The sequence below is a fragment of the Shimia ponticola genome, from assembly GCF_007995215.1.
Lineage (GTDB): Bacteria > Pseudomonadota > Alphaproteobacteria > Rhodobacterales > Rhodobacteraceae > Shimia_B > Shimia_B ponticola.
Window position 1 is genome coordinate 338,400 of the sequence record NZ_VCDK01000002.1, and the last position, 110,032, is coordinate 448,431.

99 protein-coding genes and 2 tRNA genes (1 of these 101 running past the window's edge) are annotated in these 110,032 nt (G+C 57.7%); 51 read left to right on the top strand and 50 right to left on the bottom strand.

Annotation, left to right across the window (positions count from 1 at the left end; all coding sequences use genetic code 11):
* A protein-coding gene (locus tag FE702_RS02965; protein WP_147124717.1) for a methyl-accepting chemotaxis protein crosses the window boundary here: on the top strand, nucleotides 1-581 show its final stretch. It extends 2,368 nt beyond the left edge of the window; only the last 581 of its 2,949 coding nucleotides appear in the window; the start codon falls outside the window, past its left edge; the stop codon is at nucleotides 579-581.
* A 1-nt stretch (nucleotide 582) separates the two neighbouring features.
* Nucleotides 583-1,194, top strand: a complete 612-nt coding sequence (locus FE702_RS02970; protein WP_186826963.1) for a chemotaxis protein CheD — start codon at nucleotides 583-585, stop codon at nucleotides 1,192-1,194.
* 3 nt (nucleotides 1,195-1,197) lie between these two features.
* On the opposite strand, the gene FE702_RS02975 is transcribed toward FE702_RS02970, so the two are convergent.
* From FE702_RS02975 to FE702_RS03010, 8 genes are all read right to left on the bottom strand, one after another.
* Nucleotides 1,198-2,031 carry a CheR family methyltransferase gene (locus FE702_RS02975; RefSeq protein WP_147124719.1) on the bottom strand — a complete coding sequence of 278 codons (834 nt, stop codon included), beginning with the start codon at nucleotides 2,029-2,031 and terminating at the stop codon, nucleotides 1,198-1,200.
* 7 nt (nucleotides 2,032-2,038) lie between these two features.
* The gene (locus FE702_RS02980) at nucleotides 2,039-2,500 is read right to left on the bottom strand and encodes a chemotaxis protein CheW (RefSeq protein WP_147124720.1); all 462 of its coding nucleotides are present in this window, start codon (nucleotides 2,498-2,500) and stop codon (nucleotides 2,039-2,041) included.
* 3 nt (nucleotides 2,501-2,503) lie between these two features.
* Nucleotides 2,504-4,468, bottom strand: coding sequence for a chemotaxis protein CheA (locus FE702_RS02985; protein ID WP_147124721.1), 1,965 nt, complete (start codon nucleotides 4,466-4,468; stop codon nucleotides 2,504-2,506).
* Nucleotides 4,469-4,473: 5 nt separating this feature from the next.
* Nucleotides 4,474-4,839, bottom strand: coding sequence for a response regulator (locus FE702_RS02990; RefSeq protein WP_147124722.1), 366 nt, complete (start codon nucleotides 4,837-4,839; stop codon nucleotides 4,474-4,476).
* The gene (locus tag FE702_RS02995; protein ID WP_147124723.1) at nucleotides 4,836-5,141 is read right to left on the bottom strand and encodes an STAS domain-containing protein; all 306 of its coding nucleotides are present in this window, start codon (nucleotides 5,139-5,141) and stop codon (nucleotides 4,836-4,838) included. The genes FE702_RS02990 and FE702_RS02995 overlap by 4 nt, the downstream gene beginning before the upstream one ends.
* 79 nt (nucleotides 5,142-5,220) lie before the next feature.
* Entirely contained in the window at nucleotides 5,221-6,195 is a 975-nt protein-coding gene (locus FE702_RS03000) for a glucokinase (protein ID WP_147124724.1), read from the bottom strand.
* An 18-nt stretch (nucleotides 6,196-6,213) separates the two neighbouring features.
* Complete coding sequence (locus FE702_RS03005) at nucleotides 6,214-7,545, bottom strand: GH1 family beta-glucosidase (protein ID WP_147124725.1); 1,332 nt, start codon at nucleotides 7,543-7,545, stop codon at nucleotides 6,214-6,216.
* A 10-nt stretch (nucleotides 7,546-7,555) separates the two neighbouring features.
* A complete protein-coding gene (locus FE702_RS03010; RefSeq protein ID WP_147124845.1) occupies nucleotides 7,556-8,581 on the bottom strand; it encodes a LacI family DNA-binding transcriptional regulator in 1,026 nt (341 codons plus the stop codon).
* 258 nt (nucleotides 8,582-8,839) lie between these two features.
* Here FE702_RS03010 and FE702_RS03015 point away from each other — a divergent pair, with 258 nt between their 5' ends.
* The 6 genes from FE702_RS03015 (at nucleotide 8,840) to FE702_RS03040 (ending at nucleotide 16,120) form a co-directional block, all read left to right on the top strand.
* Nucleotides 8,840-10,198 (top strand): ABC transporter substrate-binding protein, encoded by a 1,359-nt coding sequence (locus FE702_RS03015; RefSeq protein ID WP_147124726.1) that lies wholly within the window; start codon nucleotides 8,840-8,842, stop codon nucleotides 10,196-10,198.
* Nucleotides 10,199-10,304: 106 nt separating this feature from the next.
* Nucleotides 10,305-11,306, top strand: a complete 1,002-nt coding sequence (locus tag FE702_RS03020; RefSeq protein WP_147124727.1) for a carbohydrate ABC transporter permease — start codon at nucleotides 10,305-10,307, stop codon at nucleotides 11,304-11,306.
* 15 nt (nucleotides 11,307-11,321) lie between these two features.
* On the top strand, nucleotides 11,322-12,464 hold the full coding sequence (locus tag FE702_RS03025) for a carbohydrate ABC transporter permease (RefSeq protein ID WP_147124728.1): 1,143 nt from the start codon (nucleotides 11,322-11,324) through the stop codon (nucleotides 12,462-12,464).
* Between the two features lie 126 nt (nucleotides 12,465-12,590).
* Nucleotides 12,591-14,228, top strand: coding sequence for an alpha-amylase family glycosyl hydrolase (locus tag FE702_RS03030; RefSeq protein WP_255449563.1), 1,638 nt, complete (start codon nucleotides 12,591-12,593; stop codon nucleotides 14,226-14,228).
* A gap of 20 nt (nucleotides 14,229-14,248) precedes the next feature.
* Entirely contained in the window at nucleotides 14,249-15,346 is a 1,098-nt protein-coding gene (locus tag FE702_RS03035; protein ID WP_147124729.1) for an ABC transporter ATP-binding protein, read from the top strand.
* Between the two features lie 3 nt (nucleotides 15,347-15,349).
* On the top strand, nucleotides 15,350-16,120 hold the full coding sequence (locus tag FE702_RS03040; protein ID WP_147124730.1) for an HpcH/HpaI aldolase family protein: 771 nt from the start codon (nucleotides 15,350-15,352) through the stop codon (nucleotides 16,118-16,120).
* Here the strand turns inward: FE702_RS03040 and FE702_RS03045 are convergent.
* The 4 genes from FE702_RS03045 to FE702_RS03060 form a co-directional block, all read right to left on the bottom strand.
* A complete protein-coding gene (locus tag FE702_RS03045; protein ID WP_147124731.1) occupies nucleotides 16,113-17,177 on the bottom strand; it encodes an SEL1-like repeat protein in 1,065 nt (354 codons plus the stop codon). The two genes, FE702_RS03040 and FE702_RS03045, sit on opposite strands and share 8 nt — an antisense overlap.
* Before the next feature lie 95 nt (nucleotides 17,178-17,272).
* Nucleotides 17,273-18,340, bottom strand: a complete 1,068-nt coding sequence (locus FE702_RS03050; protein WP_147124732.1) for a methyltetrahydrofolate cobalamin methyltransferase — start codon at nucleotides 18,338-18,340, stop codon at nucleotides 17,273-17,275.
* Between the two features lie 23 nt (nucleotides 18,341-18,363).
* Complete coding sequence (locus FE702_RS03055) at nucleotides 18,364-19,287, bottom strand: methylenetetrahydrofolate reductase (protein WP_147124733.1); 924 nt, start codon at nucleotides 19,285-19,287, stop codon at nucleotides 18,364-18,366.
* An 11-nt stretch (nucleotides 19,288-19,298) separates the two neighbouring features.
* Nucleotides 19,299-19,595: a virulence factor gene (locus tag FE702_RS03060; protein WP_147124734.1), complete on the bottom strand. Its 297-nt coding sequence runs from the start codon at nucleotides 19,593-19,595 to the stop codon at nucleotides 19,299-19,301.
* 196 nt (nucleotides 19,596-19,791) lie between these two features.
* On the opposite strand from FE702_RS03060, the gene FE702_RS03065 reads away from it, so the two are divergent.
* Together FE702_RS03065 and FE702_RS03070 are read left to right on the top strand one after the other, a co-directional pair.
* Nucleotides 19,792-20,898: a Ppx/GppA phosphatase family protein gene (locus FE702_RS03065; RefSeq protein WP_147124735.1), complete on the top strand. Its 1,107-nt coding sequence runs from the start codon at nucleotides 19,792-19,794 to the stop codon at nucleotides 20,896-20,898.
* On the top strand, nucleotides 20,898-21,620 hold the full coding sequence (locus FE702_RS03070) for an RlmE family RNA methyltransferase (protein ID WP_147124736.1): 723 nt from the start codon (nucleotides 20,898-20,900) through the stop codon (nucleotides 21,618-21,620). The genes FE702_RS03065 and FE702_RS03070 overlap by 1 nt, the downstream gene beginning before the upstream one ends.
* Before the next feature lie 39 nt (nucleotides 21,621-21,659).
* Here the strand turns inward: FE702_RS03070 and FE702_RS03075 are convergent, their stop codons facing one another.
* Complete coding sequence (locus tag FE702_RS03075; RefSeq protein WP_147124737.1) at nucleotides 21,660-22,436, bottom strand: DeoR/GlpR family DNA-binding transcription regulator; 777 nt, start codon at nucleotides 22,434-22,436, stop codon at nucleotides 21,660-21,662.
* A 140-nt stretch (nucleotides 22,437-22,576) separates the two neighbouring features.
* Between FE702_RS03075 and glpD the strand changes: the two genes are divergently transcribed.
* Both glpD and glpK read left to right on the top strand, forming a co-directional pair.
* Nucleotides 22,577-24,142: a glycerol-3-phosphate dehydrogenase gene (glpD, locus tag FE702_RS03080; RefSeq protein WP_147124738.1), complete on the top strand. Its 1,566-nt coding sequence runs from the start codon at nucleotides 22,577-22,579 to the stop codon at nucleotides 24,140-24,142.
* Nucleotides 24,143-24,170: 28 nt separating this feature from the next.
* Nucleotides 24,171-25,658, top strand: coding sequence for a glycerol kinase GlpK (glpK, locus tag FE702_RS03085; RefSeq protein WP_147124739.1), 1,488 nt, complete (start codon nucleotides 24,171-24,173; stop codon nucleotides 25,656-25,658).
* A 6-nt stretch (nucleotides 25,659-25,664) separates the two neighbouring features.
* Here glpK and FE702_RS03090 read toward each other — a convergent pair whose 3' ends face one another.
* The 7 genes from FE702_RS03090 to FE702_RS03120 form a co-directional block, all read right to left on the bottom strand.
* Complete coding sequence (locus tag FE702_RS03090; RefSeq protein ID WP_147124740.1) at nucleotides 25,665-26,156, bottom strand: hypothetical protein; 492 nt, start codon at nucleotides 26,154-26,156, stop codon at nucleotides 25,665-25,667.
* Entirely contained in the window at nucleotides 26,153-27,010 is an 858-nt protein-coding gene (locus tag FE702_RS03095; protein ID WP_147124741.1) for a c-type heme family protein, read from the bottom strand. Before FE702_RS03095 ends, FE702_RS03090 begins: the two co-directional genes overlap by 4 nt.
* Nucleotides 27,007-27,696 carry a cytochrome c3 family protein gene (locus FE702_RS03100; RefSeq protein WP_147124742.1) on the bottom strand — a complete coding sequence of 230 codons (690 nt, stop codon included), beginning with the start codon at nucleotides 27,694-27,696 and terminating at the stop codon, nucleotides 27,007-27,009. The genes FE702_RS03095 and FE702_RS03100 overlap by 4 nt, the downstream gene beginning before the upstream one ends.
* 257 nt (nucleotides 27,697-27,953) lie before the next feature.
* Nucleotides 27,954-28,454 (bottom strand): SRPBCC family protein, encoded by a 501-nt coding sequence (locus FE702_RS03105; RefSeq protein WP_147124743.1) that lies wholly within the window; start codon nucleotides 28,452-28,454, stop codon nucleotides 27,954-27,956.
* Between the two features lie 82 nt (nucleotides 28,455-28,536).
* Complete coding sequence (locus tag FE702_RS03110; protein WP_222611783.1) at nucleotides 28,537-29,754, bottom strand: RNA polymerase sigma factor; 1,218 nt, start codon at nucleotides 29,752-29,754, stop codon at nucleotides 28,537-28,539.
* A gap of 9 nt (nucleotides 29,755-29,763) precedes the next feature.
* Nucleotides 29,764-30,117 carry a YciI family protein gene (locus tag FE702_RS03115; protein WP_147124744.1) on the bottom strand — a complete coding sequence of 118 codons (354 nt, stop codon included), beginning with the start codon at nucleotides 30,115-30,117 and terminating at the stop codon, nucleotides 29,764-29,766.
* Nucleotides 30,118-30,396: 279 nt separating this feature from the next.
* Nucleotides 30,397-30,486, bottom strand: a tRNA-Ser gene (locus FE702_RS03120).
* Between the two features lie 114 nt (nucleotides 30,487-30,600).
* Between FE702_RS03120 and FE702_RS03125 the strand changes: the two genes are divergently transcribed.
* The 10 genes from FE702_RS03125 (at nucleotide 30,601) to FE702_RS03170 (ending at nucleotide 39,034) form a co-directional block, all read left to right on the top strand.
* Nucleotides 30,601-31,431 (top strand): DUF2059 domain-containing protein, encoded by an 831-nt coding sequence (locus FE702_RS03125; protein WP_147124745.1) that lies wholly within the window; start codon nucleotides 30,601-30,603, stop codon nucleotides 31,429-31,431.
* A gap of 71 nt (nucleotides 31,432-31,502) precedes the next feature.
* Entirely contained in the window at nucleotides 31,503-32,237 is a 735-nt protein-coding gene (locus tag FE702_RS03130; RefSeq protein WP_186826965.1) for a hypothetical protein, read from the top strand.
* Between the two features lie 184 nt (nucleotides 32,238-32,421).
* A complete protein-coding gene (locus FE702_RS03135; protein ID WP_147124747.1) occupies nucleotides 32,422-33,114 on the top strand; it encodes a 50S ribosomal protein L21 in 693 nt (230 codons plus the stop codon).
* 12 nt (nucleotides 33,115-33,126) lie between these two features.
* Nucleotides 33,127-33,396 carry a 50S ribosomal protein L27 gene (rpmA, locus tag FE702_RS03140; protein ID WP_147124748.1) on the top strand — a complete coding sequence of 90 codons (270 nt, stop codon included), beginning with the start codon at nucleotides 33,127-33,129 and terminating at the stop codon, nucleotides 33,394-33,396.
* 81 nt (nucleotides 33,397-33,477) lie between these two features.
* Nucleotides 33,478-34,077, top strand: a complete 600-nt coding sequence (locus FE702_RS03145) for a LysE family translocator (protein WP_147124749.1) — start codon at nucleotides 33,478-33,480, stop codon at nucleotides 34,075-34,077.
* Entirely contained in the window at nucleotides 34,074-34,613 is a 540-nt protein-coding gene (locus FE702_RS03150; protein WP_147124750.1) for a GNAT family N-acetyltransferase, read from the top strand. The genes FE702_RS03145 and FE702_RS03150 overlap by 4 nt, the downstream gene beginning before the upstream one ends.
* Complete coding sequence (locus tag FE702_RS03155; RefSeq protein WP_147124751.1) at nucleotides 34,586-35,644, top strand: GNAT family N-acetyltransferase; 1,059 nt, start codon at nucleotides 34,586-34,588, stop codon at nucleotides 35,642-35,644. The genes FE702_RS03150 and FE702_RS03155 overlap by 28 nt, the downstream gene beginning before the upstream one ends.
* Nucleotides 35,641-36,678, top strand: a complete 1,038-nt coding sequence (gene obgE, locus FE702_RS03160) for a GTPase ObgE (RefSeq protein WP_147124752.1) — start codon at nucleotides 35,641-35,643, stop codon at nucleotides 36,676-36,678. Before FE702_RS03155 ends, obgE begins: the two co-directional genes overlap by 4 nt.
* On the top strand, nucleotides 36,666-37,766 hold the full coding sequence (proB, locus tag FE702_RS03165; RefSeq protein WP_147124753.1) for a glutamate 5-kinase: 1,101 nt from the start codon (nucleotides 36,666-36,668) through the stop codon (nucleotides 37,764-37,766). Before obgE ends, proB begins: the two co-directional genes overlap by 13 nt.
* A 17-nt stretch (nucleotides 37,767-37,783) precedes the next feature.
* The gene (locus tag FE702_RS03170; RefSeq protein WP_147124754.1) at nucleotides 37,784-39,034 is read left to right on the top strand and encodes a glutamate-5-semialdehyde dehydrogenase; all 1,251 of its coding nucleotides are present in this window, start codon (nucleotides 37,784-37,786) and stop codon (nucleotides 39,032-39,034) included.
* Between the two features lie 14 nt (nucleotides 39,035-39,048).
* On the opposite strand, the gene FE702_RS03175 is transcribed toward FE702_RS03170, so the two are convergent.
* Nucleotides 39,049-39,672 (bottom strand): histidine phosphotransferase family protein, encoded by a 624-nt coding sequence (locus tag FE702_RS03175; protein ID WP_186826966.1) that lies wholly within the window; start codon nucleotides 39,670-39,672, stop codon nucleotides 39,049-39,051.
* 28 nt (nucleotides 39,673-39,700) lie between these two features.
* Here FE702_RS03175 and FE702_RS03180 point away from each other — a divergent pair, with 28 nt between their 5' ends.
* The 3 genes from FE702_RS03180 to olsA all read left to right on the top strand — a co-directional run bounded on the left by FE702_RS03180 (nucleotide 39,701) and on the right by olsA (nucleotide 41,606).
* Complete coding sequence (locus tag FE702_RS03180) at nucleotides 39,701-39,880, top strand: DUF3553 domain-containing protein (RefSeq protein WP_147124756.1); 180 nt, start codon at nucleotides 39,701-39,703, stop codon at nucleotides 39,878-39,880.
* 125 nt (nucleotides 39,881-40,005) lie between these two features.
* Nucleotides 40,006-40,779, top strand: coding sequence for an L-ornithine N(alpha)-acyltransferase (gene olsB, locus FE702_RS03185; RefSeq protein WP_147124757.1), 774 nt, complete (start codon nucleotides 40,006-40,008; stop codon nucleotides 40,777-40,779).
* Nucleotides 40,776-41,606: a lyso-ornithine lipid O-acyltransferase gene (gene olsA / locus FE702_RS03190; protein ID WP_147124758.1), complete on the top strand. Its 831-nt coding sequence runs from the start codon at nucleotides 40,776-40,778 to the stop codon at nucleotides 41,604-41,606. The genes olsB and olsA overlap by 4 nt, the downstream gene beginning before the upstream one ends.
* On the opposite strand, the gene FE702_RS03195 is transcribed toward olsA, so the two are convergent.
* Complete coding sequence (locus FE702_RS03195; protein ID WP_147124759.1) at nucleotides 41,588-42,211, bottom strand: thiamine phosphate synthase; 624 nt, start codon at nucleotides 42,209-42,211, stop codon at nucleotides 41,588-41,590. The genes olsA and FE702_RS03195 overlap by 19 nt on opposite strands.
* Nucleotides 42,212-42,373: 162 nt before the next feature.
* On the opposite strand from FE702_RS03195, the gene FE702_RS03200 reads away from it, so the two are divergent.
* From FE702_RS03200 to FE702_RS03210, 3 genes are read left to right on the top strand one after another with little or no spacing between them, the layout of a single operon-like run.
* The gene (locus FE702_RS03200; protein ID WP_147124760.1) at nucleotides 42,374-43,129 is read left to right on the top strand and encodes an RNA methyltransferase; all 756 of its coding nucleotides are present in this window, start codon (nucleotides 42,374-42,376) and stop codon (nucleotides 43,127-43,129) included.
* Nucleotides 43,126-44,265 (top strand): heme A synthase, encoded by a 1,140-nt coding sequence (gene ctaA / locus FE702_RS03205; RefSeq protein ID WP_147124761.1) that lies wholly within the window; start codon nucleotides 43,126-43,128, stop codon nucleotides 44,263-44,265. The genes FE702_RS03200 and ctaA overlap by 4 nt, the downstream gene beginning before the upstream one ends.
* A 2-nt stretch (nucleotides 44,266-44,267) precedes the next feature.
* Nucleotides 44,268-45,746, top strand: a complete 1,479-nt coding sequence (locus FE702_RS03210; protein ID WP_147124762.1) for a carboxypeptidase M32 — start codon at nucleotides 44,268-44,270, stop codon at nucleotides 45,744-45,746.
* 100 nt (nucleotides 45,747-45,846) lie between these two features.
* Here the strand turns inward: FE702_RS03210 and gyrA are convergent, their stop codons facing one another.
* The 3 genes from gyrA to FE702_RS03225 all read right to left on the bottom strand — a co-directional run bounded on the left by gyrA (nucleotide 45,847) and on the right by FE702_RS03225 (nucleotide 49,862).
* Complete coding sequence (gene gyrA, locus FE702_RS03215) at nucleotides 45,847-48,600, bottom strand: DNA gyrase subunit A (protein WP_147124763.1); 2,754 nt, start codon at nucleotides 48,598-48,600, stop codon at nucleotides 45,847-45,849.
* A gap of 106 nt (nucleotides 48,601-48,706) precedes the next feature.
* Nucleotides 48,707-49,165, bottom strand: a complete 459-nt coding sequence (locus FE702_RS03220; protein WP_346722126.1) for a disulfide bond formation protein B — start codon at nucleotides 49,163-49,165, stop codon at nucleotides 48,707-48,709.
* A gap of 82 nt (nucleotides 49,166-49,247) precedes the next feature.
* The gene (locus FE702_RS03225; protein ID WP_147124764.1) at nucleotides 49,248-49,862 is read right to left on the bottom strand and encodes an exopolysaccharide biosynthesis protein; all 615 of its coding nucleotides are present in this window, start codon (nucleotides 49,860-49,862) and stop codon (nucleotides 49,248-49,250) included.
* A 315-nt stretch (nucleotides 49,863-50,177) separates the two neighbouring features.
* On the opposite strand from FE702_RS03225, the gene FE702_RS03230 reads away from it, so the two are divergent.
* The 8 genes from FE702_RS03230 (at nucleotide 50,178) to FE702_RS18940 (ending at nucleotide 71,019) form a co-directional block, all read left to right on the top strand.
* Nucleotides 50,178-51,218: a TRAP transporter substrate-binding protein gene (locus tag FE702_RS03230; RefSeq protein WP_147124765.1), complete on the top strand. Its 1,041-nt coding sequence runs from the start codon at nucleotides 50,178-50,180 to the stop codon at nucleotides 51,216-51,218.
* An 85-nt stretch (nucleotides 51,219-51,303) separates the two neighbouring features.
* Nucleotides 51,304-52,554: a flavin-dependent oxidoreductase gene (locus FE702_RS03235; protein WP_147124766.1), complete on the top strand. Its 1,251-nt coding sequence runs from the start codon at nucleotides 51,304-51,306 to the stop codon at nucleotides 52,552-52,554.
* 1 nt (nucleotide 52,555) lies between these two features.
* On the top strand, nucleotides 52,556-53,140 hold the full coding sequence (locus tag FE702_RS03240; protein ID WP_186826967.1) for a TRAP transporter small permease: 585 nt from the start codon (nucleotides 52,556-52,558) through the stop codon (nucleotides 53,138-53,140).
* Nucleotides 53,137-54,492 (top strand): TRAP transporter large permease, encoded by a 1,356-nt coding sequence (locus FE702_RS03245; RefSeq protein WP_147124768.1) that lies wholly within the window; start codon nucleotides 53,137-53,139, stop codon nucleotides 54,490-54,492. Before FE702_RS03240 ends, FE702_RS03245 begins: the two co-directional genes overlap by 4 nt.
* A gap of 64 nt (nucleotides 54,493-54,556) precedes the next feature.
* Nucleotides 54,557-54,642: transfer RNA gene (locus FE702_RS03250), tRNA-Leu, on the top strand.
* A 959-nt stretch (nucleotides 54,643-55,601) separates the two neighbouring features.
* The gene (locus FE702_RS03255; RefSeq protein ID WP_186826968.1) at nucleotides 55,602-62,525 is read left to right on the top strand and encodes a tandem-95 repeat protein; all 6,924 of its coding nucleotides are present in this window, start codon (nucleotides 55,602-55,604) and stop codon (nucleotides 62,523-62,525) included.
* Nucleotides 62,526-62,814: 289 nt separating this feature from the next.
* Complete coding sequence (locus tag FE702_RS03260; protein WP_147124770.1) at nucleotides 62,815-64,686, top strand: Hint domain-containing protein; 1,872 nt, start codon at nucleotides 62,815-62,817, stop codon at nucleotides 64,684-64,686.
* Between the two features lie 471 nt (nucleotides 64,687-65,157).
* On the top strand, nucleotides 65,158-71,019 hold the full coding sequence (locus FE702_RS18940; RefSeq protein WP_147124771.1) for a Hint domain-containing protein: 5,862 nt from the start codon (nucleotides 65,158-65,160) through the stop codon (nucleotides 71,017-71,019).
* A 7-nt stretch (nucleotides 71,020-71,026) separates the two neighbouring features.
* Here the strand turns inward: FE702_RS18940 and FE702_RS03270 are convergent, their stop codons facing one another.
* Both FE702_RS03270 and FE702_RS03275 read right to left on the bottom strand, forming a co-directional pair.
* Complete coding sequence (locus FE702_RS03270) at nucleotides 71,027-71,623, bottom strand: nucleotidyltransferase family protein (protein ID WP_255449564.1); 597 nt, start codon at nucleotides 71,621-71,623, stop codon at nucleotides 71,027-71,029.
* Nucleotides 71,620-74,028 carry a GcvT family protein gene (locus FE702_RS03275; RefSeq protein ID WP_147124772.1) on the bottom strand — a complete coding sequence of 803 codons (2,409 nt, stop codon included), beginning with the start codon at nucleotides 74,026-74,028 and terminating at the stop codon, nucleotides 71,620-71,622. The genes FE702_RS03270 and FE702_RS03275 overlap by 4 nt, the downstream gene beginning before the upstream one ends.
* Nucleotides 74,029-74,121: 93 nt before the next feature.
* Between FE702_RS03275 and FE702_RS03280 the strand changes: the two genes are divergently transcribed.
* Nucleotides 74,122-75,396, top strand: a complete 1,275-nt coding sequence (locus tag FE702_RS03280) for a DUF2254 domain-containing protein (RefSeq protein ID WP_147124773.1) — start codon at nucleotides 74,122-74,124, stop codon at nucleotides 75,394-75,396.
* Here FE702_RS03280 and FE702_RS03285 read toward each other — a convergent pair.
* The gene (locus FE702_RS03285) at nucleotides 75,393-76,544 is read right to left on the bottom strand and encodes an aromatic ring-hydroxylating oxygenase subunit alpha (protein ID WP_147124774.1); all 1,152 of its coding nucleotides are present in this window, start codon (nucleotides 76,542-76,544) and stop codon (nucleotides 75,393-75,395) included. The two genes, FE702_RS03280 and FE702_RS03285, sit on opposite strands and share 4 nt — an antisense overlap.
* Nucleotides 76,537-76,764, bottom strand: a complete 228-nt coding sequence (locus tag FE702_RS03290) for a hypothetical protein (protein ID WP_147124775.1) — start codon at nucleotides 76,762-76,764, stop codon at nucleotides 76,537-76,539. The genes FE702_RS03285 and FE702_RS03290 overlap by 8 nt, the downstream gene beginning before the upstream one ends.
* A 114-nt stretch (nucleotides 76,765-76,878) precedes the next feature.
* Between FE702_RS03290 and FE702_RS03295 the strand changes: the two genes are divergently transcribed.
* A complete protein-coding gene (locus FE702_RS03295) occupies nucleotides 76,879-77,133 on the top strand; it encodes an EF-hand domain-containing protein (RefSeq protein ID WP_255449565.1) in 255 nt (84 codons plus the stop codon).
* 40 nt (nucleotides 77,134-77,173) lie between these two features.
* Here FE702_RS03295 and ilvN read toward each other — a convergent pair whose 3' ends face one another.
* The 3 genes from ilvN to FE702_RS03310 all read right to left on the bottom strand — a co-directional run bounded on the left by ilvN (nucleotide 77,174) and on the right by FE702_RS03310 (nucleotide 80,049).
* On the bottom strand, nucleotides 77,174-77,737 hold the full coding sequence (gene ilvN, locus FE702_RS03300; protein WP_147124776.1) for an acetolactate synthase small subunit: 564 nt from the start codon (nucleotides 77,735-77,737) through the stop codon (nucleotides 77,174-77,176).
* Nucleotides 77,738-77,803: 66 nt separating this feature from the next.
* The gene (locus FE702_RS03305) at nucleotides 77,804-78,283 is read right to left on the bottom strand and encodes an ion channel (RefSeq protein ID WP_255449566.1); all 480 of its coding nucleotides are present in this window, start codon (nucleotides 78,281-78,283) and stop codon (nucleotides 77,804-77,806) included.
* A gap of 11 nt (nucleotides 78,284-78,294) precedes the next feature.
* Entirely contained in the window at nucleotides 78,295-80,049 is a 1,755-nt protein-coding gene (locus FE702_RS03310; protein ID WP_147124777.1) for an acetolactate synthase 3 large subunit, read from the bottom strand.
* Nucleotides 80,050-80,316: 267 nt separating this feature from the next.
* Between FE702_RS03310 and FE702_RS03315 the strand changes: the two genes are divergently transcribed.
* A complete protein-coding gene (locus FE702_RS03315) occupies nucleotides 80,317-81,159 on the top strand; it encodes a sulfotransferase (RefSeq protein ID WP_255449567.1) in 843 nt (280 codons plus the stop codon).
* Nucleotides 81,160-81,182: 23 nt separating this feature from the next.
* Here FE702_RS03315 and FE702_RS03320 read toward each other — a convergent pair whose 3' ends face one another.
* Nucleotides 81,183-81,821: a response regulator transcription factor gene (locus FE702_RS03320; protein WP_147124779.1), complete on the bottom strand. Its 639-nt coding sequence runs from the start codon at nucleotides 81,819-81,821 to the stop codon at nucleotides 81,183-81,185.
* On the bottom strand, nucleotides 81,818-83,221 hold the full coding sequence (locus FE702_RS03325; RefSeq protein ID WP_255449568.1) for a cache domain-containing protein: 1,404 nt from the start codon (nucleotides 83,219-83,221) through the stop codon (nucleotides 81,818-81,820). Before FE702_RS03325 ends, FE702_RS03320 begins: the two co-directional genes overlap by 4 nt.
* Nucleotides 83,222-83,408: 187 nt before the next feature.
* Here FE702_RS03325 and FE702_RS03330 point away from each other — a divergent pair, with 187 nt between their 5' ends.
* The 4 genes from FE702_RS03330 (at nucleotide 83,409) to FE702_RS03345 (ending at nucleotide 88,792) form a co-directional block, all read left to right on the top strand.
* A complete protein-coding gene (locus FE702_RS03330; RefSeq protein WP_147124781.1) occupies nucleotides 83,409-84,491 on the top strand; it encodes a TRAP transporter substrate-binding protein in 1,083 nt (360 codons plus the stop codon).
* A 142-nt stretch (nucleotides 84,492-84,633) separates the two neighbouring features.
* Entirely contained in the window at nucleotides 84,634-85,527 is an 894-nt protein-coding gene (locus FE702_RS03335) for a TRAP transporter small permease subunit (protein WP_147124782.1), read from the top strand.
* A gap of 18 nt (nucleotides 85,528-85,545) precedes the next feature.
* Complete coding sequence (locus FE702_RS03340; RefSeq protein WP_147124783.1) at nucleotides 85,546-87,894, top strand: TRAP transporter large permease; 2,349 nt, start codon at nucleotides 85,546-85,548, stop codon at nucleotides 87,892-87,894.
* A 22-nt stretch (nucleotides 87,895-87,916) separates the two neighbouring features.
* The gene (locus FE702_RS03345; RefSeq protein WP_186826970.1) at nucleotides 87,917-88,792 is read left to right on the top strand and encodes a sulfotransferase family protein; all 876 of its coding nucleotides are present in this window, start codon (nucleotides 87,917-87,919) and stop codon (nucleotides 88,790-88,792) included.
* 8 nt (nucleotides 88,793-88,800) lie between these two features.
* Here FE702_RS03345 and FE702_RS03350 read toward each other — a convergent pair whose 3' ends face one another.
* The 6 genes from FE702_RS03350 to FE702_RS03375 form a co-directional block, all read right to left on the bottom strand.
* Nucleotides 88,801-89,181 (bottom strand): VOC family protein, encoded by a 381-nt coding sequence (locus tag FE702_RS03350; protein WP_147124785.1) that lies wholly within the window; start codon nucleotides 89,179-89,181, stop codon nucleotides 88,801-88,803.
* Nucleotides 89,182-89,185: 4 nt separating this feature from the next.
* Nucleotides 89,186-90,025 (bottom strand): arginyltransferase, encoded by an 840-nt coding sequence (locus FE702_RS03355; protein WP_147124786.1) that lies wholly within the window; start codon nucleotides 90,023-90,025, stop codon nucleotides 89,186-89,188.
* 77 nt (nucleotides 90,026-90,102) lie between these two features.
* Nucleotides 90,103-90,558, bottom strand: a complete 456-nt coding sequence (locus FE702_RS03360) for an RDD family protein (protein WP_147124788.1) — start codon at nucleotides 90,556-90,558, stop codon at nucleotides 90,103-90,105.
* Between the two features lie 61 nt (nucleotides 90,559-90,619).
* Complete coding sequence (locus FE702_RS03365; protein ID WP_255449569.1) at nucleotides 90,620-91,096, bottom strand: DUF2852 domain-containing protein; 477 nt, start codon at nucleotides 91,094-91,096, stop codon at nucleotides 90,620-90,622.
* Nucleotides 91,097-91,184: 88 nt separating this feature from the next.
* The gene (locus FE702_RS03370) at nucleotides 91,185-91,622 is read right to left on the bottom strand and encodes a DUF2852 domain-containing protein (RefSeq protein WP_147124789.1); all 438 of its coding nucleotides are present in this window, start codon (nucleotides 91,620-91,622) and stop codon (nucleotides 91,185-91,187) included.
* Nucleotides 91,623-91,714: 92 nt separating this feature from the next.
* Nucleotides 91,715-92,197 carry a YbaK/EbsC family protein gene (locus FE702_RS03375; RefSeq protein ID WP_147124790.1) on the bottom strand — a complete coding sequence of 161 codons (483 nt, stop codon included), beginning with the start codon at nucleotides 92,195-92,197 and terminating at the stop codon, nucleotides 91,715-91,717.
* Nucleotides 92,198-92,263: 66 nt separating this feature from the next.
* On the opposite strand from FE702_RS03375, the gene FE702_RS03380 reads away from it, so the two are divergent.
* Both FE702_RS03380 and FE702_RS03385 read left to right on the top strand, forming a co-directional pair.
* Complete coding sequence (locus tag FE702_RS03380) at nucleotides 92,264-95,008, top strand: [protein-PII] uridylyltransferase family protein (RefSeq protein WP_147124792.1); 2,745 nt, start codon at nucleotides 92,264-92,266, stop codon at nucleotides 95,006-95,008.
* A gap of 17 nt (nucleotides 95,009-95,025) precedes the next feature.
* Nucleotides 95,026-95,313: a hypothetical protein gene (locus FE702_RS03385; RefSeq protein WP_147124793.1), complete on the top strand. Its 288-nt coding sequence runs from the start codon at nucleotides 95,026-95,028 to the stop codon at nucleotides 95,311-95,313.
* Here the strand turns inward: FE702_RS03385 and FE702_RS03390 are convergent.
* Nucleotides 95,310-95,951: a bifunctional 4-hydroxy-2-oxoglutarate aldolase/2-dehydro-3-deoxy-phosphogluconate aldolase gene (locus FE702_RS03390; RefSeq protein WP_147124795.1), complete on the bottom strand. Its 642-nt coding sequence runs from the start codon at nucleotides 95,949-95,951 to the stop codon at nucleotides 95,310-95,312. The two genes, FE702_RS03385 and FE702_RS03390, sit on opposite strands and share 4 nt — an antisense overlap.
* Before the next feature lie 17 nt (nucleotides 95,952-95,968).
* Complete coding sequence (edd, locus tag FE702_RS03395; RefSeq protein WP_147124796.1) at nucleotides 95,969-97,774, bottom strand: phosphogluconate dehydratase; 1,806 nt, start codon at nucleotides 97,772-97,774, stop codon at nucleotides 95,969-95,971.
* A 199-nt stretch (nucleotides 97,775-97,973) separates the two neighbouring features.
* Between edd and FE702_RS03400 the strand changes: the two genes are divergently transcribed.
* From FE702_RS03400 to FE702_RS03410, 3 genes are read left to right on the top strand one after another with little or no spacing between them, the layout of a single operon-like run.
* Entirely contained in the window at nucleotides 97,974-98,573 is a 600-nt protein-coding gene (locus tag FE702_RS03400) for a DUF6778 family protein (RefSeq protein ID WP_255449570.1), read from the top strand.
* 37 nt (nucleotides 98,574-98,610) lie between these two features.
* Nucleotides 98,611-99,813, top strand: a complete 1,203-nt coding sequence (locus tag FE702_RS03405) for an RSP_2647 family RNA methyltransferase (RefSeq protein WP_147124797.1) — start codon at nucleotides 98,611-98,613, stop codon at nucleotides 99,811-99,813.
* 6 nt (nucleotides 99,814-99,819) lie between these two features.
* Nucleotides 99,820-100,371 (top strand): RSP_2648 family PIN domain-containing protein, encoded by a 552-nt coding sequence (locus tag FE702_RS03410; protein ID WP_147124798.1) that lies wholly within the window; start codon nucleotides 99,820-99,822, stop codon nucleotides 100,369-100,371.
* Here the strand turns inward: FE702_RS03410 and FE702_RS03415 are convergent, their stop codons facing one another.
* Entirely contained in the window at nucleotides 100,372-101,058 is a 687-nt protein-coding gene (locus FE702_RS03415; RefSeq protein WP_255449571.1) for a M48 family metallopeptidase, read from the bottom strand. It lies immediately after the preceding gene.
* Nucleotides 101,059-101,195: 137 nt separating this feature from the next.
* On the opposite strand from FE702_RS03415, the gene FE702_RS03420 reads away from it, so the two are divergent.
* Nucleotides 101,196-102,548, top strand: a complete 1,353-nt coding sequence (locus FE702_RS03420) for a family 16 glycosylhydrolase (protein WP_147124800.1) — start codon at nucleotides 101,196-101,198, stop codon at nucleotides 102,546-102,548.
* On the opposite strand, the gene FE702_RS03425 is transcribed toward FE702_RS03420, so the two are convergent.
* The 4 genes from FE702_RS03425 to FE702_RS03440 all read right to left on the bottom strand — a co-directional run bounded on the left by FE702_RS03425 (nucleotide 102,549) and on the right by FE702_RS03440 (nucleotide 106,379).
* Nucleotides 102,549-103,736 (bottom strand): vWA domain-containing protein, encoded by a 1,188-nt coding sequence (locus tag FE702_RS03425; RefSeq protein ID WP_147124801.1) that lies wholly within the window; start codon nucleotides 103,734-103,736, stop codon nucleotides 102,549-102,551.
* Between the two features lie 4 nt (nucleotides 103,737-103,740).
* Nucleotides 103,741-103,905: an apolipoprotein acyltransferase gene (locus FE702_RS03430; RefSeq protein ID WP_147124803.1), complete on the bottom strand. Its 165-nt coding sequence runs from the start codon at nucleotides 103,903-103,905 to the stop codon at nucleotides 103,741-103,743.
* On the bottom strand, nucleotides 103,902-105,224 hold the full coding sequence (locus FE702_RS03435) for a DUF2927 domain-containing protein (RefSeq protein ID WP_255449572.1): 1,323 nt from the start codon (nucleotides 105,222-105,224) through the stop codon (nucleotides 103,902-103,904). Before FE702_RS03435 ends, FE702_RS03430 begins: the two co-directional genes overlap by 4 nt.
* 303 nt (nucleotides 105,225-105,527) lie before the next feature.
* The gene (locus FE702_RS03440) at nucleotides 105,528-106,379 is read right to left on the bottom strand and encodes an AAA family ATPase (protein ID WP_147124804.1); all 852 of its coding nucleotides are present in this window, start codon (nucleotides 106,377-106,379) and stop codon (nucleotides 105,528-105,530) included.
* Nucleotides 106,380-106,555: 176 nt separating this feature from the next.
* On the opposite strand from FE702_RS03440, the gene dksA reads away from it, so the two are divergent.
* Both dksA and FE702_RS03450 read left to right on the top strand, forming a co-directional pair.
* Nucleotides 106,556-106,978, top strand: a complete 423-nt coding sequence (dksA, locus tag FE702_RS03445) for an RNA polymerase-binding protein DksA (RefSeq protein WP_147124806.1) — start codon at nucleotides 106,556-106,558, stop codon at nucleotides 106,976-106,978.
* Nucleotides 106,978-108,117 carry an FAD-dependent monooxygenase gene (locus FE702_RS03450; RefSeq protein ID WP_147124808.1) on the top strand — a complete coding sequence of 380 codons (1,140 nt, stop codon included), beginning with the start codon at nucleotides 106,978-106,980 and terminating at the stop codon, nucleotides 108,115-108,117. The genes dksA and FE702_RS03450 overlap by 1 nt, the downstream gene beginning before the upstream one ends.
* Here the strand turns inward: FE702_RS03450 and xth are convergent.
* The 3 genes from xth to FE702_RS03465 form a co-directional block, all read right to left on the bottom strand.
* The gene (gene xth, locus FE702_RS03455; protein ID WP_147124809.1) at nucleotides 108,096-108,875 is read right to left on the bottom strand and encodes an exodeoxyribonuclease III; all 780 of its coding nucleotides are present in this window, start codon (nucleotides 108,873-108,875) and stop codon (nucleotides 108,096-108,098) included. The genes FE702_RS03450 and xth overlap by 22 nt on opposite strands.
* A 107-nt stretch (nucleotides 108,876-108,982) precedes the next feature.
* The gene (locus FE702_RS03460) at nucleotides 108,983-109,306 is read right to left on the bottom strand and encodes a hypothetical protein (RefSeq protein ID WP_147124811.1); all 324 of its coding nucleotides are present in this window, start codon (nucleotides 109,304-109,306) and stop codon (nucleotides 108,983-108,985) included.
* 202 nt (nucleotides 109,307-109,508) lie between these two features.
* A complete protein-coding gene (locus FE702_RS03465; RefSeq protein WP_147124812.1) occupies nucleotides 109,509-109,826 on the bottom strand; it encodes a hypothetical protein in 318 nt (105 codons plus the stop codon).
* Nucleotides 109,827-110,032: the final 206 nt, after the last annotated feature.

Consider the following 110,032-nt stretch of genomic DNA (forward strand, 5'->3'; position numbering starts at 1 on the left):
TCATCGACGATATAGCCTTTCAGACCAACCTACTGGCACTCAACGCCGGGGTTGAGGCGGCGCGCGCGGGCGAGGCCGGACGCGGGTTTGCCGTGGTGGCGTCAGAGGTCCGCGCGCTGGCGCAGCGCTCTGCCGGGGCTGCGCGTGAAATCACGGACCTGATCTCTATCTCGCGGGATCATGTTGGCCAGGGCGTCGAGCTGGTGGGTAAGGCAGGACATGCGCTTGGCGGGATCGTGACGTCGGTGGCCGATATTTCCCAGCACGTGTCTGAGATCGCGGGCTCTGCCGCAGAGCAGTCACGCAGCATTGACGAAATCAACGCGGCCGTCACCAATCTCGATCAAGTCACCCAACAAAACGCGGCCATGTTCCAGGAAACAACAGCAGCAAGCCACGCCCTGCGCCGCGAAGCGCAGCAGTTGAGTGATACGGTGGGACAGTTTGTGTTGGCCGAAGGTGCCGCGTCTGAGCAACCCGCCGACATAGCAAGCAATGATTTCGAACCCGCCGCGCTACCCGTCGCTGTGGGGCAGGACTATGCAGCACCTGACGCACATGGCGGATGGGAAGAGTTCTGAGATGAACAAGTCCGCGGAGGTGCGTGCCTCAGCCCCCTTGCGGCACGCGTCATCGTCTTGCGGTCATGTGGGTCAAGGTGAGGTCGTCGTCACGGTCAGGCCCGACTGTCAGGTTGGAATGATCCTTGGCTCTTGTGTTGCAGCGGTGCTTTGGGATGCGGACACTCAGGTAGGTGGCGTCAATCACCTGTTGTTGCCACCGGTGCAGACCCCCGCCCAATTGGCGATGGGTGTTCAAGTCAATCTTATGGAAAGACTGATCAATGGCGTGCTCTCCGCTGGTGGGCGGCATGGGCATCTGCAAGCCAAGGTGTTTGGAGGGGCAGGCATGATCCGCGGGTTGAGCGATGCTGGGCGTCGGAACGCGCACTTTGTGACCCAATTCCTAGCGGATGAAGGGATCACCTGTACGGCCCAATCCCTTGGAGGCCACAAGGCGCGCCGTTTGCGCATTTGGCCCGCAACAGGCCGCGTCCTTCAACGCACGCTGCGCGATCAAATATCCGACGAGATGGAGAGCGAAACAGCGGCCGTCGACTTTGGGAACACCGCAGGCGTGTTGCAAGGTCCGGATGCCGACGCGTTTCGTTTGTCTGGTGTTGAACTCTTGTAGCCCTTAAGCGCGGGACCTTTGATACGCCGTATGGCAGGTCGAATGCGCTTGATATCCAAACCCTGATGGCACGCGCTCTGAGTGACCGACAAACAGGTGCCCATCAAGCGTCAGCTTACTCCAAAACCTGCGCCACAATGCATCCTGATGCGCACGGTCAAAATAGATTGCCACGTTCCTGCACATGATCGCGTCAAACCGCCCTGGCATCGGCCAATGCCCATGCAGATTGAGGTCGCGAAACAATGTCATCTGCGTAATCCGAACATCGACGCGGTAGGATCGTGCGGAGGTGTCTTTGGTAAAATACCGTGCCACTTGATCGCCGGTTAATCCGCCAAGCATGCTGTGATGATAGGTACCCAGCTGCGCGTATCGCACCACGGAAGGATCGAAGTCCGTTCCAAGGATGCGAATATCCAGTAGATGTGCCGCTGGCTCTTGGTCCAGCAGGCAGATCGCCATCGACACCGCTTCCTGCCCGTTTGCGCATCCGGCGGACCAAAGGCGGACGCGCTGGCCGCTTCTTGCTGCCGCGATGAGCTCCGGTAGGATCTGTCGGCGCAAGAGCTCGAAATGATGGGCTTCGCGGAAAAATCGCGACACATTCGTGGTCAGCGCGGCCACCATTCGAAGTCTTTCGTGGCTGTCTGGCGCATCTACGAGTGCGAGGTATTCGTCATAGCTGTCGATGGCGAGGCGCGAGAGGCGACGGCCCAACCGCGTTGCAACCATGGTCTGCTTCGTCGGCAAAAGGTTGAGGCCGGCTTCGTCCAAGGCGATCTTGCAAATCTTTGCAAACTGCGCGGCCGTCAGAGGGGGGAAAGAAAGGCCCAAACCGGACTTAGGCCGCCAGAGCGCCGTCCTGCGTGATAAGTGTGTCGGGTGACAAGAGACGGATCATTTGATCATCCAAAAGGCAAAGTGCCGATACAAATCCTTTGGAGTGTTCTTGTACACCGTCAGGCGGTGGCTGGATCGCGGCGGGATCGACGGTCAGTATGTCAGACACAGCGTCGACTGTGATGCCGAAGGTCCGGCTCGCCACGGTGAGGACGATCACGACCGAGCGGTCAGACACTTGATGCGCCTCCAGACCAAGACGCGTCGCCAAGTTCAGGATGGGTAGGACGGTGCCGCGCAGGTTTATCACACCGCAGACATAGTCCGGCGTGCCGGGCAGGGCGGTTGGCTCTACCCAGCCTCTGATTTCGCGGACGGCCATGATGTCGACGGCATATGCCTGTCCAGCAAGTCCGAAACTGAGGAGTTCGATGGGGTTCATGGCAGGGCTGTCTTGGTTCATGATCTATCCAGTCTGGGCAAGTGGCACCGCCGCCTGGGTCGAGCCTTGGGCCGTCGCCGGTGTGAGTTCATAAGGGTCCACGATCAGAGCGATACGTCCGTCGCCGAGGATCGTTGCAGCGGCGATGCAAGGATGCGTGGCAAACCCATCCTGCAGCCCTTTGATCACGACCTGCCGCTGTTCGAGGATTTCATCGATGATGATCGCCGAAGTCGCGGTGTCTTCGTGCGTGACGATAAGGGCTAGAGCGCCATCAAGGTCTGAGCGCCGCGGACTGAACCCAAGCTCGTCGGCAAGATCGCAAATGGGAATGACCCGGTCGTTATACCGTAGCAGTCGCCGTGATCCGCCGCTTGATGTTGGCAATTCCACAACTTGGGAGGGGCGGACATGCAATGTCTCACGAATGGCTGAAAGCGGCAAGACAAGGGTATGACCTTGGGCACCGATAATCATGGAATCCAGCACAGCCAATGTCAGCGGCAGCGCGATGCTGAAACGTGTGCCTTGCCCCGGTCGGCTTTCGACCATCAGGCGTCCGCCCAAAGCGTGAATTGCGCTGCGCACGACATCCATACCGACCCCGCGCCCCGAAACGTCTGAGACGGTCTTGGCGGTCGACAATCCGGGATGAAAAAGCAGGGCATCAATTTCGGCGTCTGACAGGCGTGCATTCGGACCGATAATGCCTTGGGTCTCGGCCTTGCGTTGAACGCTTGCGCGGTCGATGCCCGCGCCGTCATCGGAAAGCTCTACAATCACCTGTCCAGATCTGTGTAACGCCCGCAGCTTGATGGTTCCGTTGGCGGCCTTGCCCGCCGCCTTGCGCTGGTCCGGCGGTTCGATCCCATGATCTACGGCATTGCGGATCATATGGGTAAGTGGCTCAGTAAGCCGCTCAATGACGGTTTTGTCGATTTCGGTGTCTGCCCCTTCCATGATCAAATCGACGGGTTTTTCAACCGTGTGCGCCGTCTCTCGGCAGATGCGGGCCATGCGCATGAAGAGTGGTTTGACCGGTTGCGCCCGGATTTGCATGACGCTGTCTTGCAGGTCACGGGTCAGGCGCAAGAAGTCGTCCAAACCGCTGCCATAGGCAAGGTTTCCAGTCAGATCGGTGCCTTCCATCGTCTGAGCGAGCATGGCTTGATTGATCACCAACTCTCCCACCAAGTTGATCATGCGATCCACACGCTCCAATTCGACTCGAATGGTCGCCTTGGGTGTCGGGGCGGCGGTTGTTGCTGAGTTGCGCTCAGGCTGTTTGACCTCAGGCGGCACCACCTGATCAGCGGTGTTCATTGCGAGGCCCAGCGCCGCATGCTGTTTGCCGATCCACTCTTCAATCGGCGAAGTATGGCAGGTGACATCAATCTGCCAGGTGAGCATCATCTGCTCAGGGTCGTAGGTCTCGATTGTGGGGATCGCGTCGTCATCAAGTCGAACCTCGCACTGCCCGATCGCGCCCAAGTCGGATAGAACCTCGCGACAGCTGAGACCCTGTTTCCAAAGGTCTGTGGCAGGTTTCAGATGAACCGACGCTGCATCCGATTGCTCGTCCGCGCCACGCCGGATGTCGAGTTTCCTTGCGTTTTCGGGGGCTGCGGATTGTGTGTCGTGTGCATCGCAGACGTCGCTGCCTTGCCTTGCGGCAGTGACCAGCGCCGCCAGATGATCGGATGCGCGCAAAAGATCCGAAATCTCAGCAAGTGAGGGTAAGGATTTGTCGTTGCGCAGCCGCGTCAGGGTGTTCTCCAAGTTGTGCGCATATTTGGTGAGACCGTCGAAGCCGAATGTGGCAGCACCGCTTTTGATCGAATGTACCGATCTAAAGAGCGCATGGACGGTTTCATGCGTCCCGCCCCCACGACCCAGATCATCAAGGCCATCTTGAAAAGCCTCCATCAGTTCGTCGCATTCATCAAAGAATGTCGCCCGAAGGTCAGCCATCGGTTCTGGCTGGCGCATCGGGATCAGCCCGCAATCATGTTTAAAGCGCGGACAAGCTTATCGGGGTCAAAGGGTTTCACGACCCATCCCGTCGCTCCGGCCTGGCGTGCCTTGGCCTTAAGTTCTGGCGCGCTTTCCGTTGTGAGAACGAGGATCGGCGTCTTTCGGTGTTTGTCTTGCGCGCGCACGGCATCGATAAAGCCAAAACCATCAAGGTTGGGCATGTTGATGTCGGTAATGATGGCATCAGGTTCCAGCCCCTCCAGAGCCGTCAGACCGTTGACCCCGTCGTCGGCCAGATGTGTCTCGATACCGGCATTCTCAAGAGTCATCTGGATCATCTTGCGCATGGTTCGGCTGTCATCCACAGCGAGAATTTGCAATGTCATGTGGGCTCCTTGGGGCAGAGGGCATCGGCGTGACCGAACAGGGCGAGATCAGCCATCAGGGCATCGGACGGAGAATGAAGCGTGAAACCATCGCCGCGTTTGGTCTGCGTCTTGTGCAACATGGCAAGCGTCTGAAACGCGGTGTCGTTCAGCCGCTCAACCAGCGCGCCATCCAAGGTGATGTTGCAGGGGCCGTTGCGCAGTTTGCCGACGATGGGTGCCAAGTCATTGGCATTAGGGACCGCCGACAGGCGATCAATGATCTTTGCAGGGCGTTTGCGCCCAGTGTTTGCATCTGGCATCCAATGCTCCCCAGTACTTTGGGGGCATGTGTAGCGGGGTAGGGGTTACCAATTGCCTTACGGATGCAAGGCTTGACGTCTAGTTGGACATCAAACGGCTCATGTGGCTCGCACAACCTGTCAGTGCGGCATAGTCATCTTCGACGATTTGAACCCCAAAGTTGCCCATGAACCCGGCAAATCGGCCTTTGTCTTTGTAGGACGCCTCGAAACCGAACTCGGCCATGTAGGGTTTCATGGCCCGTGCGACGCCGCCAACAAGGAACACGCCACCAAACGGCAAATGAATAAGCGACAGGTTGCCCGCCACGGTTCCAAGCAAACGCACGAACAACTGAACGGCGTCACGTGCATACGGGTCCGATCCGGTTTCGCAAGCTGACATGATCTCCGCAGCTGCGCACTCTTTCGGGCTGCCTGCCTCGGTGGTTACAAAGGCATAAGCGCGTTCAAGCCCCCGTCCTGAAAGCAGGTCTTCGACTGCGGGAAAGCCGTGTGCGTTTTCGACGAAGTGCAGCAGGCGCAAATCGCGATCTGTGCGGATCGGCAGGTTCGCGTGGCCACATTCGGATGGCGGAACCAGACGGCCAACCGCCGTCTCGTAAACCGGTGCGGCGTTGAAACCCGTGCCAACACCGATCACAAGCCGGGCCGCGAGCGGCGAATGCTCGGGAACTGGAACAATCGTGGCAAGGTTTTCAGGCGCAATGAGGCCAAGCGCATGGCCTTGCGCCTGCAGATCGTTCAATACCGCCACATACTCAGACCGCGTTGCGCGCTTTAGCACATCCTTGTCCACACTCCAGTCGAGGTTCGTCAGCGTGCCGACACCGTCGCGCACAGGGCCCGCCATCGCGACGCATGTGGCCACCGGATCAACGTCGTTTTCCTCGTTCAGATAGGCACGCAACACGCTTTCCAAACCGGGGTAATCGGCATTGCGATACCGGCGGATGGTGTCCGTCAGGACCGTTTCGCCATCTGCAAGCGCCACACGGGTGTTGGTGCCCCCAATGTCGGCAACGATAGAAAGCGTGTTTGCAGGATGTGCCATGGTCAGGTCAGTCCAGTATCAGTCAGTGGCGCGCAGCCATTCGGTAAGGGCATAGTACGAATGCTTCGGGGTGCGTTTCAGGCTGTCAAAATCCACGTGGATCAGACCAAAACGCTTTTCATACCCAAATGCCCATTCGTAGTTGTCCAGAAGGGACCAGTAGTAGAATCCCTCTATGTTAGCGCCATCAATCATGGATTGCCGCACTGCCGCAAGATGGTCCTGAATATATTTCCAGCGCTCTGTGTCGCCAAAATTTGATCCCGTGTCCGCCTCTGGCCATGCCATTCCGTTCTCGGTGATGAACATTGGCAGATCGCCGACGTATTCATCTTTCAACCATGTCAAAAGCCAGCTCAGACCATCTGGATAGATTTCCCAACCCATCTGCGTTTTGGGCAAGGGGCCTTCGACCTGTTTCAAGCTTGGCCAAGGAATGGTGTCATCATGCGCAAAACGGTTGAGCATGTAATAATTCACGCCATGCCAATCCATCGGCTGGCTGATCTCTGCCATGTCATCCTGCCAGCCTTTTGGCAGGTGCGGACCGTAGCCTTCCATGGCGTCCGCTGTGTATTCACCTTTGAAAAGCGGATGCATGAACAGCTGGTTCATAATCGCGTGCTGACGATTGGCGGCCGCGACGTCGCGTGGGTCGTCGGAGCCGGGTTTGACGGCCTCGTAATTGACGACGATACCCAGGTCCTTTTGCCCCATCTCGCGCAGCCGTGTCATGCCGCGACCATGCGCCTTCAGAACGTGATGCACTGCGCGTGCAGCGGAACGCACGTCAACCTTGCCGGGCGCGTGACGCCCGATGAAGTGTCCAAGAACCGAGACACACCATGGCTCGTTGATTGTCGCGATTTTGCTTACGCGATCGCCGATGCGTTTGGTGATGACTTCGACATAGTCTGCGAACCAATCAGCAACGTCTGGATGCTCCCAGCCGCCCAAATCCGCGAGCGCCGATGGCATTTCCCAATGATAGAGCGTCTGGTTTGGCTTGAGGTCACGCGCCAGCATCGCATCGACCAACCGGTCATAATAGTCTAGCCCGGCCTCGTTTACCTGACCGCGACCTTCAGGAAGGACGCGCGCCCAGGACGTTGAAAACCGATAGGTATCGAACCCGCCATCTTTCAGGAAATCGAGGTCTTCTTCGTATCGGTGATAGTGATCACAGGCGATGGCGCCATCCTCGGCGCGGATGACGTTGCCGGGCGTCGCGGCATAGGTGTCCCAATGGGTCGAACCGGCACCACCGAAGGAATGCCCTTCAATTTGATACGCAGCTGTGGCTGCCCCAAAGAGAAAGTCCTTTGGGAAGTCTTTGCGTGTGACAGGCATGCGAGGGTCCTTATTTCGCGGCAGGGCCAGTTGATTGACCAAGTACCAGTTGTGCTTCGAGTAGTTTGTTCATCGGCGCGGACAGTGGGTTTCTGATTTTGTCCAAGAGCAATTGCGCCGCCTGTGCTCCGGCATACCGCACCGAAGATCGCGTCGCCGTAAACTGAGGGATATCGCTGCCGTTTTGCAGATAGCTGAGTTCATCGTCATGCGTGATGACCGATATGTCACGGCCTAGGGCCAAACCCCGTTCTTGAACGGCCCGGCGCACACCCACCGCAGAGATGATGGAGGACACCAGAAACGCCGTGGCTGGATCGGGCATGTCCATAAGAGTGTTGGCGGCATCATATCCAAACTGCTCGGTCATTTCCTCGGAGCGGCACAGGTCAAGATCCAGCGGCAGGCCTGCGTCGGTCAGTCCGGCCTCATAGCCCGCGCGCCGACGTGCTGCAAAGTCCATGCTTTCGAGCCCGTTCAAAAGGGCGATCCGGGTATGACCGAGGTCCGTGAGAAATGATGTGGCGCGATGAAACGCTCGGCGATTGTTCACATCGACCCAAGAGTAGGGGGCATTCTCGCTGCTCACTCGCCCATGCACGACGAAGGGCAGGCCAAGGTCGCTGAGTTGGGCGATCCGGTGGTCGGTCGATTTAGGGCCATGCACAATGATGCCATCGACCGTGCCTTTGGCTCTGAGGTCTCTATATGCCCTTTCCTGATCTCCGTCTTCGACAAGGCTGATGACCATGTCATAGCCGTTGCGCGCATAGGTCTCGCCAGCGCCAGCGATAAAGTCTCCGAAAACCGGATTGACCATCTCGTGGCTACTCGACATCGGCAGAACATGGCCAATCGCCATTGACCGCCCGGTTGCCAGCCCCTTGGCCCGTGTGTTTGGGCGGTAGTTATGCTGCTCTGCAGCAGCGCTCACGCGGCGGCGCGTCTGTTCACTGACCTCTGGATAGCCATTCAAGGCGCGACTCACAGTGGTCTGAGAAAGCCCAAGATGTGCGGCCAATTCCTTGAGGTTCATGGTGTACATCTCACGTCCGGTTTTCAAAGCGCCTTCAAACTGATGTTATCGTTACCGTAATCGATTACGGCGGTCAAAGATGATCTTTGCTGCACCTGCACAATACATAATAAAAACAGGGATATGCGCATGTTTTCGCAATTCGGAATTGACTTGGCCAAAGGAAAGCGCGAACTTGCCGCATCCAAAGCGCTTTGAAGTGATTCAGGCGTCGGATTTAGGAAGTGGCGCCACATCGGCGCACATGGGAGGAAATCGATGAAAAAAGTTCTGTATGCCGGTTCGGCAGCAGCCGCTTTGCTTGCCGGAATGGCGCATGCTGGCGGTCACCTGCCATTCGCCAATGGCGAAGGCGGGTTCAGCTGGGATAGCTATAATGCATGGGCTGAGAACGCACCTGATCTGTCCGGCCAAACCGTGACCATTTCGGGTCCATGGCTGTCGCCGGAAGATGACTTCTTCCGCAGCGCAGTTGCATACTTTGCAGACGCGACCGGCGCCGAAGTGATCTACACTGGCTCCGACAGTTTCGAACAGCAAATCGTGATCGACGCAGAAGCGGGTGCAGCGCCAAACGTGGCCGTATTCCCACAGCCAGGTCTGGCATCTGATCTTGCAGGGCGTGGTCTGCTGTCGCCGCTTCCAGAGGGCATGGGTGACTGGGTTGCCGCAAACTATGGCGCGGGCCAATCCTGGGTCGATCTTGGCACCTACGGTGACGCAGACGGCAACGACCAGCTTTACGGCTTCTTCTACAACGTGAACGTCAAGTCGCTGGTGTGGTACAACCCTGAAAACTTCGAAGACGCGGGTTACGAAATCCCAACGTCGATGGAAGAGCTCAAGGCACTGACCGAGCAAATCGTGGCAGACGGCGAAACGCCATGGTGCATCGGTCTGGGTTCAGGCGCAGCGACCGGTTGGCCAGCAACCGACTGGGTCGAAGACATGATGCTCCGCACGGTTGAGCCATCGGTCTATGACCAGTGGGTGACCAACGAAATCCCGTTCGATGACCCACGTGTCGTCAACGCGATCGAAGAGTTCGGCTATTTTGCACGTGATGACGCCAAAGTGGCGGGTGGTGCAGGTGCCGTTGCAACGACCGACTTCCGCGACAGCCCAGACGGTCTCTTCACCTCGCCACCACAGTGCTACATGCACCGTCAGGCGTCGTTCATCCCTGCATTCATGCCGGAAGGTGTGGAAATCGGCGTTGACGCTGACTTCTTCTACTTCCCAGGCTTTGCAGATGCTGAGCTGGGTAACCCAGTTCTGGGTGGTGGTACACTGATGGCGATCACCGATGCATCAGACGCAACCTCGGAACTGATGAAGTACATGCAGCTGCCGCTGGCGCACGAAATCATGATGGCGCAAACCGGCTTCCTGACACCCCACAAGGGCGTCAACGGCGACGTGTACCTGAACGACTCGCTGCGCAAGCAGGGTGAAATTCTGGTCAACGCGACGACCTTCCGCTTTGACGGTTCCGACCTGATGCCAGGTGGTGTTGGTGCAGGTACTTTCTGGACCGGCATGGTCGACTATGCAGGTGGCAAAGACGCCGCTGCTGTCGCCGCAGACATCCAGGCATCCTGGGACGCGCTGAAGTAAGCGTTTGTTGGGCAGCGCAACACGCGCTGCCCAAATTCTTTTCGGGGGACGGAGCCCGGCCAACGAGGCCCCGCCCCACACCAGCCACATTAGGGAGGAGGACGCCATGCATCCAGCAGTGCTTGGCCTAGTGACCATCGCCGTCGCCGTCGTGACCTGTGTCGGGTATTTTTACCTGTCCAACCTGTTTCTCGACAAAGTTCTGTTCCCTGCCAAAGGACCGAATGCAGGGCGCAATATCAACCGCGCCAACATGATCCGTCCTTGGCTGTTTCTGTTTCCAGCCTTTGCCGCCCTTGGCCTTTACCTCGCTTACCCGGTCTTTGAGACGCTGCGCCTTTCGGTGCTTGATCGTGATCAGGGCAACGCCTTTGTCGGCCTCGCCAACTATCAGCAAATGGTGCAAGAGCCGAAATTCTGGGAAGCGGTACGCAACAATGCGCTCTGGCTTCTGATCGTGCCTGCGCTGTCCACGGCCTTTGGCCTGCTGGTTGCGCAGCTGACTGACCGCCTGAGCTGGGGCAACATTGCGAAATCCCTGATCTTTATGCCCATGGCGATCTCGTTCGTCGGCGCGGCTGTGATCTGGAAACTGGTCTATGAGGCGCGCCCGATTGAGACCGAACAGATCGGCGTGTTTAATGCGATCCTCGTCTATTTTGGCGCAAGCGAACCGATCACGTTCCTGACAGTACCGTTCTGGAACAATCTCTTCTTGATGATCATCCTGATCTGGATTCAAACCGGCTTTGCCATGGTGATCCTGTCAGCTGCCTTGCGCGGTATTCCAGAGGAAACTGTTGAGGCGGCCATCGTGGATGGGGCAAATCCCTTCCAGATTTTCTTCAAGATCAAGATCCCGCAGATCGTGCCTACCATTGTGGTGGTGTGGACCACGATCACCATCGCCACCCTCAAGGTCTTTGACATCGTTTTCGCGATGACCAACGGCCAATGGGAGACGCAGGTGATGGCCAACTACATGTACGACAAGCTCTTCCGCGCAAACGATTGGGGTGTGGGGTCGGCATCGGCGATCATCATCATGCTGATGGTCTTGCCGATCCTTGTCTGGAACGTGCGCCAAGTGCGCAAAGAAATGCGCTGAGAGGGAGCCTAAACGATGGATAATATCGCAGGATCAAAGAACTCTCTGACATGGCTGACTAGCATTGCGACGTTGCTGTTGGTCTTGATGTGGCTGTTCCCGACCGTGGGTCTGTTCGTGTCGTCCTTCCGCACTGTCGACCAGATCGGATCGTCGGGATGGTGGTCGGCGCTCAGCACGCAGGAACAGCAGAATGGCGCGATCCGGCTTGCCGGAGAAGAGGTGCAGGATGGTGATCTGTTCGTGATCGAAGGTTCGCTTTTCACCAATGCAGGCACCGAAGTCATTTCCTGGGGCACGTCATCGCGCGCACCGACGGAATATGAGCCGGGCGATCTGGCTGAACTGTCGCGCGACCGGACGGTCACAGTGGACGAGTTGGGCAATTTCCGCATGACCGCTCTTGAGAGCCAAGAAGGCAAGCGGTTGCCACGGGTGTTCACGACGACCTCCAGCCCGCCTGAATTCACCTTGGACAACTATCGCTTCATGTTGTTCGATCCGGAAAACAGCGAAGGCATGGCCAAGGCGTTCTTTAACACTCTGACGGTCACCATCCCGGCCACAATCATTCCGATCCTCGTTGCGGCTTTTGCAGCCTATGCGCTGGCATGGATGGATTTTCCCGGACGCGCGCTTTTGGTGGCGGTTGTTGTGGGCCTGCTTGTGGTCCCACTTCAGCTTGCTCTGATCCCGCTGTTGAAATTCCACCTAAATATCGGGATCGGCAAGGGCTACCTCGGGGTTTGGCTGGCGCATACGGGCTTTGGCCTACCGCTCGCTATCTATCTGCTGCGCAACTACATGGCCGGTCTGCCGCGCGACATCATCGAAAACGCGCGCGTAGACGGTGCGACAGACTTCCAGATCTTTATGAAGATCATCCTGCCGCTGTCATTCCCGGCGCTCGCATCCTTCGCGATCTTCCAGTTCCTGTGGACGTGGAATGATCTGCTCGTCGCTAAGGTGTTCCTGATCGATTCAACGGGTCAAACAACGGTCATGACCAACCAGATCGTCGAACTCCTCGGAACGCGGGGCGGCAACTGGGAAATCCTTGCGACGGCGGCCTTTGTGTCGATCGCGGTCCCGCTGCTCGTGTTCTTCTCGCTGCAAAGATACCTCGTCCGAGGACTTCTCGCGGGATCGGTAAAGTAATCAACTCATCACAGTCCCGGACCACGGTTCGGGGCCTCATACCGGGTTCCTCCCAGGGGCGTCCGGATCGGGGGACGGGGCTGTGTATCTGCTGAAAGAAACGTAATGAACCAAATGGCTCCTGATATGCCGGGCAAACTCATCCAAGACCCTGACTGGTGGCGTGGCGCAACGATCTATCAGATCTATCCGCGCAGCTATCAGGACAGCAATGGCGACGGTATTGGCGATCTTTTGGGCATCTGCCAACGGCTGCCTTACATCGCGTCGCTTGGTGTCGATGCAATCTGGATTTCGCCGTTCTTCAAGTCGCCCATGAAAGACTTCGGCTATGATGTCAGCGACTACTGCGATGTCGATCCGATGTTTGGATCGCTGGCGGATTTTGATGCCTTGGTCGAAGGCGCCCATGCCAACGGCCTGCGGGTCATGATCGATCTTGTGCTGTCGCATACGTCTGATGAACACGCATGGTTTGTCGAAAGCCGCCAGAACCGGGACAACCCGAAGGCTGATTGGTATGTCTGGGCCGACCCAAAGGATGACGGCACGCCGCCCAACAACTGGCTCTCGATCTTTGGCGGACCAGCATGGCAATGGGATGCGCGGCGCGAGCAGTATTTCCTGCACAACTTCCTGTCGACGCAGCCTGATCTGAATTTCCACAATCCAGAGGTGCAGGATGCGCTTTTGGAGGTTACCCGGTTCTGGCTCGACCGGGGCGTGGATGGGTTCCGTCTGGATACGATCAACTTCTATTTCCACGATGCCGAGCTGCGCTCAAACCCGGCTTTGCCTAAGGATCAGCGCAACGCGACAATCGCGCCCTCAGTGAACCCATATAACCACCAAGAGCACCTCTATTCGAAGAACCGCCCTGAGAACCTGAAGTTTCTTGAGCGATTCCGCGCGCTGCTGGATGAATATCCTGCCGCCGCTGCCGTGGGCGAGGTGGGCGACGCACAACGCGGGCTCGAGATCATGGGCGAATACACGTCCGGAGATAGCTTGGTCCACATGTGCTACGCGTTTGAGCTTTTGAGCGGCCAACGCCCGACAGCAAGTAGCATCGCTGCTGTTTTCGACCGTGTGCACGAGGCTGCAGCGGATGGTTGGGCGTGTTGGGCCTATTCCAACCATGACGTGATGCGCCATGCCAGCCGGTGGGATTTGTCGCCACAAGCCCAACGCTTGTTTGCGACACTTATGGTTTGTCTGCGCGGGTCGCTATGCCTGTATCAAGGCGAAGAATTGGGGCTGCCAGAGGCCGATGTGCCTTTTGAGGCGCTCCAAGATCCATACGGCATCGAATTCTGGCCCGAGTTCAAAGGCCGCGATGGCTGCCGGACGCCGATGGTTTGGGAAAAGTCCAACCATACCGGTGGCTTCACATCCGGAACGCCATGGTTGCCGGTGCCGGGTGAACACCTGAGCCGGTCGGCAGAAGCGCAGGAAGAAGATCCAACAGCGCTGATCCATCATTATCGCCGGGCGCTCAGCTTCCGCCGTGCGCATTCGGCTTTGGTCAAGGGCGACCAAACTCCGATGCAGGCCACGGACGACGTTTTGTGTTTCACACGCTCCGACGACCGCGAAACCCTGTTCTGTGTTTTCAATCTGAGCGACACGCCATCGGTTGCGGATTTGCCAAGCGGCAAGTGGCACAGCGTTGGAACTGAACTCGGGTCGATTGCTCCGGGGCCGGACGGGCGCCTGCATTTGGGGCCGTGGCAAGCCGCCATCGCGATCAAGACAAACGTCTGAATAGATAAGGGGAGGGACACATGGCCAATCTGAAGCTGACCAATGTCGATAAGACCTATGGTGGGGCGGTCAACGTCCTGAAAGACATCAATCTGGACATCGAGCAGGGCGAGTTGATCGTCTTTGTCGGTCCATCCGGTTGCGGTAAATCCACGCTGCTGCGGATGATTGCAGGTCTGGAAAAGATCACTGGCGGAACGCTTGAGATTGACGGGCAGGTCGTGAATGACGTGCCGCCGTCCGAGCGCGGCATCGCGATGGTGTTCCAATCCTACGCGCTTTATCCGCATATGACGGTGCGCGATAACATGGCATTTGCGTTGAAGCTGGCGAACAAGCCTCAGGCCGAAATCGACGCTGCCATCAAGAGCGCCGCGGACAAGCTGCAACTGACCGAATATCTGGACCGTTTGCCCAAGGCTTTGTCCGGTGGTCAGCGTCAGCGCGTCGCGATTGGCCGTTCGATTGTGCGCGATCCAAAGGTATACCTGTTCGACGAGCCGCTCTCGAACCTTGATGCGGCCCTGCGTGTCGCCACCCGGATCGAAATTGCGCAACTGAAAGAACAGATGCCTGAATCGACCATGATCTACGTGACCCACGATCAGGTCGAAGCCATGACCCTTGCCAGCCGCATCGTTGTGCTGGCCAACAAAGGGATCGCACAGGTAGGTTCGCCGCTTGACCTCTATGAACGGCCCGAAAACGAATTCGTGGCGCAATTCATCGGGTCACCCCAGATGAACCTGCTGCCCGGTGAAATCGTTGAAACTGGCGAGACGACGTCCATCAAGCTTGATCACGGGGGCGGTGTGATAAAATCGACCGTTCCATCATTGGCCGCTGACAAAGGTATGCGGGTCAATGTCGGTATTCGCCCAGAAGACATGGTTCAGACCGACGCGGCGGACTTTGCCTATGAAGGAAAGGTGGAGATCACCGAAGCCTTGGGCGAAGTGACATTGCTCTATTTTGAACGGGAAGAGGGCGCTGCTGATGCGGTCATTGCCAAGTTGCCCGGGATTCACAAAGACGCCCGTGGACGCGACGTGCGCATGACGGCCGATCCGTCCAAAGTTCACATCTTCTCAAACGGGGTGTCTTTGCTGTACCGGTAATCCATGACTGGTGCACCGACGAACACTTTGAAAACACGGCTGAATGCCGGAGATGTGCAAATTGGGGTCTGGCTGTGTTCAGCCAGTCCCTTGATCGCCGAACTGGCGGGCGGTGCTGGTTTCGACTGGTGTCTGATTGATTGGGAGCATGGCCCCAATGACCTCGTCAGTGTCACAGCGCAGCTTCAGGCCTTGGCAATCAATGGCACGCCTGCGGTTGTGCGGGTTCCGGATGGCGCGGACTGGTTGATCAAGCAAGTTCTCGATGCCGGTGCGCAAACCGTCATGGTGCCAATGGTCAGTACCCCCAAAGACGCGCGACGAGTGGCCGCCGCGATGCGTTACCCGCCAGACGGGCACCGGGGGATGGGTGGGGCGCTCGCCCGTGCAACGTCGTTCAGCCGACGCTCGGAATATGTCGCGACGACAAACGATCAGGTCTTTTGCATCGTTCAGGTCGAAACGGCAGAAGCCATGGACAATCTAACCGAAATCACCGCGACACCGGGTGTTGATGGCGTCTTTATCGGGCCCGCAGACCTGAGCGCGGATATGGGCTATCCGGGGCAACCCAAGCACCCCGCGGTCATGGCCGAGATTGAAAGAGGTCTGGGTCTTATTCGCGAGATGGGCAAAACCGCTGGGATTGTCGGCTTTGCCGCTGATGAGAACGCGCTTTATCGTAAATGGGGCGCGAATTTCCTAGGGGTCGGGGCTGATATGACCGCCCTTGTGTCAGCGTTCGAGGCTCTCAAGCAAGCCAACTCTAGCTGATCTTTCCCTTGGCCTCGCCGATCGCTACGCCAATGGCTTTGATCGTCGCGCCTTTAGCAGGGCCAAGGCGGCACGTGTCCCAGATGTCGTTGTCCCGGCAAAAGCGGTTCATGGCGCGGATCGTTTTTGTGGTGAGCATCCCGGAGGGGCGGCCGGGCGCATAGCCCATCTTTGCCAGTTCCAATTGGATGATACGAATGGCGCCGTTGCGCGATTTCCGTGCTGTCAAAGCCAGACCTCGGCTGAAAAGTGGTGCTGGCGCGTCAGCCAGGATTTCCTCAGAGGCAACCCAAAAGCGTTCTGGCTTGGTTTGCGCAGCAAGGCGCAGCGCGTGCTCAATGCGGATCTTTGTGCGCAGGTTTGGATTGTCCAAAAGCTCTGTTTGGAGGTCGATTTGCGCGTATGGCTTCGTTTGGCTCAGATAGATCAGAGCTGCTTCCGCAGCTTTACCTGAAAATCGACTTTCCGGATCACGGTGCAAAGCGAGAACGTCATCAAGATGATCCTTGGCCGTGATCCCGTAGGTCTTTGCGGCATCATGATAACGGATCGCACTGACCAAGGCTTCTGGCTCTGAGAGGAAGTCCGCCCATCGCGCCGCCATTTCGGCGTTCGTCGCGGCGCCCATCGCGCCCGTCGCATGGGCCAAAACCCGACGCATGTCAGCGGATTTGACCTCGGCCTCAATCGCCAATGCGTATTGATCATCGGCGTCCGCAAAACGCCCGGCACGCGCGAGGTATTTTGCATAGGATACACGCGCGCTTTCCCGACCGCCTTGGATCGCTGCCAGATATGCGTTTTCAGCTAATTCCTGCGAGGCGTCCGTGCCGATGCCCTGTGCGTAATAGGTTCCCAGACGCGCAGTGGCGCGCAGGTTTCCGGCATCTGACAGTTCCGAAAGGATTTCAAAGGCGCGCTCTGGGTCGTAGGTTGCAGTTTCTCCAACCCGGTGCGCTTCTGCCAAGGCATAAAGCTCTTTGGCTTCGGCCTTTGTAAAGGCTGACGCGGTCGTTGGGATTGCAAGGCAGCAGAGCAAAGCAATGGTGCGAAACATGAAAAACCTCCTGATAGCGATGTGCAAAATCTATCAGGAGGTTGGTCCCCGGTGTTGGGGTCAAAGGGTCATCGACCTATCCCAAAGAAGAGGTGTTAGGCCCGGCGACGGCGACGTCCGGCCCGGCCACCTGCAGGGGCTGCATCCGGGTCTTTGTTGAAATTGATCCAGGCTGCACCACCCGTATCGTTGTCGGTCAGGAAGTTCGCGGCGCGAATGGCCTCCATTTCCTTGCCCGGGCGCGGCTTGGTCGATCCAAGACCAAACATCTTGCAGAAGGCTTCGTCATCCATGTCCGGCGGCAGCATGATGCCAGCCGCTTCGACCTCTGCCTTTTTCTCGGCCAGTTTCTTGGGGCCGACGGGCAGGGCGACAGGGTTCATGATGGCCGATGTCATACCGGCGGTCATCGCCATCGGCAGAAACGCGTTATTGATCCCGTGGCGGTTCGGTAGACCGAATGAGATATTGGATGCGCCACAGGTCGTGTTCACACCAAGTTCCTCGCGCAGACGGCGCACAAGGGTAAAGACCTGAAGACCAGCCGTACCCATGGCTCCGATGGGCATGACCAATGGGTCCACCACGATGTCATGGGCAGGAATGCCGTGATCTGCAGCGCGCTCAACGATCTTCTTGGCCACAGCAAAACGGACATCCGGGTCTTCGGAGATGCCGGTGTCGTCGTTCGAAATCGCAACCACTGGCACGTTGTATTTCGCGACAAGCGGCAGAACCATCTCAAGCCGTTCTTCTTCGCCTGTGACCGAGTTCAAAAGCGGACGACCTTGGGCAGCGGCAAGGCCGTTTTCCAACGCGCCGGGAACCGAACTGTCGATGCACAAGGGGCAATCCGTGACCGCTTGTACCGTTTCCACCAGCTGTTTCATCAACTCTGGTTCGACAAAGTTGTTGTCGGCGTAGCGGGGGTCTTCTGCCATCTTGTTTGAAAAGACAGCGCCAGAGTTGATGTCCAGCACGTTTGCACCGGCAGCGACCTGCGCAATGGCATCCGCTTCAACCCGGCTGAAATCGCCGCGCTCCAGTTCCTCGTTCAGGATCTTGCGACCTGTTGGGTTGATGCGTTCGCCGATCACGCAGAAGGGCTCGTCAAAACCGATGATGGCGGTTTTGGTTTTGGACTCGATGACGGTGCGGGTCATAGTTCTTCTTTATTGTTGGTGTGTCAGCCAGCAGCGGGCACGCCAGCCGCGCCGCCATGGGTTTGCGTCCAGGTAGCATTGGTCTTGATGCCGCCCAATGGAAAGAAATGCACATTTGTTATGTTGAAATCTCGATTTGCGGCTTTGTGCGCAGCCAGTTCTGCCAGGAACTCGTTTGGTTCGAATGGCAACAACAGTTTGGTGACGTCTTTAGCGCGCTTTTGCAGGACACGCAGCGATGCGCCAACGCCGCAAGCAATCGAGAACTTGATCAGCGTCTGAAGTTTGGCAGGGCCCGCAACACCGATGTGAATGGGCAGCGTGATGCCAGCGGCTTGCAGGCTGTCTGCCCATTGAATCACGGGGCCAGCCTCGAAGCAGAATTGGGTCGCGATGGCCATCTGAGCGTCAGAGGTTTCCGAGAAAGCCTGTTTCCAGCGGAGCGCGGCCTCGACATTTGTCATGCTTCCGTCGGCATCAATGTCCTTGTTGCCCTCAGGGTGGCCCGCAACATGCAGACGTGTATAGCCTGCGTCGCCAAATGCACCGCTTTCGAGCAATTGCATCGAGCTTTCGTAATCGCCGTGCGGTTTATCAACACCGCCCGCCAAGAGCAGCGCCTGATCTACGCCTGCCTCGCCCTGATACCGTGCAATCCAGTCGCGCAAGGTGGCTTCATCCTTGATGATGCGGGCAGGGAAGTGGGGCATGACCTTGAACCCGTCAGCCGACAACCGCTTTGCTGTTGCTACCATGTCTTCGATCGGCGTGCCTTCGATATGCGCGATGTAAACACGGGTGCCTTCAGGCAGGATGGCGCGAAAATCCTCAACCTTCTCAGCGGTGCGCGGCATCACCTCGATCGAAAAGTCCTTGAGGAAAGCTTCGAGTTCGGGGTTGACCTCTTGCACCTCTGGCGCGTCGGTTTTGAATTTGAACAAAGCCATGGGCAGGTTCCTTATGCGCGGCCATCGTTGGCGATCAACGCCTTGATGCGGTCGGTGTCATATTCGGCATCAAGGCGGGCTGCCTCTGCCTCGGCGATTTCGCTTGGGTCCCCGTCAACGGTATAAGGGGCTGCCTTGCGCCACTCAGCCAGATAAGCATCGGTATCAGATGCGCCAACCTTCATTGCGGCGCGATCAATGGCCTGCTCAAACCGCTCTGGCAGCGGCTTTTTTGCACCACGACGGCCCTTGCCCACGATGACTTGGGCCGGGATGTCGCGCCAATACACGATGGTGACGTCTGGCATGTGTGATTCCTAACTTCAGTTGGTTCGTTCTAATGGGGCGATGTGTGTTCGCATGGTCGAATTTCGACAAAAATGCCCAGACAAACGACGAGCAGAACCGCGCAGGGCGGCAAAGGCTTTCGTGTCCGTGGCAGGTGTTGCGCGACAAAGGGAAAGAGACTACCTTTTCAGCAACTCGATATGAAAGGCGCGACCCATGGCGCCACAGCGTCCCAGCAGTGCGGGCGCGCTCCCTGAAACGGTTGAACCGCCAGCACTGTCTTCCGGCCCGTCCAGCCCGCTCTATGCGGCGTTGGATCTGGGCACAAATAGTTGCCGCATGTTGATTGCCCGTCCGAAGGGCCATCAATTTGAGGTTGTGGATAGTTTCTCAAAGGCTGTCCAACTTGGCCAAGGGCTTGAAAGCACTGGCCGATTGTCGCGTGCGTCGATGTCAAAGACCGTGCAGGCGATGCGCATTTGCCGTCAGAAGCTGAAACAGCACAAAGTTCGGAAAATGCGGCTGGTGGCAACAGAGGCGTGCCGCCGGGCCAGCAATGCCAAGGATTTCGTGCGCTACGTCAAACGCGAAACAGGGCTGGCGCTGGACATCATCGATCCCAAGGACGAGGCGCGCTATGCCGTCATATCCTGTGCGCCACTTGTCTCCAAAAGCACCGAGCAACTCTTGATCGTTGATATCGGAGGTGGCTCAACAGAGCTGGTCTGGATCGACCTCAGTCACGTGAAAAAGTCGCGTCGTCGAAAGGCGATCATGGATTTTCACGCTGGCTTTGAGGCCACTGAAAGCGGCGCACGTGTTGTCGATTGGATTTCGGTGCCTTTAGGCGTTGCCACGCTGCGTGATCAATTCGATGACGTGAGCGATGACGCCGCGCGCTTTGCGCTGATGAGCTGGTTCTTCGAAGAGAACCTTGCAGATTTCGCACCCTATGCGACCGAGCAGGCGCGCGAGGGCTTCCAAATCATCGGGACAAGCGGAACGGTCACAACCGTTGCCGCATCACACTTGGGATTGAAGCGTTATGACCGTACCAAGGTGGACGGTTTGCGCATGAACTCGGATCAGATTGACCGGGTGATCCGAGATTACCTAACGCTTGGTCCAGAAGGGCGGCGACACGACCCGCGCATTGGCCGCGACCGCCAAGCCTTGATCATGTCGGGTGCTGCGATCTTGCAGGCCTTACTGCGGTGCTGGCCAACGGATCGGCTCTCTGTGGCGGATCGCGGCCTGCGTGAAGGTTTGCTTTATGCGCAGATGACGGCAGATGGCGTGCTGACCGGAACGGGAAGAAACTGATGGCAAAACGTCCGGGAAATACGTCGGGCCGTGGGCAACGCGACCTTCGGGTCAAGGTCAAGACAGCGCGCGGGCGCAAGCTGTCTTCAAAGCTTTGGCTCGAACGGCAGTTGAACGATCCCTATGTCAAACGTGCCAAGGCCGAGGGCTATCGGGGTCGCGCGGCGTTCAAGATTCTTGAGTTGGACGACAAATACCGCTTTCTCGTGCCTGGCGCGCGGGTCGTGGATCTTGGCTGTGCGCCCGGCGGGTGGTGTCAGGTCGCAGTCAAACGTGTGAACGCGCTCGGCGAAAAGTCTGGCAAGGCTCAGGGAACCGTCCTTGGCGTCGACCTGCAAGAGGTCGAGCCGCTCGCGGGCGCTGAATTGCATGTCTTGGATTTTCTATCCGACGATGCGGATGAAAAGGTCAAAGGCTGGCTGGGTGGCAAAGCCGACGTCGTCATGTCGGACATGGCCGCCGCAAGCTCGGGGCACAAACAAACCGACCATTTGCGCATTATGGCGCTTTGTGAGGCGGCCGCATATTTCGCTTTCGACGTTTTGGACGAAGGCGGCACTTTTGTTGCAAAAGTGCTAGCAGGCGGGGCAGAAGGCGACCTTCAGCGCCTCTTGAAGCAGAAATTTGAAAAGGTTGCCAATGTAAAACCCGGCGCTTCTCGGTCTGATAGCTCTGAGAAGTTTGTTGTAGCAACCGGGTTTCGCGGGAGCGGTGATCAATAGTCTAGTGCAGTCTTGATGGCGGCTGGCGCGACGTTGTGATCATGAAATTAAAATCCGTGTTCCCGCATCCTTGCACACGGTCTGCACCCGCTCACTTGGCGCTTGATCGGTCACGAAGACGTCCAACTCCGCCAGATTTGCGATCCGCACCGGGGCCTGTCGCGTGAACTTGGTATGATCTGCTGCCAGAATGCTGGAGCGCGCTTGTCGCAAAATGGTCTGTGCGACACGGACTTCGGCGGCGTCGAAGTCGAGCAGATCGCCAGCTTGGTCCAAGGCGGACGTGCCGATGACTGCAAAATCAACCTTGTAGCGCTCTATCGTTGCGGCGGCGGCATCGCCGACAAGCCCCCCGTCAGAACGGCGCAGCTGGCCGCCTGCAACGATGACTTCGCAGCTTTCATTCTGGGCAAGGATGTTGGCGACATTCAGGTTATTTGTGACCACCATCATGTTGGAATGGCTGAGCAATTCCTTTGCGACGGCTTCTGTGGTGGTGCCGATGTTCAAAAACAGTGAACTGTCATTCGGAATCAGACGCGAGACACGCGCACCGATACGTGCTTTGCGGTCGCGGTTCAGCGCCTGCCGATCAGCATAGCCGATATGGCGGACGCCAGAGGGCAGGATGGCTCCGCCGTGGACGCGTTCAAGCAATCCGGCATCTACGAGTTTGCGCAGGTCCGTCCGAATGGTTTGGGGCGTCACCCCGATCTCGTGGGCAAGCCGTGTTGCGTTGACCTGACCCGCACTGCGTGCCGCCGAAAGGATGCGCGCATGACGCAGCGGTTCAGACAAGCTTTCGTTTTTGTTCATAAGGAGAAAATAAACGAAAGCGGATCTGCGGGAAAGTCCACTTTTGCGCAGAAAATGCCCTAATCAAGCGAAAGTCATGCTGATAAGCGCGTGTAAGCATGCGTGTCCTGCGTTAGCGGATACGCAACTCGGAGGGTGTCATGGCTGACTACGATCTTTTTATCATCGGTGGCGGGATCAATGGCTGCGGGATCGCGCGTGACGCGGCAGGTCGCGGCATGAATGTTGGGCTGGCCGAGATGAAGGACCTTGGTTGGGCCACGTCATCGGCATCCACGAAGCTGTTCCATGGTGGGTTGCGGTATCTTGAGTATTTCGAATTCCGGCTTGTCCGTGAAAGCCTGATCGAGCGGGAGCGCCTCCTCAACGCCATGCCGCATATCTCTTGGCCGATGCGCTTTGTCCTACCGTACCACAAAGACATGCGGTTTGAGAGCACGACCCCGACATCCAAGCTGCTGACCCGCATCATGCCTTGGATGAAGGGGCGGCGGCCCGCTTGGCTGATCCGGTTGGGTTTGTTTTTGTATGACAATCTGGGCGGACGCAAAATCCTGCCAGCAACGTCGACAATCGCCCTTCGCTCTGCACCCGAGGGCGCACCGTTGCAGGACAAATTCGCCAAGGCATACGAATACTCGGACTGCTGGGTCGAAGATAGCCGACTAGTGATCCTGTGCGCCCGCGATGCCGAGGCGCGTGGTGCGACGATTATGTCCCGGACCAAGGTGATCCGCGCCGAACGGGTCGGTGAACTTTGGGAAATCACGTTGGAAAACGAAGGTGGGCAACGCGTTGTGACGGCAAAAGCGCTGATCAACGCCGGCGGCCCGTGGGTAGAAGACGTGATCCGCGGCAAGGTGGGCATCAATTCCTCTGAAGGTGTCCGGCTTGTTCGCGGCAGCCACATTGTCACGCGAAAGCTCTACGACCACGACAAGTGCTACTTCTTTCAGGGGGAAGACGGGCGCATCATCTTTGCGATCCCCTATGAAAACGACTTCACGCTTATCGGGACCACGGACGCCGAACACACCGATCCCGCGACGCAGCCGACCTGCACCCCGGAAGAGCGCGATTACCTGATGGCGTTTGCATCCAAGTATATCAAAACGCCTGTGACCAAAGAAGACATCGTTTGGACTTACTCGGGTGTGCGCCCGCTTTATGATGATGGGGCATCCAATGCCTCTGCGGCGACGCGTGACTACGTCTTTACCCTCGATCAATCTGGTGCGCCGCTTTTGAACGTGTTTGGGGGCAAGATCACGACGTTCCGCAAATTGGCAGAGCACGCACTTGAAAAGCTCGAAGAGGCAATGCCGATACCTGGGCAATCCTGGACCGCCAACGCCAATATGCCGGGTGGTGACTTCGAGGTGCATCAAGTTCCTGAAAAGATTGAACGTCTCCAACAGGACTATCCGTTTCTTGACCGCGCATGGGCGACCCGCCTGATCAAGGCGTATGGGACCGAGGCATGGGATGTGCTTGGCACCGCCCAATCGGCAGAGGATCTGGGCGAGGTCTTTGGAGCAACACTCACGGAGCGTGAAGTGGAATGGCTGATGACCCGCGAATTTGCGACCACGGCCGAAGATATCCTCTGGCGTCGATCCAAGCTTGGCCTCAGACTGGACGAACCCGAGGTCGAGGCTTTGACCGCTTGGGTGGACGATCACCGGGTCGCGCAGCGGGCGGCGTGAAGACAGACGAATAAAGGGGAGGGGACCGATGGGCTACATCATGGCCATCGATCAGGGCACAACATCAAGCCGTGCGATCATCTTTGACAGCGCGATGAAGGTTGTCGCGACCGCACAAGAGGAATTCACGCAGCATTTCCCGAATTCCGGTTGGGTTGAACATGATCCTGCTGACCTTTGGGGCACGGTCGTGGCGACCGCGCGCGGCGCCATGGAGCGCGCTGATATCACCGCCGGTGACATCGCGGCGATTGGGATCACAAACCAGCGTGAGACGACCCTGGTGTGGGACCGCGAAAGCGGGAAACCGATCCACAACGCCATCGTCTGGCAGGACAGGCGGACCGAGCCGTTCTGCAAAGAGCTGCGCGCAGAAGGCTTTGAGGCGGAAATCACAAAACGTACGGGCCTGTTGGCTGACCCATATTTCAGCGGAACCAAGGTGCACTACATCCTGAATACCGTCGATGGCGCCAAAGAGGCCGCGCAGGCGGGCAAGCTGATGTTTGGCACCGTCGATTGCTATCTGATCTGGAAGCTGACCGGCGGCAAAGCGCATGTCACCGACGCCACCAACGCCGCGCGGACGATGCTTTACAACATCCGCGAAGGCTGCTGGGACGATGTGATCTGTGAACGGTTCGGCATCCCGATGTCGATGCTGCCGGAGGTGCGCGATTGCGCGTCTGACTTTGGCGTCACACGCGGCGATTTGTTCGGAGCGGAAATCCCGATCATGGGCGTTGCCGGAGACCAACAGGCCGCCACAGTCGGACAGGCCTGCTTTGATGCGGGGATGTTGAAATCGACATACGGAACTGGCTGTTTTGCCCTCTTGAATACCGGCGACACGCTGGTCGAAAGCCAAAACAGGTTGCTCGGAACGATTGCCTATCAGTTCGACGGCAAACCAACCTACGCCTTGGAAGGCTCGATCTTTATTGCGGGTGCCGTGGTCCAATGGTTGCGTGACGGTCTTAAGATCATTCGCGAGGCCGCCGAAACACAGCCTTTGGCTGAAACGGCTGATACCACGCAGGATCTTTACCTTGTGCCCGCGTTCACAGGCCTCGGCGCACCTTACTGGGATGCAGAATGTCGCGGCGCGATTTACGGTCTTACCCGTGGTTCTGGTCCGGCGGAATTTGCCAAGGCAGCTTTGGAAAGCGTGGGCTTCCAGACCCGTGATCTGTCAGAGGCCATGCGCGCGGATTGGACATCATCGGGCGGCGACAACGTGCTGCGCGTCGATGGTGGCATGAGCGCAAGCGATTGGACCATGCAATTCCTTGCCGATATCCTCGGCGCGCCGGTTGATCGTCCAGAAGTCCTTGAGACAACTGCTTTGGGTGCCGCTTGGCTGGCCGGGCAGCGGGCGGGCGTTTACCCCGACCAAGCTGGCTTTGCCGAGACTTGGGCGCTAGATCGGCGGTTTGAGCCACGGATGGATGCCGCGACCCGCGACGCCCGCTATGCAGGTTGGAAAGACGCCGTTTCGCGGACCTTGTCGCGCTGACGGTCCTTATTCATAGGCCAAAGCTACCCAGATGTGCACGACCATGAGCGTCACCATCATGGCGCTCAGCATCGTGTGCATGGCCAACCATGCCATGTACATCCATTGCCTTGGATAGCGCACGACCTCTCGGTTCAGTAGCCCGGTCAGGGCGACCAGGATGAAGAGCACAGCAAGCGCGCTCATCCACGTATGGCCAAGCCGCACGGCGTGAAGCGCAAACAGAAGCGTTGCACCGACGCCCACCCAGCGATGGGCGAGATAATGCCCGCGCGCCCGGGTCGTGTTGCCGGTCAGACGCTGAAAAAACACGACCCATTGATACAGGATCGCAGCCAGCAGTGCGGTGCCTGTCAAGGTTTGCCACCAAAAGCTGACCTGTAGGGGCGTCAGCCAGCCACGAGTCATTTGGGACAAGCCCAGCACTGCCAATGCCAGAGTGATCACGCCGAGAATTACGTAGGGGCGCTGTCGGAATGTGGTGACGAGCGTTGTCATTGCAAAACCGCCGCCAGTTTGTCGTCACCGGGCAATCCATCGCGCAAGATAAGCTCGTTCATCACCGTTTCGGCGGCCTTCGCGCGGACGGCTGCCATGAATGTCGGGACATCGGGCAATGCAACTCCGCGCTCTGGCGATGGCCAATCGGTGCCGATTGCGGGCGGCGTTTCAAACCCTTTCACCTTGTCCAAGTATAGCCCGTAAGCCTCGGCGACCGATGCCATAAAGGCGTCAGTGGTCAGCAGGTATTCATCAGGATGCAAGCTGGCGCGCGGGTACGTCCACGTGGTTGCGCCCATGACGTCATCGAGTTTCCAGTCTGTCTTTGGGCTGTCCTTGTGGTCATTGTGACAGCTGACACAGGGTCCGGCGCCGGCAATGTCTGGGTACATCGCAATCTGACCCGCCGTGCTTGATACAGAAAAGACAGGGGCGCGCGTGGCTTTGACCTCTTCAAAGGCGATGGTCTGGGTCTCGCTGAACAGGTTTGATTTGTTGATGGGCGCGTCCGAGCCAAGGTACAGGCCGAGACGGGGTGGCTTGCTTTCCATACGTCCGGCCACCACGCGCAGGAACAATGCGGGCAGGGGACCTGCCTCAACATCCGGTTCGCTCCACTCTTCGCTGAATTTCAAGCCGGATTTAAGCCCCGGGCCAACGATGCGGGCCGTGTAGATTGTGCGTGCCGCGTCGTTGATGGCGTTGACCGCGTTGAACATGTTTTCCACGTCCAGACTGCGTTGTGTTTCGGTTGCGCTGGTCGTCTCGGGCAACTCTGGCGGAGCAGACACGAGGAGCCAGATTGCGATGCAAGACAGCGCTCCGGCGAGGGCAATGCGAAAGGATTTCATGGCTGGTTCGCCTTTTCGGCTTGGGCTGGGTAGGATTTTGTTGCGCCATAGGGGTTTGGCCCCTGTTTCAGATAGGCGCGGATGACCGCAGGCTCATGGGCCAAGGCGAGCGTCTTTTGCGCCTTGCGAGCGTGGTTTCCGTGGAAATCATGACATCCTAGACAGGTGTCCCAACGCTTGTCGCTGATCAGGGCGACATGAGGGACATCAATGGGATCATTGCGAACATCCAGGTCTTCGTGGCAGGCCACACAGATCGTAGGCTCGACTTGCACGCGTTCGGCTTTGTGTTCGGAATGGCAGCCAAGACAACTGGTAGCGCCCACCTCTTTCAACGCGTCCTGAAAGCGCGGTTCTTGAAATCTGTAGATCGGGTGGCGGTCGTTCGGGCGATCGTGACATGCGATGCATTGGCGCGATGTGACCGGCCCATAACCGAAATCCGCAGGCGTTTCCCTCAACCCGACCAAATGCCGAAGGTTTGCCTGCGTTTGTTGGCGGATTGAGCCGATGCTGGCTTCGTGGCAGCCGCTGCACCCGACATCGGCATGACCTTTTTGGATGGGGCCGTGGCTGATTAGGGTCATCGCTTGCGGCATCGTCAGAGCCGCGGTTGAAAGCGCGGCCATCGGAACAAGTGTCAGGAGCGCAAGCCTTCGTATGAGGCCTGCCGAAAGGCGGGGCATAGGATGATTTCCATTAAATCAGGGTGGCGGTACAAAGCGCCAAGACAACACGCTGACATTGCAAGGCGGGATGCACCTCGGCCCAAACTCGGGCGTTAACAAATCGTTAATGGTGTCAGGGTACCCCAATCATAGCGCCCGAAAATCCGCTGGATAAGCCTAATCATATCTGGCGGAGCATGATTGCGCCAAGCAAAGGCAAAGCGCCGTCTGCTGCAAGCAGACGACGCTTTTCTCCGCACCAGGTGAAAAGGGGCTTAGGCGGGTTTAGCCAAATTGCGCAGACCCAGTTCGTAGGTTTTGCCAAGCATCCGATCCATGAAAAGACCGAACACGCGGAAGATCGGGTTCATTCCAAGATCGGACGTCACTGACCAGACGACCTCAGAGCCGCCTGCATGCGGCGTGACTGTAAAGGTTTGAACGGGTTGTCCCATCGGTCCGAGATCGATCAAATGGGTGACAGAGGTCTCGGTGACGGCGGTCACTGTTTGGGTGCCCTTGCCTTCTTTGCCCTCAAAGCGGAACCCGCTGCCAACGCCCGCGTCCGGCCCAAACGGCGTGATCACCAGTTTTGGATCTGTTGTCTTGTAGGGATTGAAGGTCTGAAACCCGTCTGTCGAAGCGATCAGTTCCAATGCCTCGGCAGGGGGCATGGCGATCTGCGCCGACCGTTCGACGGTTACAACGCGCGGCAGGCAAAGCGCGATCAAAGCGGCGGCAAGGACAACGGCGATTATGCTGAAAACGGTGGTCATGAGACTGTCTCCTATGTTGTGTTCTCAGAGGCATTTGCGCCTCTTGCTCACACGACGGGCGGGACACAGCCCAATCGACAGGTCATGAAGATTTTTTTCTCAGGTCTCGTTGTTTTGTCTCAAGCCAACGCCGCGACGGGATGTCGGTACAGAGCGAAATCGCCTTGTCATAGGCCTCGGCAGCCTCTGCCCAGCGGGACATCTGCGCGAAGCAGTGCGCGCGGACGGCCCAAGCCGGTTGATAGGTTTCTATCCCTGTAAATGAGGTCTTTTCCAGCATGGCGAGGCCCTGCGCAGGCCCTGCGTCTTCGGCGACAACGGCTGCCTGACTGACGGCTGAGCCGATGGTCGGATAGACCGCAACGAGCCCAGCAAAGAGTTTCGACAGCGCGCGCCAATCTGTTTGACCGGTGGCGCGCCGGGCGCAGTGAACGGATTGAATTGCGGCTTCGATCTGAAACCGTCCGGGCAGCCCGGCTTGGGAGGCGCGCGCCAAGAGGGACATGGATCTGTCGATCAGATGCGTGTCCCAAAGAGTAACATCCTGCTCTGGCACAGGCACGAGAGTGCCGTCCGAGACGCGCGCGTCCCGCCGGGCTTCAATGAACCCGATCAGCGCATTAAGGCCCAAGACCTCAGGATTGTCCGGCGCAAGCCCAGCCAGAATGGTGCTGAGGAAAAAGGCCTCGTGTGACAGGTCACCGGCACCGGACAGCCAGTCCACGGCAAAGGCGCCGTAGACGGCTTCGGTGACGGCCTCCATCCGGTCGGGGAATTCCGAGGTGTCGGGAATAGTGAAGGGAATGCCCGCATCGCGGATCTTGCGCTTCGCACGGACAAGCCGTTGCGCCATGGCCTTTGGCGACACGAGATAGGCGCTGGCGATCTCTTCGGCTTCGAGGCCAAGCACCGTCTGCAGCATCAGCGGCGTACGGATTGCGGGATCAATGGCAGGGTGGGCGCAGACAAACAGCAATTTGAGCCGGGCGTCAGCCGCGGGGTCGGTGTCCGTGCGCAAATCAGGCATGTCTGGAACCTCATCTGTGATGACCAGCCGTTGATCCTTGCGCACCGCATCTATCCGGCGGTTCTTGGCAACCGTAAGAAGCCACGCCTCTGGATTGTCCGGCACACCGGTGTCCGGCCATTTCGTAAGCGCGGCCACAAACGCATCGGCAAGAGCGTCTTCTGCGGCTGCGATATCGCCGCTGCGCGCGGCCAGCATCGCAATCAGCTTGCCGTAGGCTGCACGCGCAACGTCTTGGGCGCGTGCAGCGGATTGATCTGGGTGTTCGGTCAAGTGACCGGCCTAGACGCTGTCCATTGCCGAGGCGCGGATTTCGATCTTGCCGTGTTTGGCTGCCGGGCATTTCTCCGCCCACGCCAAGGCTGCATCGAGATCAGGCACATCAATTGTAAAGAAACCACCAAGCGTTTCCTGGGTTTCTGCGAAGGGACCGTCTTGAATCCGTTTCTCGCCATCTTTCAGGGTGATCGTGGTCGCGGTGTCGGCTGGGTGCAGCCAATCGGTGTCGACGAAGACGCCCGCTTCTTGCAAAGCGCCGATATAGGCGCCGTAGACCTCTTTTTCCTTGGCCCAGTCTTCGGGTCCCATGTGTGCAAAATCGGCAGGGTTTGAATAAAGCAGGAAAGTATATCGCATAACTGTCTCCGGTAAGCTGCGAGGATTAAGCGGCAGCCACGGCTGTCTTTTCAAGCCCAAGTCCAAGACATGCATCGGTTTTTGCGTAGGTCATGGCCGGGTTTGCTCCGTGGTTCCGCGAAGGGCAGGAGCGCCGCTTCACCTACCTGACGGATCAGACAGGCGCCAATCGACAAATCTGCGATCTTTTTTGAACGGGCATGGTAGCGCGGGAACGACAAAGCCCCGCGCGCATGGGAAGGGCGTGGTTTGTAAGTGGTCGTATCGATTTGGGGATTATGGCGGAGAGACAGGGATTCGAACCCTGGGTGGGCTTGCACCCACAACGGTTTTCGAGACCGCCCCGTTCGACCACTCCGGCACCTCTCCGCGGTCAGGTAGCGGGCGTTTACACAGGCAAGTGATCGCCCGCAAGGGGGCATTTGCATTTGCCTTACGTTCGCTGTGCGATAGGCTCAACTTCTGAAAAAGTCAGGAGAGCAGATGACCTTTCTTCGTTCCATTGTGACCACCGGCGTTTTGGCAGCCAGCTTGTTGGTGGCCGGAGCTGCCACAGCCGCTGATCGTGCGAAACTTGAGGCATTCATGGCCGTGACGGGCTTTGACGTGGCCCTGGACAGTCTACGGCTTTCTGCAGGGCAGGCGCCTGCGTTGCTGGGATTGTCCGAAGAGAATTTTGGCAGCGACTGGACACGGTTGGCGGATGAGGTCTTTGCCTCGGAAGGTTTGCGCGCGGATGCGCTGGATATCCTTGAGCAGACCATGGACGATGAGATGTTGAACCATGCCGCGGACTTCTATGCCTCTGAGCTGGGTCAACGTTTGGTCGAGGCCGAAAACACAGCGCATATGGACGACAGCGCTGACAGCGATCTCGCAGGGCAGGCGATTGCAGCACAGTTGATCGAAGAAGGCTCGCCACGGATCGAGTATTTTCAGCAGATGAGCGCGGCGATCGGGTCAATCGAGAATTCGATCCGCGCGATCAATGAGGTACAGGTGCGCTTTCTGATGGCTGCGTCGGCGGCCGGGCTGACACAACGCGAATTGGACGAAGCCGAGTTGCGCGCAATCCTGAACAATCGCGCTGATGAGATGCGAGAAGCAATGCAGATTGGTAGCGTCACAAATGCAGCGTTTACCTACCGGGATTTTTCGGACGCAGACATGAAAGCCTATCTCGACGCGCTGCAACAGCCTTTGATGCAACGGGTTTATGAGCTGATGAATGCCGTGCAGTTCCAGTTGCAGATCGACCGATTTGAAATTCTCGCCGCGCGGATGGTCGAGCTTTATCCGCAGCAGGACATCTGATGCGGGTCTTCTTCTCAGCATGCGTGTGGCTGGCGACCTGTGTCGCCGCGCACGCCGATGTTGACCGACTGATGGCTGCCCTTCAGTTTGATGCCGTTGTTGATACCATGGTGGCCGAAGAGCGCGCGCATGGCGCAGCCCTCGCCGAGGGATTTTTTCCTGACGCGCCACAAGACGGCTGGCAAGACCGCGTCGATTCCATCCATACGATCGAACGCGCCACCGGGATCCTGCGGCGCGAGATGGCCGAAGTGTTCGCGGACTATGACCTTGAGCCGATGATTGCCTATTTCGAAACCGACGCTGCGCAAATTATCCTCGGCCTTGAGGCCTCGGCGCGGGCTGCGTTTAGCGATCAGTCACTGGTCGAAGCGATACAGGCGGACATCGATGGTTTGATTGCAGCGCGCCCAGAGCTCTTTGACCAGATTCAGGACTACATTGAGTATACCGATTTGGTCGAACAGAATGTGCAGGCCGCGTTTCTGTCGAATGTCGCCTTTGCCGCTGGCTTGATCGAAGGTGGCCAGTTTCAGGGTATGGCTCCTGAACGGCTTGCAGCCGAAATGTGGGCCGGAGAGGACGCCACGCGCGCCGATACCGAAAACTGGCTCAACGCGTTTCTGATGACAGCCTATGGTCCGGCTAATCCCGAAGATCTGCAAATCTACATCAACAGCGCGCTGACACCGGATGGCACGATCCTGAACGCCGCGATCAACCGGGCATTCCAACGGCTTTATGCCGAGACCTCGTTTGACATGGGGCAGGCCGTGGCCGAGTTCATGGGAGGCGATGAAATCTAGCCGAGTTCAGTGAACCGCGCTTGACAAATCTGCACCGCCCGACGATAGAGGCGGCCTAACGCGGGGCTTTGGCTCCGCGTTTGTTATTACCATGACGCCCAAAGGGGCGCGCAGTCCGAGGTGGGGCAACCCGAAAACGCCGCAAATGCGGGACCAAAGAGACGCGGAAGACAAGGAAGACGCAATGTTTGCGGTGATGAAAACCGGTGGCAAGCAGTACCGGGTCCAGGCGGGTGATGTCCTGCGGGTCGAAAAGCTTGCAGCAGACGCGGGTGAAACCGTGCAATTTAACGAAATCATGATGGTCGGTTCGACCGTTGGTGCGCCTCTCGTTGATGATGCAGGCGTTCAGGCGACCGTGATCGACCAGATCAAAGGCGAAAAAGTTATTAACTTTGTTCGCCGTCGCCGTAAGCACAGCTCGAAGCGTACCGTTGGCCACCGCCAAAAACTGACGCTGGTGCGGATCACCGAGATCCTGGAAAAAGGCGCGGGTAAATCAGGCGTGAAAGCCGCCGTTGGCGCAGCCGCACTGGGTGCCGCCGCTGCAGCCGCAGCAGCACCAGCCAAGAAAGCCGCACCAAAGAAAGCGGCCGCACCGAAAGCAGAAGCTGCACCAGCAGCCGAAGTGGAAGGCACCAAGCCAGCCAACCTGCTGACTGAAGCCCGCGAAGGTGGTGCAGACGATCTGAAGAAGATTTCAGGTGTCGGTCCAAAGCTGGAAGGCCTTCTGCACGAGAACGGCGTTTTCCACTTTGACCAGATTGCAGCTTGGGGTCCGGCAGAGATTGCTTATATGGATGACAAATTGTCGTTCAAAGGCCGCATCGAACGTGATAACTGGATCGCGCAAGCGACCGAGTTCGCAGCAGAATAAGGAGACACCAGAATGGCACACAAGAAAGCAGGCGGTTCATCCCGTAACGGCCGCGACTCCGTTGGTCGTCGCCTTGGTGTGAAACTTTACGGTGGCCAGTCGGCTATCCCAGGCAACATCATCGTGCGTCAGCGCGGTACCAAGATGTGGCCAGGCGAAGGCGTTGGCATGGGCAAAGACCACACGATCTTTGCGACCGTCGAAGGTAACGTCACATTCCATAAAGGCCTGAAAGGCCGCACCTTTATTTCGGTCCTGCCGGCGGCGGAGGCCGCTGAATAAGCCGAAACCCAAAAGGTTCATAAGTTTTTGAAGGGGATCGGCGCAAGCCGGTCCCTTTTTCATTTCCGAAAGCCCCGACATATGTCTGTCACTGCCCTTACACTTTTTGCCGCCAGTCAGGTCGGCACGCCGGGACCCGCCAATATGGCGATCCTCGCAACAAGTGCGGGCTACGGCTTTCGCGCGGCTCTGCCGTTTACCGTCGGTGTCATTCTTGGAAAACAGTTCATCATCTGGCCAATGGGCTTTGGCCTGATGGAACTGTCCCAAGCCTCACCACTGATATTCGAGACGCTGAAGTACCTGGCGGCGGCCTATATCACCTATCTCGCTTGGCGCGTTGCCAACCTGCGGCTTGCGCCAGGACAATCACGGGGGGCAGCACCCGGTTTCGCCGCAGGGCTGATCGTGCACCCGATGAACCCGAAAGCATGGGCGATGATCACCGGAGCCTTCACTGCATTCATTCCCGCCGGAACAGGCGCGTTTCAGGCGACGTTGACTGTCGCCTTGGTCCTGTTGTCGTGCCAAATCGTTCTGCAACCGCTGTGGGGTATCGCAGGCCAGGCCATCGCCCGTCACTTCGCCGGAAAACCCTCGGAAAAATATCTCATGTGGACGCTCGCGGCAGCGACCGTCTTGTCTGTGTTCTACGCCTTATTTGCCGGAGACCTCTCATGATCCATGAACAGATCATCGACCAGGCCACCTTTGAAACTGAACGTCTCACGCTGCGTCCGCTGCGCCCAAGTGACAAGGGTATGCTGGATATGCACGGGGGCGATGAACGCGTGGCACGGATGACCACATCCATCCCGCATCCTTTGCCGCCGGGCGCATCCGAGGCGTTTGTCAAAACGACATGGGATCCAAAGCGGACAGAAGATGTCTGGGCAATGGACGGCTCCAAGTCAGACTTGCCAGAGCTCTTGGGGTGCATCGCTCTGGAGCGGATGGATCGCGGACAATCCGAGATCGGCTACTGGATCGCGCCCAGTGTTTGGAACATGGGCCTTGCTCGAGAAGCGGTTGGCAAAATCATTGCCGAGAACCCGCAAGAGAATGCAACGATCTTTGGGTCCGTGTTTCAGGACAATCCGGCGTCTGCTCGGGTCCTGACACATTGCGGATTTGATTACCTAGGGGATGCAGAGGCCTATTCTGTCGCCCGCGAAGCAACGGTGCCGACATGGACATATCTGCGCAGAATGACCTAGCAGGCGATCTGTTTACGCAGCGGTTACACCTGCGCAGGATTACCTTGCAGGACGCCGCGGCGTTACAGGAGGCGATGGGTGACTTCGACATCCTGCAATGGACGTCCAAGGTCCCTTATCCATTCACTGTTGCCGATGCTGAGGCCTATATTGCGCGCCATCAGTTCGGCTTTATCGGCTCTTGGTTGATCCTGTTTCAGGACAGGATTGTCGGCGGCATCGCGGCAGACGACCAACTGGGCTATTGGATTACCAAGGATGCGTGGGGCCAAGGCATCGCGACCGAAGCCGCAGAGCGCGTCATTGATTTCGTGTTCGAGGAGACGGGGCAGGACTTGCTGCGCGCAGGGCATTTCGACGGGAATGCCGCGTCGCGGAACACGTTGGTCAAGCTTGGTTTTGAAGACGAAGGCGCAGATACCATGCCGTCTTTGGCGCGCGGCGATGGCCGTTTTCCGGGCATGATGATGCGTCTGACGCAGGATATGTGGACCGACCGCCAGCGGTTTGAGCTGACGACACAGCGTCTACGCCTCAGGAACCTGACCGTTGCGGACGCGCCTCGGTTAGCTCAAATCGGCGGCACGCAAGAGGTTGCGCCGATGATGCTGTCCTTGACCGTGCCTTGGCCGGTCGAAGCGGCAGAGACATGGATTGAAAGCAGCCGGTTTCGTGGGCGTCCCGGATTTCGTGTGGGCATCGAATTGGACGGGACGTTGATTGGCGTCGTTGGCCTCGGTCCCAAACAGCATGACTTTCCGTTGATGTATTTCATTAGCCAAGAGCATTGGCGGCAAGGATATGCCAAGGAAGCAGTGTCGGCATACATCAACGCTTGCTTTGGCTTGTTTCCCGACATGGATCGGATGACCGCAGACCATTTCACCGACAACCCGCATTCCGGTGCGCTTTTGCAAAAGCTGGGATTTGTCCAAACCGGGACAAATATGGGGCCAAGTGCTGCGCGACTTGAACCGGCCCCCGTGATCGACTACCGCCTTACTCGCACCGATTGGGAAGCCCGCAGATGAAGTTCCTCGACCTCGCCAAAGTCTATATCCGCTCTGGCAGCGGCGGTGGTGGCTGTGTCAGCTTTCGCCGTGAAAAATACATCGAATATGGCGGCCCTGATGGTGGTGATGGCGGCAAAGGCGGCAGCGTCATCGCCGAGGCGGTCGAGGGTCTGAACACCCTGATTGATTTCCGCTATCAGCAGCATTTCTTTGCCAAAAACGGCCAAGCTGGCATGGGCAACCAACGTACCGGCAAGGATGGTGCTGACATTATTCTAAAGGTACCTGCAGGGACCGAAATCCTTGATGAAGACGAAGAGACAGTGCTTGCCGATCTGACCGAGGTGGGTGACCGGGTCATCCTGCTCAAGGGTGGCAATGGCGGTTTCGGCAACCTGCACTTTAAATCGGCGACCAACCAGGCACCGCGCCGCGCCAATCCGGGGCAGGCAGGCGTGGAGCGCACCATTTGGCTGCGGCTCAAACTGATCGCTGATGTTGGTTTGCTGGGATTGCCGAATGCGGGAAAGTCCACCTTCCTTGCGGCGACTTCGAATGCCCGTCCCAAGATTGCTGACTATCCCTTCACCACTTTGCACCCGAATCTGGGTGTCGTTGGTGTGGACGGGCATGAATTCGTCATTGCTGACATCCCCGGCTTGATCGAGGGGGCGCATGAAGGGCGCGGAATTGGTGACCGGTTTCTAGGGCACGTGGAACGCTGTGCGGCGCTGTTGCACATCGTTGATGGCACGTCCGAGACCTTGGCCGAGGATTATCAAACCATCATCACCGAGCTTGAAGCCTATGGTGGTGATCTGGCCGACAAGCCGAGGATCACGGCGTTGAACAAGATCGACGCCTTGCTACCCGAAGAGCAGGATGAAGCCGTCGCTGTTCTGGAAAAAGCAAGCGGCGGTCGCGTCTACAAAATGTCGGGCGTTTCGAATGAAAACGTCCAAACCGTTTTGCGAAGCTTGCGGGCACAAATCGTGGCGCGTGACGCGGAAGAGGCGGCCGCTGATGAAGAGGATGACGGATGGCGTCCTTGATGTCCGCAAAACGGGTTGTCGTCAAAATTGGCTCGGCCCTGTTGGTGGGCGCGGACGGGCTGAAACGGGATTGGCTCGGCTCTCTGGCCGCGGATGTCGCCATGCTCAAGGCAAAGGGCATTGACGTGATCCTTGTGTCGTCCGGCTCCATCGCGCTTGGCCGTGGTGTTTTGGGGCTGACTGGTGCGAACCTTCCTCTCGAACAATCCCAGGCTGCGGCGGCTGTTGGACAAATCAGGCTGGCGCGTGCCTATGAAGAAGCGCTCGCGCCACATGACATAAAGACCGCGCAAGTCCTTGTGACGCTTGAGGATTCAGAAGATCGGCGTCGGTATCTGAACACACGTGCCACGCTTGCCACCTTGCTTGGCATGGGCGTCGTTCCCATCGTCAATGAGAATGACACCATTGCCACCGACGAAATCCGGTATGGCGACAATGATCGCTTGGCGGCGCAAGTGGCTGTGACGGTGGGTGCCGACCAATTGATTTTGCTCAGCGATGTTGACGGGTTTTACAGTGGAAACCCTGCGCAAGACCCTGAAGCAAAGCGGTTTTCCGTGATCGATAGTATCACCCCCGAGATCGAGGCGATGGCCGGGGATGCCGGGTCTGGCCTGTCCAAAGGCGGGATGAAGACCAAGGTCATGGCTGCCAAGATGGCCATCGGTGCAGGCTGTGCCATGGCCATCACCTTGGGCAGTCGGATCAATCCGCTGAAGGCACTCGAAGAAGGAGAGCCCGCGACATGGTTTGTCGCCAAGGATGATCCGGCAGCGGCGCGAAAACGCTGGATTTCATCGATGAAACCTCGCGGTGCTGTGCGGCTCGATGAAGGTGCTGTTGCCGCATTGAAACGGGGGAAAAGCCTTTTGCCTGCGGGTGTTACGGGCGTTTCCGGACGCTTTGGACGAGGCGATGCAATCGCCATCGAGAATGCGAACGGTACGGTTATCGGTGTCGGTCTCGCGCGCTACGACGCGAAGGAAGCTGGTGCACTGCGCGGCAAGCATTCGGATGAATTTGCCGAGGTTTTGGGATATTCTGGGCGGGCCGCATTGGTCCACCGAGACGATATGGTTCTGTAACGAGAAGGGGAACGGCCATGAAAGACATGGACAACATCGCCGCCGCCATGACGGATCTGGGCGCCCGCGCGAAAGCTGCGGCTGCAGAACTGGCCTTTGCCCGACCGGAGCAGAAGCAAAAGGCGCTTGAGGCTGCTGCTGATGCGGTTTGGGCCAAGCGCGAAGAGATCAAGGCTGCAAATGCGCGTGATATGGAATTTGGCCGTGAAAAGGGCCTGAGCGCGGCGATGATGGATCGTCTGATGCTGGATGACGCCCGTATTCAAGGGATTTGCGATGGGTTGCGGGCCGTCGCAGGCCAAGATGACCCTGTCGGTGCAGTGATGGAGGAATGGGATCGTCCGACGGGGCTAAACATTCAGCGGGTGCGCACGCCTCTGGGCGTCGTGGGTGTCATTTACGAAAGTCGGCCCAACGTAACCGCGGATGCAGGGGCCTTGTGCCTGAAATCAGGGAATGCGGTGATCCTTCGTGGCGGGTCAGAAGGATTCAACTCGTCCACCGCGATCCACGCTTGCCTTGTCGAGGGGCTTCAGGCCGCTGGGTTGCCAGAGGATGCGATCCAATTGGTGCCGACACGGGACCGGGCCGCCGTCAGCGCCCTTTTGACCATGACTGATTATGTCGATGTCATTGTCCCGCGCGGCGGGAAGGGTCTTGTTGGGCTGGTTCAGCGCGAAGCGCGTGTGCCTGTGTTTGCCCATCTTGAGGGGATTGTTCACATCTACATTGACCCTTCCGCTGATCCGCAAAAGGCGCTGGATGTGGTCTTGAACGCCAAAACGCGCCGAACGGGCATTTGTGGTGCCGCAGAGTGTCTGCTGGTTCACAAGGATGCCGTCGAACTGGGGCAGCAACTTGTAGACATGCTCAAAGACGCAGGCGTCGCGGTGCACGCTGAAGGGCTGAATGGCACCGATGCGGCAGGTCCAGATGATTGGGGTAAGGAGTACCTTGATATGGAGATCGCGGCGCGCGTGGTCGACGATCTGGATGGCGCGATCGCGCATATCCGCACCTATGGGTCCAATCACACCGATTGCATTATCGCGGAGGATCAGGCCGCGGTGGATCGGTTCTTTGAACGTCTGGATAGCGCCATACTGATGCACAATGCCTCGACCCAGTTTGCCGACGGTGGTGAATTTGGCATGGGCGCAGAGATCGGCATCGCGACGGGTAAAATGCATGCGCGGGGCCCGGTGGGTGCTGCGCAGCTAACCAGCTTTAAATACCTCGTTCGTGGCGACGGGACAGTGCGCGCATAGGCATGCGCGCGCCGTTACGCCGGATGAATGCTTACGTGGATTGATCCGGTATCCTGCACGATATCAATGCGTTTGGCCTGTGCGTCCTGTTCGGCACCGGCCAACGCAAAGTGAACTTGCGCGGCCGCCAAATTGTCCACGTCGTCTGCGTGGGTGATGATCCGCCAAAGCGGCCCAATTTCGGCAAAACGTTCCGCTCGGGCATTCAGCGTCCAGACCGCATCTGATTTGGACACGACGACCGCGCCGCCAAATGGCATGGCTGTCTCCAAACACTGGAGCAGGAGAAAACAGAGTTTGACCTCAGACCTCGGCACACGGTCGGTGGGTGTCCACTGGATCGTTTGGCGCATTCCTGCGGACATCGCATCCAGCGTGGTGCTGATGTCAGAAACGTCTAGCATATCGCCCTTTTGACATGCTCCGAAGGCAATGCGCATAAATCTAAGCCGTGCATTTGCATTTTGCACGCTGTCGCGGATCAGTGTGATTTCCGGCCCAAACGCCCCGTCGGGTGCCATATCAAGCAGTTCAACCCCATTGCTGATCGCGCCGAGTGGATTAACTAGGTCGTGACAGATACGAGAACTGACAAGAGCGACAAGCTCTTCAGCGGTCAGCGGCTTGGGATCAGTCACGGTGTGTAGCTCGCTCAAAGGAAAACTCATGCAAGGTCTCGAAGGGCTCTATGAGCCGGGAATGTACGTGCAGCACCCGACACAGCCTGACTGGGGAACTGGCCAGGTGCAATCGAATATCGGAGGCAAAATCACGGTCATGTTCCCGGATGAGGGTAAGGTTGTCATCGACGCAACTCGCGTCGAATTAATCCCAGTTTTTCGCTAGTTCTGTTTAACGGCAGGTTAATTTTTGGTGTGTGCCCAGAAACCTTTGCCTTTGGGCGATATGATTGCCAAGACCAAGCGCTGCGCATATCCATCGGCGAACGCTGAGTGATTGACCGCCAATTGATGCAGAACACTGATCCGAACTTGTCTGTTCGCCTTGCTACAAGTGAGGCTGATCGCCTTGCAGCCCAACGCCTGCGTTATCGGGTCTTTGTCGAAGAGCTTGGCGGCGACGGCGACCTTGTCGATCACGAGGGCCGGTTCGAGCGTGACGCGTTCGATGCCTATTATGATCATCTCATCGTGGTCGATGACCAACGGTCTGAGGTTCAACTGGATCACGTTGTAGGCGTTTATCGGCTCTTGCCGAGCGATCGAAAGACGCCACTCGGATTCTACACATCGGGAGAATACGACCTTGCGGTCCTAGAGGCGTCTGGGCGCAAGCTTCTGGAACTGGGCCGGTCCTGTGTTGATGCAAAGCATCGGGGTGGCGCGGCGATGTTTATGCTCTGGTCTGCGCTGGCGCAGTATATCCAAGAAAGGGACATCGAGGTTCTTTTTGGCGTAGCCTCGTTTCACGGCACCGATGTCGATGCTTTGGCCGATCCGTTGAGCTTTCTGCATCATCGGCATCTGGCTCCCGCGGATTTGCGTGTACGCGCAGTTGCAGATCAGTTTCAGAGCATGGACCTGCGCGCCGAAAGCGCAGTCGACCGCAAGGCCGCGATGCGGGCGATGCCAGCATTGATCAAGGCATACCTGCGAATTGGTGGCTTTGTGGGCGAGGGGGCTTTTGTCGACGTCCCGTTCAACACGACCGATGTGTGCCTGATCCTTGATATTGACAGGCTCGATCCACGTCACCGGGCCCTCTACACCGGTGAACGGCCATGACGACATCGTGGGACGGCGCAGAATACCCCGAGAATGTTGCGCGCACGCCAAGGGCGTGGTGGCGGGCTTTGCGGCGCGGCCTTCCGCTTGCGATCGTCACCTTCGGCTGTCTGGGTCTTCTGTTGTTGCTGCGGCTGGTCGAGCGACCGCTCTTTGGCATGGACCGTCCAATTACACCCCACATTACCCAGTTTGTATGCCGAAGCGCATTCCGGCTCATGGGCATGCAGCTTGTGGTGGAAGGCACGCCCATGGTCGAAAAAGGCGCCGCCGTGGCGAACCATTCGTCCTGGCTGGATATCTTTGCGCTGAATGCACCGCAAAGGGTCTATTTCGTCTCGAAATCCGAGGTTGCAGGCTGGCCGGGTATCGGCTGGCTGGCTCGTGCGACGGGGACCTTGTTCATCGAACGCAAGCGGTCTCAGGCGCTCGCGCATGGTCGGATGTTTCGCGACAGGCTGTTGGCTGGCCATCATCTTATGTTTTTCCCGGAGGGCACATCGACGGACGGCAGGCGGGTTTTGCCGTTTAAGCCGACCCTGTTTGCCCCGTTTCAAGAGGATGGCTTGCGCGACACGTTGCACATCCAACCGATCTCACTGGTCTACACTGCGCCAGAAGGCGCGCCGGACCGGTTCTATGGCTGGTGGGGGGATATGGATTTTGGGAACGGTTTGCTGAACGTCCTGATGGTCCGGAACCCGGGCGGCGTTACTGTGATATTCCATGAGCCTCTGCGCGTCGCGGATTATCCAGATCGCAAATCGTTGGCCAAGGCGCTGGAAGAGGTCGTGCGCAGCCGCGTGCCTCAGCCCTGCGACACCTGAACCAACTCGACAAGCTGTTGCGCCGGTGTGTCAGAGTTCCAAACCTCTGGCCCCAGACCAAAGAAATCAACATGCGGTGCCAGTTTGTGGACCATGTCTGTCGTCAATCCACCTTCGGCGACGACCGGTACCTCGATCATCTGTGACCACCACTCAAAAAGGTCGGCGGGTGCCACGGTCCCGTCACCAAGAGCAGAGGCGGTCACAGGGCCAAAGCTGACGTAGTCAGCGCCGTGTTCTCCGGCTGACATGCCGTCATGGCGCGATGCCTGACAATGACACCCGACAATCGGGTCGGGACCGAATTCCTTGCGCACGCTCCGGATGGATCGCGCGCCATCGTTGAGATGAACACCATCCAGCCCCAGCCTTTCGACCAGCTGAACATGGGTGTCGATCACCAACGGCACATCGCGTGAATAGCACACCTCTCTTACCGCGTCGGCCGCACGCATGAGACGGTCTTCGTCAGAGGTTGCCAGTGCAAGTCGAACGCAGGCCACATCGGTTGCATCCAGACATTGGGCCAACTGGCCAGGGAACTGCGACAGTTCAAAATCCGGAGGGGTAATGAGGTAAATCTGCGGATGCTCGATCTCGGCCATGGCACGGCTCCTTTTGCGTGGTTCTATATCCTTCGCAGCAAAGCCTGTCGATGGGGGTGCAACCCGATTTGCCCCATGAAATCCGCCGGATGGGCATGCCAAACGGCCCGCGACCGGGTGTCCTTCTTGTGGTCGGACGGAGGCGGGCGTATCAGTCCGTTGATGGAAAAAAACGCTCAGCCGACATTCGTCCTGGTCCGCCCGCAAATGGGCGAAAACATTGGCGCAGCCGCGCGTGCCATGTGGAATTTTGGCTTGGACCGCATGCGCATTGTCGATCCGCGCGACGGATGGCCAAACCAACGGGCCGTCGCATTGGCCAGTGGTGCGGGGCGGCTTTTGGATCAGGCTATGGTCACCGAGGATTTGGCGGGGGCCTTGAGCGAAACAACCTATGTCTTTGCCACAACCGCGCGGCAACGCGGTCTGACCAAGCCTGTATTCACGCCCGAACGCGCGATGGCTTTGGCGGCTGAAAAGATCGCAGCAGGCCAACACGTGGCCGTCTTGTTCGGTCCTGAACGTGCGGGATTGGAAAATGACGATGTGGCCCGTGCCAACGCGATCATCACGGTGCCGGTGAACCCAGAGTTCTTTTCTCTGAACCTAGCGCAATGCGTGTTGCTGACGGCCTATGAATGGCAGCGTCAAATCGCAGAGCTTGAGCATGAGCGTGTCGACATGGCCAAGACGGACTGGGCCACGGGCGAGGAAATGGAGCATCTGGCCGCTCATTACGAAGACCAGCTCCAAGACGCCGGTTTCTTTTTTCCCGAAGCGAAGGCTCAAGGGATGAAGATGAATTTGCGAAACCTGTGGTCACGTATGCCGTTGACCCGGGCAGACGTTCAAATGCTGCATGGTATTATGCGCCAAATGGTGCGCTGGAAAAACAAAAGTGAGAAGGAACGGACATGAGCAAGACCCGATCCATCTTTGAAGAGGTTGGAGAGAAGCAGGAAGCGCCTGCGACGGCACCGGGTGCCATCGACAAAGGCCGCGGCGGCGCCCGCGGAGCAATCCGCGCGTGGTTGATCCTTTTGGCTGCGCTGGTTGTCGTTATGATCACGGTCGGTGGCCTGACACGACTGACGGACAGCGGCTTGTCCATCACCGAATGGGCTCCTGTAACCGGGGCAATCCCGCCGATGGATGCCGCAACGTGGGAAAGCGAGTTCGAAAAATATCGCGCCATCCCTGAATACCAGTTGCAGAACAAAGGCATGTCATTGGCCGAGTTCAAGGTGATCTACTGGTGGGAGTGGGGACATCGCCAACTGGGCCGCGTTATCGGCCTCGTCTGGGCGGTTGGGTTCTTGTATTTCCTGATCCGCCGTCAGATCCCGACCGGGTGGACAGGTCGATTGCTTTTGCTGGGCGCTTTGGGCGGTCTCCAAGGTGCCATCGGTTGGTGGATGGTGGCGTCCGGGCTTACGGGCACAATGCTTGATGTGGCCTCTTATCGGCTAGCAACGCACCTTGGTCTCGCCTTTGTCATCATCGGCTTCATAGCGTGGTTCTCATTTGAACTTGCGCGTCCCGAACGGGAAATCATGCAGGCGCGGCGCCTGCGCGAAGCGCGCCTCGGGACCTTGGCATCGGTGTTCGTCGGAGCTCTCTTTATCCAGATCCTGATCGGTGCTCTGGTCGCGGGCATTGATGCGGGACGGTCCTATAACGACTGGCCGCTGATGTCGGGCGAGGTGTTCCCATCGAATGCGCTTGATCTGGAACCGATGTGGCGGAACTTCTTTGAAAATGCCGGGATGGTTCAATTCATTCACCGGACGTGGGGATACCTTGTGTTCGCGCTTGCGATCTACCTGGGGGTTCGTGCTGCGAAATCTCCGCACAAACTGACGCGCAAGGCTTTTGGCCGGGTTGGGCTGTTGATCACGGCCATGGTGGTCATCGGGATTGTGACGGTCTTGATGTCAGCACCACTTTGGATCGCGATCACGCACCAGTTCGTCGGCGTTCTGTTGTGGGTGGCAGCGATCTATGCGCTGTTCTTGACCCGTTTTCCGATTGAAACCTCTGTGCGGGACGCCTGACCATGACTGCTTATGAAGACCTGATGGCGTTCGACCGTGACACCCGTGCGCTTGCTTCTGTGCAGGGGCGTTTAGGCTGGGATCAGGAAACTGTTATGCCGCGGGGGGCTGCCGGTCAGCGCAGTGATGAAATGGCGGCTCTTGAGGCCGTCTTGCACGCACGTCGTACAGACCCGCGCATTGGTGAGTGGCTCTCTGACATCGACACAGAGACACTAGACGACGTCGGCAAGGCGAACCTGCGCCACATCAGTCGGGACTATGCCCGCAACACCAAGGTGCCAGCAAAGCTCGCCGCTGATCTGGCGCGCCTGACCTCCACGGCTCAAGGCATCTGGGCAGAGGCCCGTGCAAACGAAGATGTCGCGGCCTTTTTGCCGACGCTGGCAGAGGTTGTGTCGCTGAAGCGCGAAGAAGGTGCCGCCATGGCAGATGGCGGTGACGTGTATGACGCGATGTTGCAGGATTATGAACCGGGGGCCACGGCAGCCGATCTGGATCAGATGTTCGGGGCCTTGCGTCCCGGTCTGGTCGATTTGCGTGACCGCATTCTGGACGCACCGGTTCCGACCGGGGTCACAGGGACCTTTGACGAAAGCGCGCAAATGAAACTGACGCGCGCGTTGGCGCGGGCGTTTGGATACGATTTCAAACACGGACGCATCGACAAGGCCGTGCATCCGTTTTCCAGTGGTTCCGGCCACGATGTGCGCATCACAACCCGCACGTCCGAGACTGATCCATTCAACTGCTTCTACTCAACCATCCATGAGGTTGGGCATGCGTGTTACGAACAGAATATCGACGATGCCTATATGATGACGCCGCTCGGCAGTGGCGTGTCGATGGGCGTGCACGAAAGCCAAAGCCGCATCTATGAAAACCAGATCGGACGCAGCCGCGCCTTTACCGGTTGGTTGTTTGACCAAATGAAGGACGCGTTCGGCGATTTTGGGATTGAGGATGCTGATGCGTTTTACGCAGCGGTCAACCGGGTGAACAAAGGCTATATCCGGACCGAAGCCGACGAGGTGCAGTACAATCTGCATGTTCTTTTGCGATTTGATCTTGAGAAGGCGCTGATCTCTGGTGATCTGGCTGTGTCTGATCTGGAAGGGGCGTGGAACGAACGCTTTGCCGCGGACTTTGGCTATGCGGTCGACAAACCATCCAATGGGTGCCTTCAGGACGTGCATTGGTCGGTTGGGTTGTTTGGGTATTTCCCGACCTATTCCTTGGGCAACGTCTATGCAGGATGCCTGCACGAGGCCCTGCGCCGAGATGTGCCGGAGTTGGATGCCAGCCTTGCGATTGGGGATACGTCGCCGGCGACATCATGGCTTTGCGAAAACCTGCAACGGCACGGTGGCTTGTACGAGCCAAAAGAAATCATCGAACGCGCAAGCGGTCAGGCCCCGTCCGAGGGCCCATTGCTGCGATACATCGAAGACAAGTTCCGCAGCATTTACGCGATCGACTGACACGCAAAACGCCGTGCACCAAGGTGCGCGGCGTCAGTATTTCCTATGATCAAGTTGCGCGGAAAGCGCGGATCGGGCAGGGGCCCGATCCTTGGTTCAATCAGCTTTGTTGATCGTCGCCCTCTGCGACCTCGTCTTCGGCTTGCTCGGCGATGTAGGCCACCGATGTCACCACCTCGCCCTTGGCAGTGTTGAAGACACGGACGCCGCCCGCCGAGCGGGACCGGAACGAAATGCCGTCAATTGGCACACGGATCGACTGACCTGTCGAGGTGACCAGCATGATCTGATCCGCCTTATCCACCGGGAAGCTCGCCACAATCGGCCCGCCGCGCATCGCCTTGTCCATTGCGGTCACGCCTTGGCCACCACGCCCGCGCACAGGGTAGTCGTGGGACGATGACAGCTTGCCAGCACCGCCTTCGGTGATCGTCAGGATCAGATCTTCAGCCGCCGACATCTCGGCATAGCGTTCCTGCGGCAAGGGCATGTCGGCATTGCCGTCTTCTTCGTCACCGTCGCCCTCATCGGTCAGACCTTCCATGGCGCGGCGCATTTTCAGGTAAGCTGCGCGTTCGTCCGAAGTGGCATCGAAATGCCGGATGATCGACATGGAAACCACGACATCGTCATTCTTCAGGTTGATGCCACGAACACCCACAGACGCGCGACTGTTGAAGACACGCACATCGGTGGCCGGGAACCGGATCGCACGACCGGCATTCGTGACCAGCATCACATCATCATCATTCGACGCAATGCGCGCGTTGATCAGGGTTGTGTTCTCATGTTCGCCCTCGAACTTCATCGCGATCTTGCCGTTGCGCATCACGTTGGTGAAGTCAGAGAGCTTGTTGCGGCGCACAGTCCCGGCGCTGGTGGCAAAGACCACCTGCAGGTCGTCCCATTCATCCTCATCCCGGTCGACGGGCATGATGGCTGCGATGGAGACGCCTTGGGGAATGGGCAGGATGTTGATGATCGCCTTGCCCTTGGCCGTGCGCCCTCCGAGGGGGAGGCGCCATGTCTTGAGCTTGTAGACCATCCCGTCGGTCGTGAAGAACAGCAGTTGGGTATGCGTATTTGCAACGAAGAGCGTCGTGACGACGTCTTCTTCCTTGGTCTGCATCCCCGACAATCCCTTGCCGCCACGCTTTTGCGCACGGAAGTCGGCAAGCGCGGTGCGTTTAATGTAACCACCAGCGGTGACGGTCACGACCATATCCTCGCGCTCGATCAGGTCCTCGTCTTCCATGTCGCCGGACCACTCGACAATCTCGGTGCGGCGGTCGACGGCAAAGCTGTTCCGTACTTCGCGAAGTTCGTCCGCAATGATGCCCATGATGCGTTCGCGGGACGACAGGATTTCGAGGTATTCCTTGATCTTGCCTGCGAGTGTTTCAAGCTCGTCCGTGACCTCGGAAACACCCAACTGCGTCAGGCGTTGCAGCCGCAGATCAAGGATCGCACGCGCCTGAATTTCGGTCAGGTTATAGGTGCCATCGTCGTGCATCTTGGACAGCGGGTCGTCGATTAGCCGCAGATAGCCTTCGATATCTGCCGCTGGCCAGCGGCGCGTCATGAGCTTTTCGCGCGCATCGGCAGCATCGGCAGAGGCACGGATCGTCGCGACCACTTCATCCACGTTGGACACGGCCACCGCCAGACCGCACAAGATATGCGAGCGATCGCGGGCCTTGCGCAGATCGAACGCCGTGCGACGCACCACGACATCCTCGCGGAAGTCGATGAATGACGTCAGGAAACGGCGCAGCGTGAGCTGTTCAGGGCGTCCACCATTCAGCGCGAGCATGTTACAGCCAAACGAGGTCTGCATTGGGGTGAAGCGGAAGAGTTGGTTCAACACCACCTCAGCCGTCGCATCCCTTTTGAGTTCGATTACAACGCGCACGCCATTGCGGTCGCTTTCATCCTGAACGTGGGCGATGCCTTCGATCCGCTTTTCGCGGGCGGCTTCGGCGATTTTGTCGATCATCGATGCCTTGTTCACCTGGTAAGGGATTTCATCGATGACGATGGCCCAGCGGTCTTTGCGAATTTCTTCGGTGTGGGTCTTGGAGCGGATGATGACCGACCCGCGACCTTCGAGATACGCTTTGCGCGCGCCGGACCGGCCCAGCATGATCCCGCCCGTGGGGAAGTCGGGGCCGGGAACGTAGTCAATCAGTTGTTCGGACGACAGGTCAGGATCGTCGATCAGCGCCAGCGTGGCGTCGACAACTTCGCCCAGGTTGTGCGGGGGAATGTTTGTGGCCATGCCCACTGCGATCCCGCCCGCGCCATTGACCAGCATGTTGGGGAACCGGGCAGGGAGAACCGTTGGTTCGCGGTCTTTGCCGTCATAGTTGTCTTGAAAATCGACGGTCTCTTTTTCGATATCCGCCAACAGCGCCGCGGCGGGTTTATCCATCCGCACCTCAGTATACCGCATGGCCGCCGGGTTATCGCCATCCATTGAGCCAAAGTTGCCCTGACCATCCAGCAGCGGCAGCGACATCGAGAAATCCTGCGCCATCCGCACCAGGGCGTCATAGATCGCGCTGTCGCCATGTGGGTGGTATTTGCCCATCACGTCGCCCACCGGACGCGCAGATTTACGATACGATTTATCGTGGGAATTCCCGGTCTCGTGCATGGCGTACAAAATCCGTCGATGCACCGGCTTCAACCCGTCGCGAAGGTCTGGAATCGCCCGGCTGACGATCACCGACATCGCGTAGTCGAGGTAGGATGTCTTTAACTCATCCGTCAGCGAAACGCTGGGCCCATCATATTCAGGGCGCTCAGGCGTGTTTTCGTCTTCGTTTTCAGGGAGTTCTGTATCGTCGCTCACGTGGTCCGCCTTCTAGGTGGGGGCTACATCTTGTTGCATCATTGTATAGCAGAGACGGAATATGGGGTGCAACGAAAAGGCGGCGGTTTGACCGCCCGGGTGCGGATTAAGCCCGCCGCGCCGCCATGATCCAGACAAATGCGAGCCCGAATGAGAGCAGCGCATTCCAGCCCGGCATGGAGAGACCCAGCATCTGCCAACTGATTTCGTCGCACATGATCACGCGGACCGAGTCTAGGTTCAGCAGGTCTGCGCCGCTCAGGTCGCCCATGCCGCCGCCCGTGCAACTTGCAGGACCTTCCCACCATTTTTGTTCGACGCCGACATGAAAAACGCCGATGCCGCCGGTGATCGCGGCGGCCATCGCGCCAAGCCAGGGTAAGACCTGCCATTGGAAGGCTAGAAAGACAGCGCCAATGATGATGGCCGCGAAATGTGGGTAGCGTTGCCAGTAGCACATCTTGCACGGTGCAAAGCCGAGGTATTGGAAAACGTAGGCCCCAACAATCAGTGCGAGCGATCCACCCGCAGCCAGCAGAACAAGATTGGTCTTTGTCAACGTCATGATTTGATCGATAGCTTAGCTGGGTTGCGCAGCCCACAGCGAAATAGCCGCGCGAGACGAAGAATCCGTCACATACTCGGCATTACATGCCAAGCCATCCTTTCAACAGGCTCACCAAGGTGGCTCCGGCAAAGATCAATGAGGCAATCCAAGCTGTTCCCAACAGCCCGCCCAGAATGACGAGGACGCCATCGCGCTGAAGCAGCCCCATTGAGACAACGACAACGGCAAAACCGGGAACCGTGTTGGTCGCCGGAAGCGGAACAAGAATGGAGGCGCTGAACAATACGAGCGCAAGGCCGACAAAGCGATCCATGGGAGAGCGTGTCAGGGCAGTCAGTCGCGGGTGACTGATGGCTTCGATCCGCGTCAGCCAAGGGCGCGCCCGATCCGCGAGGTTTTGCAAAGCGTCCTTCCTTACCTCTCGATTGCCGAGTTTCTGCGGCAACCAGGGCGTCGACCGACCAAATAGAATTTGCCCGGACACGACCATCAAAGGCAGCGCGACGATCTGTGGAATTGCGTAGAGAAATGGGATGCAACAAGGCAGCGCGAGGATGAGCAGAAAAAGACCAAAGGCCCGCTCGTGCAACTGGTCCATGACCCAAAAGAGCGTGACCTTGTTATCCGGAGCCTCGTTTGCAAGCTGGTTGAGCCGTTCGGAAATAGCCATCTCTGCAGAAGTCTCGAACGTCATTTTTTCAATCCTTAGGCGTCCAAAGGGTCAGTGTGTTGACCACCAAATCCCGTGCCAACTTGCGTGGCGTCATAGACCGCGCTGCAAGACCAACGTCAAGATCGGGACGCCGATGTCTTATTTCGACCGCCAGTGTCTGTTCAAAACGACCGCGTGATTTCAAGCTTGGCAAATATTTGACAGGCGCAATTACTTTGCGCAGGCTTGGAGCAATACGCTCTTAAACTGACGCTCACTGTGAAAGCATCTTGAAGGATGCGAGCCGAAGGGGTGTAGTGCAAACGATGGTGGCAGCACCACGTCTAGGGAGGACATATGAAACAGTTTTTGAAAGCCAGCCTTGCTGGCGCAATGGCGCTTGGGATCACAGCGACGGCTGCAATGGCGCAGGATGTGACCCTGCGGTTCCAGCACTTCCTCAGCCCGAAAGGGTCAGTCCCGGCTTTCTTTATGGCGCCTTGGGCGGAAAAGATCGAAGCCGAGTCTGATGGTCGCATTAAGGTGGAACTGTACCCAGCCATGCAATTGGGTGGCAAACCACCGGCGCTTTATGACCAGATCCGCGACGGCGTGATCGACGGAGGCTGGGCGCTGCCTGCCTATACGCCAGGCCGCTTCCCTGAAACGGAAGTCTTTGAACTGCCGTTCATGACCGCCATGAGCGCCGAGGCGTCATCGCGCGCCGCATGGGATTTTGCCGACAAATACCTGATGGACCGTTTGGGCGACATCAAAGTTCTGGCCGTGCATGTACATGGGCCGGGGATCATCCACACAAAAGGTGATCCGGTCATGACGCTCGCGGATTTTGACGGCCTCAAGCTCCGTGGACCATCGCGTCAGGCGAACGCCTTGCTTGAAACGCTGGGTGCAAGCCCGGTTGGCATGCCTGTACCAGCATTCCCCGAAGCGTTGTCTAAAGGCGTCGTGGACGGCGGGGTGATCCCATACGAAATCGTGCCGCCGCTCAAGGTTCACGAACTGGCTGACAGCCACACGCAAATTGGCGGGGACCGCGCGCTGTACAACACGTTCTTCATCTGGGGCATGAACAAGGCGTCCTATGACGCGCTGCCAGATGACCTGAAGGCCGTGATTGATGCGAACTCCGGGGCAGAAGCATCGGCTTGGGCCGGACGTGCAATGGATGAAGGGGACGCAATCGGCGTCGGCATCATCAGTGGCACCGACAACAAGATCCACACGCTTGATGAGGCGCTGGTCGCCGAATTGCGCACGATTGGCGAAGCTCAAACCGCCGCTTGGATCGAAGAGGTCACAGCCAAAGGCCTGCCAGGGCAGGAAATGGTCGATTTCGCGCGGGAAGCGGTTGCGAAATACGCTGACAGCATGTGATCGATACGGGTGGCCCGCATTTGACTGCGGGCCGCCCTTTGCCTTGCCGCCCGTTCGGCATTTTCTCTGACGACATGAGCAAGACATGACGGTTCTTATCGCAGGTGGTGGGATCGCAGGGTTGACGCTGGGCCTGAGCCTGCATCAGGTCGGCGTGCCGTTCCGTATTCTAGAGGCTGTTCAGGACCTTCGCCCCCTAGGTGTTGGGATCAACCTTCAACCGCACGCTACGCGCGAATTGATGGACCTTGGCCTTGAGGACGCCCTGGACCGGATTGGTCTGCGCACAGAAGAAGTTGCCTATTATTCGCAACACGGCCAGTTGATCTGGAACGAATGGCGCGGCGAGAAAGCCGGCTACAGGTGGCCTCAATTCTCGTTGAACCGAGGCGGTCTACAGATGGCCCTGTACTCTGCCTTGCGTCACAGATGCGGCGATGTCGTTCAGACAGGTGCGACGGTCACAGGCTTTGAACAGGACATCGGCGGGATCACGGCAAATCTGAGCGATCGAAAAACCGGTCGTGATCTGGGCAGTGTGCAAGGCGATGTCCTGATTGCCTGCGATGGGATCAATTCGTCCCTGCGCGCTTTGCTTTATCCAGATGAAGGTGCGGCACAATGGGGCGGGACGATGATGTGGCGGGGCATCACACGCGCCCCCCGATTTGGGACGGGCCGGACAGTTGCGATGTGCGGACGCAAGGACGCTAAATTCGTCTGCTACCCGATTGGCGATGACGGCGAGGGGTCTATTCTGAATTGGATCGCCGACCTGGCCATGCCCGATGACTACGTTTGGCGGCAGCAGGACTGGAATCGCGCGGGCGCTCCGGATGACTTTATTGATACCTTTTCAAACTGGCAGTTTGACTGGTTGGACATTCCGCACGTGATCCGCACCGCAGAGCAGATTTACGAATATCCGATGGTCGACCGTGATCCGTTGGATCAGTGGACATTCGGACGCTTGACCCTGATGGGCGACGCGGCGCATGCGATGTATCCCATCGGTTCAAACGGTGCGTCCCAAGCCATCCTCGATGCGCGCCATCTGGCGAGATGCCTTGCGGATATCGGGACAGTGCCGGATGCCTTGCAAGCCTATGAAGACGCACGGCGGGACGCTGTGAACAAGGTTGTTTTGGCCAATCGTGGCGACGGGCCAGACAAAATTCTGGACATTGTCGCAGATCGCGCGCCGAACGGCTTTTCCGACATAGATGTCGTGATGCCGCGCGTAGAACGTCAGGCATTCGCCGATGGCTACAAAGCCGTTGCAGGGATGGATATCGCGGCGTTAAACGCGTCACCACCGATCATTGGAGGCAACTAGAGTGCAGATAGAAATTGCACCACGGGCTGAACAGAGGACCGGGCTGTTGATCGAGCGTTTGGCGCGCGGACTGGCCTATGTTGGCGGCGTGATCCTGATCGCGCTGGCGCTCATCACGCTGGTGTCGATCATTGGGCGCTGGATCAATGCCTATGGCATTCGTTCTATTCAGGGGGATTACGAACTGGTCGAGGCAGGCTGCGCCATTGCTGTTTTCGCGTTTCTGCCATGGTGTCAGTTGAACCGCGGGCATGTGCGCGTTGACCTCTTTACCAACGGCCTGCCTGCGCGCGGGCGTGCGTTTACGGCATGGGTCGGTGATGTGCTGATCGCCGCGGTGTCCTTCATGATCATGTGGCGGCTCTACTTGGGCTTTGGCGAGAAGTGGCCGTATTTCAGCGACGCATGGCGCGACCGGCTGAGCATGGGCTACAAGCCGTTCTTCGCGGAAACCACCTATGAGCTGGAGATTCCGATCTGGATTCCGTTCGGCCTGTCCCTGATTGGGGCAAGCGTGTTTTTTGCTGTTTCGCTCTACACCGTTTGGCGCGGTTGGAACCAGATCGCCCGAGGAGAAGCAGCATGACCGGAATGGAAATTGCGCTCATCGGCTTTGGCCTGATGCTTTTGGCGATCTTTGCCCGGGTGCCGATAGCGGTGGCCATGGCGATTACCGGTTTTGTCGGGATCTGGTATGTACGCGGGACACCTGCGGCCCCGATGGCGCAGCTGAAAACACTCACCTACGACACGTTCTCAAGCTACTCTCTGTCGATTGTGCCACTGTTCCTGCTCATGGGCCAATTCGCGACCAAATCAGGGATGTCAGGGGCTTTGTTCAAAGCGGCGCAGGATTGGCTGGGACACCGCAAAGGCGGTGTGGCAATGGCGGCGGTCGGGGCTTGCGCGGGCTTCGGTGCGGTTTGTGGGTCTTCCTTGGCGACTGCATCCACGATGGGGCAGGTGGCTTTGCCCGAGATGAGGAAACGAGGCTATTCTGACAGCCTGTCGACCGGTGTTCTGGCCGCTGGCGGGACGCTTGGCATTCTGATCCCGCCGTCTGTGATCCTTGTGATCTATGCAATTCTGACCGAGCAAAACATCGTCAAGATGTTCATCGCCGCCTTGATACCGGGGCTGTTGGCGGCAGCGGGTTATATCCTGACGGTTGCCATTTACGTCCGTGTTCGTCCGGATGCCGCAAGCACGGCGGACCGTGTGCCCTATGGCCAACGTATGAAATCGCTTGCTCAGACATGGCCGGTCTTCGTGATCTTTGGTCTGGTGATGTACGGCATCGCTGGCGACTGGGATTGGAGCAGCCCCGGACCCGACGCATTGTTCACCCCAACAGAGGGTGCAGCCGTTGGGGCAGTGCTGACAGGGCTTTATGGCCTTTGGACACGGGAACTGGATTGGGCTGGGATCAAGGACTGTATCCTGTCGACCGCAACGGCCACGGCGATGATCTTTTTCATCGTTTTCGGGGCGGCTGTGTTCAATTCTTTCCTTGCCACCACGCAGGCACCGCAGGCGATGGCCGAATGGGTCAGCAGTCAAGGATTTGCACCGCTGATGGTGCTGACAGCGATGCTGATTGCCTATCTGATCTTTGGGTGCGTGATGGATAGCCTTTCGATGATCCTGCTGACGATCCCGATTTTCTTTCCAATCATCGAAATTCTCGATTTTGGGCTGACGGCAGAGCAAACAGCGATCTGGTTTGGGATCCTTGCCCTGATCGTTGTCGAGGTCGGCCTGATCACGCCACCGGTTGGGATGAACCTGTTCATCATCAATTCGATGGCCAAGGATATTCCGATGGTGCGGACGTACTCCGGCGTCACACCATTTGTAGCATCTGATCTGGTGCGCGTTGTGATCCTTGTTGCGTTTCCTGCGATCACTCTTTGGTTGGTCGGGGTGATGTTCCCCTGATCCTGCATGTTGGGGTATTGACCCCAACCGGGGCCGGGGATACGAGCAAGCTCTAGCGTGGTACGCCCAAGTGGCGGAATGGTAGACGCAGGGGATTCAAAATCCCCCGCCTTTGCGGGCGTGCCGGTTCGAGTCCGGCCTTGGGTACCATCGCTAGATTTTCCTCTGATTGTGTCTGAATTCCATCTCTGGAGAGCGGGCATGTTCGCGCAAATGCGAGCGCTGGCGTGACTACGCCACCCACCGAGATTTGGTGAAACATCCGACCCTTCGACATGGCCGCATTCTGGACTCATTGCCCCTGTGGATAACTTGCGTCGATTCGACGAAGTGGCCAAGTGTTCCATCATTTTGTGCAAAGTCACTTTGCATTTATGAAGACCGTTTCTGAATCTTGACCAATGCGGGCCCCATTCTGGACTAAAGGTTAACGGTCGAGGGTAGCAATTTAGGCTTCTCGAACTGTTTCTAAGGTTGAAACAATTTCCCTTAGGTCAGCTCCAAGCTGGAGGTACCATAACACCCACATTTCTTGAATTGCGGCAGGCGTGCGCAATTTTCGTGCGATTTGCGGCTGTCAACAGACACAAATGAGGCAGGACTGTGGCGCATTGTATTTTTCGCAAAATACAATAATGCACGTTTAGGTTGCGTGGATATACCTAGGGACAGGGTGTATGACCAAATGTGACAAGATTTCGTCAATTTTTCTCTTTGTTGTGCCCTTCGCCACCAGTAAAACGACCAAGCCCGACTGGGGGGTGACCATAGACCGTGGGGGCGGTCGTACTGGGTCGTGACGCTGCCGTTGCAATCCAAGTGTGTGAAAGTCAGGCCAATTGCCTGGCGCTGACGGCGTTTGCTCCGTTGCTCCTACACTTGTGTTTGCTCTTCGTGACGATGGTGCGATCGAATCTGCGGTTGGTCCTTCGCAAGGGGCGACACAAGAGGATTAGCTCCGTGGCTAATGAAGCAAAATCTTTGAAGCAGCTGTCGGCTCGGGCCGACTGTTTTGCAGTGTCGCATCCCGCGGGCGCGCGAGTGGGGTTTGCAATTACAGAACGTCCAAATGCTACGGCGTTCGATTTGGTGCTTGAGGGATGACTGTCATGACGACGAATAGCTACACCATCAACTTCAACGAGTTCGGCCGCGGCACGGTTATCGATACCGAGTTGCAGAACAAAGGCCTCACAGTTTCCGCGTTCCGTAACGGTGGTGACCCAAACAAGCCCGGCGAAGCGATGATCTTTGATACCGCCAACCCCACTGGCGGTGACTACGACCTGAAAACAAACAACCTGGGCAAGGTTCTGATTATTTCAGAGGACAACCTGAGCAGCGATCCGGATGACAATGCCGGTGGCGGTACGCTGCGATTTGACTTCGACGGCGAAGCAACCGTCAAGCAGCTCACATTTCTTGACGTCGAAGAAAGCGCTTGGGTGCGCTTTTACGATGATCAGGGCAACCACATCAAAACGGTTGATGTTCACGGTGTGAGCAACAACGGACAAAAGACAGTGGATTTCAACGTCGACGGCGTTGCGCGTATGGACGTCGTCCTTGGCGGTTCGGGCGCGATCGACAACCTTGTTTACGACCTCACCACCAATGATCTCGACGGCATTGTCGAAGGCACGGCGGGCGACGACCGCATTGACGTAAATTACACCGGCGATCCGGACGGTGATCGCGTGGATGCAAACGATCAGATCCTGCCAGGTGAGGGTCAGGACGACGACATCATCCGCGCCGGTGACGGCAACGATATCATCCTGTCTGGCAACGGTGATGACGATATCTTTGGCGGCAAGGGCAACGAGGAAATCTGGGCTGGTTCCGGCAATGACATCATTCGCGGCGAAGATGGCAATGACTGGATGCACGGCCAGGACGGAAACGACCGCCTCGAAGGTGGTCGCGGCGACGACATGCTGTTCGGTGAAGCAGGCAACGATATCCTGCTAGGCGGCGACGGTCACGACACGCTGGATGGCGGCGAAGGCAACGACGAGATGTGGGGCGGTGCCGGCAATGATGTCCTGACCGGCGGCAACGGCGACGACTGGATGCACGGCCAATCAGGCAACGATCAGTTGGATGGCGGTGCCGGCAACGACATGCTGTTTGGCGAAGATGGCGACGATGCGATCTTTGCCGGTGCAGGCGATGACATGGTCGAAGGCGGCGTTGGCAATGACCGCATAGAAGGCGATGATGGCAACGATACCATTGATGGTGGTGACGGCGACGACGTGATCGTCGGCTACGACGCCGTATCGATCAAGACAGGCGACACAACTGTTCAAGATGATGACGGCTCTGCCGACACGATCGATGGTGGTAAAGGCAACGACACCATTCTGGGTGGTAAGGGCGACGATACGCTGACCGGCGGCGAAGGCCACGACACAATCAGCGGCGGCGACGACGCCGACACCATCATCGGCGGCAACGGCGGCGATGTGGTCGATGGCGGTGCCGGTGGTAATGACTTCGACACGCTTGATCTGCGCGACGTGGGGCCATTCCGTCTGACAAACCTGCGTGCTGACAGCAACGGCAATGGTCAAGACGGCACGGTTGAGCTGTTGAACAACGACGGTTCGGTCAAAGAGTCCTTCAACTTCACCGAAATCGAGAACATCCTTGGTGCACCGGTCCGGCCGGACATCGACGCGCCAGAGGTCGACGAAGACTGTCTCGTTGCGGAATACCTCTTCAACGACAACAATCAGGGTCAACAGCCTGTTGGCGACCGGACCTTCGAAGACACCGCGACCGAGCTCGATGGTGTGGCCCAGACTGGTACTGTCGGTCAGGGCTCGCCCAATACTTTGAACGATAGCGATGTTTTGGACCTCGACGGCCACGACGACGCGGTTGTGATTGCTGCTGATGATGCCTTCCAGATTGGCAAAGGTGCGTTGAGCATCGAATTCAATCAAGACCAACACGTCGGCAGCTCGAACGACACCCTGATTTCGCGCGACAGCTCGAACTTTGACGACGGTGGTCACTTGACGATCGGCGTCACTCAGAACGGTGCAGTCACGGTCCGCCACCAAACGGATGGCGACAGCTTCTATTACAACACCCCCAATAACTTCTTCTCGCCGGGTGAAGATGTTCGCGTCTTCTATGAATGGGATGATCAGGGTGTTGACGGTCGCTTTGTGGTTCAGAACCTGAGCCGCGGCACCGAGTACAGCGAAGACATCAACGATCCGCTCACAATTGATATGGGCGACAATTTCAATGAGCCTTGGACCATTGGTGCGTCGCAAATTGTGTCTGGTGACAACACCGCGAATAACCTGAGAGAGTTCTTTGACGGTCAGATCGACAACGTCAAAATCTATGACTTGGGTCCAAAGAACCAACCTGATGGGATTGTCAGCGGCACTGACGGCAATGACCTGATCGACGTGGCCTATGAAGGCGATCCAGACGGCGATATGGTCGATGCCAATGATGAAATCCTGCCGGGCGAAGGTCCGAATGATGACATCATCCTTGCTGGCAAGGGCGACGATACGGTTCTGGCAGGCGAAGGCGACGATGACGTCTTTGGCGGCAAAGGCAATGACGACATTTCGGGTGAGGATGGCAACGACACCCTGCTTGGCGAAGACGGCGATGATACCATCGATGGCGGCGAAGGTGCCGACACGATTGATGGTGGTCGCGGCAAGGACGACATCACAGGTGGCGACGGTGACGATGTCATCGCTGGCGGAACCGGGAATGACACGATCGCCGGTAACGGTGGTAATGACGTCATCGATGCAGGCGCCGGCAATGACGATGTCGACGCTGGCGAAGGCGACGATGTTGTCGACGGTGGCGCAGGCAAGGATGATATTGTCGGTGGTGATGGCCACGATATGCTTGCCGGTGGGGCCGATGATGACTGCATCGAAGGCAATGACGGCAATGACGTCATCTATGGTGATAATCCAACCCCAGGAAGCGTTGCTGCATTCGCCGCAGACTCGGTTCATCTGGAGCTGAGCAACGTCGACAATGCGAGCGAAACCGGCACGCCAGGTGACGCACAGGCAGGCGATAGCGTTGTCTACAATAACGTCGCAACAGTCGACGGCCAGCCTGTCTCGGCACGCCTTGTGCTGGAAGCTAAGTCGACAGACGGCCTTTTGGTTGATCTGAGCTTTTCCGAAACCAATGAAATCCTGTTGAACGGCGACAACGACGCCAACGATAACGGCGAGTCGGCCACGTTCCGTCTTGAGTTCTTTGACCCGACCGATGGCTCTCCTGTTATTCTGGATCCGGCCATCGTGTTCTCTGATCTCGATAACAACACCGGGATCGAAATCGTTTCCGTTGGCGGTGGCCAACTTGAAACCTTCGGCGTGCCGACAAACAGCTCGCTTGATGTCACCTTCGACGGAACCACGCTGATTGCGCAGGGCACCGAAGACAACGCGAACTCGAATAACGGTGAAGAAGACACCCAGATCGCAACTGTGTTCTCGGGCACATCTTCGATCACTTTTGAAGCCACCAGCCGTGGCGTGAACTCGGGCTTTAACTTTGCCCCATACGAAGCCAACAACTTTGTCTTCGACGAAGGCGAGGGCGGTGACGACAAATTGCTTGGTGGCGCAGGTGACGATGTCATCTTTGGCCAAGCCGGCAATGATACGATCACCGGTGGCGAAGGTGCTGACGAAATCAGCGGTGGCGATGATGCTGATACCATCATCGGTGGTACCGGCGGCGACGTGGTCGATGGCGGCGCAGGTGGCGACGATAACGATACGCTTGATCTGCGTGACGTTGGCCCATTCCGCCTTGTCGACCTTGAACCAGATAGCAATGGCAACGGTCAGAACGGCACGGTTGAACTGCTGAACCCAGACGGGACAGTCCGCGAAACATTCACCTTCACCGAAATTGAAAACATCCTTGGCGAAGAGTTCGACGGAACTCCAGTTGCCGAAGATGACACGGCGGAAACCGATGAGGACACGCCTGTCACCATTGCAGTTCTCGACAACGATAGCGATCCGGATGGCGATGAACTGGAAGTGATCGAAGCGACGTCGCCTGACGGTGAAGTCACGATCAACGACGATGGAACGATCACGTTCACACCGGATGAGAACTTCAACGGCGATACGACGATCACCTACACCGTGACCGATCCCGGCGGGAACCAAGACACAGCCACGGTCAATGTCACAGTGAACCCGGTGAATGACGATCCGGTCGCGCAGGATGATACTGTCGAGGTCGACGAAGACGGCGAAGTCACGATCCCGGTTCTGGACAACGACTCGGATGTCGATGGCGATGATCTGGAAGTGATCGAAGCGACGTCGCCAGACGGCGAAGTTACCATCAACGACGACGGCACGATCACGTTCGAGCCAAATCCGGACTTCAACGGCGACACGACCATCACCTACACGGTTTCGGACGGCAACGGCGGCCAAGACACGGCCACTGTTAACGTCACTGTCAACCCGGTGAACGATGATCCGATCGCGAATGATGACACAGCCGAAGTCGATGAAGACGGTGAAGTCACTATTCCGGTTCTGGACAACGATACCGATACGGATGGTGATGATCTGGAAGTGATCTCGGCAACATCGCCAGATGGTGACGTCACCATCAACGATGACGGGACGATCACGTTCGAGCCGAACCCGAACTTCAACGGTGATACAACGATCACCTACACGGTTTCGGACGGCAATGGCGGTGAAGACACAGCCACGGTCAATGTCACGGTCAATCCCGTGAACGACGATCCAGTTGCCAACGACGATGCTGAAAGCACCGACTTTGAAACGCCTGTTGATATCACAGTCCTCGACAACGATACCGACGTTGACGGCGATGATCTGGAAGTCACCGACGCAACTGTCGATCCGGCCGAAGGCACCGTTGAGATCAACGACGACGGCACGCTGACATTCACCCCGGCGGACGGTTTTGAAGGTCCGGCGACCATCACCTACACCGTCGAAGACGGCAACGGTGGCAGCGATACAGCAACAGTGACAGTCACCGTAGGTGAAGATCCACGTGACGGTATTGTTGAAGGTACGGCTGCGGGTGAAGTCATCGACGTCAACTATGACGGCGACCCGGATGGCGACTTCGTCGACAATGACGACGCGCTGTTGCCTGGCGAATTCGGCGATGATGACATCATCCGCGCCGAAGGTGGCAACGACACCGTCTTTGCCGGCGAGGGCAATGACGAAGTCTTTGCTGGCGACGGAGACGACACAGTCTTTGGTGAGGCCGGCGACGACATTATCGAAGGTCAGGGCGGTAACGACATCCTCGACGGTGGTGAAGGCAACGACACCATCACCGGTGGTGGCGATGACGATACGATCATCGGTGGCGAAGGTAACGACATCCTCGACGGTAAGTCGGGCAATGACGATATCAGCGGCGGCGAAGGCGACGACACCATCATCGGTGGTGGCGGTGACGACCTGTTGGATGGTGGCGCCGGAGATGACGAAATCACTGGTGGCAACAACAACGACGAGATCATCGGCGGCGATGGTAACGACACCGTCTATGCGGGTTCCGGCAACGATGTGATCAACACAGGTCCGAAAGGTGCGCCTGATTTGGGGTATCCTGGCCTGTTCCCAGGCGACGATGACCCAGACAACGACAAAGACTTTGTCGATGCGGGCAACGGCGACGACATCATCAGCACCGGCGACGATGACGACATCATCATTGCAGGCAAAGGCGACGACATCATCGACGGTGGTTTCGACCGCGATGAAATCGACGGCGGCGCCGGTAATGACCGCATCGTTGGTGGCGAGGGTTCGGATACGATCCTTGGTGGTGACGGCAATGACGTCATCTACGCTGGTATCGACCCCGATCTTGGTCTGCCTGACAACCTCGACATCACGGATGAGGACACCGGTGGCTTCAGCCCAGACCTTGTGACTGACAACGGTCAGGACTTTGTCGACGGTGGCGACGGTAACGACACCATCTTTGGCGCGGACGACGATGATGAATTGCTTGGCGGCGCCGGCAAGGACTTCATCGACGGCGGTCTGGACGATGACATCATCGACGGTGGTGACGGCGACGACGTTATCATCGGTGGTCAGGGCGCTGACATGCTCTCTGGTGGCGATGACAAAGACGTCTTCAAGGCGGCCGAGCTGACACCGGGCGGTGATCCAATTGATCCTGATTTGGTTCAGGGCTCGTTCATCGGCGACATGGTCGACGGTGGTGCCGGTGGCAACGACTTCGACACGCTGGACCTGACCGGCACCGTGACACCGGGCGGGCGTCTGTCTGTCGACATCACTGGGCCAGACAGCAACGGCAACGGGTTTGACGGCACGGTCACGTATTTCGATGACAACGACAACGTGCTTGGCACGATGAAGTTCAGCGAAATCGAGAACATCATCCCATGCTTCACGCCCGGCACCATGATCGCGACCCCACAGGGTGAGCGTCGTGTCGAAGAGCTGCGCGAAGGCGACCGTGTGATCACCCGTGACAACGGCATTCAGGAAATCCGCTGGGTCGGTCAACGCAGCCTCGAAGTCGAGGAAGTGGCCGAGAACCCCGACCTGTCACCGATCCTGATCAAGGCCGGTGCGCTGGGTCGTGGTCTGCCAGAGCGCGACCTGATCGTGTCGCCGCAGCACCGCGTGCTGATCGCGAACGACAAGACGCAGCTGTTCTTTGAGGAAAACGAGGTTTTGGTTGCAGCCAAGCACCTTGTCGGTCTTGAAGGCGTGCGTCGGGTCGGGACGGTTGCGACGACCTATGTCCACTTCATGTTCGACGCGCACGAAGTCGTGCTGTCGAACGGCGCATGGACCGAAAGCTTCCAGCCGGGTGATTACACGTTGGGTGCGATGGGTGACGCAGCGCGGAAAGAGATCTTTGCGATCTTCCCAGAATTGGAGACGGAAGAAGGTCTTGCCGACTACACCTCGGCACGCAAGGCACTCAAACGCCACGAAGCAAGCCTGCTGATCCACGGTTAACGGCTGGGTCTTCAAAGGAAAAAGGGCATCGCCTGATACAGGCGGTGCCCTTTCTTTGTGCAACGTTCCTATACAATCGAATAGTTCACCCCTTCATTGTTTCCCGCCCTATACTTCCGTGGCGCAAATTAGCCATATTTCCCCGTGCGGCAGTGCAGCAATTGGCTTAGGTGCCTCATCTGACTCCGCTGCAACTTAAGTAAAGTGTGCAGTATTTGGTTTTAGGCGCTTGGGGCTGCCACCCCGACAAAAAGCGTCTTGTTAGACCCGCAGCTGGGGAGCGTGGTTCATGGCGACGATTAATGGAACGCAGAATAACGATCTGCTTCAAGGTACCGATGAAGACGATACCATCAATGGCCTGAACGGTCAGGACCGCATCAGCGGAGAAGGTGGTGACGACACGATTGATGGCGGCGACGGCGACGACATCATCTTTGGTGATGCGGGCGAGGGCACGGCCCCGGGCGTCGATGCTGACCCCCTGACGCTGGTCTCGTCAAACCTTGTTCAGAACACACCAAACGGCGGCAGCGCTCAGATCGGCGAATCTGTTGTCTATCGCGACATCACCACGCTTGAGGATGGCACCGCTGTTTCGGCGCGCCTGATCCTCTTGGACAAAGACAATAACTTCCGGGTCGATATGTCAGGCGGCACCGGCGCGGAAATCCTGTTGAACGGAAACAACGACTCGTCCGACGCTGGCAAGACCGCTTCGTTCCGCATGGAATTCTTTATTCCCGCTACGCCGAATGGAACCACGGGCACGCCTGTCTCGATCAACTCGGTTGCCACATTCAACGACCTTGATCGGAATTCTAACGGCTCAACGGAGTCGGTGAGCATCGACGCCAACTCGTTCAGCGCGTTTGGCGTGTCAGACGATACGTCTTTGACCGTGACCAACGCGAACGGCGTTGTGAATGCCGCTGGCGGTGAACAGAATAATCCCAGTGACCAGGACGCATGGTTCAGCGCCCAATTCGAGGATCGCAGCTTTATCGAGTTTACGCTTGAGGCGCGCTCATCGGCGTCTGGGTTCTCAATGAATGGTAACCTGATCGACGGTGCGGTTGTAACTCCTATCGAAGCAGGGAATGACACGATCTTTGGCGGTGCGGGCCAAGATACGATTTTTGGCCAAGGTGGGGATGACACCATCGACGGCGGCAGTGGCGACGATGTCATTGACGGTGGCGAAGGCAATGACATCCTTGAAGGTGGCCAAGGCCAAGACCGCATTGACGGCGGTGAGGGAAATGACGTGTTGTCCGGCGGCGCAGGGGACGACCTGTTGCGCGGAGGCGCGGGCGAAGACACGTTGACCGCAGGGCCAGACAATGACCGTCTTGAAGGCGGTCAAGACAGCGACCTGTTCACGATCACGGCGGCCGGAAATCACACGATTGTTGGCGGAGAAGATGCCGATGGTCTGGATGTCGATGTTCTCGATCTCAGTGGATTTGACGTGAACATCATTCGCTCCGGACCGGAGTCTGGCCGCGTCGAGTTTTTGGATAGCAATGGAAACGTCACCCGCCGTCTCGATTATTCCGAGATCGAAGAGATCATCCCATGCTTTACGCCCGGCACCATGATCGCGACCCCACAGGGTGAGCGTCGTGTCGAAGAGCTGCGCGAAGGCGACCGTGTGATCACTCGTGACAACGGCATTCAGGAAATCCGCTGGGTCGGTCAACGCAGCCTCGAAGTCGAGGAAGTGGCCGAGAACCCCGACCTGTCACCGATCCTGATCAAGGCCGGTGCGCTGGGTCGTGGTCTGCCAGAGCGGGACCTGATCGTGTCGCCGCAGCACCGCGTGCTGATCGCGAACGACAAGACGCAGCTGTTCTTTGAGGAAAACGAGGTTCTGGTTGCAGCCAAGCACCTTGTCGGTCTTGAAGGCGTGCGTCGGGTCGGGACGGTTGCGACGACCTATGTCCACTTCATGTTCGACGCGCACGAAGTCGTGCTGTCGAACGGCGCATGGACCGAAAGCTTCCAGCCGGGTGATTACACGTTGGGTGCGATGGGGGATGAGCCACGGGAGGAAATCCTGTCTCTCTTCCCCGAGCTTCAAACCGAAGAGGGTGTTGCGGGCTATGCGTCTGCGCGGCGCTCGCTCAAAGGATATGAGGCCCGCCTCCTGCATTCCTGAGTCTGCAACTGCCGTTCAAACCAGCGACCAATGACGAATTGTGGCAGGTCGCTGGTGCCGCCCGGGTCGGTCTTTTGCGTTTTTTGTGGTGCAAATGGGGCGTTCACGCTGCAGGCGGTGAGCGGCCAATCCCGGACTAGACCGATACATCGTCCAAAAATTCATTTAAATTAACGTGTTATCCAACGCCTAACGATTGGCGGCTACCAGCGACCCCATGCGTCGCGCCATCCATGCCCATGCCCCATTATTGCACTTGGGGTTCCTCACTCTGATCAAATCCGACTGTCAAACCGGGCGCATAAGGACGGGTGTGAGCCGTCTGTTGTGTACGTCGCGCACGCGACACGAATTGAGGAACGAGTGTGATCCAATGATGTTGCTGACAAAGTCAGAAACGGTCGTCCGGCCCTTTGGATCCCAATTGCTATGCAACAGCTGCGAGCTGTTGCTTGAAGGACGGAACTAAGAATGCCCCTGACGATTGCACTGTTTACGCTGGACGCTCTGACTGATCCCAACGGGGTGATTTCGCTTACGCCGGACCTCAGCAACACGAATGGCGATGAATGGAATGACGGGACGCAAGCCGCCCTCGGTTCGTCAATCTCGCTCAACGCTGATGATGCCGTTGCGCTGACAATCGACGAAAGCATTCTTCAGGATGATTTCAATTCCGGTTCTGGTGGTATCGGCAACTCGCTGAGCAGTCCGCTGACAATCGGCAACACCACATTCGCGGCTGGGTCGCTTGTTGAAACAGATTACTCGGTCGTCGCCCAGGATTCTGCGACCGGCTATTACTATGTCATCAGCCATATAACGATTGATGATCAGGTCGTCGGGGCCTCGATCTCGCGTCCGTTTGACCTGAGCGCAAATGGCGGAAACGGCGCAGTTGTTACCGCCGACACGTATCCGTCGGGTACCACACTCACGACCATTGACCCGTTTGGCCTGTCCAGCAGCGCAGAATGGCTCGGCTTTATTCAAGACCCTGACTACAATCAGGGCAATCCCTACGGCTCGTCTAATGATGTCGACATCAGCGAAAGCTGGTCGGGCTTTCAGGACCCATCCGCCTTTGTCCAACCTGATTTCATTGTCGAAGGCACCTCTGGCGGCGACACGATTGACGGGTCTTATACTGGCGATCCAGATGGCGACGTCATTGATGGTGGTGACAGCCAATCCGCAGCAGACGACGATTTCGTCCGTTCGGGGCAGGGCGATGACGTGGTTTCGGCAGGCGCGGGCGACGACATTGTCAATGCAGGGTCTGACAACGACACGGTCTTCGGCGGCAGCGGCGATGACGTCATCTACGGCGACCAAGAGGTTTCCACGGGTGTGGGCGAGCAGGTTACGCCTTTGGAATTGGACATCAACAATGTCCGGGCCGGCTCGCAAACCGGCACAGACGGCGCCGCAGGCATTGGCGACAGCGTCATTTATGACAATGTCGGTTTCCTTCCCGACGGTACACCTGTTGCAGCGCGCATCACGCTTACGGACTTGTCCAACCCAAACCTCAACGTCGATCTGACTGGTTTTGCCGGTGCTGAGATCCTCGTCAACGTCGGCTCCAACCCTGCGATGCGCGGGGAAACTGCGCAATTCCGCATCGATTTTATCGATCAGACCACGGGTGAACCACTTGTTCTCACCGGGGCGGCCACATGGGGCGACATTGACGAGGTCGTTGATGCCCAGTTCGGGGGCAATGAGCAGGTCCGGATTTCGGAAAACGATTTCACCGGATATCAAACCTCGCAAAACCCGCTGATCAACGTTGAAAATACCAATGGAGACATCTTCGCCACTGGCAATACCGGTGCAAATATCGAGCCGGACAATCAGGATGCCTGGTTCACGGGGCTGTTCGAGGACCAACAAAGCCTTGAGTTTGAACTGACGACACGCGGCGGCAACTCGGGCTTTACGCTTAACGGTGAAACAATCACCAATCCTCTGACGACAACCTTCACCCAAGGTGACGATGTACTGGTCGGCGACGACGGCGATGACGTCATATATGGCAATGGCGGCAACGACACCCTCTATGGTGATGGTGAAAGCGCCAATTCGAACGGCTCTGAAGCCACGCTTGTCGCCGACGAGGATTTTGACACAGGCGCAACCGGTTGGACTGATACCTCCACAAATGCGTTGAATGACGGCGATCAGTACCTTGGCGCGTTCGGCAGCACCGGCGGAGCAGTCGCGACGCAAAAGACGTTCAACCTCGATCCGACCATGGGCGCCATGGTCATGGAATTTGACCTGCGCACCACCGACAGCTGGGATGGCGAGAACTTCTTCATCGAAATTAACGGTGAACAAATCTCATCCAAGTCGCATCAGGTTGGAAATTCCGGCAACGGCGACAGCAGCACGACGTTCACGCATTCGGATGGAACCGTCTATAATGTCGAATACGTCCTTGTTGATACCAGCCAACAAGGTGGCGGTTCATGGAATGACAGCACCTATGAGGTTCGTGTCACGGCAGAAAATCCGCCAGACACGATCACTGTCGGCTTTGGCTCGACCCTTAATCAGGGCGCCAGCGACGAAAGCTTTGGCATTGATGATCTCATCATCGCGTCGACCGTGGACACAAATGTCGACATTCAGGACCCGACTTCGTTTGAGGGTGGAAATGGTGATGACACGCTGATCGGCGGCGCTGGCAACGACCAAGCCTATGGCGGGCTTGGTGCAGATACCATCTATGGTGACGGACAGAGCCCCGGTTACACGGTGGAAACCACAGGCGCCAACCTGATCATCAATGGTTCGTTCGAAGACGAGACTGGCCATACGCAAACCGGGTATGGCTCGGTCATTTCCGGCGGCACGCTGGGCTGGACAGCCGTCGATCCGAGCATGGAGTTGGACCACCACAACGATGGAAAAGGTGGCACCTTCGCAACCGATGGTGAAAACGTCTTAGATATGGGCGCTTCACCCGATAACCTTGAAGTTTACCAGGATGTTGCAGGCCTTGTTGAAGGCGACACATACCTTCTGACCTTGGATGCTGGCGACCTCGCAGGGGTCAACAACAACGCCGTCGAAGTGTTCTTTGGCGGTCAGTACGTCGGGATCATCGATCCGGCCGGCGGCACGATGGAAGGCTTCGAGTTTCTGCTCGAAGGTGGGATGGGCGATGGATCGGACCGGCTGACATTCCGTGAAATCGGGCCCGTCGACAATGACGGACTGCAGATCGACAACGTGCAACTTTTCGCGGCTACGGTCACCGAAGACCCGGTCGATGCCGATGATGGCGCGGATGAATTGTTCGGGAATGCGGGCAACGACACCATCTATGGCGGTGGCGGCGCCGACACCATTTCTGGCGGTGAAGGAAGCGATAACCTTTACGGTGGCACGGGTGGAGACATCATCGACGCCACCGAACACGGCGGTCCTGCGGGCCCCGGCACGGGGGGTGGATCAACGATTGGCCTTTGGGACTTCAACGATCCGTCTGATCCGCTGGATGATGACGCGGCGCTGGACAATGACGCCATCCTGCAAAATGGCGCGACCTATAACGGTGTCGATGGCGTCACCTTGGGCGGGCTGAACGATTACATCGAAATCCCGCATAACGCCGACTATGACCTGACCAGCGCGACGGTCAAAACGGTCTTTACTCTTGATGATCTCGACACTCAGCAAGCCATTTTTTCGCGTGATAGCACCGGCTTTGATGGTGGAGGTCACTTCACTTTGTGGGCCGAAACTGACGGATCACTCTACCTGCGCTGGCAGAGTGATACCGTCAGTTATGACGTCCGCACTGGCGGTTCAGTCATTTCCGCGGGCTCTGAACATGACGTGCAGGTCAGCTTTGATAGCGACGCTCAGACGATTCAAATCTTTGTCGATGGGGTGGAACAAGCTTCTGCATCGGGCGTGCCAGTCACTCTTCAAGGTAACTCAGAACCATGGGTTTTGGGTGCATCGCAGTGGCAATCTGGCGACGGAGTTGCAGACAATCTCCAGTCGCACATGGATGGCACCATCAGCCATTTTGAAATCACTGATGGTGCCTATGCACCAGGTGAAGAACCAGCAACAGATGCGCGCGATTTTGTGGACGGTGGCGCGGATGCTGACACCATTTACGCGGATAGCGGCGATGTCGTCGATGGTGGCTCGACAGGCGTTGATGACGACACTCTGCGCGTCTTTGACGTAGCGAACGTAAACATCTCAGGCCCCGATAGCAACGGCAATGGCTATGATGGCGTCGTCACGTTCAATGACGGCTCCACCATGGAGTTCTTCGAGATTGAGAACATCATCGTGGACGATGTTCCGTTTGATGTGACCTCGACCTACGACGCGATTTCCCTGACCGGCGTTCCAGGCGGCACGGATACTTTGGTCTCAGGCGATGAGATGACGTCGATCGTCGATCCGGTCATCTATCTGGGTGGCGGCGGCACGATCTCGGCCGGGGACTCTGCCAACGTTGGCGGCGTCGGTTACACGGTGACATCCGTTCAAACGTTTGAAGGCGACATGACGAACCTTGGTGCCGGTGGCCCCGAGGAAACGATCACCGGCTACATTGTCACCATGCAAGATGCCGAAGGCAACGTGCTGACGCTGTTGCATCCCGAGGATCAGTACGCCGACAAGGTCGACATTACCAAGATCGAACTGATTGATGTGGGTGCGCCTGGCGCGTCCATGCCCAGCAGCGTGATTGACAACGACGATAACCTGTCTCTCGCCCCGCTAGATGGGATCGTGAACGGTACCTCCGGGAACGATGTCATCGACGCAAACTATGCCGATGATCCGCATGGTGATTTCATCGACAACAACGATGCGATCATTTCGGGCGAAGCTCCGAATGATGACATCGTCTATGCAGACGGTGGCGACGACATCGTTTTTGCCGGTGAAGGCAATGATGATGTTTTCGGTCAGGACGGAAACGACACGCTTTATGGCGGCGCAGGCGATGACTACGTTGATGGTGATGACGCTGTCGCCGGCGACGACATCCTTTATGGCGAGGCCGGCAACGACATCCTCGTTGGCGATGGCGGCGAAGACCAGCTCTTTGGTGGCGCAGACAATGACCAGCTCTTTGCCGGTGCCGATGACGATACGCTCGACGGTGGCTCAGGCAACGACCAGATGTTTGGTCAAGGCGGCGATGACACGTTCACCTTGGCTGACGGCTTTGGCACGGACACGATTGTCGGCGGCGAAACCGATGAAAACAACGGTGGCGACACGATTGATGCCTCTGGCGTTGATCGGGTCACCGTCACATTCACCGACGATGAACAGGGCACAGCGACCGATCAGTTCGGAAGCACCGCGACCTTCTCGGAAATCGAACAAATCACCGGCGGCAGCAACGGCGACCGGATCGATCTGAGCGGTGACAGCACCGGGATCACCGTCGATAGCGGCGCAGGTGGCGATCACATCACCAGCGGCAGCGGTGCTGACACCGTCTTTGGCGGCGCGGATGGCGATTTGTTCTCTGTCACGTCTTCTGGCTCTGGTATTGGCGATGTTTTGGACGGCGGCTCGACCGGCGTCGACAGCGACACGCTCGACCTGCGTGGCTCCATCCTTCCCGGTGGGCGTCTGCAAATCAACGAGGCACCAGCCGCAGATGGCACCGGCACCAGCGGGACCGTCACCTATTTTGACTCGGCGGGTAACGAAGCGGGTACGCTGACGTTCTTTGACATGGAAAATGTCATTCCCTGTTTCACGCCAGGAACCAAGATCAAGACGATCTGCGGTGAGGTTCCTGTTGAACATCTGCGCGTCGGCGACCGCGTTCTGACGCGCGATAACGGTTTCCAGATGATCCGTTGGATCGGAAACCGGACGGTGTCTACGGACGAACTCGCTGCGCGGCCGGAATTTGGTGCAATCGAAATTCAGGCTGGCGCATTAGGCGAAGGATTGCCCGAGCGCACGATGCGCGTCTCGCCCCAGCACCGGATGTTGATCAGCAATGGCGCAGCCGAGATGTATTTTGCCACCGAGGAGGTTCTGGTCGCGGCGAAGCATCTGACCTGTTTGTCCGGCGTGCGCGAAGTGACGGATGAAGAAGTCACTTACATCCACATCCTCTTTGACCGCCACGAAATCGTATTGAGCGATGGTACATGGTCAGAGAGCTTCCAGCCGGGCGACCATACGCTGGGCAGCCTGGACGAAGATGCGCGCAATGAGATTTTGGCTCTGTTCCCGGAACTGGCCGATGGCGATGCGGCGATCATGTATCCTGCTGCGCGCATGACCATTCGTGCGAAAGAGGCACCGCTCCTGTTCCTCTAAGGAACGTCTAGCTCTGCTGGGCCGCGCGCCATGCGGCCCAGTCTTCTGGCGTATCGAGATCTGTCACGGCATGGTCGTTGTCCAACGGGACCAAAGCGTAGCCATGCGCCCGTAAGACGACCCGCGGACCTTCGTCGCCTGAGTCACAACCTGCAAGATCGTCAAAGACGCTAGCCGGGAACACAACCGGATGACCCGGCGTGCCGTCTTGGCCCGCCGCGCGACATGGGACATCCGTAACCGCCGCAAGGGTTTTCCTCAGATCGTCCGCTGTCAGCCCGACTAAATCCGGCAGTAGCACCATAAGATGCGTTGCATCTGATGGCAGGGTGCCGACATGCGCCGACACAGTGCCTCCAAGCCCCTCCCGCGAAGCTGGATACTGCGCGGAAGTTACTTGGAGCCCATCAAGAGAGGCTTTGCGAGCGGCATAGTAAGGATGCGCCGGGTCTGGCAGCGCGACCGTTACATTGCCTGATACCGACTGCGCCATTTGCGCCTGTTTGCGCAGAAGAGGTCGTCCATCGACGTCCTCAGTCAGCTTATCGCGCCCGCGCATCCGGGACGACGCACCGGCGGCCGGTATCAGAATATGCAACTTCACCCACGCATCCGCTGGCCGTCTACGTCAAAGAGCGGAGTTGTGATCAAATGTGCCGGCCGCCGTTTGCCAAGAATTTCGATCTCGACCTCTAGACCCTCGGTCACGCGGTCCCTTGGGATAAGAGCATTGGCAATGCTTTTGCCCGCGTAGTGAGAATACCCTCCAGAGGTGCAAAAGCCCTGAACCTCATCATCGATGAATACAGGTTCATAGGCCACGACATCCGCGTCATCGGCGTCGACCTCGAAAACGGCCAATTGACGGGCAGGGGGCGTCTCACGCTCGGCTTCAGCCGCGGCGCGCCCGATGAAATCCGTGTTTTTTTTCCATGAAATGAAACGATCAAGGCCGGTCTCAGCCGCGGTGTAATCAGGTGAGAACTCCGACAGCCACGAACCAAAGAACTTATCGAGGCGCAGCGACATCATAGCACGCATCCCAAAGGGTGCCATCTCAAACTCTTGCCCGGCCTCCCACAAAGCATCCCAAAGTTGGCGTTGAGCCATGGGGTTTGTGTAGATCTCAAAGCCAAGGTCGCCGGTATAACTGACCCGTTGAACGATGCAGTCGGCCATGCCAACGGTCATACGTGCGACATCCAAAAACCGCATGTCCGCGACCGGAAAACCGGTGCATTTTGCAAGCACCTTACCAGCATTCGGCCCGGCGATCTGAAAGCCGGTGCGCGCGTCAGAGATGTTTGTCACGGTGACGCCTTCCATCGCGTTCATCTCGAACCAGCGCAGATGGTAGTCTTGGCTTCCATAGCTTGCTGTCAGTTGAAACAAGGTGTCATCAAGGCAAGATACAGTGAAATCACCAATCAACTTGCCCTTTGGTGACAACATTGGTGTCAGCGACAGACGACCGGGTTGAGGAATTCGGCCTGCCATGACGCGGTCAAGCCACGCGCGGGCGTTTGGCCCCGCGACCTCGAATTTACCGAAGTTGTGGGTTTCGTTGATCCCAACGGAATTCCGCACGGCCATGACCTCGCGCCGCGTGGCGTCCCAGGCGTTTGAGCGACGAAACGATGGCGTTTCAAATCGAGGCTCGTCGCCTTGGGCAAAATAGTTTGGCACTTCGAGCCCAAATTGATGCCCCCATACTGCGCCCATAGCGTCGAAGGTGTCGTACATCGGTGTGCGGTTGAACGGGCGCGCCGCTGGCAGCTCTTCGTTCGGGTAAGACACGCTGAAGCGACGCTGATAGTTTTCGATTACCTTTGGCACAGTGTAACCGGGCGTGATCCATTTGCCGAAGCGGGCCACATCCATGGCAAAAACGTCGCGTTCAGGCTCGCCTTCGACCATCCATTGCGCCAGCGTCAGCCCCACACCACCGCCTTGGCTGAAGCCGGCCATGACGGCGCAGGCGCTCCAGTAATTGCGCATGCCGGGCACGGGGCCGACCAGCGGATTGCCGTCAGGTGCAAAGGTGAACGGACCATGGATCACGGTTTTCACACCGGCCTTTTCCAACACCGGGAACCGTTTGTAGGCAAAGTCGATGCTGTCGGCGATCTTTTCAAAGTTGTCGTCGATCAGTTCCTGCCCCCAATCCCAAGGGGTTCCGCCCACAGACCAAGGCTCGCAGGGTTGCTCGTAAAATCCGATACACAATCCACGACCTTCCTGTCGCAGATAGCTTTCACCCGCAGGATCCATGACATGAGGATGTTCGCTGTCGCGTTCGTAAATTTCAGGGACGTCGTCCGTCACCAGATACTGGTGCGCCATGGGGAGAAGCGGCAGGTAAAGCCCCGCCATCGCTGCAACCTCACGCGCCCACAACCCGCCAGCATTGACGATATGCTCTGCGTGAATCGAGCCCTTATCTGTGACCACGTCCCATGTCCCATCAGGGCGCTGGTTCGTTTCGATCACCTTTGTATGGGTGTAGATTTCCGCGCCACCCATCCGCGCGGCCTTGGCATAGGCCAAGGTCGTTCCCGATGGATCAAGGTGACCGTCGAGAGGATCATACAGGGCACCAAGAATGCCGTCTGTGTTGGTGATCGGCGCAATTTGCTTGATCTCGTCAGGGCCTACGATTTCCGTTTCTAGTCCCATGTAACGGTGCTTGGCCCGCTCGGCGACAAGCATGTCGAACCGGTCCTGATTGTCGGCCAAGGTCACGCCGCCGACGTGGTGCAACCCGCAGGACATGCCAGTCAGCTCTTCCAGTTCTTTATAGAGCTTAATCGTATACCCTTGCAGGGCGGCCATATTCGTGTCGCCGTTCAGAGTGTGAAAGCCGCCCGCTGCGTGCCATGTTGATCCGCTGGTCAGTTCCGAACGCTCAAGCAGGATCACGTCGGACCAGCCCAGCTTGGTCAGATGATACAGCACAGAACAGCCGACAACGCCGCCGCCGATGACTGCTACGCGGGTGGTGGTTTTCATGGCATCTCTCTCCAAACTTCCTGTCGGCAAACGCTAGCCTTTGGGTGCGTTGGCTGGCACTACAGTATCGACATTTTGCGTCGTAGTTGAGCCATGACCCTAGAAGACCTGCGCCATTTTCCTGAAACCGTCTGGCGAAAGCTGCGCGAGTTGTCTCGCAAGCTCTGGGTGCGAGTGCTGCTCTATGGCGCGCTTGCGATCCTGTCACTCATGATTGCCTCACCTGCGGGCTGGATCCTGCCGGATGTCGTCCAAGAGTATCTTGCCGGTCGAGGCGTGGACCGGCTTTTGAACATCATCGCCAACGCGATGCTTGCGGTGACGACCTTTTCGCTGACGGTGATGGTCACCGTGCATCGCAACACGTCGACCCAGTGGACGCCACGGCTTCATATGCTGGTGATGGAGGACACGGTCACGCAACGCACACTGGCCACTTTCATCGGGGCCTATGTCTTTGCGCTGGTGGCAATTGTCTTGCGAGAGCTGGGCGTTTTCCCGGATGCGCAGACCTCGGTCCTGTTTCTGGTCACGGTCTTTGTGATCGTGGCGATTGTCTATTCGCTGATCCGTTGGGTTCTGCATCTTCAGACCTTTGGCAGCCTGCTAGCGTCAACCCGCACCATCGAAAGCGAAACGTGCAACAGCCTGCGCGCACGGCTCAGTCGGCCGTGTTTGGGTGCGACGCCATTGACTGATGCGGTGCCCGAAGACGCAACTGCAATTGTCGCCACCGAGGCTGGCTATGTTCAAATGCTGTACGAACAGAAACTCCAATCGATCGCGCACGAGCATGATTTGGACATCTATGTGCCCGTGCCGATTGGTGGGTTCGTGTCGCATCGGCAACCGTATCTTTACGTTACGGGCGATGTCGGGGACGAGGTGCGCGACAGCATCAAGAACGCGGTGGTGTTGGGGGATGTGCGTCTGGCCGATCAGGACCCGCGTTTCGGTTTGATCATGCTCTCCGAGATCGGCTCAAAAGCGCTGTCTCCGGGCATCAACGATGCCGGTACGGCCATCGACGTCATCACGCGGATCGAACGAATCCTGTCGCTCTACAAAGATGAACGTGATGCCCACGACATCGAATTCGAGCGTCTGCATATTCCGCCATTGTCAGCGGATGATTTGCTAGAAGACGGGCTTGGTCAGATCGCGCGCGACGGAGCGGGTGACTATCCGGTTCAGTGTCGGCTTCAGAAAACGTATGACGCGCTGCGGCGGCACCCGGATGACGGCATGTGCGACGCGGCCTTCGATGCCGCCAAGAGCGCCTATGTTCGGGCCATGCAGGACCTGACACATGAGCAGGACAAACAAGCGCTCAGCGCGCGGGTGCCTGACGACATCAAGCCAGACTAGCTTTCTGTTGCAGCCTGAACTTGGCGCGCGACCCAATCGTGGAAGCAATGCGTGGGTCCATCCATCGCCGGGCTAAATCGACCGCCGTCGAAGTCAGGCGCGGCGCGTCCCTTTTGCATTCCTTCGACGACGAAGATGTCCTCTTCAAACACCTCTTTCCAAAGCGCGGCGTTCTTGGTGCGGGCCTCTGGCGAAGTGTCTTCTGATGCATAGTACAGGTGGATGTGCTCGACCGTTCGATCATGTGTCTTGGGTTCCAGCACGATGGCAAAGGCATGGTCGCGTTGCGCACCCAGCAGAACATTCGGGTAAACCGCGATGTATTCCGCGCCTTCGTTCCATTTCTCACTGAGCCCCGCAAAATCCGGGAAGGCCGGTCCGGTGTCGCCTTCAAACTGGCGATAGACCAAGGTGCCTTGCCCCGAATATTGTCCCGGTTCGTTGATGTTATAGTGGTCTTCGAGCCGGGAGTAGCTGTTCAGCCCGGGGTGCACCCACGGCAGGTGATAGCTTTCGCAATAGTTTTCGACGGCAAGTTTCCAGTTCGTTTGCACGTCCAATTCGAACCGGCTGTCAGCACCTCCGTGATATACCGGCTGATCAAATTCTGACCACCGGTCGATCAAATCGCGATGGACGTCTTCGAACGGTGCAGCGGTGCCAGAGATGTTGATGAATACCACATCGCGCCAAATGTGGCTGCGCACTTCGATCAGACCCAGAGTATCGCGATCAATGCCTTCATGCGTGTTGCGTCCCGGGCCGCCCACATGCGGGGTCGATACCAGCTTGCCTTTGGTCGAATAGCACCACGAATGGTAAGGACAGCGGATTGCCCCTTCGATCTTGCGCGGTTCTTGAACAAGGATCATGCCACGATGGCGGCAGATGTTCTGGAACACGCGCACAACGCCGTCGCGGTCACGGATCAAAAGCAGGGGAATGCCCAGAAATTCAATGGGTTTGGCATCGCCGTTTTCAGGCACATCCGCCGCAACCGCTAGACCTGCCCAGTTCTGCAAGAGCACGGCTTTGGACTCTGTCTCAAATACGTCAGGGTCCGTGTAATGCGCGTTCGGCAGACCGTTGGCGCTTTCGATGGGGCGGCGAACGGCGTCTAGGCTGTCGAGGCGGATATCCTTAGCCATGATTGAGATCCCTTGCTGAGCACTTGTGGCGAGTCATGCCTGAAAGATGCACCATCTGCTTTTTCGGCTGCGACCTGCCGATGTCGCGGAGAGACACCGCGATCGGCGGCAGGCAGCGCAAAGTGAGTTGTAAGCCCGGCAGAGCGACGCCTGAAGCACTGAGTAAGGTTTTGACCGGCGGCTTTTGGGATAGCGACGAGCGCGGTTTGAGCCGCTTCATGCAGAAAACCAAAGCATTCTTCGTGCGCCCTAGAGGGCAAGCGCAACCTAGCGCCTGATAGCGGCACCGAGCGCCCCGAGCGCCGGAAATTACCCATGCCAGGAGGCTTCAAACATGACCTATCTGAAACCACTCACTGCACTTGCCGCTGCAATCGGTCTGACAGCGACGGCCTATGCCATGACAATGGACGAAACCGTCGATGCCAATGGCGATGGAGTCTATTCTCTCGAAGAGCTGCAGGCCGTTTTGCCTGATTTGACAGAGGATACGTTCATCGTCGTCGACACCAATGAAGACGGCTTGATCGACGAAGCAGAATTTGCCGTCGCATCCGAAGCCGGGATCTTCCCGCCCGAGGAAAGCTGATCCAGTAAATGGGTGGCCCGGACGCACCGGGCCGCCCTAATCAGTCAGTCCCGCGCGACAACGCGACAACACCCGTGCGGGCCACTTCGCTTAGGCCTAAGGGGCGCATCAGGTCTGCAAAAGCGTCAATTTTCTCAGGCGCGCCAGTGACTTCGAAGACAAAGCTATCAAGTGTGCTGTCCACGACAGATGCGCGAAAGATATCGGCAAGCCGAAGGGCTTCGACGCGTTTGTCGCCCGAGCCGCTGACCTTGAACAGCGCGAGCTCGCGTTCAACAGACGGGCCCTCGACCGTCAGGTCATGCACTTCGTGTACGCTGACGATACGCCCAAGCTGCGCAATGATCTGCGTGATTATCTGTGGCGTGCCGGTGGTGACCACAGTGATCCGCGACAGATGACCTTGATGGTCGACCTCGGCCACGGTCAGGCTTTCGATATTGTAGCCCCGACCAGAGAAAAGACCGATGACACGCGCCAGAACACCCGGCTCGTTCTCGACGATGACCGCCAACGTGTGACGTTCCTCTACGTCCGAGAATGTTGGGCGTAGATTATAGGCCGAGTGGCTTGTGGCGCCTTTTTTGATTTTTAGAGGTGACATTGACCACTTTGCTCCTTGTTGCAGGTTTTGCGGCCTGTTTACCGGTATTGCCTGCGTTCGTTTGGTTCATTCTTCCAACGGTTGTAGTGTGGATACAGTCGCCACAAACAGCCCTAGTGCAAAAAGGCCGAGTAACGCCTCAAAAGCTGCAAAGTACCGGCATGGGCCGACTGGTGTGATGTCGCCGTACCCCAGAGTGGTGTAAGTCACCACTGAGAAGTAAATAGTCTCAATCGGCCGAACCTCTTCTGAAAAACATGCTCCGCTAAGATCCAATAAGGTGAAAGCGTTTGCAAAGCACAGCGGCAATAGCAAAATCACACTGAGAAAAATGTCCACGAGAGTTCTCACTGTCCGGTCTGCTCCACTGAATGAGACAGCGGTCGTGAGAGCATACTTCATCCCAAGCCAGACCACGATGATGCCCATCGCAAGTGAGCCTGACAGATGCATTGGGCGCCATTGTCCTGCAGTCACGTCAAAAGTACCGAGGATCATCAACAACAAAAGAATGCTGCTTATTGGCGGCGATGCCAGTCGCTTCAAAACTGGCCGCACTAAACCAGCACGCTCCCTTTCGCATCAATCGCGCCTTCGACGGACGCTTCGCCCAGAAGCATCTCGTTATGAGCCTTGCCTGATGGGATCATGGGGAAGCAGTTCTCGTGCTTTTCAACCAAACAATCAAAGATGACCGGCCCATCGTGGTTCAGCATCTCCATGATCGCGTCATCCAGATCAGCGGGGTCAGAGCAGATGATGCCCTTGGCACCGAAGGCCTCGGCGAGTTTCACGAAGTCGGGCAGTGCCTCCGACCAGCTGTGCGAGAACCGGCCGCCATGCAGCAGGTCCTGCCACTGGCGGACCATACCCAGACGCTCGTTGTTCAGGATGAACTGCTTCACCGGCAGGCGATACTGCACGGCGGTGCCCATTTCCTGCATGTTCATCAGCCACGACGCTTCACCCGCGACGTTGATCACAAGCGCATCGGGATGCGCCATCTGGACGCCGATTGAGGCGGGGAAGCCATAGCCCATGGTTCCCAAACCGCCGGATGTCATCCACTGGTTCGGGTGCTCAAAGCCGAGGTATTGCGCGGCCCACATCTGGTGCTGACCCACTTCTGTACAGATGAAGCGGTCGTCGCGATGCTTTGTCAGCGCTTCCAGGCGTTCCAATGCGTATTGCGGTTTGATGGTCTTTTCGGATGCCGAGTAATCGAGGCAGCGCACTTCGCGCCATGTTTCGATCTTGTCCCACCATTTTTTCAGACCTTCGGCATTGGTCTTGCGCCCGCGCGACTTCCAGACCTTCAGCACGTCTTCAAGCACATGGGCCACATCACCCAGGATCGGGATGTCGACCTTGATCACCTTGTTGATCGAAGAAGGATCAATATCGATGTGTGCTTTTTTCGACTTCGGGCTGAAGGCGTCGAGGCGTCCGGTGATCCGGTCATCAAACCGCGCGCCGATATTGATCATCAGATCGCAGTCGTGCATCGCCAGATTGGCCTCATAAAGACCGTGCATGCCCAGCATACCCATCCAGTTCTTGCCCGACGCCGGGTAGCACCCAAGACCCATCAAGGTCGACGTGATCGGGAACCCAGTCGCATCCACCAACTCGCGCAGCAGTTGCGAAGCGGCGTCACCAGAGTTGATCACACCGCCGCCGGTGTAGAAAATTGGACGCTCCGCTTTTTCCATTGCGGCGACCAGATCGGTGATGCCTTCGATGTCCCCTTTGACCTGCGGATGGTAATGCGACTGCACTTTGGTTGGCGGCGTGTAGGTGCCGCTGGCGAATTGCACGTCCTTTGGAATGTCGATCAGAACCGGCCCCGGACGGCCCGATGTCGCAACATGGAACGCCTCGTGCATCACCTTTGGCAAGGTGTCGGTCTCTTTCACGAGCCAATTATGCTTGGTGCAGGGGCGGGTGATGCCAACGGTGTCGGCTTCTTGAAAGGCGTCTGAGCCGATCATAAAGGTCGGCACCTGTCCCGTCAGAACCACAATCGGAATCGAATCCATCAACGCGTCGGTCAAACCGGTCACGGCATTCGTTGCGCCCGGACCAGAAGTCACGAGAACCACGCCGGGCTTGCCCGTCGAACGCGCATACCCTTCGGCGGCATGCACCGCGCCTTGCTCATGACGCACCAAGACGTGCTGGATGTCGTTTTGCTGAAAGACCTCGTCATAAATGGGTAGAACGGCACCACCGGGGTACCCAAAGACGACGTCCACACCCTGATCCTTCAGGGCTTGAACCACCATTTTTGCTCCGGTCATTGTCTGTGCCACTGTCTTTTCTCCATCTCTGACATTTGGCCAAAAAAAAGCCCCCGGAGGTGTCCTGGGGGCGCATGGGGTACCGTTATGGTGTTCCGTTACCGGCCCATGCGCTGTCCTACTACGATGACGACTAGGTTGATCATCTTTGCCTCCGTGTGCGCGGACATTATGAGCGGGTGCAGGGGGGGTCAACAGGGTTTTGCGAAAAAAGTTGCGCAATCTGCGGCGCATGCTTTGCAGATATTTCAACGGAGGTGCCCAATCCGCGGTGGTCGCATGCGCCGCGGTGCTTTAGACCCGCTGGGCAAGGCAGCAGGAAAGTCGTTTGGTGTGAAAAGATTTGTCTTGGGCATTGGAGCGCACAAAGGCGGCACAAGCTGGCTTCACAGTTACCTCAGCCGGTTTGATCAAGTTGAGCTTGCTTTCAAGAAAGAACTTCATGTTTGGGACGCGCGCTTCATGCCTGCCTCAAAAGGCTATCAGGTGCGGCCCAAGCGATTGGCCAAGTTTCGCAAGACGGATTGGCTCAGATTTGCGATGCAGAGGTCGGATCGGTTCTATGAGGCGTACTTTAGGCGCAAGTTCGATCAAGGTGCGCAGATCACAGGCGAGATCACGCCCGCCTATTGCGGCCTGCCGACGGACGCCTTGGTGCATATTCGGCAGCGCATTCTGAATATCGGCGCGCAGCCGCGCGTGGTATTCTTGATGCGCGATCCTTTCGAAAGGTGCTGGAGCGCAGTGCGCTACGACAAGCGGCGGGGCAAGCTTGATGCGGGTCTGAGCGATGAGGAAACGCTGCTCAGGCACTATCAATCTCCGGCATTCCAGATGCGGACCCGGTACGAGACCGTCTGTCCAAGAGTTTTGCAGGCGTTCGGACCCGGCGAGGTGTATTTTGGTCTGTATGAAACCCTCTTTGACGAACCTTCTCTGGAGGCGATCGGTCGCTTCTTGGGCCTGCCCGTCGACAAGAGCAATCTGACAGACCGGGTAAATGCCTCGCCCAAAGGGCAAAGTGTCAGCCCGCGTATCCGCGATGAGGTGCGCAGCTTTTACAGCGAAACATATGCCTATTGCGCCGAGCACTTTCCCCAGACGCGAGCACTTTGGCAGTGAGAGGCGGGCAGGGTAGAACGTGCCTAGGTTCGCATCCCTGTTCCCTGCAAAACCCCATGTTCCATCGCATAACGTGTCAGGCCAGCGGTCGAACTGATACCCAGCTTGCGTTTGATGTTTTTGCGATGGGTTTCCACGGTCCGGACGCTGATATCCAGCGTATTGGCGACCTCTTTATTCGATTTCCCCTGCGCGAGTTGCAGGAGGATCGTCTGCTCGCGGCTGGTCAGCGGTTCGCGACCGTCCCTCGTTGTTGGCGCCATAGCGCCCTCGGCTCCGGTACAAAGGTACTGCCCGCCGCCCGCCACCACGTCGATCGCTTTCTTGATTTCATCCGTTGGCACATCTTTGAGCACATAGCCGGACGCGCCGTGCGACAGCGCGGTGTTGATGTATTCCGGGCTGTCATGCATCGACAGGATCAGGACCTTGGTATGCGGGCGGCTTTCAAGGATCATTTCAGTGGCCGAAAGCCCTGACAGCTTTGGCATATTCAGATCCATCAGAATGACATCCGGGGCCAGATCGTCGACCTGCGCGACGGCGGCTTCTCCATCGCCCAGCACTCCGACCACTGTGAGGTCGTCAAAGGTCTCCAGAATGGCTTCGATACCTTCGGCAACCATGGGGTGGTCGTCCACGATAAGAACACGGATGGTCATGCGGCACCTTTCTCGTCGGTGGTTTTGGCATCAGGGCTGAGCATGTGCGACAGGGGCACGGAGGCTTCGATGGTTGTGCCCTTCTTGGATGACAGGATGCGCAGGGTGCCGTCGAGTTGTTCGATGCGCTCCTGCATGTTGCGCAGTCCCAGTCCAGGATTGGGCCCTGAGACAGGCAATCCCTTGCCATCGTCAGAGATCCGCATCAACGCGCCGCGCCGCGACCCGGCGATGGATATTCGTACACTGCTGGCCTCGGCGTGACGCTCGATATTGGTCAGGGCCTCTTGGGCGATGCGGTAGAGCGTGATCTTGCTGTCGCTGTCCAGACGGTTCGAGAACACGACGGTTTCAAACTGTGTCTTGACCCCAGTGCGTTGGCCAAAGTCATCAATCAATGCCCGTAGGGCAGGGCCGAGGCCTAGGTCATCGAGCATACCGGGGCGCAAGTCCCGGCTGATGCGTCTGACCTCTTGAATAGCGCCGGTCAGGGTTGTGATCCCGCGGTCAATATTGTGGCTCGCGCGTTCGTCACCTTTGGCCAACCGCCGCTGCGCGGTTTCCAGCGCGTAGCGCACGCTGACGAGGATTTGTGAGATACTGTCATGCAGTTCGCGAGCCACGCGACCGCGTTCTTCTTCTTGGGTGTCAATGATGCGCTGGGTCAGTTCTTTGAGCTTGGCGTCGGCCAGTCGCCGTTCGCGGATGGTGATAAAGAGGCCGGACAGGAACACGATGACCAATGCCAAAAGCGTGATGCCGCCGATCTGCACAAAGGTCTGGTCGATGCGCGCCTCCACGTCTGCACGCGCTGCAGCGACTGTTTGGAGCACGTCGTCAATAAAAACGCCCGTTCCCATGGCCCACTGCCATGAACCAAGTCCCGTGACATAGGCAACCATCATCGCCTCTTCACCGGTGGACGGTTTTGGCCACAGGAAGGTGTGATACCCGGCGCCGGAGCGCGCGGTCTGGATCAAGGCGTCGGTGATCGGTGTGCCTTGAGAGTCCCGCTCACCGGAAAGGTCTTGTCCAATCAATTGCGTCTGGCGCGGGCTGACGATCATGCGACCGTCATAATCGTAGACAAAGTAAAACCCTTCGTCGCCATAGATCATGGCAGCGAGGATTTGAGTTACCCGATCCTTGGCCTCTGCATCATCTGGGGCCCTATTACCGTAGGTCCAAAAGAACGAATTGCGCGCCAGCGTGACATAGTTGCGAAGCTCGGCTTTCTTGGCCTCAAGCAGTTCGGTCTCAAGGACCTGAATTTCAGTTTCCGCCAACTGCCGCGCCTGATTGGTCACGATGACCGAAATCGCCGCCACCGCGAGGATCAATGGCACTGTCGCCAAGAGGAACAGCTTTTGTCCATAAGCAGAAGGGAAGAGGCGGCGCATGGCGCGATTGTATGGCATGCCTCACAAAAGACGGCAATTGCGCCTGACACGGTTTGTTCTGCGCGGTTTCGGTGAACCTACGTAGTCGTGGGTATTGCTATAAAGCAGGACTCGGCTAGTTTCCGCCTACCGCAAACGATCCGGCCCGTTTTGGGAGAAGCAGGCCGTTCAAAGGGGAGGAAACCTAATGGATCGTCGTTCATTCCTAAAAACATCCGCACTTGGTGGTGCAACCGCTGCTCTGGCATCGCCAGCAATCGCAGCAGGTCACGCCAAGACGCTGACCATGGTCACCTCGTGGCCGCGCGGGTTTGCCGTTCTGGATGATGCTGCTACGTATTTCAACGAAGCCGTCAATGCGATGTCGGGCGGTGACCTGATCATCGAAAAGAAAGCACCAGGCGAACTGGTTGGTGCGTTCGAAGTGTTTGACGCTGTGTCGTCGGGTCAGGCTGACCTGTATCACTCGGCTGACTACTACTTCATCGGTCAGCACCCAGGTTACGCGTTCTTCACCGCCGTGCCATTCGGCGCGACCGCGCAAGAACTGACCAACTGGTACTACCATGACGGCGGCCAAGAGCTGCACGACGAACTGGGCTCGATCTTTGGCCTGAAGTCGTTCCTGGCTGGTAACTCGGGTTCGCAGTCCGGCGGCTGGTTCCGCAACGAAATCAACTCGGCAGACGATCTGTCTGGCCTGCGTTTCCGTATGCCAGGTCTGGGTGGTCAGGTTCTGGGTAAACTGGGCGTGTCAGTTCAGAACATCCCAGGCGGCGAACTTTATCAGGCGCTGTCGTCGGGTGCTCTGGACGGTCTGGAGTGGGTTGGCCCATTCGCAGACGAACGCGCCGGTTTCCAAGAGGTTGCCAAGGTTTACTACACCGCTGGCTTCCACGAGCCAGGTTCGGGTCTGGCCTGCGGTATGAACCTCGACGTCTGGAACGAGCTTTCGGATCAGCACAAAGCGATCATCGACAACGCAGCAAAAGCCACCACGCATTGGCAGTTGTCGCAAACGCTGGCGAACAACGGTGCCGCGCTGGCGCGTCTGCAGGCGCAAGGCGTGCAAACGCTGCAGTTCTCGGACGACGTTTGGGACGCATTCGGTGCAGCCTCGAAAGAGGTTCTGGACGAAAACATGGGCGACGATCTGTACGCACGCATCCGTAACTCGTTCGACGCGTCGCTGGCGAAATCCTCCGACTGGATTCTGAAGTCGGACGGCGAATTCGTCGCACAGCGCAACCGCGTTCTGGCCAGCCAGTAACTTTCGTAAAGCCCCCGGACACTTCCGGGGGCTTTCACTTGCTAACATGCGGCCAAAGCTCTGGCGTGATGATTGACCACCACATCACGCAAGACGTTTGGCTCAGGCGTTTTTGGGACGACGCCACTAGGGGGGAACACGTATGGAGTGGATTGTCTGGTTCTTTCAGAACCTGGGTATGGCCTTTTACAACATCGGCTATGCGATCACCCATCCGATGCAATGGCTGAATTGGGGTGATCCCAAAGCGGTTATGCGGTTCATCTACTATGGTGGCTCGACCGAGTTCTTTTTCGCCGTTCTGGCCATCTTCCTTGTCGTGACGGCCATCGGGCTTTGGCGGAACGAGGTCATGTGGGGTGTCGTTCGCGGCCTTGAAGGGTTTGCGAACACCGTAGGACGTTTCGCCGCCTGGGCTGGCCTGTTGATGGTGCTGCAGCAGATCATCATCGTTGTCATCCAGCGTATCTTCCTCGAAGCGCAGATTTCCTTTGGGATTGGCGTGTCTTTTTCCAAGGATATCAGCTGGTTCGCAGAGGAACTTAAACTCTACAACGCCATGATCGTGTGTCTTTGTGCTGCCTACACCTTCGTGCAAGGCGGCCACGTGCGCGTCGATCTGATCTATTCGGCGGTCAGCTACCGTACCAAACGGATCATCGACATGGTCGGGTCGCTTATCTTTATGATGCCGGCGGCCGTGCTTGTCTGGATGTATTCGTGGTTTTTCATGTGGCGTCACCTTGTGACCCCCAAGGTCAGCGCCTCTGACACATTGCAGCGACTGGTTGACGGTAAATCGCGAGCGTTCCGCTGGAACGTCGAAACCATCGGTTTCAGCCCCAACGGCTTCAACGCGTACTTCCTGTTCAAAGTGCTGTTGGTCGTGTTCACCGCGATGGTGTTCCTGCAGGCAGCGGCATTCTTTTATCGCTCTTACCTCGAACTCAAAGAGGGCCCAGAGAGCGAAGGCAAATACCTTGATAAGGACGACCTTGGCGACGAAGACGCCAAGTTGGTCGCCGAAATCCACTAAGAAGAAGGATCAATTCCCATGTTCGGATTGGACGGCGTCGAAGTAGGCCTCATCATCGTCTTTCTGTGCTTGTTCGGGGGCATCCTGTCGGGCTTTCCAGTGGCGTTTGCGATTGGCGGCGCGGCGGTCATCTCATTTGGGATCATCGCTGCTTTGGACAGCGCGGGTCTGTTGATCCATCAGGCCATTGACCCGGCCACTGCTGAATATGCTGCGCTTCTTGCGGACGGTGTTGCGCGGGATACGATCAGTATTTTCCGATATCCGGATCTACCGCGCCTCGCCGAACCAGTATTCGTGGGCGGTTGGGAAAAGGCGTTGGACCGCAACGTTTCTTTCATTGTGAACCGTATCAACGAACGCGTCCTTGCGGGACAATCGATCGAGACACTTCTGGCTGTCTTGATGTTTGTCTTGATGGGCATCACGCTTGAACGGTCCAAGATTGCGAATGAACTGCTCACGACAATGGCTAAGGTGTTTGGTCCATTGCCGGGCGGTCTGGCCGTGTCGGTTGTTGTGGTGGGCGCGTTCCTTGCGGCGTCGACCGGGATCGTGGGCGCAACGGTGGTCACGATGGGTCTGTTGTCACTGCCCACGATGCTGCGCAACGGCTACAGTCCTGAACTTTCGACCGGTGTAATTGCGGCCTCGGGCACACTTGGCCAAATTATTCCTCCATCCATCGTGATCGTGCTCTTGGGGACGTTGGCCGGGGACCTCTATTCCCGTGCTCAGGAAACGCGCGCGCAGAACCTGGGGTGTACCGATGCTCTGACATATCTGGGCGAGCCTGCGGTGGTTTCGGTCGGGACATTGTTTCAGGCAGCACTGTTGCCGGGTATCTTGCTGGCTGGTCTCTATGCGGGCTATGCGTTTGTCTACGCACTTCTCAACCCCTCCAAAGCTCCAGCGGTTGAGTTGGGGGGCGGTGAAGGCGAAATCATCACCCGCAATGACAGCCTGACTTGGTTCGTTGCCGCACCTGTTTTCCTGATCGGCGGCGCCATCATGCTGGGTCAGGTGGGGATCGTCGGCTCGCAGGATGTTTCAGTGTCGTCCCGGACGGAATTGACCGAAGGCGCATCACTGCGGACCAATGTCAGCCCTGCCTGTCAGGCGGCCATGATCGAATTGCATGGCCAAGAGGCTTGGGACACAGCCGTAGCGGAGCAAGCAGAAATTGATGCGGCAGGGGGCGTGCAAGACAGCCGCATCCTGTCGCCGGAAGAGCTGGAAGAAGCCCGTGCTGCCAAAGTGGCTGCTGCTGCTCCACTGTCATCCAATCTCATGACTTTCTGGGTGCTGTTGGGCCTTGCTCTGGTCTTGGGCCGCGGGGTGCGCCCCAGTGGTGACTTTACCCCGATCGCAATCGGCATTGGAGGTATCGCGCTGGCGATGGTGTTTGACGCGATCTTTGTATCACCTTTGACGTCACCGGGAACGACCTTGATTATCATGCTGATCCCGCTTGCGATGATCTTCTATGGGTGTCGTGAGGCCGTATCAGCCTTGGCAGCCAACGAACTTGTGCGCGTGGTGTTCCCGCCGCTTGTCCTGATCGTGGCTGTTCTTGGCTCGATCCTTGGCGGGATCACCAACCCAACGCCCGCTGCGGCTTTGGGTGCTGGCGGCGCTATCATGCTGGCGGCCTATCGCAAGCTGAAGGATCAACAGAAATCAGGAAAGATCATCCTTGGTGCATCTTTCGCCTTGGTCATCATGATCCTTGTTGGCGTGAACTTTGATCTGCGTCTCGGCCAAGAGGTCGTGACGGTGGAAAACATCATCGCCTTCCTTGTGGCGCAGGCCTGCTATCTGATCACCCTGTTTGGTCTTCTTTACGCCTGCTGGGTTCTGTTTGCCTCGAACGTTCTGAGCCCTGTCGTGCGGGAAACTGCGAAGGTGACCAGCATGGTCTTTACCATCCTGATCGCATCGCAGCTTCTCAACCTCGTGGTGATCAGCTTTGGCGGTGAGCATTACATTCAGGATTTCCTGAAGAGCTTTGATAACGAACTCAAAGTGTTCCTGATCGTGATGCTGATCATGTTCGTGTTGGGCTTTGTGCTCGACTTCCTTGAGATCATCTACATCGTGGTGCCGATCGTTGGGCCGGTGATATATGGCGGGTCGTTCGATCCGAAATGGGTGACAATCATGATCGCTGTGAACCTTCAGACATCGTTCCTGACGCCGCCCTTTGGCTTTGCGCTGTTCTATCTGCGGGGGGTGGCACCGAAAGAGGTCACCACAGGCCACATCTATCGTGGCATCATACCGTTTGTTCTGATCCAGGTGGTTGGCTTGAGCATCCTATGGTTCTTCCCCGGTATCGTGACAATCATTCCTGACTTGTTGGGTTAACAACGACCGGCGGGCGAATAACGTGGCCCAAGAGGACGGGAACAACGCAAAACGCCCCAAACTGATCCAAGTGATCGGATTGGGGCACAGCGGCACAACCCTGTTGGATGCTGTCTTGGGGTGCTCTCCCAAGGTCGTCGGCATTGGCGAAGCGCTGCGGACGCTCGACCACCGCATTGCGCCAAACAGCTCAACGTTTCGCAACCTGCGCGAAGGCCGTTTTCAAGAGGCAGTTTGCAGTTGCGGTGAAACAGTCGAGACCTGTCCCGTCTGGAGGCCGTTGCAGCCTCACCTTTTGGGATCGGCGGCACCGCAAAGCGTCGCGCAGAACCTTGATAAGCTTTGGCACGCTGCGCGCGATCAAAACCCGTCGATGGAATATCTCTTGGAAAGCACACCTGCAGGGATTGGATACTCTGCTGAACTGTCCGCGCATTTCGATCTGCGGTTGGTTTTCATCGTGCGAGATGTTCGGTCCTGGGGCGCATCGCAGGCCCGGCGCCGCAAGGTACCAATGCATCGCGCCTATGCTAAGTGGCTGGCTCAGGTTCCGGAGCTTCAACGTAGGATTGAGGCATCAGGGCTGCCTTGTTTCAGATTGGGATACGAGGAACTTGCTCTCGCTCCCGCCAAGGCCTTGGGCAAGCTCTGCGACTGGCTTGGGATCGCCTACACCGACGAGATGCTGACACCGGGCGCGTTTAGCGGAAGTCACATTGCGAATGGCAATGTGGCCATGTTGAAAGGCGACCGGACACTATCCATTCGCTATGATGCGGATTGGTTGACGCATGGCCGCTTGGATGTTCGTGCGTTGTGGCTGTTGCGGCGGGCAGCGACAATCAATCAGGAATTGGTCTACGGAAACGGCGTTCTACAAAGGCCACCCAAAAAGTAGATCAGTGGTCACTTCTTAAGCTGCAAGAGATCCCATTTGTTGCCCCAAGGATCGCTGAATACAACGACCTCGCCATAGGCTTCATGGCGTGGTTCTTCCAGAAAGGTCACGCCAGCGGATTTCATGCGAGCGTAATCCTTGTCGAAATCATCCGAGTGCAGAAAGAACCCGACACGCCCACCGGTCTGGTTTCCGATTGCGGCAGTTTGGCTGTCGGTCGTCGCTTTGGCCAAAAGGATGTGAGCGTCCCCACCCGGAGAGATCAGAACCCACCGTTTGCCATCCCCTAGGTCAATGTCGTCGATGAGATTGAAGCCAAGGGTATCCACGTAAAAGGCGAGCCCGGCATCATAGTCGGGAACGACAATGGTCACTGCGTGCAGATGCACGGTGTTAGACGCCTTTGGTCCGGAGCATGTCAGGCAAGTTGATTTGTGCCACCTGTTCGGCAATTGGCTCGACCGCCAGCGGGTCGATTTCGGCCGAAAAGTCTTCGGGGTTGGTCAATGGTTGCCATGTGCCGTTACGATACACCTCAACACCCGAGAACCGCGCCTTGTAGCCCATCTTGCTGCTGCCGGGGACCCAGTAGCCAAGATAGACAAATGGAAGTCCAGCTTCTTGCGCAATGGCAATGTGATCCAGGATCACGTATGTGCCGAGGCTGTCTTTTTCTGCTGTCGGCTCAAAGAAGCTGTAGACCATGGACACGCCGTCATCGAGCACGTCGGTCAGGCAAACGGCATTTAACTCATTCGATCCAAATGCGTCGTCCGAAGGCCGAGCATATTCAATAACGCGACTGCGGATCGGGGTTTCCTCGATCATCGCGGCGAATTCGAAGATGTCCATATCGGCCATGCCGCCGTCGGAGTGACGCGAATCCAGGTAACGGCGGAAGAGGTCGAACTGATCCTCGGTCGCCCACGGCGCCGTTGCACGCCGTTCCAGACCGGCATTGCGCTTGAGAACACGGCGCTGGCTGCGCGTTGGTTTGAAATCGGCCACGCGGATGCGGGCTGACAAACACGCGGCGCAGTCTGCGCATGATGGACGATAGAGGACATTCTGCGACCGCCGGAACCCTTGCTTGCTCAGACTGTCGTTGAGCATCTGCGCAGAGTCGCCTTGCAAAGCAGTGAACAGTTTACGCTCCATCCGCCCGTCAAGGTACGGGCAAGGCTGCGGTGCCGTCACATAAAACTGCGGTGCAAGAGGGAGACTGTGGCGCATCAGGCCCCTGAATATGGATTGCTGACTGTCACGCAGCCTATCAATCCGTGTGAGAAGCGCAATTGATATTATGCCGCTCAGTAATTCCCGCGACGGTTGAGCGCAACAGTGCCAAAGAGCATGTCGGTCAAGCCTTGTCCGCGAGGGGTGGTCAACATCAGGAATACTGAGATCAGCTGGATTGGGGTCACTGCAAAAGACACGTAAAATCCAACGGTATGCAAGACGGCTTCAAACAGCGTGAGCCGTTCTCCGCGTTGGGTGCGCAATTCGATTGCCATCATCCGCATGCCCCACGTGGCCGAGCCTGACGCGATGCTCAGAACGCGATAAGTAAAACCGACGATCCCAAAGATCGCGAAGAAGACGAAAAACCCGAGGCCGAACGTCAAAAAAGCCACCACAAGAGACAGCATCAGGATGATGCAAAGGTCCAAAATGAAGGCCAGCAATCGCTTGATTGGCACGTCGGCATAAAAGCCTTTGTTCAATTCTGGGTCGGGCAGGGCCGCGTATGGGTCGGTGTAAGCCATGGATGTCGTTTTCACTCTGGTTGGAATGAGGGGTCACCACCTTTGGCGGTGACCCGTTGCATTAGTCGCGGGGCAAAGCCTGCGTTGCGGCGGCAGCGCGGTCTTCCATGAACTGGTCGAACTCGGACTTGTCCTTGGCGGCGCGCAGGCGCTGAAGGAAACCCTCAAAATTCTGTTGCTCTTTCTCCAGCCGATCCAGCATTTCGCCACGATAGGCATCGAAGGTGGCGTTGCCGCTGCTGGCAGGTTCTTCTGGGTGCAGTTGCGGTTTCAATGCCTCTAACTGTTGCGAAACCGAGCCGCCGCCAAAGCTGGGGACGCGGCCCCATTGGTAGGCAAAGAACCCTGCCAAGGCGATGCCCGCTGGCCAGAACTGGATCAAAGCAACGATCGACACAGGGATCGCGAATGCTGCGTAGAGCAGGATCGAGAGGATTTGCACACCGGTCGGAACATGGACCGGCAAAATGGTCGGAGAGGTGTGTTTGTTTTTCTTTTTTGGCATGTCGTAGAATTCGTAACTTGTCGCAGTTGTCATCTGAAAATCACCTTTATCACAGGTGAACGGTCCGGGAGGCTGAGGGAAGGGTCGGTTCCCGCGCAGCCATTTTCCCGGACCGCTACCTTTACTCGTCGTCGTCGGACTTTGCGTCCGCGTCGGCAGTTTTCGCGCGTTCGTCCATGAATTGATCGAACTCAGATTTGTCTTTTGCAGCGCGCAGACGCTCAAGGAAGGCTTCAAAGCTTTCTTGTTCATCTTCCAGGCGGCGCAGGGTTTCTGCCTTGTAGGCGTCAAATGCGCTGTTGCCGGACGGTTTCATGGCCATGCGGGCCGAGTGACGGTGGCTGCTGCGGGAACCGCAGGATTTGCTGAACATGCGTTTGCTCCAGATCATGTAGGCAAGGAGGGCAAGGCCGATCGGCCAGAAGAAGATGAAGCCAAGAACCATGGCCGCGATCCAGGCACCTTTGCCTTTTTCATCAAGCCAGGCCTCGGTCCGCGTGAACCATGACTGACCGGCCATGTGTTCTTGGGTGGACGTTGCAGGGGCGAGCGAGGTCATGTTTGTCTCCGGTTTGAATTAATGTGAATGTCTTTCACATCACCGATATGTGTACATGGCCTGCGGCAATCAATGCCTGATGTGAATGTTTTTTACATTAATCTGGATTGCGCTGTGAAATCAGCAGGTTGTGCGCCTGAAATCTCCAGCATCTTTTGCGGGTTGAGTCCGAAAAGGTGCCGTGGTGTGCCCGCAGCCGCGTAAATGAGGTCGAATGTCAGCAGATGTGGATCGAACCAAGCCAGTGTTGGTGTCAGGTGTCCAACGGGGGCGACACCACCGATGGCGAACCCGGTTTGCGCCCTGATGATGGCGGCGTCTGCCTTGCCCAGCGGTTCGCCCGCAACGGAACCTGCCTTGTCTGCATCCACCCGGTTCGCACCAGAGGTCAGAAATAGAAACACACGACCACTTCTCTGTCCCAGAAAGATGATGGAATTGGCGATTTGCGCGACAGAGCATCCAAGGCTGTCTGCTGCCTCTTGGGCTGTCCGGGCTTGGCTGACCTCTTTGATATCGACGTCGAGGTTCAGCTCTTGCAAGGCGCGTGCGACGCGTTTCAGGCTTTTGCTCACTTTTCCGCCCTCATTCCCATTGGCTGGCATTGACCCCCTTACTGCGGCGATGCCTATGTTCGATGCATGAGTTTTGAAGCGAAAATCACCCGTTGGCCAACCCCGTTTTTGCCCGCGCGCGGAGAAGATATCAGGGCGCTCTATCCATCACGGGCATTTGCTGACCTCGCTGCCGGGATCGCAGGCTGCGCGCCGTATCTGCACGATGTCCTGACGCGAGAGTCCGAATGGATGCTTGAGGCGGTTGAGTCCCCGGACGCGGCCTTGATCGCCTTGACCGAGAACGCGGACAGTCCAAAGGCCCTTCGCATCGCCAAACGTCGGGCGGCGGGTCTGATCGCACTGATGGATATCGCCGGGGCATGGACATTGGAGGAGGCGACAGGGGCTCTGACCCGCTTTGCGGATCGGTGTGTTGATGTCGCGCTAAATCTGGCCTTCGCGCCGCTGGAAGCACGCGGCAAGCTTCCTTCTGGATGCCGTCCAGCTGTTCTGGCTATGGGCAAGATGGGTGCGTACGAACTGAATTATTCCTCCGACATTGACCTGATTTGTCTCTTCGATGCCAACGGCATGGATCAGGTTGATGCGAGCGAACGGCGTGGACATCTTGTCCGGGGCGTCCGAAATGCCATGAAAATTCTGAGCGATGTGACAGGCGACGGCTATGTCTTTCGGACGGATTTGCGGCTGCGCCCGGATGGCTCCGCAACCCCGATTGTGCTCAGCACACAAGCCGCGTTGACCTATTACGAGAGCCTTGGCCGCACATGGGAGCGCGCGGCCTTTATCAAGGCGCGCGCTTCCTCGGGAGACATCGCCGTTGGCGAGGAGTTTCTGCATGACCTCTTGCCGTTCATCTGGCGCAGACACCTCGATTTTGCCGCGATTGAAGATGCACATTCCATTCGCCTCAAAATCCGCGAACACAAGGGGCTCTTCGGTCCCATCACACTTGCCGGGCATGACATGAAATTGGGGCGCGGTGGAATTCGAGAGATCGAGTTTTATGCCCAGACCCGGCAATTGATTGCTGGTGGACGCGATCCAAACCTGCGCCAGCGCGGCACTGTACCTGCGCTGACGGCACTGGCCGAGGCGGGCTGGGTCGAAGCGGATGATGCCCAAACCTTGCAAACGATCTATGCGCGCCACCGAGAGGTCGAACATCGGCTTCAAATGTTGCGCGATGCCCAGACCCATAGTCTTCCGCATTCTGATGAAGGTTTTGCGCGCCTTGCGGCCTTTATGGGCACCGATGTGTCAACGATGAAGGCACAGCTCAAGGATGATCTAGAGATCGTTCACAACCTGACAGAGCCGTTCTTTCAACGGGCCTCAGCAGGCAAGGCACAAGAGCCTGTTCCTGATTTTGGGGCGGAGGTCACTTCGCGTTGGCCGGATTATCCCGCGTTGCGGTCAAGCCGTGCCGTTCAATTGTTCCACCGCCTGCAGCCCTTGATCCTTTCGCGTCTGTTGCGTGCCGCCGATCCCGAGCAAGCGCTGCGCGATTTTGATGCGTTCCTTTCCAGGCTTCCGGCAGGTGTGCAGGTGTTCTCGCTTTTTGAGGCCAATCCACAATTGATCGATCTCTTGACCGATATTGCATCGGTTGCGCCCCCTTTGGCGGCTTATCTGGGCCGAAATGCTGGCGTGATTGACGCGGTTCTTGACGGTGCGTTTTTCGCAGAGTGGCCCGGTGTCGATGGTTTGGCGGAGCGTTTGAAGACAGCCATCGCCAAAGAAGACGATTATGAGCGCGCTTTGGACGCTGCACGGCGCTGGATGCATGATTGGCATTTTCGGATCGGTGTGCACCACATGCAGGCCCTGATCTCGGGCGAACAAGCGGGTCAGCAGTACTCCGATCTTGCGGAAGCGGTCCTTTTGGGGGTGTGGCCGCGCGTCTGCGAGCAGTTCAGCACGCGACACGGGCCACCGCCGGGCAACGGGGCGATGATCCTTGGAATGGGGTCATTGGGGGCAGGGCGGCTGCATGCGCGCTCTGATCTGGATGTGCTGTTCGTCTATGATGCCGATGGTGTCGAGGCATCTGACGGACGCCGCCCTTTGCCAGCACGGACATATTATGCGCGCCTGACGCAGGCTTTGATCACCGCGCTCAGCGCACCGATGGCGAACGGACGTTTGTACGAAGTGGACATGCGCCTGCGCCCCTCGGGACGTCATGGCCCGGTGGCAACATCGATTGAGTCCTTTGAGGTCTATCAACAAGAAGAAGCCTGGACGTGGGAGCATCTTGCGCTGACGCGCGCGCGTCCGATCGCCGGAACGCACTCCATCGGGCAGCGGGTGCTCGACGTGCGCGACAAGGTGTTGGCGCGTTCACGAGACCAAGCAAACGCTGCCAAAGACGTGCAAGACATGCGCGAAAGGCTGGCGGTGGCCAAGCCCGGCGAAGGGGGGCTGAGCGTTAAGGATGGGCGTGGTCGGTTGCAAGATATCGAACTGTTCGGTCAGACCATGGCGCTTATCGCAGGGCATTCCGAACGAGGTACGCAGCAACAAATCGCCTGTGGTGTCGCGGCTGACCTCATTCCTGACGCAGATGCTGCTGCGCTGACCAAGGCCGCTGCGCTTTTGTGGCGTGTAAGATCCGCGATGGAGTTGATCGGCGCACCCGGTCAGGATGTCGCGGATTTGGGCGAAGGCGCGTTGTCGATGCTGCTGCGGGATACGGGGGCCGAAGGGCGTAGAGCGCTATTGGATCGGCTTTCGGAGACCGCAGAGACAAGCGCGACCTTGATCAATGGGCATCTGACGCGCTGGTCCGAGGGGGCCGACGATTAGACCAAGGAGGGGTGAGCATGAGCTCGCAAGAAAACGATCTCAAGAGCTTGGACCCCAAGGGTTTGATCCGGGAAGCTTACAATATCGAAGGAATCACCGGAGGCGAATGCCGGTCGATCTTTCTGGATTGGGCGATCAATGTCCCGACGGACGCTGATCCAAAGGCCAGTATTGCAGCGTTGCTAGACCATTATGCGCCTGAAAACCCGCATCATCCTATGACCGAAACCCTCCAGGCAGGGTTGAATGCACCAACGCGTACCGGCCGACGCGGAGGGCGCGCCGCGCGGCAGGGGCTTGCCTAGGCCGCGAGCTGAGTTGCTTCGCGTGCCAGCTTGGTGATCCGATCCCAATCGCCATTGGCAACCGCGTCTTTTGGCACGACCCAGCTGCCGCCGACACAAATCGTATTGGGCAGCGCAAGATAATTGCGCGCATTCGACAGGCTGATGCCGCCGGTCGGGCAAAACCGAACTTGCGGCAGCGGTGATGAAAACCCTTTGAGCATTGGAATGCCGCCAGCAGCCTCAGCTGGAAAGAATTTCTGAACGGTGTAACCGCGCTCAAGCAGGTTCATCACCTCGCTCGCTGTAACAGCGCCCGGCAAAAGCGGAAGCTCTTCGTCTTCGGCAGCTTTGATCAGGGCATCTGTCGCGCCCGGCGACACGCCAAATGTGGCACCTGCCGCTTTGGCCGCCTTGACGTCTGTCGGGGTCAGCAAGGTGCCAGCACCCACGATCCCACCTTCGACATCCGCCATGGCCGAGATCGCATCAAGTGCTGCGTCTGTGCGCAAGGTCACTTCAAGCGCGGGCAGCCCACCAGCGACAAGCGCCGTTGCAAGCCCGTGTGCCTGAGCGGCATCTTCAATCTGAATGACCGGGACCACTGGGGCGGCGCTGCAAACCTCGGCAGCTTTGAGGGACTGTTCCGCTGGGGTCATCGCAGCATTCCTTTGTGTTAGACCACCACGCCAGCGCCGGTCACTGCCGGGCCAGCCGTCTGGCGGAAGATTTCAAACAATTCGCGCCCAACGCCGTGGCCGTTGTCGGACAGATCAGGCGTAGCTGGTGTGCGATTGCGCCAGTCCGGCGCGAGATTTTCAAGGATGCCGTTCACAGCATCGACGCGCACCATGTCGCCGTCCTGGACATAGGCCAGTGGCCCACCGTCGGCGGCCTCCGGGCTTACGTGAATGGCAGCAGGCACCTTGCCCGACGCCCCCGACATGCGCCCGTCCGTGACCAAGGCAATCTTGATGCCGCGATCCAGGCAAACCGACAAGCTTGGCGTCAGGGCATGGAGCTCTGGCATGCCATTGGCCTTTGGACCCTGAAAGCGCACGATTACAACCGTATCCTTGTCGAATTCACCTGCTTGAAAGGCGGCCTTAACAGCTTCCTGAGTTTCGAAAACGCGCGCAGGGGCCGTAATGTCATGCAATTCGGGCTTTACCGCCGACACCTTCATCACACCGGTGCCCAGGTCCCCCTGAAGTCGACGCAGTCCGCCCGAGGACTGGAACGGTTCCGATGCAGGGCGCAGAATTTTTTCATTGTGGCTTTGTGTTGTACCGTCGACCCAGATTGCAGCGCCGTCTTTCAATTTCGGTTCCTGAGTGTAGTCGCGCAGCCCGTTGCCAGCGACGGTGACGGTGTCGCCATGCAAAAGACCTGCGTCCAGCAACTCGCCAATCATGTATCCAAGGCCACCCGCGGCATGGAAATGGTTCACATCGGCAAGCCCGTTTGGATAGACCTTTGCCATCAGGGGCACAGTGTCCGAAAGCTCGGCAAAATCCTCAAGCTCAATGATGACACCCGCAGCCCGTGCCATGGCTGGCAGGTGCAGGATCAGGTTGGTCGATCCACCGGTGGCCATCAGGCCGACCATGCCATTCACGATCGCCTTTTCTGACAGGATGTCAGACACTGGACGGAAGTTGTTGCCCAGTGCCGTGTTCGCCAAAACCGTTTGCGTGCCAGCAACGGTTAGCGCCTCGCGTAGCGGGGTGCCGGGGTTCACAAAGGATGCGCCTGGCAGGTGTAGCCCCATGAACTCCATCAGCATCTGGTTCGAATTCGCGGTGCCGTAGAACGTGCATGTACCCGGACCGTGGTAGCTCGCCATTTCGGCGGCCATCAATTCGTCCCGTCCACAGTCGCCCGAGGCAAACCGTTTGCGCACGGCGGCTTTTTCGTCATTGGGGAGTCCGGACACCATTGGTCCGGCGGGTAGGAACACGCCCGGGATATAGCCAAAGGTCGCCGCAGCGATGATGAGGCCGGGGACGATCTTGTCGCAGACGCCAAGATAGACAGCGGCATCATAGGTGTTGTGCGACAGCGCAACCCCAGTGGCCAGCGCGATCACGTCTCTGGAAAAGAGGGACAATTCCATCCCGACCTGACCTTGGGTGACACCGTCACACATGGCCGGAACACCACCAGCCACTTGTGCAGTTGCACCAGCCGCGCGTGCGGCCTCTTTGATCACGTCCGGATAGGTCGCAAAGGGCTGATGGGCCGACAGCATATCATTATACGCGGTGACAATGCCCAGATTAGGCGCGCGTTCAGCAACAAGCGCGTCCTTGTCAGCACCCATGGCGGCATAGGCATGAGCCTGGTTGCCGCATGTCAGGTGCGCGCGACGTGGCCCTTCGGACGCCGCTTGCGCCATGCGCTCAAGATATCGGCTCCGCGGTTCGGCAGACCGCGCGATAATACGGTCGGTGACTTTGGCTAGCGTGGCATTCATAGCCATGGCGACATCTCCATCTCCGCTGGTTCGCGGCTGCACTACCATGCCGTGATAGCGCTAACAACTGCATTCTCAGGATATTCTGCCGCACTGTTTGCAGCGCGTTTGTCGCGAAAACACACCACAATCATCTAAAATGCGCCCCATTTTGGCCCGGTTCTGACGCTTAAACAGACGTGAGCAAAGCACAGGAGTGTTTCCTATGGCACGTAAAAAGTTTTCGTTGATGGTTGGTCTGGCCCTGTTGGGCCTGTCAGCTTGTGCCTCGTATGACCCGGCGACTCGTAATGCGCCGTTGGAAGTTCCGTTGGCGCAATCCATTCAGCCGTCTTTTGACGTCGCTGAACTAAAGATCGCGGTCCCAAAGCGGCTGAAGGTCTCTGAGGCCAATGTTTATTACCCACGCGCTGATATCGTCTGGCGCGGCGACGCCATGGGCGACCGCCACAAGCAAGTCTTGAACATCTTTGCCGAAGCCATGCAGCGCGGCACAGATCAGCTTGAAGGTTTGCAGGATGTGGTCGTCGAGGTCGAGGTTCTTCGTTTCCACTCGATGACTGAAAAGGCACGTTACACCGTTGGTGGTGTGCATTCGATCAAGTTCAATCTCACGGTCCGTGATGCGACGACCGGTCAGGTGATCGTCCCGACACGTCTGATCAATGCAGACCTGCCTGGATTGGGCGGGCAGGCGGCTATCGCGGCAGATGCGATTGGCAACACCCAGAAGGTGCGGATCATGAGCCATCTTGAGCAGGTGATCCTTCAGGAACTCAGCCGCCCGTTGATCGGCGCTGCCTGATCTTTCCTCCGCGCGAAGACACCGCTAAGGGGATGGCATGACGCCATCCCCTTTTTCCGCTGTTCGCCTGAAACCCAAAACTGACGCGCGCCGTATCCGACACGGGGCACCTTGGTTGTATTCCAATGACCTTGTGCTTGACCGGCGCACCAAGTCGCTTCCGGCAGGCTCTATCGTTCAGCTTGAAGATGCGGGGCGTGAGTTCTTGGCATGGGCGGCTCTCACACCGGGATCAAAAATTGCGATCCGGGTCTTAGACCGAGACCCAGATGCCGTCATCAACGCAAAATGGGTGGCCGTGCGGATCGCCACAGCCGCTGCAATGCGCGAGCACATGTTTGATGCCCCGTATTACCGATTGGTTCATGCCGAGGCAGATGGACTTCCCGGTGTTGTTATCGACCGGTTTGGCGATGTGGCCGTCTTTCAGCCAAATGCGGCATGGGCGGATCGCATGCAGCAAGCCTTTGTCGATGCCTTGATGGACGGTCTTGGAATCAAGACCGTGATCATCAACGGGACAGGCCGCGCACGAACGCTGGAAGGGTTGGAGGACTTGCGTACAGTCGCTGCTGGTCCTGCGCCTGACGGGCCAATCCCGGTCCCGATGAACGGGGCGACCTATATGGCTGACCTTATGGGCGGTCAGAAAACCGGGCTTTTCTACGATCAACGGCCCAACCACGCCTTTGCGCAATCCTTGTGTCGCGGTGCACGAGTCTTGGATGTGTTCAGTCATGTCGGCGGTTTTGGGCTGGCCGCATTGGCAGGTGGCGCGCAATCGGCGTTGGCCGTTGATGGGTCTGCCGATGCGTTGGCACTGGCACAGGACGGCGCTTCTGCGATGGGCATGGCGGATCGTTTTGACACCCGCAAAGGCGATGCTTTCGAGACATTGCAGGCCTTGGCGCAAGAGCAGCAAACGTTTGACGTTGTCATCTGCGACCCGCCTGCCTTTGCCCCGAACAAACAGGCACTGGAAGCTGGGCTGCGCGCCTATGAGCGCATCGCGCGCCTTGCGGCCCCATTGGTGGCACCTGGCGGGTACATGGCTTTGTGTTCGTGTTCCCATGCCGCCGAGATTGGCAAATTTCGCGCCGCGTCCATGCGAGGCATTGGGCGTGCGGGGCGTAAAGCGCAGATTCTGCACACTGGGTTCGCCGGGGCTGATCACCCGACCCATCCTTCGTTGGCTGAAAGCGGCTACCTCAAGGCCATCTTTGTGCGGTTGATGGATTAGGGTGCCATGAAGGTTCTGATCGACGCTTGCGTTTTATATCCCACGGTTGTGCGTGAGGTGCTGTTGAAATCCGCCGCTGCGGGTGTCTTCACGCCCCTTTGGTCTGCACGGATTCTCGAGGAATGGCGGCGTGCAGCAGCGCGTTTGAACCCGGTGGCCGCTGCCCAGGCCGAGGCGGAAATCGCCTTGGTCAAAGCGCGTTGGCCCGAAGCCGAAGTTGACCCGAAACCCTCAGACGAGGCGCGGCTTTATCTGCCGGACGAAAACGATGTTCATGTTCTCGCGTCGGCGATTGCCGGGTCTGCGGACGTCTTGCTGACCGTCAATATCAAAGACTTTCCAAGAGGCACGCTGTATGAAGAAGGCATCCGCCGTGATGAGCCGGATCATTTCCTGACGTCACACTTCGTCCAGCAACCTGAGGTTGTCAAAGCCGCAGTGGCAGAGGTTTGGGATCGCGCGAAGACGATGGAAGGCTGCCCGCCCAACCAACGCGCGCTGCTTAGAAAGGCGCGGCTCCCGCGTTTGGCAAAAGCTTTGACCAACCTGGAATACTGATCAGGCCTGCCAGCGGGCCTCGTTGGCTTCGATCGCTGCGATGCGTTCGTCGGATTTTGGGTGGCTCAAGAGCCATGCAGGCACAGCACCGGCCCGTGATTGCGTGAGCTTATCCAATTTACCAAACAGGCTTTTCTGACCCTTTGATCCGATCCCGGCCTTCATCAGCAACGCGGTGGCGTAGGCGTCGGCCTCATATTCGTCTTCCCGTGACAGCCGCGCCGCCAAAAGTGATGTCAAAGCATTGGCGATCCAGGGGCCCACGCCCGGAATGAAGCGCGAAAGAATGAGGGCCAAAGCAGTGCGCATGGCGTTTTGAGTGGAAAAATCGATCATCCGTCGGCGCGAATGGCCCAAGGCAACATGACCCAATTCATGTGCGATGACGCTAGAGATTTCATCGGCTGTGACCTCTCCGGATTTGTACCGATCATAGAAACCTCGCGTGATAAAGATGCGACCGTCCGGCGCGGCCAGACCGTTGACCTGTTCCACCTCGTAGAGATTGACCTTGATGGTCGGCAGATCCAGCGCATCCGCCATGCGATCGATGTGTCCGCGCAGCGTTGGGTCTGTCAATTCGCGCGAACGTTCGTTCAGCGTGCGCTTGGTCGACCAAGCCGAAAACTGGGCCATAACCAGCCCATACATCAGGGCGGCGACGATCATCATAATTGCAGCGGACATGCCTGTTACTTGGTGCGCGAACGCGCTGGCGGCAAGTCCCTGTGTTCATGATCCTTTAACCTCGGGTTGAGGTTTTCTTTGCGAAACAGCCGTCCAATCGATCCATTGAGAGCGACAGATTTGAAGGAGCCGCTCTCATGGTGTCGCCGACGATAACGATTGATGGAACAGACTACACGCTGACCTTTCAGGACGAATTCAGCAGCGCACACGCGTCGACATGGGCGGGCCATGGTTCTTCGGGCCGCTGGAACACCAGCTTTTCTCCGCATCTTGATGACAACCGCTGGATCGCCCGGAACGGCGAAGGGCAATATTACGTCGATGCCGATACGCCTGACGGATTGCCGCAGACGTTGACGCAGGCAAACGGTGCGATGGAGATCACCGCACACGTGTTGACGCCCGCGCAGCAAATCATCGCCGAAGGTCAGGAATATGCTTCAGGTCTTCTGACGACCGAACTCACGTTCAGCGTAGAAGGGGGCTACGTCGAAATTTGTGCGGACGTGCCATCGCAACAGGGATTTCTGAGTGCGTTCTGGCTTTTGCCTGCAGATGGTGACTGGAGCGATGAAATCGATGTGTTCGAGATCCTCGGTCATGACACGGACACGGTCTACACAAACCTATGGGACCAGGGAACGCCAGACAGTGTGCCGGTTGCAACGGAGGATGTGGGAGACGGTTTCCATACCTACGCGCTGCATTGGACAGAAACGACGATTAGCTGGTTGATTGATGGGCAGGTTGTGCGCACGGCAGCTAACACAGTCACCGAGGACATGTACCTGTCCATATCCTTGGCGGTCGACACGACATGGACCGGATCACCGGACGCCACGACTGATTTCTCTGACAGCCTTCTGATTGATTACATCCACGTTTACGAAGAAACGGCTGACCCTGACCGAAACCCGGGCATCCCCGGCGACAACAGCTTTTCGCCGGTGTTACCGTATGGAGATAGTCCAGAAGATGAGATTCTCTACGGAAGTCGTTGGCAGGACACGATCTTTGGTGGCAGTGGTGATGACACGATCTATGGTCGCCGTGGATGGGACATGCTGTCAGGTGACGATGGCAACGATGATCTATTTGGCCAGAAGGGCCGCGATACCCTTGTTGGTGGCGCTGGAAACGACCGATTGATCGGGGGCAAAGGCGAGGATGTCTTGCAAGGCGGTGCTGGAACAGATCACCTTTGGGGCGGGCAATGGAGCGGCGATGGACGCACGGATACCTTTGTCTTCGAAGCCGGATGCGACAATGACTATGTTCACGACTTCGAGGCTGGCAATGACCTGATTGATCTGAGCGCTTTGACTGCCACATGGGCTGATGTTTCGAATGCGCTTCAGGATCAAGGGTGGGCGACGTACCTCAATCTGGGCCACTTGGGAGCGATGTGGTCCGACATGCTGTTTCTCGTTGGCGTGGAGGCAAACACGCTGACTCAGGATGACTTCTTGTTCAGCGCGGGGGCCTGATCAGCCACGGCTCAGCAGCTTCATGCCGCTGTCGATGCCATCCAATGTCATGGGGACCATGCGATCCTCGAATATTTGACGGATCATGTGGATGGATTGGGTATAGTCCCAGTACCGTTGCGGCACCGGATTGATCCACAAATGCGCTGGCCATTGCTCGCGGGCGCGAGACAGCCAGACCTGGCCTGCCTCTTCGTTCCAATGTTCATTTGCGCCGCCCGGCATGGCGATTTCATAGGGGCTCATGGAGGCATCACCGACAAAGATACAGCGATAGTCCGACCCATAGGTGCGCAACACATCGTGTGTCGGGGTCTGCGCGTTCCAGCGGCGTTTGTTGTCGCGCCAGACACCTTCGTACAAACAGTTATGGAAGTAGTAGTATTCAAGGTGTTTGAACTCGGCTCGCGCAGCGCTGAATAGCTCCTCGACGACGCGGATATGCGGGTCCATGGAGCCGCCTACATCGAGAAAGAGAAGAACTTTGATTGCGTTGCGCCGCTCCGGTCGCGTTTGGACGTCCAGATATCCGTTTTCGGCGGTGGCGCGGATCGTTCCGTCCAGATCAAGCTCGTCTGACGCCCCATCCCGCGCCCAGCGTCGCAGGCGTTTGAGGGCGACTTTAATGTTCCGCGTCCCCAGTTCGACACTGTCGTCGAGGTTGCGAAATTCGCGTTTGTCCCAGACCTTAACCGCACGGCGGTGGCGACTTTCCTTTTGGCCAATGCGGACGCCTTCGGGATTGTACCCGTAGGCCCCGAAGGGAGAGGTGCCTGCGGTGCCGATCCATTTATTGCCGCCTTGGTGGCGGCCTTGCTGTTCTTTCAGGCGCTCGCGCAGCGTTTCCATGAGCTTGTCAAAACCGCCCATGGCCTCGATCTCTGCCTTTTCCTCTTCGCTCAGATGTTTTTCAGCCATCTTGGCCAGCCAGTCCGCGGGAATATCAACGGCCTCCATCACCTGATCCATGGTGATGGCTTCAAGCCCCTGAAAAGTCGCTGCAAAGGCGCGATCGAACTTGTCGAGGTTGCGCTCGTCTTTGACCATGATCGCACGGGCCAGATAGTAGAACCCGTCAATGTCGTAGGTCACCAGCCCACGCTTCATGCCCTCAAGAAAGCTGAGGTATTCACGCAGCGAGACGGGGACACCGCCGGAGCGCAGGTTGTCAAAGAATGGCAAGAACATGGGCTTAAACTGCCCGACCAAACCCAATCGTCAAGGCCACACCGATGATCAGCCCAAGGAGGGCAAAGCCCCCGGCATATTGCGCAATGTCTGCCCGGCTTCCTTTGCGGCGATAAGCGATAAAGCCGCCATAGGCGGCAAAGCACAGGCTCGTTGCAATTGCGATCATAGACCGGCTGTTCTCCGTTTGGCTGGGTTCAATTGCGAAATCTCGCGCTGACGCGCCTCAATCGCCTGAACTGAGCCGTAGCCGTATCGCGCCCACGCCAGGCTGTCCACCCGAACAAGCTGTGCCTCGGAGACGCGCCCCTGAAGTTCGAGCGCCTCAGCGCGGAACATGAGCAGGGACGAAAGAAGGGCCGCGTTTTCATGTTCAAACGCGGTGTTGATGTGCTGGTTCACTATGGCCAGCACGCTGTCTGCATTGCCCTGCAAAAGCTGGAATGCCGCCAATTGGACGCCGACATAGGCCCGATGGATGCGGGTTTCAGGCCGCGCCGCATACACCCGGTCAGCAGCCTGAAATGCGCGCAACGCCGTATCCGGGTTTGATGCGATGGTCAGCCTGCCCAAGGCGTAAAGGCTGAACCCTTGTCTGGCATCCAGCCATCCGCGCGATTGGCTGATAGCGATGGCTCGTTCTGCGGCAGAGCGACGGCTGTTCGTGGCCCGTGCCGATCCCAGAGCCTGATGCATTTCGTCGATCCATGCGCGGCTTGTGGGCTGTGGCATGTCGACCAATTGGTTGTCACCGGCTGGATTCAAGCGGCTCAGAATACGGGGTAGGGCGGCCTCAACCTGGGCACGTGTCATCCCGGTCCGCAATTCGGGCGCGTAATAGGTCTTGAGGATCAACATATCAAAGTCGGTGAGCACCGTATGGATGTTGTCGTCGTTAAAGACACTGTCGGGAAGGCGGTAGAGGTCGTTCAACGGCCCAAGTGCTTGGGCGATTTCTTCGTGCAGGCAATCGCGAAGTTCTTGTGGCGCTGAGTCCGTGGGCACAAAAATGGCCACCTGTTCGCGACGGGCAAGGCGCGTCCAATCCACACGTGGCCCACGCCGCGCCTTGTTGAAGTCATTCCAATCACGAACGTTTGGCACAACAAAACAGGCGGCGTTCGGAACCACGCGCTGCATCTCTTTTTTTGAGATCGGAACGATGTTGATGTTCGCACTTTCGTCCGTTGTGATCGTGATGTTCAGCCCAGCCTCGCGGCGCAGTCGCGACAAGAGCCGACCGAGGTCGGATGCCAGGGATATTGGACCAGATCCCACCACACGCAGCGAAATCGGACCTTCGAACCGGGTCAGAATGTCAAGCTTGCGACCGCTTTCCATTTGAAAGCTGAGATCAATGAAATCGCGGGCAATATCCGTGTTTGAACGGGTTGCGCGTGCAACCTGCCGTTCACCAAAGGTTTTCATGGCGGGTAGACGCGGGGGGGCTTCGGCGGCGCGGCGGCTGGTGACATCGACCTGAGGCATGGGTGCACAAGCAGCCAAGCCCATAAAGCCAAAAAAGAGCCAGTTTCTGAGAAGCCGCTCTACGATCATGAGGCCATGATCCAGCGCGTACAGAGATCGGGCGCACGCAATGCTAGGCAGGACGCACGTTCAGCGATGTTCTCCTGTTCAAAAGGCGCAAAACCCCGCGCCCGACCGTTCATTCCTGCCAAGGGACTGTCCCCGAAACTTTTTTGTTAAGTCCGGGGTAAAGAGCGAGTGGGGCGGAATCAGGGGGCGAATGTGGCGGAAATGGGGCGTTATCTTGGTGTCAGAAAGGCAGGCCTATCTGCCGCTGCGTGCCATGAAGGCCAAGCGCTCGAAAAGATGGACGTCCTGTTCGTTTTTCAAAAGCGCGCCGTGCAACTTGGGCAGAGCATTTGCACCGTCCCGGCGCAGGTCTTCCGCTGTCAGGTCTTCAGCCAGAAGAAGCTTCAGCCAATCCAGCACCTCGGATGTTGATGGCTTCTTCTTGAGCCCGGCCATGTCACGGATTTCATAAAATTGCGTCAGAGCTGCTGTCAGCAGGCTCTCTTTCAGCCCTGGGTGATGCACTTCAACGATCTTGCGCATCGTCTCCGCATCCGGAAACCGGATGTAGTGAAAGAAACAGCGCCGCAGGAACGCGTCCGGTAGTTCCTTTTCATTGTTGGAGGTGATGATGACGATCGGGCGGTTCACAGCAGCAATGGTTTGACCCGTCTCATAGACATGGAACTCCATCCGATCCAGTTCCTGCAAAAGATCGTTGGGAAACTCGATGTCCGCCTTGTCGATTTCGTCGATCAAAAGAACGACTTTTTCAGGCGCTTCGAACGCCTGCCAGAGTTTGCCTTTCTTGATGTAGTTGGCGACGTCATGGACCCGTTCATCCCCCAACTGGCTGTCGCGCAGGCGGCTGACGGCGTCGTATTCATAAAGACCTTGCTGAGCGCGTGTCGTTGATTTGATGTTCCATTCGATCATTGGCAGGTTCATCGCCGCAGCCACTTGGCGCGCGAGTTCAGTCTTGCCTGTGCCGGGTTCACCTTTGACCAACAACGGACGTTCCAGCGTGATCGCAGCATTCACAGCAACGGTTAGATCTTCGGTTGCGATATAGCTTTCGGTTGATCCGAACGCGGCTCCTGCTGTCATTTTTGGGCATCCTTCCACACGTGGCCTTCGCACCGAATTAAACGGTTTTTGTGTAAGTTCAACTTGTCAGTCATTGGCGTTTTCGGGCGTGACAAGCCAGGTTAACAAGAGTACACCGCGCCCAACTGAACAGTGGTGAGTTCTGTTCACACTCCAAATTCAGCAAGGGGTTCGCAATGAAAGCTGAGGTTTTCCTGCCAGACGACTATCGTCCCGCCGAAGATGAACCATTCATGAATGAGCGCCAGATGGAATATTTCCGGCGCAAGCTCATGGCTTGGAAATCTGAGCTTGTGTCAGACAGCCGTGACACGATCGAAGGACTTCAGGACAATACACGCAACATCCCGGACGTGGCCGACCGCGCATCCGAAGAAACCGATCGCGCGCTTGAACTGCGCACCCGTGATCGGCAGCGTAAACTGGTCAACAAAATCGATGCTGCCCTGCGCCGCATTGATGAGGGTGAATACGGCTACTGCGAAGAAACCGGTGATCCGATTTCGCTCAAGCGGTTGGATGCACGCCCGATCGCTACCATGAGCCTTGAGGCGCAAGAGCGCCACGAGCGCCGCGAAAAAGTACACCGCGACGACTGATGTCTGTGCAGGGTATGGACATCGCCGTCATTGGCGGTGGGGTGGGCGGCCTTTGTGCCGCCCTTTGTTTTGCGCGACGCGGGGCAAGCGTCCGGGTCTATGAACGGGCGGCGGAATTATCCGAAGTCGGAGCCGGTATTCAGGTCTCGGCCAATGGCATGCGCGTGTTGCACGCCCTTGGGCTGACGGAACAGGCACAGCATTTCGGATTTGAGTCCAAGGGTCTGACGCTGAACGCGGTGACGGGACGGCGCGTTGCAATCCTGCCGAATGGGCCAACACGCGAAACGCGGCTTTTTCATCGCGCGGACATGATTACGCTTTTGTCCGATGCGTGTGCGGAGGCCGGGGTGGAGGTCTTGTTGGGTGAGAATATCTCCCCTGAAAACCGGCTGTCTTCCGACCTGATTGTCGCCGCGGACGGCGTGAAGTCCGCCTTCCGTCCATGGGTCACAGGTGACGAGCGCGCGGCTCAGTTCACAGGACAGGTTGCCTGGCGTGCGTTGGTGCCGACGCCGGAACCCATCACAGAAGGTGGCGTGAACCTTTACATGGGGCCGGGCAGACACGTTGTTGTTTACCCGCTTCGGGCCGGACGGCTTTTGAACATAGTTGCTGTCGAAGAAACGCGTACATGGAACGATGAAGGGTGGCATAACGCAGCCAGCCCGACAGATCTGAGTGCACGTTTTGACGTGTTTGGCGGTGCGGTGGCTCGGCTATTGCCACATGTCACTGATGTGTTTCGATGGGGTCTCTTTGGTCACCGCGTGCCGCAGAGCTGGGTGCGAGAAAATGTGGTCCTGTTGGGCGATTCAGCCCATGCGATGCTGCCCTTTCTCGCGCAGGGCGCGGTCATGGCGATCGAGGATGCATGGGTTCTCGCGCAATTCGTGGACAACCATCCCGGGACCGCGGGTCTCGTGGGGTATGAGGCGGTGCGCAAAGAACGTGTCGCACGTGTGATGAAAGAGGCTGCGGCAAACGCCCACCGGTTTCATATTCACAATCCCGTTGCCGCGCGGGCAGCACAGATGGTGCTGGGGCTTGGCGGTCGCTTGGCCCCCGGTGTTTTTCACCGCCGTTACAGCTGGTTATACGATCATGATGTGACCGCTCAGGCGTCCAGCTCGACGTAGATCGGCACGTGATCTGATGGTTTCTGACCGCCGCGCACTTCGCGTTCGATGACGCAATCGACCAGCAAATCCGCGCATTGCGGGGTCAATAGAAAATGGTCGATCCGAATGCCATTGTCCCGATCCCATGCGCCAGCCTGATAGTCCCAGAACGAATAGTGACCCGGTCCCTGCGTCGTGGCCCGGAAGGCTTCGGTAAATCCGAGGTTGACGATCTTGCGCCATGCCTCGCGCGACTCGGGGCGGTGAAGGGCATCGTCTTTCCATGAGTCCGGCGTCTTCGCGTCTTCGGCCTGTGGAATGATATTGTAGTCACCGGCCATAAGCGCAGGTTCCTCAGCGGCAAGAAGTTCCTCTGCGCGCGCGCGCAAACGTTCCATCCACGCCAGTTTGTAGTCATATTTCGGACCCGGGGCCGGGTTGCCATTGGGCAGGTATAACCCACAAATACGGATGGGTTTTTTGCCCATCACCGTGGCTTCGATCCACCGTGCTTGTTCATCGCTCGCGTCGCCCGGCAAGCCGCGCGTGACATCCTCAAGCGGAAGCTTTGACAGGATGGCCACTCCGTTGAACCCTTTCTGGCCGTGGGTTTCGACATTGTATCCGCGATCTTCGAACAACTCGCGCGGGAAGGCTTCATCGACCGATTTGATCTCTTGGAGGATGGCCACATCGGGTTGGCTTTCATCGAGCCACGCGGTCAGAGCGTCGATCCGGGCTTTGATCCCGTTGATGTTGAAGCTAGCAATTTTCATTGGTCCGAGATGACGGATAGCTGCGTGCTTGGCAAGCGGCAGACAAAAAAGTGGCCCGCAGATCGCTCTGCGGGCCGAGACACTCCGAGGTGTCCAACGGGAAGAGTTTAGCCGTCAACGTCGATGGTTTGCGTGTCGACCATCATGCCGTCGACCCAAAGCTGCGCCATCACGTCATTGACCGGCGCGGTCCCTGGCAGGGTGATGCGCACGTCGCTGTTGGCACCAGCGACCACATCCGAGCGGCCCAGTTCATTGCCGTCCATGTCAACGATGGCGACATAGCCTGCGCCGGTGGCACGCACGAGGTTCAGGTTGATGTAGCTGGCGTTGTCGTCGACGTCGCGGGTGATGCCCAGGCTGTTGGTGGCAAATGCCGGTGCGGTCAGCGTGGTCGCGATCAGGGCGGCTACTGCAAATGTCTTCTTCATGGTACGTCTCCTGTTACTACTTGGTCGGCGCGGCAGAGCGAGTGTCCGTCGCGGAGTGATGTCACAACCGGTGTGTCTGCAAAGCGTTCCAAAGATTTTTGAGAAAAATCGCAAGTATCTGAAATCAATATGCAAAAAACCGCTCTGAGCGTGTCAGCGCGGTTTGTTTGCGTCTCATTCAAGAGATGCGGATGGTAAAATCTTACCGGATATCGATGATGCCTTGGTCGACGACTTCGCCGTTCACGACGAGCTTGGCGACCACGTCATTGGTTGCACCGAGGCCGAGGTTGATGCGGACGTCTGTGTTGGCGCCAGCGTTGACCGAGGCCATGCCCAGCACGTCACCTTTCAGCGTTTCGATCTGCACGAAACCGGCGTCCAGTGCGCGGACGTTGTCGATGTTGATGTAGCTTGCGCGGTCATCAGCGTCTTCCAGAATGCCCAGCGAGTTCGTTGCCGAAGCGGCGGTGGCTGTCAGGGCGATGGCGGTGGCGGCGATTGCGAATTTCTTGAACATGAGAGTTCCTTTCAAAGTCGGGATGCTCATCAGAGCATATGAAGGGGAGGGGTGGCCCCGCAGGATCGCGGGGCCGAAGGGAGGCGTCGCTCTTAGCGAACGTCGATGATGCCTTGGTCAACCACGGCACCGTCGACGACCAGCTTGGCCACAACATCATTCGTGGCGCCAAGGCCCAGATTGATGCGGACGTCGGTGTTTGCACC

What these genes read in the sequence shown, in the direction of transcription:
- FE702_RS02970 (WP_186826963.1), top strand. Translation starts at nt 583, where the DNA reads ATGAACAAGTCCGCGGAGGTGCGTGCCTCAGCCCCCTTGCGGCACGCG.
- FE702_RS02980 (WP_147124720.1), bottom strand. Translation starts at nt 2,500, where the DNA reads ATGAACCAAGACAGCCCTGCCATGAACCCCATCGAACTCCTCAGTTTC.
- FE702_RS02985 (WP_147124721.1), bottom strand. Translation starts at nt 4,468, where the DNA reads ATGCGCCAGCCAGAACCGATGGCTGACCTTCGGGCGACATTCTTTGAT.
- FE702_RS02990 (WP_147124722.1), bottom strand. Translation starts at nt 4,839, where the DNA reads ATGACATTGCAAATTCTCGCTGTGGATGACAGCCGAACCATGCGCAAG.
- FE702_RS02995 (WP_147124723.1), bottom strand. Translation starts at nt 5,141, where the DNA reads ATGCCAGATGCAAACACTGGGCGCAAACGCCCTGCAAAGATCATTGAT.
- FE702_RS03000 (WP_147124724.1), bottom strand. Translation starts at nt 6,195, where the DNA reads ATGGCACATCCTGCAAACACGCTTTCTATCGTTGCCGACATTGGGGGC.
- FE702_RS03005 (WP_147124725.1), bottom strand. Translation starts at nt 7,545, where the DNA reads ATGCCTGTCACACGCAAAGACTTCCCAAAGGACTTTCTCTTTGGGGCA.
- FE702_RS03010 (WP_147124845.1), bottom strand. Translation starts at nt 8,581, where the DNA reads ATGAACCTCAAGGAATTGGCCGCACATCTTGGGCTTTCTCAGACCACT.
- FE702_RS03015 (WP_147124726.1), top strand. Translation starts at nt 8,840, where the DNA reads ATGAAAAAAGTTCTGTATGCCGGTTCGGCAGCAGCCGCTTTGCTTGCC.
- FE702_RS03020 (WP_147124727.1), top strand. Translation starts at nt 10,305, where the DNA reads ATGCATCCAGCAGTGCTTGGCCTAGTGACCATCGCCGTCGCCGTCGTG.
- FE702_RS03025 (WP_147124728.1), top strand. Translation starts at nt 11,322, where the DNA reads ATGGATAATATCGCAGGATCAAAGAACTCTCTGACATGGCTGACTAGC.
- FE702_RS03030 (WP_255449563.1), top strand. Translation starts at nt 12,591, where the DNA reads ATGCCGGGCAAACTCATCCAAGACCCTGACTGGTGGCGTGGCGCAACG.
- FE702_RS03035 (WP_147124729.1), top strand. Translation starts at nt 14,249, where the DNA reads ATGGCCAATCTGAAGCTGACCAATGTCGATAAGACCTATGGTGGGGCG.
- FE702_RS03040 (WP_147124730.1), top strand. Translation starts at nt 15,350, where the DNA reads ATGACTGGTGCACCGACGAACACTTTGAAAACACGGCTGAATGCCGGA.
- FE702_RS03045 (WP_147124731.1), bottom strand. Translation starts at nt 17,177, where the DNA reads ATGTTTCGCACCATTGCTTTGCTCTGCTGCCTTGCAATCCCAACGACC.
- FE702_RS03050 (WP_147124732.1), bottom strand. Translation starts at nt 18,340, where the DNA reads ATGACCCGCACCGTCATCGAGTCCAAAACCAAAACCGCCATCATCGGT.
- FE702_RS03055 (WP_147124733.1), bottom strand. Translation starts at nt 19,287, where the DNA reads ATGGCTTTGTTCAAATTCAAAACCGACGCGCCAGAGGTGCAAGAGGTC.
- FE702_RS03060 (WP_147124734.1), bottom strand. Translation starts at nt 19,595, where the DNA reads ATGCCAGACGTCACCATCGTGTATTGGCGCGACATCCCGGCCCAAGTC.
- FE702_RS03065 (WP_147124735.1), top strand. Translation starts at nt 19,792, where the DNA reads ATGGCGCCACAGCGTCCCAGCAGTGCGGGCGCGCTCCCTGAAACGGTT.
- FE702_RS03070 (WP_147124736.1), top strand. Translation starts at nt 20,898, where the DNA reads ATGGCAAAACGTCCGGGAAATACGTCGGGCCGTGGGCAACGCGACCTT.
- FE702_RS03075 (WP_147124737.1), bottom strand. Translation starts at nt 22,436, where the DNA reads ATGAACAAAAACGAAAGCTTGTCTGAACCGCTGCGTCATGCGCGCATC.
- glpD (WP_147124738.1), top strand. Translation starts at nt 22,577, where the DNA reads ATGGCTGACTACGATCTTTTTATCATCGGTGGCGGGATCAATGGCTGC.
- glpK (WP_147124739.1), top strand. Translation starts at nt 24,171, where the DNA reads ATGGGCTACATCATGGCCATCGATCAGGGCACAACATCAAGCCGTGCG.
- FE702_RS03090 (WP_147124740.1), bottom strand. Translation starts at nt 26,156, where the DNA reads ATGACAACGCTCGTCACCACATTCCGACAGCGCCCCTACGTAATTCTC.
- FE702_RS03095 (WP_147124741.1), bottom strand. Translation starts at nt 27,010, where the DNA reads ATGAAATCCTTTCGCATTGCCCTCGCCGGAGCGCTGTCTTGCATCGCA.
- FE702_RS03100 (WP_147124742.1), bottom strand. Translation starts at nt 27,696, where the DNA reads ATGCCCCGCCTTTCGGCAGGCCTCATACGAAGGCTTGCGCTCCTGACA.
- FE702_RS03105 (WP_147124743.1), bottom strand. Translation starts at nt 28,454, where the DNA reads ATGACCACCGTTTTCAGCATAATCGCCGTTGTCCTTGCCGCCGCTTTG.
- FE702_RS03115 (WP_147124744.1), bottom strand. Translation starts at nt 30,117, where the DNA reads ATGCGATATACTTTCCTGCTTTATTCAAACCCTGCCGATTTTGCACAC.
- FE702_RS03125 (WP_147124745.1), top strand. Translation starts at nt 30,601, where the DNA reads ATGACCTTTCTTCGTTCCATTGTGACCACCGGCGTTTTGGCAGCCAGC.
- FE702_RS03130 (WP_186826965.1), top strand. Translation starts at nt 31,503, where the DNA reads ATGGCTGCCCTTCAGTTTGATGCCGTTGTTGATACCATGGTGGCCGAA.
- FE702_RS03135 (WP_147124747.1), top strand. Translation starts at nt 32,422, where the DNA reads ATGTTTGCGGTGATGAAAACCGGTGGCAAGCAGTACCGGGTCCAGGCG.
- rpmA (WP_147124748.1), top strand. Translation starts at nt 33,127, where the DNA reads ATGGCACACAAGAAAGCAGGCGGTTCATCCCGTAACGGCCGCGACTCC.
- FE702_RS03145 (WP_147124749.1), top strand. Translation starts at nt 33,478, where the DNA reads ATGTCTGTCACTGCCCTTACACTTTTTGCCGCCAGTCAGGTCGGCACG.
- FE702_RS03150 (WP_147124750.1), top strand. Translation starts at nt 34,074, where the DNA reads ATGATCCATGAACAGATCATCGACCAGGCCACCTTTGAAACTGAACGT.
- FE702_RS03155 (WP_147124751.1), top strand. Translation starts at nt 34,586, where the DNA reads ATGGACATATCTGCGCAGAATGACCTAGCAGGCGATCTGTTTACGCAG.
- obgE (WP_147124752.1), top strand. Translation starts at nt 35,641, where the DNA reads ATGAAGTTCCTCGACCTCGCCAAAGTCTATATCCGCTCTGGCAGCGGC.
- proB (WP_147124753.1), top strand. Translation starts at nt 36,666, where the DNA reads ATGGCGTCCTTGATGTCCGCAAAACGGGTTGTCGTCAAAATTGGCTCG.
- FE702_RS03170 (WP_147124754.1), top strand. Translation starts at nt 37,784, where the DNA reads ATGAAAGACATGGACAACATCGCCGCCGCCATGACGGATCTGGGCGCC.
- FE702_RS03180 (WP_147124756.1), top strand. Translation starts at nt 39,701, where the DNA reads ATGCAAGGTCTCGAAGGGCTCTATGAGCCGGGAATGTACGTGCAGCAC.
- olsB (WP_147124757.1), top strand. Translation starts at nt 40,006, where the DNA reads ATGCAGAACACTGATCCGAACTTGTCTGTTCGCCTTGCTACAAGTGAG.
- olsA (WP_147124758.1), top strand. Translation starts at nt 40,776, where the DNA reads ATGACGACATCGTGGGACGGCGCAGAATACCCCGAGAATGTTGCGCGC.
- FE702_RS03195 (WP_147124759.1), bottom strand. Translation starts at nt 42,211, where the DNA reads ATGGCCGAGATCGAGCATCCGCAGATTTACCTCATTACCCCTCCGGAT.
- FE702_RS03200 (WP_147124760.1), top strand. Translation starts at nt 42,374, where the DNA reads ATGGAAAAAAACGCTCAGCCGACATTCGTCCTGGTCCGCCCGCAAATG.
- ctaA (WP_147124761.1), top strand. Translation starts at nt 43,126, where the DNA reads ATGAGCAAGACCCGATCCATCTTTGAAGAGGTTGGAGAGAAGCAGGAA.
- FE702_RS03210 (WP_147124762.1), top strand. Translation starts at nt 44,268, where the DNA reads ATGACTGCTTATGAAGACCTGATGGCGTTCGACCGTGACACCCGTGCG.
- FE702_RS03220 (WP_346722126.1), bottom strand. Translation starts at nt 49,165, where the DNA reads ATGACGTTGACAAAGACCAATCTTGTTCTGCTGGCTGCGGGTGGATCG.
- FE702_RS03225 (WP_147124764.1), bottom strand. Translation starts at nt 49,862, where the DNA reads ATGACGTTCGAGACTTCTGCAGAGATGGCTATTTCCGAACGGCTCAAC.
- FE702_RS03230 (WP_147124765.1), top strand. Translation starts at nt 50,178, where the DNA reads ATGAAACAGTTTTTGAAAGCCAGCCTTGCTGGCGCAATGGCGCTTGGG.
- FE702_RS03235 (WP_147124766.1), top strand. Translation starts at nt 51,304, where the DNA reads ATGACGGTTCTTATCGCAGGTGGTGGGATCGCAGGGTTGACGCTGGGC.
- FE702_RS03245 (WP_147124768.1), top strand. Translation starts at nt 53,137, where the DNA reads ATGACCGGAATGGAAATTGCGCTCATCGGCTTTGGCCTGATGCTTTTG.
- FE702_RS03255 (WP_186826968.1), top strand. Translation starts at nt 55,602, where the DNA reads ATGACGACGAATAGCTACACCATCAACTTCAACGAGTTCGGCCGCGGC.
- FE702_RS03260 (WP_147124770.1), top strand. Translation starts at nt 62,815, where the DNA reads ATGGCGACGATTAATGGAACGCAGAATAACGATCTGCTTCAAGGTACC.
- FE702_RS18940 (WP_147124771.1), top strand. Translation starts at nt 65,158, where the DNA reads ATGCCCCTGACGATTGCACTGTTTACGCTGGACGCTCTGACTGATCCC.
- FE702_RS03275 (WP_147124772.1), bottom strand. Translation starts at nt 74,028, where the DNA reads ATGAAAACCACCACCCGCGTAGCAGTCATCGGCGGCGGCGTTGTCGGC.
- FE702_RS03280 (WP_147124773.1), top strand. Translation starts at nt 74,122, where the DNA reads ATGACCCTAGAAGACCTGCGCCATTTTCCTGAAACCGTCTGGCGAAAG.
- FE702_RS03285 (WP_147124774.1), bottom strand. Translation starts at nt 76,544, where the DNA reads ATGGCTAAGGATATCCGCCTCGACAGCCTAGACGCCGTTCGCCGCCCC.
- FE702_RS03290 (WP_147124775.1), bottom strand. Translation starts at nt 76,764, where the DNA reads ATGAAGCGGCTCAAACCGCGCTCGTCGCTATCCCAAAAGCCGCCGGTC.
- FE702_RS03295 (WP_255449565.1), top strand. Translation starts at nt 76,879, where the DNA reads ATGACCTATCTGAAACCACTCACTGCACTTGCCGCTGCAATCGGTCTG.
- ilvN (WP_147124776.1), bottom strand. Translation starts at nt 77,737, where the DNA reads ATGTCACCTCTAAAAATCAAAAAAGGCGCCACAAGCCACTCGGCCTAT.
- FE702_RS03315 (WP_255449567.1), top strand. Translation starts at nt 80,317, where the DNA reads ATGCGCCGCGGTGCTTTAGACCCGCTGGGCAAGGCAGCAGGAAAGTCG.
- FE702_RS03320 (WP_147124779.1), bottom strand. Translation starts at nt 81,821, where the DNA reads ATGACCATCCGTGTTCTTATCGTGGACGACCACCCCATGGTTGCCGAA.
- FE702_RS03325 (WP_255449568.1), bottom strand. Translation starts at nt 83,221, where the DNA reads ATGCGCCGCCTCTTCCCTTCTGCTTATGGACAAAAGCTGTTCCTCTTG.
- FE702_RS03330 (WP_147124781.1), top strand. Translation starts at nt 83,409, where the DNA reads ATGGATCGTCGTTCATTCCTAAAAACATCCGCACTTGGTGGTGCAACC.
- FE702_RS03335 (WP_147124782.1), top strand. Translation starts at nt 84,634, where the DNA reads ATGGAGTGGATTGTCTGGTTCTTTCAGAACCTGGGTATGGCCTTTTAC.
- FE702_RS03340 (WP_147124783.1), top strand. Translation starts at nt 85,546, where the DNA reads ATGTTCGGATTGGACGGCGTCGAAGTAGGCCTCATCATCGTCTTTCTG.
- FE702_RS03355 (WP_147124786.1), bottom strand. Translation starts at nt 90,025, where the DNA reads ATGCGCCACAGTCTCCCTCTTGCACCGCAGTTTTATGTGACGGCACCG.
- FE702_RS03360 (WP_147124788.1), bottom strand. Translation starts at nt 90,558, where the DNA reads ATGGCTTACACCGACCCATACGCGGCCCTGCCCGACCCAGAATTGAAC.
- FE702_RS03365 (WP_255449569.1), bottom strand. Translation starts at nt 91,096, where the DNA reads ATGACAACTGCGACAAGTTACGAATTCTACGACATGCCAAAAAAGAAA.
- FE702_RS03370 (WP_147124789.1), bottom strand. Translation starts at nt 91,622, where the DNA reads ATGACCTCGCTCGCCCCTGCAACGTCCACCCAAGAACACATGGCCGGT.
- FE702_RS03380 (WP_147124792.1), top strand. Translation starts at nt 92,264, where the DNA reads ATGAGTTTTGAAGCGAAAATCACCCGTTGGCCAACCCCGTTTTTGCCC.
- FE702_RS03385 (WP_147124793.1), top strand. Translation starts at nt 95,026, where the DNA reads ATGAGCTCGCAAGAAAACGATCTCAAGAGCTTGGACCCCAAGGGTTTG.
- FE702_RS03390 (WP_147124795.1), bottom strand. Translation starts at nt 95,951, where the DNA reads ATGACCCCAGCGGAACAGTCCCTCAAAGCTGCCGAGGTTTGCAGCGCC.
- edd (WP_147124796.1), bottom strand. Translation starts at nt 97,774, where the DNA reads ATGGCTATGAATGCCACGCTAGCCAAAGTCACCGACCGTATTATCGCG.
- FE702_RS03400 (WP_255449570.1), top strand. Translation starts at nt 97,974, where the DNA reads ATGGCACGTAAAAAGTTTTCGTTGATGGTTGGTCTGGCCCTGTTGGGC.
- FE702_RS03405 (WP_147124797.1), top strand. Translation starts at nt 98,611, where the DNA reads ATGACGCCATCCCCTTTTTCCGCTGTTCGCCTGAAACCCAAAACTGAC.
- FE702_RS03410 (WP_147124798.1), top strand. Translation starts at nt 99,820, where the DNA reads ATGAAGGTTCTGATCGACGCTTGCGTTTTATATCCCACGGTTGTGCGT.
- FE702_RS03415 (WP_255449571.1), bottom strand. Translation starts at nt 101,058, where the DNA reads ATGTCCGCTGCAATTATGATGATCGTCGCCGCCCTGATGTATGGGCTG.
- FE702_RS03420 (WP_147124800.1), top strand. Translation starts at nt 101,196, where the DNA reads ATGGTGTCGCCGACGATAACGATTGATGGAACAGACTACACGCTGACC.
- FE702_RS03425 (WP_147124801.1), bottom strand. Translation starts at nt 103,736, where the DNA reads ATGTTCTTGCCATTCTTTGACAACCTGCGCTCCGGCGGTGTCCCCGTC.
- FE702_RS03430 (WP_147124803.1), bottom strand. Translation starts at nt 103,905, where the DNA reads ATGATCGCAATTGCAACGAGCCTGTGCTTTGCCGCCTATGGCGGCTTT.
- FE702_RS03435 (WP_255449572.1), bottom strand. Translation starts at nt 105,224, where the DNA reads ATGCCTCAGGTCGATGTCACCAGCCGCCGCGCCGCCGAAGCCCCCCCG.
- FE702_RS03440 (WP_147124804.1), bottom strand. Translation starts at nt 106,379, where the DNA reads ATGACAGCAGGAGCCGCGTTCGGATCAACCGAAAGCTATATCGCAACC.
- dksA (WP_147124806.1), top strand. Translation starts at nt 106,556, where the DNA reads ATGAAAGCTGAGGTTTTCCTGCCAGACGACTATCGTCCCGCCGAAGAT.
- FE702_RS03450 (WP_147124808.1), top strand. Translation starts at nt 106,978, where the DNA reads ATGTCTGTGCAGGGTATGGACATCGCCGTCATTGGCGGTGGGGTGGGC.
- xth (WP_147124809.1), bottom strand. Translation starts at nt 108,875, where the DNA reads ATGAAAATTGCTAGCTTCAACATCAACGGGATCAAAGCCCGGATCGAC.
- FE702_RS03460 (WP_147124811.1), bottom strand. Translation starts at nt 109,306, where the DNA reads ATGAAGAAGACATTTGCAGTAGCCGCCCTGATCGCGACCACGCTGACC.
- FE702_RS03465 (WP_147124812.1), bottom strand. Translation starts at nt 109,826, where the DNA reads ATGTTCAAGAAATTCGCAATCGCCGCCACCGCCATCGCCCTGACAGCC.